This window comes from Chryseobacterium hilariae (assembly GCF_051400735.1).
Taxonomy (GTDB): Bacteria; Bacteroidota; Bacteroidia; order Flavobacteriales; family Weeksellaceae; genus Chryseobacterium.
The window spans coordinates 1-98,928 of the sequence record NZ_JBLFFJ010000008.1; the positions used below are offsets into that span (position 1 = coordinate 1).

Consider the following 98,928-nt stretch of genomic DNA (forward strand, 5'->3'; position numbering starts at 1 on the left):
CAGAAAAATACAAAGTATGATACTGATACTACCACATTGCTTTATAAAAGCTGCCAGCTTCAGAAAATAAATACTGCTCTTGGAAATATTGAGATCGTTTATGATTACGACCAGACCCTGGAAAAAACCATGAATGACCCTTACAGCATTAAAAAAGTAATGCTGAATAATTTTTATGGTAAAGTAGCAGAATATGCCTTTGACTATTCCTATCCTTTTCCGCCATATCCGGGGGATGCTACCTACAAAAAAAGACAGCTGGATAAAATAAAGAAAATGGATGGACAGAATATCCTTGAAGAGACTGCATTCCTTTATAATCCTCTCAACCTGGAAGCTTCGCTAGGCGGATCCTGTCAAGGAAGTGTACCCGTTAATCCATCCGGTGTTCTTAACAGGATTGTTTATCCTACGAAAGGGGTTACCCAGTATGGGTATGAAAATTCGGAGACCTATGCTGATAAAAGCTCAGCAGCCTACCTGGAATCCCTAACCCTGGATTATACAGATCCATGTACACAGCAACAGCAGGAGTTTTTAAATTTCAGCTTTGATACCCATCAAACCCTGACTTATTCTTTTACGATCTCCGGTGATCCTTCAAAGAAAAAAACGTTCTGGGTAAATTACGGCGACGTTTATACTTCAGTTGATCCTAATACAGGAGAGCCTATTCTCCTTCCTCCCGTACCCGAGAATAAAAGGATCACCTATACCCTGAAAAGAGGGACTGAGGTACTAACCACCAACCAGAAAGGAAGCGGGATAAAATTTTACAACTATCCGGGTCAGTATACCGTCACCGCCAATGTACCGATGCAGAACGGACAGGTTAATTTTGGGCTGATAGAAGTCGTGGCAAAACCAGGACCTTACCGTAATGCAAAACCACAGGCTTCATACAGAATCCGCTCCATCAAAAGATTTAATGATATTAACAGCAGCACACCGGTAACATCAGTTTCATATACTTATGATGATTTTTCCATTCCCAATGCGTCAAGTGGCTATACTTCCCAAGACAGCAGAATCATGTTTAAAAATGTAAAAGTAACAGATGGTTCAGGAAACGGATATGCAAAATACTATTTCAAACTGGATAAAGATTATCCGGCATACACCATTCCTAAAAATGGAAGTACGGCTAATTTCCAGCCTTACTACAACCTCTTAAGATCAGGGATCCTGGAGAAAAAAGAAATGTATAGTGAGACCAACCAGCTTCTGGGAAAAGATGATTATCAGTATACATTTGGCATCGCAGATAATGTTGATTATCAGACTGATGAAGGTTTTTATTCCAAAACAGCATTCATCAGCCAGTCAAAAAGCAGCTCCATAGCCTATCCTTCAGGATCTGCAGCATCTTTCCTGCAAACCGCAAGCGAAAACAATGTAAGGTCGGATAATTACAAACCTTCCTCTTCAAAAACTACAGCTGCAGACGGAACGGTGACCGAAAGCTTCTATAAATACGCCCAGGATAAAAATATCACCAAGCTGCTGGCTGCTAATATGACAGGAATGCCGGTAGAAACAGAAGTAAAAGAAGGGGGTAAAACCACCGGAAAATCTGAAACTAAATTTGATCATTCAGCTAATGTATACCCGAGCTCCGTGATCGGTTACAACAGGCAGAACCAGAGTCCTTTTACCGCTTCCACACTGGATGTTTATGACAACAAAGGGAATCTGGTACAGGTAACCGGGAAAAACGGAGTTCCTACAACCACAATCTGGGGATATTACCAGACCCTGCCTATTGCTGTTATTTCAGGAGTCTCCTATTCCCAGGTAGCCTCCCTTTCTACAGTGACCGCTGCCATAGCCGCTTCCAATGCAGATCGTGACAATCCGGCTAATGAGCCTGCACTTATACAAGCCCTGGAAAATCTTAGAAAAGATCCTGCCCTGAAGAATTTCGGTGTTACAGCAACTGCTTATGATCCTTTGATTGGAGTTACCCAGTCTATATCAGCTAATGGCATCAGAACCGTAAACATCTATGACAATGCAGGCAGACTGATCCGGGTAAAGGACGCAGACGGAAAAACCTTGCAGGAGAACCAGTACAACTACAAACACTAAAAAATCATGAAAAAAATTATAACAGCATTCCATATATTGTTTATAGCAGGGCTCTCTTTCGCACAAACGAACCTAAGTACTGCTGAAAACTATATTTATACCAAAAACTGTCTGGATGCAGACTGTATCAAAAAATCAGAATCTGTTCAGTATTTTGACGGATTAGGAAGACCTGTCCAGTCAGTGGCCATCAAAGCTACGCCGCTTGGAAGAGACGTTGTAGTTCCTATAGAATACGATGCAAAAGGAAGGCAGGCGAAAAGCTATCTTCCTGTTCCCCAGCCGGGCACAGCGAACGGAGCCATCTATACCAATCCGCTGGCCAATGCAGCATCCGCCGGATACGGAAGTGAAAAGATCTATGCTGAAAAACGATATGACGACCTGTTTACCACAAGAGTAAGCCAGGTTATTCCGGCCGGAACCGCCTGGTCCCAGAAGCCTGCCAATATGGCCTACGGCACCAACGCATCTGGTGAAGTGAAAAAATATGGGATCACAACAAGCTGGATAGAAGGGAGAACAGATTCAGGTATTTCCTTCTCGGCTTCCTATGCTGCTAACCAGCTGATGAAAACTTCCGTTACCGATCCGGATGGAAATATCACCACGGAATTCAAGAATGGCAAAGGACAGACGATACTGGCCAGAAAAAATGACGGCACCCAGAATGTAGATACCTATTACCTGTACAATGAATACGGCCAGCTGGTCTATGTGATTCCGCCACTGGCGGTGGGCACTTCGGCTCCGGATCAGACGATGCTGGACAAGCTTTGCTACCAGTACCGCTATGACGGATTTGGAAGGCTGGTGGAGAAAAAAGTTCCGGGAAAAGGCTGGGAGTATCTGGTGTATGATAAAGCGGATCGTTTGGTCATGTCTCAGGATGCCAATATGAAGCCTAGCGGGAAATGGATGTTTACAAAATACGACAAATTTTCACGCGTGCTTTATACCGGAACAGCAGATATTGGAGCGTGGTTTACCAGGGAGCAGGTGCAAAATAGTGTATATTATTATATTGAACAAGGTCAGCCTGTCGTGGAAGAACGAAATACAACAGGTTTTACCAACAATGGAATGGCTGTTTATTACGGAAATACGGCTTATCCCACAACAATAGACAAAATCTTATCAGTAAACTATTACGACACCTACCCTTCCTACAGCTTCAATCCTGCTTTTCCTTCTACCATGTTGGGACAGGCTGTGATTACCGATACACAGAATGCTACGGTAAATACCCAGGCGATGCCTACCCTTAGCCTTGTGAAAAATATCGAGGATGATAACTGGACTAAAAATTATGTCTATTATGATAAAAAAGGAAGAGCATTAGGCACGTACAGCATTAATCATCTGGGTGGAACCACCAGAACAGAATCAGAATTGGATTTTGTGGGGATGGCCAAACAGACCAAGGTCTATCATAAAAGACTGAGTACAGATACCGAAAAGGTAATCTCCCAAAGCTTTGATTTTGACAATCAGAACAGGGTAACCAAGCACCGTCATCAGGTAGACAGCGGTCCTGTGGAACTGTTAACGGAAAATACCTATAATGAGCTGTCGCAGCTATCCAATAAAAAAGTTGGGGGCGGGCTTCAAAGCATCGATTACCAGTATGACATCCGTGGAGCGCTTACCAAGATCAATGATCCGGCTGCACTCGGAACGAAACTGTTCGGTTATGAGCTGAAATATTTTAATCCCCAGAATACCACCCAGGGCTCCACAGGGAAATACAACGGCAATATTACGGAAGTGACCTGGAAAACGGCTACGGACCAGGTTTTAAGACAGTATAACTATCAGTATGATGGCCTGAACAGGCTTAAAAAAGGAATTTATTCTGAACCGGGAGCTTCTGTTCCACAGAACGGATTCTTTAATGAAACCTTGGCCTACGATCTGAACGGCAATATGACTTCATTGCAGAGAAACGGGAAAAGCAGTTCAGGAACAGCGCAGCTTATTGACAATCTTACCTATACTTATACGGGAAACAGGCTTAATACCGTTACTGATACTTCAGGAAACTACAGTGGCTATCCTGATACTTCCGGGAACACCATTTCCTATGATGATAACGGGAATATGAAGGATCATGTAGATAAAGGGGTTTTACAGATTGATTATAATTTTCTGAATCTTCCCGATTACATCAAGTTTGATAAGGGATTACCAACACGCGAAGGAATTATTAATGAAAATATATATTATACTTATCGTGCGGATGGAACTAAGCTCAGGAAAATTTATAATTACACTCCTTTCGATCCTTTTGGTACTGCTACTTCCCTTGAATCTACAGTTACAGAATATATAGATGGCTTTCAGTATGAAATCATGAATGGCAAAAAAGGCAAAACTGTTGCTTTAAAATTTGTACCAACAGCTGAAGGCTATTATAATTTTGAAAATAATAAGTATATTTACAGCTATACAGATCATTTGGGGAATGTACGTTTAAGCTACTCCAAAAATTTATCTGGCAGCGCAGAAGCTCTTGAAGAAAATAATTATTATGCATTTGGATTAAAGCATGAAGGTTATAATGTTTTAGCCGGAAATACTTCATATACTTATGGGTACAACGGCAAAGAACTACAAAAGGAAACAGGCTGGGGAGATTACGGAGCCAGAATGTATATGGCTGATATTGGCAGATGGGGTGTGATAGATCCATTGGCTGAACAGATGAGAAGATATTCTCCATATAACTATGCCTTTAACAATCCTGTAAGCTTTATAGATCCGGATGGGATGGCTCCAAGACAGTTTGCAATGGCTGGTGATGGATTTGGTAATGTGGATGTAAGCTCTGGCTGGACCAATCCAAACTGGCTGGGATTAGGAGATAGAGGTGGTAGCTATGACCAATTAGCATCTGTTGGAGGAGGAATAGGAGGAAATATTGAAATATATGAAGGAAGTGAAGCAGCAGATGCATTCAGAAAACTAATGAATCCTCAGTATAATTTCAATCCATTTGATTTTAATTACCCACCAAATGAATATGTTGTTGATATTCAAACTGGTCAGGTAAGGCAAGTCAGTGATCTAGGTGGTGACGAAATAGATTTTTTCCATTATATAGGTGGTGGAGCAAGTTTTAATGGCAAAACAAGAATAGTAGACAGAGAATCTGGTGATGATCAATGGATGAATTCATCTAAAAATTTAAAAGGTTATACGCGTAGAAGTAATAGTACAAATTGGGCTAATCTATACGATGAATTTTTAAGTGGAGGGGGTCCTGAAAATAGTTTACTTGTAATGGGTAATGCAGCAGTCAGCCAACTAATGAAAACTGATATGTATAAATCAGCAATTAGTTATTTTAAAGAAACATCAATGAATGAAAAAGTATCTTATTCTGGTATGTTTGGACCTATTGGAGTTGTCATGGAGAATAAAAATATGCAAGGCCAATTTATGGGGAAAACTAACTTTAGTTTTTATCCTGTAGGAAATAAAGTTGTTATAATGGCATTTGATTCAAAATCGGTTTCATCTTATTCTTTAAATCCTTTTAATAAGGCTGAATCTAGAAATATCCCTAGGATTAATGGTGTTGGTCATCCTGAAAGTACTACACGACAAACATATCTATTATGGGTTAATAAAAATAATATGAAAACAAAATAATATGAAGAAATTGATTTTATCCATCATATCAGGATCAGTTATTACAATAAGTTGTAGCATAAATAAAAAAGATTTATTAGGGAAATACTCCTTTACAGGAAAAAACGTAATTGATACGCTTATTATTAAAGAGGATATATATGTACATAAAATTTATAATAAAAATTCGCAATTAATGTATCAAGGAAAAGATAAATGGACATTAGAAAGAAATCGCATTAATCTTAAAGGTTTTTATAATAATGAAGATAATGAATTACTAGAGCCTCTATCAAATGAAGAAGCTAAAAAATTTTTAATGCTAACTTCTTTTCCTGTTTATGAACAAAATAATCATATAATTGTAGAAATTAATGCTGATGAAGATCTTGAATATATAAAAGTTAGGTAATCTTTAAAGTGGGGCAATGTTTCAAAAATGTTGGTTTTCTTTATTAATCGAACTTAACGAGAAATAATAAGTATTAATTTTATAGAATAGAGTGATCGTTTGGTCACTCTATTTGTTTTTTAATAGAAAATTGGAGTCCTTAAAAGTTTACTCATGTTTCAAATGTGTTGGTGATGATTTTATAAAATATGGCAAAACTAATTATGGAAAGCAACGCTATCAATGTAAGTTCTGCAAAGCCATAAGTGTTTTACAATATTCTTATAATGCTTATAAAAAAGACATCAATACAAAGGTTATTCAGCTAACTAAAGAAAGCATGGGGATAAGAAGTATTGTGAGAATATTAAAAATTTCAACAACTACTTTACTTAAAAGAATTGTTGCAATTGCAGATAATATTGGTCAACCCCTTATTTCTTACCACCAATCTTATGAATTAGATGAGATGAGAGTTTTCATCAGAAAAAAATCTAATGTGATGTGGCTGGTATATGCCATTAATGAAATACGATTCAAATCAGATTAACGAATAGAATTAATTCAGAAAATCTTTTAATACGACACAATTTGTCGCAATTGAGAAGTAATTTAGCTTCCAAACAAACAGGTCTAATAATAAATTACAACCTTAATTCTATTTGAGCAATGAAGAAGATTGATGAAAAACCAATTATGTACTTTTTCAGACACCCTTATTTTATGGTGTATTTAGAGGAATATATCACAGATCAAGTTAACAAAATGCTGTTCCGTAAGATAATAAGTGTTGAAAGAGAATTGAAATATATTATTGAAAAAGAACTGAAGGAAAAATATTTAGTGGAAAATATTTCCTTTTATCAGTCGTATGATTTCAGTATTTTTAAAATGTACCTAAAATTTTCAATTGATTATATTGAAAGAGATGTAATTATGGATCAGGGATGGCTGCTACAGACAATAGAGGAATATAATAGTAATTTCACAGAACTGTTCTCAATAATTCCGCATCCTGACGCAATATATGCAGCAGATGCCTATAACTTTATAAGGCTTACCGAGGAAGAGGATATGTATGAAAAGTTCAATAAATGTAAAGATGGGTATGTTGAGGTTTTAATTGATTTTTTATTTTATTCTTATCTGATAGAAAAATTAGAAAGTTTGACAAAAGCTTCTATTAATTATCAGGATTATCAAGAACATGTTAATATAAAGCAAAAACAAAAAATAGGGTTGTTAATTCAGTCCGGTATTGTTGATTTTCTTAGAGAAAAATATCCAAAACTCACCAATAATCAGATTGCAGGTTTTTTTGAGCTTATTTCCCAGGAGCCTTTAAAGCAAAAGTCAACTAACACACATTTTACACAAGATAAAAATAGCTCTAAATATCCGATCCAAAATATGCAGGATAAAAGAGAACTTAGTCTCATTCTCGCGAAATATGGAATGAAAAACAACTAAATGCTATATTATTCGGAGAAATAAATTTGTTCCGAATTTTTTCCGAACTCATCTTTGTTGCATAATATTTCAAACAATACATTATGACAACAATACAGTTTATAGGAACTACACCTACGGACCTAATTCAGGAAATTAAAAAAGAGATTATTCCGGAACTCAAAGAACAGTTATCTAAGGAGTTTCAACCTAAAGAACCTACAAAATACCTCACCCGAGCTGAGGTATGTGAAATCTTGCATATTGATTTATCTACGCTTCACCGGTGGAGAAAAGAGGGAACACTTATCGCTTACGGGATTGGAAACCGAATTTATTTTAAAAGAAATGAAATAGATGATTTTATCGACCAGAATAAATTAGGATGATTTTCCTTAATAATTTAGGTTTCCTATATAGTGCGAGTATAAATTATAACTTCAATGTATCATGCCCAAACCTTCATCATTCCCAACAGTTATGGAAGATCTTCTTTGTTTTTCTATGTCCTTTTTAAAACAGCATAATTATATTGTAACAAAGCAACATCTAAGTGGAACAATAAAATGGTCAAGACATGGCGAGGAAAGAGCCAGTATAAGAATTTCAGTTCAGATAGGTGAAGATAGAGGGGTTTTAACACTTGATTATCTCTATAAAAAAGAATCTGTTAATTATAATATTCAAATTGTTTCAAAGACATCTAATCTTGGAAACGGGAAAATTTGGTTCTTTGTTTGCCCTAATACCGGTAAGCTTTGCAGGAAATTATATGGTAAAAAATATTTTCTTCATCGGGAAGCATATCTTGGCATAATGTATCAGAAACAGATAGAAAGCAAAAATTTCCGTCTGATGGATAAACTATATGGACCATATTTTGAATCAGAAAGGCTTTATGAACAGCTATACAAACCTTATTTCAAAAAATATTATAAAGGAAAACCTACAAAAAAATATCTGAAAATAACGGAGAGGTTAAGTGTTGCTGATAAAATTTCTCATCATGATATTGAAAGATTATTAGTTTCCGGAATTTAGCTTATTCCGTCTATTTAGTAATAAACTTATTTTATGTCATGGCAAGCAAAATAATGCGTCATCTTTTGTCGTAGTCCCTGATTAATTTTCCATTCAAAAAATAAAAATATGGAAGTATCTAAAAACAATGTCAAGTACTTCAATTTTCCTATTCATTTAATGCAAGGGATTTTAAAATCCAATTCGGAGGCTAAGAAAAATTTCCTCAGCAATTTACTTTACTATTCAATTTATAATCATTCTATCCTTATTGAAGACTTGAATGAGTATGAAGAAACAGAGGAAGAAAGATTTAAAAGGTCAGCATCTTGGTTTAATGTGGAGTTAGGAAGTATAACTATTGCCTTATCACAAGGTAGACAATTACATTCAAAATATAGAAACTCGAAAGTCTATACGGGACTAAATACAGATATTTTTTGGGACTTCTATAAAAACGATAAAACAGATTATATCTGGGAATGTTTATTTGCTTTTTTGGCTTTAAAATCAATTATTGGAAAGAAGCAATATGCTAAAACAAATAACCAGATGATGTTTACAAGAATGGCAGGTAAAGAAAAAGTAAAAGAATACCAAGCTTTAAAAGGTTTTGATTTTACAAGATACCATTTGGATAAAATAAAGATTGAGCTACAAATTAATTGGGGATTAAAATATTACTCCCGGTATACTAAAGGTTTTTATGTGGGATTTGATATTAATCTTGAAGAATTAGTGTATGAAGCAGAGAAAAGAAAGGAGAGCATGAAGATAAACGTATTAAAAGAAAGTAAAAAAAATGCTCTTAATATAGCTTTGGAAAAAATAAAGGCAACAACAACTCTTCAACAGCCTAAAAAGTAAATCAGCAGCTTAAAAAGAAAAAACAATTAGTTAGAGAATATTTTTTTGAATAGTAAAAACATTTTTTCAAAATATCGACAGCTTAAAAAAGATAATGAAACAAGATTATTAATAAAGATATTTAATAAAAATAATAAATGATCGTGTTTGTTCTTTTAGAAACAAACTTATCCTCAAATTTTCAGTTCTGAAAAAGAAAAACTAGTTTAAAATAAGATTGTCGGGAAAATATCGGGAAAGGAGCAAACAAAAAACCTCTAAAGATCTGTTAACAAGATGATTAGAGGTTTGTAATGAGGTACCTAGCGGATTCGAACCGCTGTAGATGGTGTTGCAGACCACTGCCTAGCCACTCGGCCAAAGTACCATTTTTACCATTTTTGAGGTGTGCAAATATAGCAAAAAAAATTAATGAACAAAAATTTTTAAATCATTTCTTTAGCGCCAATGCTGCTTATTTCCTCTTTTAATTGTCTTTCAGCAATATAGTCTTTACCGTTGATCACCCGGGTATCACTCCAGCTGTCATGCCAGCCATTATTCCCTAAAAAAGAAAGGGAGTCAAAAGGTACAGCACGGGAAAAAGTACGGGCAATAATCTGTTGGGATGTTGGTTTATTTCCATCTATGCTGATTACCTCTGTTCCTGTTATATATTTAGCAATGGTCTTGCCCAGATAATATTCCATAAAAAAGAAATAGGAAAAAGACAGAGCCAGGTAAATAAGGAATGTGATCAGGGTAAAAGTAAAACTTTGGTTTTCATTTTCAGCAGAGAATCCCTCTCCATATACTATCGTGTATCCTATTCCAAATATAAAAAAGAATGCATAATAAATGACCTGTATAAAAAGCCTGTCTAAAAAGAAATTAAGAAAGCGTTTGCCGGAGGTGGCCTTATGTCTGTCGACAACTGCCAGATATTTTCTCATGGTGGTATTAGTTTTTGATTAATTTATATTCCGTTAAGTATTAGCTTTAAAGTGGCATTTGTTTCAATAACTGCAGTGATACCGGATTGATTTAACAAGACACTGCCGGGTTTTAGATTGAAAACCCTTCCATTCATTTTTAAACCTTTATAATATTCTTTATTGAATGCTTCCTCTATACTTTTTTTCGAGGCCAGCTCCAGATCCTGTGTAGGAATTCCGTATTCTTCTTCGATCATCTTTACAATTTTTCCTTTAAAAAGTAAGGTAGCGGTTTTCTGCAGCACATTAGCCGTCCTTAAATTGAATTTTGTATTGGACAGCACTATTTTCTTTTTCGTTTTATCATATACAGGGATCCCGGAAATAATGGCTTTTCCATTCACGTAGCCTTCTGTTTCAGCTTCAATAATCACTCTTCCTTCGGCACCATAAACACGAATGTCTTTGATCTTTACCTTGGAGCCTCGAACATCATATTCCTTGTTCATGAACATATTTCTGGCAATATTTGTTGCTTCTGAAAAAGGAACATTAGCAGTGGTCTGCAGAAGAAACTGATTGGCTAAAACCGGAACTACATTGAAATTTCCAGCTGATTTTACCAATGGTGATGCAGCAGGTTTGCTTCCCGTAAACGTTTCCGAATAAATATCCATTCCTATATTTGTGGTAATCTCATTTCCAAAGAATTTCAGCGGAGTGATATTCACACCGACCGGGCTTATTTTCAGCCATGTATTATACTCCTCCGAAATATTAAAAGGCTGCGAGAAAACATTCCAGGCCATTACTGCATACTGCTGGAAATTCAGCTGGGTAGCCATCTGCTGATCAATAGTTTTCGCAAATTTTCCCTGCTGTTCCTTCAGACTTTTTTCTACCAGTGAGGTGATAGGAATCTGTATTCTTCCATAATCCAAAACAGGCTTGGTTACCCATCTGAAACCGTTGGGCTGCGTATGGGTAGAAATTGTTCAGTTGTTATTAAAATTAATCGTGGTATTGAAGGACATAACCGTTTCAAAAGTTGTATTCTGGTACGAATATACTCCCAGCGTACCAATCCCTTTTTCGGCCCATATTTTTAAAGGAACCTCTATCAGGAGGTTTTGACTTGTTCCGCCTACGAGGCGGATAGGACGGGTCTTCCATACCTTTACCTTGAACTGGTCATTGTTGTTATCCGTATAAGAATCATCCTGAAATACCAGCTCCTTTACCGAAGCATTGATCATATTGCTGATTTCAGAAAGCGGAATGGTTACCGGCATTGTAATGCTGGATTTTATTTTCGGGAAATTATAAACAGCAGATTGATTATCAACAGCAGTCTGGCCAAAAACTATGGCGAAACTTAATAGAAATAATAATTTGATGGATTTCAATTCAGTATGTTTTTTGTATAGATAAAATTAAAAATCGCCAGGTTTGAAGCTTCTTTCCAGCTCAATACTTGCTCCTTTCATTTCACCGCGCATCGGTGGTGAAGCTTTTGTGATCTTCAGTTTGATGTAGGAAATCTGGGGAAAACTTTCATGAATCTTCATAATAATTCTTCCTGCCACGTGCTCCAGTAATTTGGATTTAATGAACATTTCCTGATGAATGATCTCATTGATGTCAGCATAGCTTATCGTATCATTCAGATCATCTGTTTCCGCAGCTTCCCAAAGATCCGTGTGCAGCTCTGCATTTAAAATATAATAGGTCCCGATGATATTTTCTTCGGGAAGCACGCCGTGGTAGGCATATATTTTTACATCTTCAAGAAAGATCTTGCTCATTGTCCTGATTTTTATTCAGCAAAAATCGTTTTAATTCTTCAAAATCTGCATTTATTTCTACAGTTTTTTTCTCCTTTTTCATAAGATCATTCAGCGCTTCGGGGATATCAATGGCGATATGAGCTGCTTTTTCTACTGCTTCAGGGAATTTCACAGGATGTGCTGTTCCCAATATAAATCCTTTTTTGCCGGGATTTTCATTCAGATACTGTTTCATAGCAGCAAATGCAACTGCAGTGTGAGGGTCGAGGATATACTTATATTTTTCGTATACTTCTTTTATGGTTTGCAGGGTTAATTCATCATCTATCGAATATCCTGAAATCATATTCTTCAGATGATCAAACTGATGCCCGAAAAGTTCCAGAATTCTGGTGAAATTACTTGGATCTCCAACATCCATGGCATTGGATAGGGTAGCTACAGCTTTTTTAGGATGATATTTATGGTTTTTCAGATAATCAGGTACCACATCATTTTTGTTGCATGCAGCAATAAAATGCTCTGCAGGAAGCCCCCGGAAATAAGCAAGAAGTCCTGCACAGATATTTCCGAAATTTCCACTCGGAACACCAATTACCGGATCCTGATTTTCGTGCTGTTTCCATTGCTTTAAAGCTAATAAATAATAAATCTGCTGGGGAAGCCACCTGGCAACATTAATAGAATTAGCCGAAGTTAAAAACAACTCTGAGTTAATACTTTCATCTGAAAAAGCCTGCTTGACAAGATTCTGACAGTCATCAAAGTTTCCGTTGACCTCCAGTGCCGAAATATTTCCTCCCACTGCCGTAAGCTGTTTTTCCTGAACAGCACTCACCTTGTTTTTGGGGTAAAGAATCACCACATTGATTCCCGGAACATTATAAAATCCATAAGCAACAGCTCCTCCCGTATCACCGGAAGTGGCCACAAGAACTGTTACTTTTTTATCCTGATCTTTTAGAAAATATGACAGACATCGGCTCATAAATCTCGCACCGACATCTTTAAAGGCCAAAGTAGGTCCATGGAAAAGCTCCAGAATAGATATCTGCTCACTGATCTTTTTTAAAGGAATCTCAAAGCTGATGGTTTCAGCAGCAATTTTCTTTAATATTTCCGAAGGAATTTCGTCCCCGATAAGATCCTTCATACATCTGAACGCAATTTCTTCATTGGAATACAGATGCAGGTTCTGAATGAACTCTTTATCAAACTGAGGGATTTTTTCCGGGAAAAATAGTCCTTTTTGGTTACCTTGACTTTTTATAGAGGCTTTTTTGAAATTAACGGTTTCCTGTTTGTCTTTTAAATTATAATAATTCATTGTCTTTAATTTATTGGTTATCATCATGATCTTCTTCAACAATCTCAATTCCTGAAGGATTTATTTTTGATACATATACAAAACTCTCGATTTCAATTTCATCGTACACAGATTTCATCAGCTGGGCAATCTTTTCTGATGTTTCTTTTTTTTCTGCCAGCATAAAAATTGAAGGTCCTGAACCCGAAATTCCACCTCCAAGTGCACCAGTCTCCAAACTTCTTGTTTTGATCTCATCAAATTTCGGAATCAGAATGCTTCGGACAGGTTCTACAATGATATCATTCAGACTTCTTCCGATGAGCGGAATATCGTTTTTGAGGATTCCTGTCACGAGTCCTGCTATATTTCCCCACTGTTCCACAGCGTCTTTCAGAAGAATATTTTTCTTTAAAATCTGTCGTGCATCTGAAGTTTTCACCTCGACCTGCGGATGGACTGCAGCTACATACAGATTGGGGGTACTCAAAGGAATAATATCAATAGGAGAGGAGGATTTCACCAATGTGATACCTCCATAAATGCACGGAGCAATATTGTCAGCATGGCGTACTCCGGAAGCAAGCTCTTCACCGAACATGGCGAAGTGAACCATTTCTTCACGGGATAAAATATTTCCTAATAAAGCATTAGCCCCAAAAGCGGCTCCGGCGGCACTTGCCGCACTAGAGCCGAGCCCGCTGCCCGGCTTTATATGTTTACGAATCGTGACCTCAAAACCTTTTGTCAGCTTCAGATGGGCGATGATATTTTGGAGAACAACGCCCGCAACATTCTTTGACGGATCTTCCGGAAGCCCGAAATGATCTTCATGTCTGATAATGATCTCTGGGCTGTCCAGTAATTGCAGTTCCATTTCGTCATAAGGCTCATGAATAGCCATTCCCAGGATATCAAATCCGCAAACGAGATTGGCAACGGTAGCCGGAACTTTTATTTTAATCTTTTTCATATTATTTATTTTAAACTGATCGGATAATATCTGCAAACACACCGCTGGCAGTTACTTCGGCTCCTGCACCAGCTCCTTTTACAACAAGAGGCTGCTCGGAGTATCTTAAGGTTTTGAAAATGACAATATTGTCTTTGCCATACAGATGATAGAGATCACTGTCTGGAGCAACATGCTGAAGGCCAACCTTAGCTTTACCATCTTTAAATTCAGCAGTATATTTCAATATTTTGCCATTTTTTTGTGCCTCACTGACTAAATTTTTAAAATGACTTTCGTATTCAGTAAGCTTTTTATAGAAGTTTTCTACACTTCCCTGTAGACATTCTTCAGGCAGGAAGCTTTCATTCTCTATATCTTCAAACTGAAGGGGATATCCAGCTTCTCTGGCGAGAATTAAGATTTTTCGGGCTACATCAGTTCCAGTCAGATCCAGTCGTGGATCCGGTTCGGTGAAACCTTCTTTCTGGGCCTGGGCAACAACTTCTGAAAATGTTCTGCTTCCGTCATAATTGTTAAAGACGAAATTTAGCGTTCCACTTAATACAGCCTGTATAGAAGTGATTTTGTCACCACTTTTCATGAGATCATTAATAGTTCCGATAACCGGAAGTCCGGCTCCCACATTGGTTTCAAAGTAGAAATTGCAGTTGTGATTCCGTGCAGTATTTTTTAAGTTTTTATACACTTTAAAATCTGAAGAGGCTGCAATTTTGTTGCAAGCCACAATATTGATGCTTCTTTTTAATAAGTTTTCATAGATCTCCGGTACTGATGAACTGGCAGTTACATCAATAAATACTGAATTCCGAAGATTCCGGGAAATAATCTCTTCTGCAAAGCCATGGATAGAAGCTTCGACGCCTTTTTCACTCCAGTTGCTGTACTCGCTTTCAGAAATTCCGTGATCAGAAAAAAACATTTTCCGGCTGTTGGAAATCCCTGCAATTCTTAAATTAATCAAATTGTTTTCCCTAAGGTATTCATTTTGTTCAAAGATCTGCTCTACCAGTTTTGATCCTACATTTCCGATTCCACATAGGTAAAGGTGTACCTGCTTAATTTCCGATTCAAAAAATTCTTCATGAAGAACGTTAACTGCTTTTTTAGTATCCTTTTCTGAAATAACAATACTGATATTCCTTTCTGAAGATCCCTGCGCAATAGCTCTGATATTAATCCCGTTACTACCCAGGCATCCGAACATTTTGGCACTTATTCCGCTTCTGTTTTTCATGTTTTCTCCTACCAGCGCCACAATTGAAAGTCCGGTTTCTATTTTTACAGGAGCTACTCTCTGTAGTTTTATATCATCTTCGAAAGAGGAATTCACAACATTTTCTGCATGAAATACGTCTTTTTCATTGACGACAATGGTAATAGAATGTTCCGAAGAACCTTGAGTAATAAGGATAACATTTATTTTTTCAAAGCTGAGACACTGGAAGAGTTTTGCCGAAGTTCCGGGAATTCCTACCATTCCGCTGCCTTCCAGTGTAAGAAGGGCAATATGGCTCATATTGGAAACTCCTGCTGCAGCCTGTTGTTTTTCAACAGCTGATTGGTCTAATTTATGGGAAACCAGTGTTCCAGGCGCTTCCGGATCAAAAGTATTTTTAATCTTAAGATCGATATTTTTTGCCATAACAGGCTGAATGGATGGTGGATACAGAACCTTAGCCCCAAAATGGGAAAGTTCCATGGCTTCATGATAAGAAATCTCAGGAATAGGTTTAGCATTGGAAGCCAATCTTGGATCTGCAGTCATCATGCCGTTTACATCGGTCCAGATCTGAAGCTCTTCAGCAGAAACTGCTGCTGCAATTATAGCTGCTGTATAATCGGAACCGCCTCTGCCTAATGTAGTAGCATTTCCGTTCTGATCTCTAGCAATAAAGCCGGGAGCAACGATGATCTGGTTTTTATGATTGTCTGTAAAATTCTTTACATTTTCTTCAGTGATCTCAAAATCTACCTTCGCATTGGTAAAACTATTATCTGTTCTGATCTGGTCAGCCGAATTCATCCATATACAGTTCAATCCCTCATACTGAAGCCTTGCTGCGATAAGATTTGATGACAGAAATTCTCCATATGAAGTAATCCTGTCCCGGATTTTATCTGTAAACTCACCTAATACAAATATTCCGCTGTAGATATCTTCCATATCATTAAAATGCTTTTTAACGAAGCTTAGCCATGGGCTCTGGGATAAAACAGGAATCAGTTCTTTAACAAGATCTAAATGTCTTTCTTCCAGACTTTTAATAATGGGAATATATCTTTCATCTTTAAGAGAAGCGTATTCAGCTGCTTTGATGAGGTTATCAGTAACATTATGAAGAGCTGAAACTACAACAATCACTCTGCTCTGTAAAGATTCTTTTTTAATAATATTTTCTGCCAGAAGGATATTTCCGGCATTGGCGACAGATGTACCGCCGAATTTTAAGACTTTCATCCAATAAATTTTTAAGGGTTGGGTAAAACGAAATGGTTACTCTTTAAAAAAAAGAGTACGGGTGCAGGAAATGATATGTGAAAATGTACCCCGCTAAGGGGTAGTTGTTGTAGTAGTAAATGTAGAAACAGAAGATAGTCCCGAAATAAGTAATTCCGGTATAGAAATATCTGATATGTTTCTTAGAAAGTTCATTCTTTACCAAACAAATGTACAAATTATTTGGAGATATCAAAATAATTTGTCAGAAATGATTACAAGAATCAAGCAAATTGCATCACTTACTCAATATTCAGTTACACCTGCTAATTCTGGTTTTGTTTCGATGTTTTTGAGCTCCATCTTTGTTAAGCACATCAACAGCATGTGAAAAATTCAGTTATAATAGAACTGCAAATAGTTATTAACAATAAGAAAAGTATTATGAGAAAATTATCGAAACAACAGTTGAAAAAAGTAAATGGTGCAGCATGTCCTGGAGGTTGCCCCTATCCTGCAGGAACTACTTTTGGCCCCCCGGGATCCGGAGCAACACGCAGCTGTCAGCAGTATGCTGCTTTAACGGATTGCTGTAAAGGGCAGTATCTTGTCATGATGAGCTGCGTAGGTCCAGTGATAAATTAAAGCTTTATTCTTCATGTTGTGATGTTTTTTCACAAATGATGTTTAAAGTGTATTTATGAAACAAAATTAAAATTAATATGAAAAATTTAAAAAAACTTTCAAGAGAAGAAAAGAGTAAAATCAGCGGTGGATTTACCGACTTTCAAATTGAGACATGTGGCGGGGCTGCGTATGTATGCTTTCGTGGCGGTGGGGCCTGGGGCTGCTGGAGAACTCCGGGAGGTACGTGCTATGCTCCGATGGTGTAATTAATTTAGAGTCTCTTTTTATTAGTACATTTTCATAGATGAGGTTTAAAATACTATATTTAGAAACCAAAACAAATCAATATGAAAAATCTTAAAAAGTTAGGTAGAGAAAATCTGAAATCGATTAACGGAGGAAATACCTGTTTTGAGTACTGCCCTCCGGGACCTTATGGAGTAGGTCCGGATTATCCAAAATCATGTGAAGATTTTAATGCTTTGCCTGAATGTTGCAAATTAAGGGTGAGAGTAGATTATTTCTGCTTCGGACCCATTTAAAAAGTAAAGCACTGTTTTATAACAGTGCTTTTTTTAATTTACTAAAATTGATTAACTCATCAACTTTTAAGAAGTGGCTAAACATTTTGGCGGGCTACCACATACTCCCGGAATACATACTTCATCAGGCTTGCAATAAGTGTCACATTCGCTTGATGTTCCGCCATTGATACTTTTTATACATTTTTTGTCTAATTTTTTTAAATTTTTCATATGTAAAGATTTTGGTTTGAACTTTAAATATATGAAAAAATAAGCACTGTGAAAACAGTGCTTATTTTTATACTTTCTATTTGATAGTAATTTTCTTATTTGGAATATAAAGTTTAGAACTTAAGTTTGGAAAGTATTTTCTTACTGATTCAATACTTTTTCCTGAAGTGTCTATAAACTTCCAATTTTTTCCATTATCTTTTGAAACGGCTATTATATAATAATCACCCAAAACATTACCTTTAGGTGCTTCCATTTCTATTTTTTGATGGACTACTGTCTGCAGTTCATTTTTAGTATGAATAATATCAGAAACTTCAGAAAAGTCAACTTTTTTGAAAGTATATCCGGCTTTACTCATTTTTTCAACAGCATCCACCGATGTACTGATCATTTTCTTTTTATCTCCAAACATTTTTATAACACCATCATAAACATAATTACTGTATGCGTTATAATTTTTTTCCATGAAATATTTCCTCATTTCAGTGGCTTGTCTGATCACTATTTCTTTATGATTCTGAGAAAAGTACAAACTACTGGCAAATAGAAGCAATAGTAAAAATGTTTTTTTCATTATTTGATTGACTTCGAAAGATCCAGCATGGCCTCGATTGGCTTGAGAGCCTTTAAACGAAGTTCTTCGTCGATAAGGATTTCCGGAAGCTCGTATTTCATGCACAGATATAATTTTTCCATAGTATTACGTTTCATATAGAAACATTCCGAACAGTTACAGCTTTCATCAAAAACCAGCGCAGGAATAAGTTCTTTATGCGGAGCACGTTTTTTCATTTCGTGAAGAATTCCTTCCTCAGTGGCAATAATGAATTTCTGACAGTCGTCTTGCTCTACAAAATTCAGCAGGGCAGAAGTGGAACCTATAAAGTGGGCCAGCTTTAAAACGGCTTCCTCGCTTTCAGGATGTGCAATTAATTTCGCATCAGGATTGTCCGCCATCTGCTGGGCAATTCTTTCCATGGAAAATGCTTCGTGTACGATGCAGCTTCCGTCCCAAAGAATCATATCACGACCGGTTTTTTTAGATAAATATCTTCCCAAATTTTTATCCGGAGCAAAAATGATCGGTCTGTCTTTTGGAAGGGCTTCAATCACAGTTTCAGCATTTGAGCTGGTTACGATGATATCACTTTCTGCTTTAGTTTCTGCGTTGCAGTTGATATATGTAGCGATCAGAGCATTAGGGTGCTGTTCGCGCATCTTTCTCAATCCTTCGCCTGAACATCCGTCTGCCAGAGAGCATCCGGCCATGGTATCAGGAAGAACTACTTTTTTAGTCGGATTCAGAATTTTAGCGGCTTCAGCCATGAAATGTACTCCACAGAATACGATCATGTCTGCATTGGTGTCTTTGGCCTGTCTTGCCAGCTGCAGAGAATCTCCCAGGAAATCAGCAATATCCTGAATTTCTCCCGGCTGATAATAATGGGCAAGGATCACCGCATTTTTTTCTTCCTTAAGTTTCAGAATAGCTTTCACCAGTTCTTCTCCTTGAGGGATCGCTATGTCTTTTATATCCAGAAATCCTCTTACAGGAATCGCAGATTTAGCTTTTTCTAATGTTTCGGTACTCATATCCACCTTAATGTTTTTTGATTCTGGAAGTTAGAAGTTAGAAATTAGAAGTTAGAATGTTGTAGTTTGAATTGTAATTACTCTTTCAAACTTCCATCATCCGGCTTCCATCCTCCATCTCTTAATTCCCAATAAATTTTTTTATTAAACTTTCTATTTCTTTTTTTGCTACATCAAGATCGGTATTAATAACGATCCTGTCAAACTCTTTCGCAAAGGTCATTTCTTCTCCGGCCTTTGCTACACGTGTTTTGATGGTTTCTGCATCGTCAGTGTTTCTGGAGATCAATCTTCGTTCCAATTCTTCTATGGAAGGCGGTTCAATGAAAATAGACAGGGCTTGCTCTCCAAAATATTTTTTTAAGGAAATTCCCCCTTTTACATCTACATCAAAAATAACTACTTTTCCCTGATTCCAGATTTTTTCCACTTCAGATTTTAAAGTACCGTAATATTTGTCAGTATATACTTCTTCATATTCTACAAAAGCATCTTCCGCTATTTTCTGTCTGAATTCATCAGGACTCAAAAAATGATAATCCACTGCATGGGTTTCACTTCCTCTCGGCTGTCTTGTGGTACATGAGATGGAGAACGCAAGTTCAGGAAATGTTTCCAGAGAATGCTTTACTAATGTAGTTTTTCCGCTCCCCGATGGCGCTGAAAATATGATAACTTTATTCATTTAGATTAGAGATTTTTAGATTAGAGATATGAGAATAAATTCTTTGATCTCTTGTCTATAGGTCTATGGTCTATAATACGTTTAACGTCTGTTCTTTTATTTTTTCCAGATCATCTTTCATCATGACCACCAGCTTCTGGATCTCTGCATGATTGGCCTTTGAACCTAAGGTATTGATCTCTCTTCCGATTTCCTGGGAAATAAAGCCAAGTTTTTTTCCGTTGAAATCTTCATTATCCATTACTTCTTTGTAGTATTTCAAATGCTGAGTCAGCCTTACTTTCTCTTCTGCAATATCAAGTTTCTCCGTGAAGTAAGCCATTTCCTGATAGAAACGGGTTTCGTCTACATTCTCAAATTCCTTTAAAGATTTCTGATAACGCTCTTTTACAGCAGTGATTCTTTCTTCTTCAAAAGGAACTACTTCAGAAAGATATTTATCAATATTCTGGATGTTTCTCTCGAGTTCTTCATGTAAAATAGTTCCTTCTGTCTTTCTGAATTCCATGAAACGGTCTACAGCTGCATGAACGATCTTTGCCAGAGCCTCCCATTCGCCTTCCGTAAGTTCGTCAGGTCTTGAAGTGATGGCATCAGGAAGTCTTACCGCCATTTTCAGGTATTCAAAGTCTGGACCGTCTGAAGCGATATTGCGAAGTTCATTCATATAAGAGTCAATTAAACTCCTGTTGATCTTCACATCGTTAGTCTCTTCAAGGTTCTCCAAATTAATGTAGCAATCTACCTTTCCACGGATAATTCTGTCATTAAGGATTTTTCTGATCTCAAATTCTTTCTCTTTATAACGTAAAGGGACTTTGATATTCAAATCGAAGCTTTTGCTGTTCAGAGATTTAATATCTATTGAAATCTTTTTTCCTTCAAAAACACCTTCGGCTCTGCCGAATCCGGTCATTGATAAAATCATAGTTTTTTATTGTTGTACAAAGATAAACATTTAAATTAGCACTGTGAAATCGCAGTGATTTGGAAACCACAATTAATGATGAAGACTTAAGATTCCATATGACCTTTAAAGAACAAATAGATAAACTACATATGAAAAATTTGATTTCTGTTGTAGGACCTACTGGAATAGGCAAAACGAGACTTGCAATTGATCTGGCAAAACATTTCAATACCGAAATTGTTTCCTGCGATTCCCGCCAGTTTTTTAAAGAAATGAAAATAGGAACAGCATCACCTTCGGAAGAAGAACTGGCGGAAGCCCCTCATCATTTTATCGGGAATCTTTCGGTTCAGGAATATTATTCTATCGGGCAGTATGAGGAAGATGCTTTAAAAAAACTCAATGAACTTTTTGTCAATCATGACACCGTTATTTTGGTCGGTGGAAGTATGATGTACGAAAAAGCAGTTATTGAAGGTTTGAATGACCTGCCTGAAGCTGATGAAAATAATCAGAGAAAATTACAGGAAATCCTTGATACTGAAGGAATCGAAAAGCTTCAGCAAATATTAAAAGAACTTGATCCCGAGTATTTTGAAGTCGTAGATTTTCATAATCACAGAAGACTTTTACGGGCTATTGACGTAATCTGGCAGACGGATAAAAAATATTCGGAACAGATTGCTATTTCTCAGGATTCCAGAGACTTTAATGTGATCCGTATCGGAATTGAAGCTCCAAGAGAGGATCTGTATGACAGGATCAACAGAAGAGTAGATATCATGATGGAGAAAGGGCTTTTGGCGGAGGCGGAAAGCTTGGAGGAATTTAAAGATCTTACCGCTTTAAAAACTGTTGGATATGCAGAATTATTCAAATATTTTGACGGAGAATGGGATTTGGAATTTGCGGTTTCTGAAATTAAAAAGAACAGCCGCAGATATGCAAAACGTCAGCTGACATGGTACAGAAAAGCAGATGATATTCACTATCTGCCATTAGGATATTCGCAAAAAGACTTTGAAGAGCTGCTTCAATGGATCTCCGGACAGTTCGAAAAATAAATTTCAGGATATTTTAAACCATTAAGGATTGGTTAAGTTTTTAAGAATATTAAGTTTAGCTTCGCTTTAAGGGATGAGAATTTAAAAATTTCATGTGATTTCTTCTTAGATAAATTTAATTTTTTTCAATGATCTTAATGGTTTAAATTGACGATCTACAAAGGGATTGATGTGGTTTATAGCATAAAATATCTCGCAGACTGAGCAGATCCCGCAGATGTTTGTGTTATTTTAATACGCTTAATTAGTAATTCAAACTGCAGGAGAAAAACAAAAATGCGGCCCCTAAACCAGAGACCGCACTTCAAACAATATAATTAAATTTACTACTTCCAACCGCCGCCAAGAGCTCTGTAAAGATCTACAATGCTACTCAGTCTCTGTCTTTTTACGGACGCAAGATTCAGTTCAGCCTGTAAAGAATTTCCCTGAGCTGTTATCACTTCCAAGTAATTGGCCATACCGCCTTTGTAAAGCATTTCTGCACTTTTTATTCCGTTTTTCAGAGTTGTTACCTGTTCTGTCGCTTTCTGTTCCTGAACTTTTAAGCTTTCGTTAGAAACCAAAGCATCGGAAACTTCACCCACAGCATTTAAAACAGATTGACGGAAGGCCAATACGTTTTTCTCTCTCTGGATTTTAGCCACATTCAAGTCGGTTTTTAACTGTCTTTTCTGGAAAATAGGCTGAGTCAGTCCACCTAATACAGATCCGAACAATGACGCCGGAATCTGGAACCAGTTATCAATTTTAAATGAATTTACACCTCCGCTTGCTGTAATTTTCAAAGCCGGATACATATTAGCCTGAGCAATTCCCACCATTGAATTGGATTCCAACAGAACCAGTTCCTGCTGACGGACATCCGGACGACGGCTCACCATAGCTGCCGGAAGCCCTGTAGAAATATTCTGTGGAAGAGAAGTGTCCGGCATTTCAATTGTTCTGCTGATTTTAGTTGGGTTTTCACCTACAAGAATACTTAAAGCATTTTCCTGGATCGCAATATTTTGTTCCAGCTGAGTGATCAAGAGCTCCGTAGCCTGTTTCTGTGCCGTAGCCTGCTGAACGCCTAAAGAAGTTGTATCACCGCTCTGCCACATTTTTTCAGTGATGGAAAGAGTATTGCTACTTAATTCCAAATTTGATTTTGCAATCTGCATCTGCTTATCAAGCATCAATAAATTATAATATCCCTGGGCAATCGCTGCTACAACCTGTGTCTGCACAGCTTTTGTAGCTTCGTAAGTCTGAAGATACTGCATTCTTGAAACTTCCTGCTGGTTTTTGATCTTTCCCCAGATATCAGCCTCCCAGGAAAGGTTGAATGCTGCGTTGTAATCTTCAACGTGATTCTGTCCTAAAAATGAATTTAAGCTTTTTCCGTTCATGCTGTTTTCCGAAGGTTTTGAAATTTGTGCTGAAACCGCAAAACCTACATCAGGATACTGAAGATATTTTGCCTGTTTCAGTTTTTCCTGTGAAGAAGCTACCTGTTTTAGAGCAATCTGCAGATCATAGTTATTTTTTATTCCTTTTTCAATCAGTCCCTGTAAAATGGGATCGCTGAAAAACTGTTTCCATTCCAGGTTGGCAACACTTGCTGTATCAGCAGTAGCCGTGTACTGAAATTTTTCCGGGAGCTGAAGGTCCGGCTCCGTGTATGCCAGTTTGGACACACACGAAACCGCGCCTAAAGCCAATATAAGTGTTAGAAGAAAATTCTTAATTCTTTTCATAGTTTAAATCGAATTTTTAATTGAAAACAAAACTTTGAGATGCTTTTTATTGCAAAGAGGTCTTTAGTAGGAGAAATACTTTGCATTGATGATATTAGTTTGAATAGTTAAGTCTCTATTGATCTCAAAGTTTTGTATATCATATGTATTAATGAGCTGTTGCCAGAAGTTCTTCCTCCAATTTTTGTTTTTGAAGTCTTCTCTTTTTTCTGCTTGGCATTTTTTCATGTAGGTACTGGAAGATTACATACATTACCGGAATGATGAAAATCCCGAATACTACTCCTGTAAACATTCCTCCTACAGTACTGATACCGATAGAGTGGTTACCTTTCGCAGCAGCTCCCTGTGTCCAAACCAGCGGAAGCATACCGATGATGAAGGCAAATGAGGTCATCAGAATAGGTCTCAAACGTAATCTTGAAGCCTGAAGTGCGGATTCAATCAGCGTTTTTCCTGCTTTTCTTCTCTGGACGGCAAACTCTACAATAAGGATCGCATTTTTCGCTAACAGCCCGACCAGCATGATCAAACCTACCTGAACGTAAATATTATTGTCAATTCCCGCTAATCCCGTGAAAGCAAATACTCCGAAAATCCCTGTAGGGACTGTTAAAATAACAGCGAACGGAAGGATATAACTTTCATACTGGGCAGCCAATAAGAAATACACAAATAGTATACTTAACATGAATACAAATGCGGTCTGGCCACCTGTTTTGATCTCCTCACGGGTAATTCCTGTCCATTCATATCCGAAACCTCTCGGAAGAGATTTCTGAGCCACTTCTTCTACAGCTTTAATGGCATCTCCGGTACTGTAACCGGGTTTTGGAGTTCCGTTAATCGTTACCGCGTTGAAAAGGTTATTTCTTGTCACGGTTTCAGGACCGAAAGTTCTTTTTAAAGTAACCAAAGTCTTTACAGGAACCATTTCACCTAAATTGTTTTTAACGTAAATCCCTTCCAGAGAATTCGCATCTGTACGGTAAGGAATATCCGCCTGGGCCATTACTCTGTAATATTTCCCGAACCTGTTGAAATCCGAAACAAAGCTACTACCGTAATAGATCTGCATGGTTTGCATCAATTCTGTTATAGAAACACCCAGCTGATTGGCTTTGTCAGAATCTACATCTATTGTGTATTGAGGGTTTCCGGCAGCATAAGTTGTAAAGGCGAATGCTATTTCCGGACGTTTCATCAGTTCACCGATAAAGGCCTGAGTGGTTGTTCCCAACTGCTCAAAAGAGCCGTTTGTTTTATCCTGAAGCATAAATTCAAATCCGGAAACGTTACCAAATCCTTGTACTGTTGGGAAATTGAAGAAGAATGCATTGGCATCTTTCACCTGGGCAACCTTTCCTGTCAATGCTGCTGCAATTTGATCCGGATCTTTCATCTCGCCCCGGTCCTTATAATCTTTCAACTTAATGAAGCCTGCAGAATAAGGAGAGGCGTTGGCATTACTGATAAAGTTCATCCCATCGGCTACCCAAAGGTGATTCATGGCTTTTTCAGCATTTACAATTTTATCAATCTGCTCAGTTGCTCTGTTCGTTCTGTCCAGTGAACTTCCCGGAGGAGTATTCACGGCATACAAAACGAATCCTTGATCTTCTGTTGGGATAAACCCTGTCGGAGCTTTATTGATTAAGAAAATACTTGAAGCAATGATAAGTGCAAGACCTCCAACGGCTACCCATTTGTTTTTAATTAAAAACTTAAGGCTGTAGATATATTTTCTGGTCATATTATTGAAGGCTACATTGAATGCATTGAAGAATTTCGCTCCAAAACCTTTTTTATGACCGTGCTCACCATGTTCTCCCTGAGGATCATTTAAGAATAATGCACATAAAGCAGGACTCAATGTTAATGCATTGACTGCTGAAATCATAATCGCAATTACCAAAGTAAAGGCAAACTGTCTGTAGAAAACTCCCGCAGGACCCTGCATGAAACCAACAGGAATAAATACGGCACACATCACCAATGTAATGGAAATAATGGCCCCGGAAATTTCACTCATAGAGTTTGTAGTGGCTTGCTCTACCGGCATTCCTGTTTGTTCCATTTTGGAATGGACGGCTTCTACCACCACAATGGCATCATCCACTACAATACCGATGGCGAGTACCAGTGCGAACAAAGTAAGCATATTGATACTGAATCCAAATAGTTGCAGGAAGAAGAAGGTACCGATAATGGCTACCGGAACTGCAATCGCAGGAATCAATGTAGATCTGAAATCCTGAAGGAAAATATATACTACAATAAATACCAGGATAAATGCAATCACCAAAGTCTCAACCACCTGATGAATAGAGGCGTCAAGGAAATCTTTGGAATTGTACATAATGATCGGCTTTACTCCTTTTGGAAGGGTAGTGGAAAACTGATCAACCTGCTTTTCAATTTCAGTTAGAATTTCATTCGCATTGGAGCCTGCAGTTTGAAGAATAGCGAAACCTGCTACAGGTTTACCATCCACTCTGTTGGCTGCAGTATAGGTATAAGAACCGAATTCTACTCTTGCTACATCTTTTAATCTTAAAAATGAACCGTCATTATTGGCTTTAATGGCAATATTCTCGTAGTCTTCATTTTTGCTTAATTTACCTTTATACTTTAGAATATATTCGTAAGTTTCCTTACTTCCCTGTCCCAGACGTCCTGGTGCAGCTTCAAGGTTATGATCTTTGATAGCCGCCATCACTTCCTGCGGAGAAAGGTTATTGGCTGCTAATCTGTCTGGCTTTAACCATATTCTCATCGAGTAATCCCTCGTTCCGAAAACCTGAGCTTGGGCAACACCCGGAATACGCTGTATCTGCGGAATAATATTGATCTTCAGATAGTTTTGAAGAAACAGCTCGTCATATTGCTTAGGATCATCACTTGACAGTCCCATGAACATAATCATACTGTTCTGTACCTTCTGTGTGGAAATTCCGGCCTGAACTACTTCCTGAGGAAGCTGGCTCATCGCTTTGGATACACGGTTCTGAACATTTACTGCAGCATTATCTGCATCTGAGCCCTGTTTGAAAAATACACTCAGGGTCATGGTACCGTCGTTACTTGAGTTGGAGGTCATGTAGGTCATGTTCTCAACCCCGTTTACTGCTTCTTCAATAGGAACAGCAACGGAGCGGGCTACAACTTCAGCGTTCGCACCCGGATAAAATGCCGTTACCTGAACACTGGGAGGCGCAATATCCGGAAACAGCGTAATCGGCAGGTTGAAAACCGAAAGTGCCCCCAGCAATAGCAGTATAATGGAGATAACCGTTGATAGTACCGGTCTTTCTATAAATTGTTTTAACATAAGAAGTTTATTTTTTTAAGTCTTCTGTATTCGGAATAGATTACAAAGGTTTAGCTCTCAATAAGCTGTCAGATGAAATTGCTTTCGGCTTGATAGAAGCTCCGTCCTTTAAGTTTCCGATTCCGGTGTATACGATTTTCTCACCCGGAGAAAGCCCTTCAGAAATAAAGTAATAGCTTTCGGTTTTTCCTGAGATTTTTACCGGTTTGCTGGTTACTTTGTTATCCTTACCTAAAATATAGACATAGGTTTTGTCCTGAATTTCAAAAGTAGATTCCTGTGGGATTACCACAGCATTGGAAAGCATCTGCGGCATGCGCACTCTTCCTGTATTTCCTGTTCTTAAAGCACCTTTTTCATTAGGGAAAACTGCACGAACGGTAATGGCTCCGGTGGTTTTATCAAACTGCCCGTCTACAATACTCATTTTACCTTTTTCAGGATACGTACTGTTGTCTGCGATCACCAGGTCTACCATTGGCATGTTCTTTAGTTTTTCGTCTAAGCTGGCTCCCGGATATTTATTCTGAAATGCAATGAAATCCAGTTCGCTTAAAGAGAAGTAGGCATAAATTTCACTGATGTCCGATAATAGGGTTAATGGGTTAGGATCTGTTCTTGAGATCAGGCTTCCTTTTTTGTAAGGAATTCTTCCGATATATCCGCTTACAGGTGCTGTAATGGTGGTAAATCCTACATTGATTCTGGCACCTCCTACGGATGCTTTTGCCTGTGATGCGGCTGCTACAGCTGCTGCATAATTTGCTTTTGCGGTTTTCATCTGTACATCTGAGACAACTTTTGCTTCTACCAGTGGCTGAAGCCTGTCAACTTCCACTTTAGCCTTCTGGATATTGGCATTGGCCACCTGTAAATTGGCTTGGGCCATATTCATTTGCTCGCCGTATGCTCTTGAATCTATTTTAAATAAAGGCTGTCCGGCTCTTACGTATGAGCCTTCTTCTACGTAAATTCTGTCCAGGTACCCATCTACCTGAGATCTGATTTCTACGTTATTTTTACCTTCCAGTGCGGTAGGAAATTCCTGATATGTTGTAGCTGGAGAGGTGATCACGGTGTAAACCGGAAGTTCCGGAGCAGGCGGTGCTGCATTGGAACCTTCTGCTGCTTGGGTACAGTTCTGCAAAAGGATAATACTTGATATAAGTACAATAAACCTTATTTTTCCAGGTATTTTCATTGTTGGTTTAATTTTTTTAATGAAGTGTTAGATTTAAGTAATAATGTTCTTTTAAATAAATTCTGTTATTTTTCCTAACGGTGTTAATAGTTAGTTCAAAAAAAATTCCAAAATTTTTAATAAAGGTCAGATCGTCATTTTCATAAAGCTGGCTGTTTTTAATGTTGAATTTTATAGATAAGTGAGGTGTATTAAATGTGTGTTAATTTATCTAACGGTGTTAAGTTTAAAGGAAAAGCTGTCCCGAAATTTGAATGATTGTTCATGGTTAAATTAGTTTTTAAAGTGAATATTTATTGATATTCAATTGTTATATTTCCTAACGGTGTTAATTTTTAGTTCAAAAAAAATTTACAAAGACTTAACGAAAGCAGAAACCGTTTCGTCTAAAGTCGTTTTATTCATTGTAGAAGGAATATCAGTATTCCGCATCATCATAATGGAGATCAGACCGTGCACCGCCGAAAATAAAGCATGTGACATATGGCAGGCATTGTCCGGATTAGATCCGTTCTTCTTAATAATATTGTAGGTACATTCATAGATAAGGTCCTGAAATGACGAAAATTCTTCTTTCATCTGGCCCTTACCGCTGCATTGCATTCCTAAACCGAACATCAGCTGATAGTATTCTTTGTTTTTAAAAGCAAAATTCCAGTATGCATCTACTATGGCAATAAGCTGCTCTTCCGGGGTATCGAATTTTCTCTGTGCCTTTAACAGTTCTATATGAAGACAGTGAAAGCCGTTCAAAGAAATTTCATACAAAATTGCCTCTTTGTTTTCAAAATAATCATATACTACAGGAGCACTGTACTCAATAGCATCTGCAATTTTCCGCATCGAAAGTGATGCCCAGCCCTCTGTTTTAGCCAAACCGAAAGCCGCCTGCAAAATATTTGCACGGATGGATTCTTTCTCTCTTTGACGACGTTCATGTAGGCCCATGATTTTTATTTACTAACAGTGTTAGCAAAACTACAAACTTTTTGACATATCTTCCAAATAATATTTAATAATTAACATTTAACGCAAGTTTATAAATTCCTGAATTGGCTTATATTAAAAGAAACTTTATCTTTGCGGTAAAGAAAATAAAGGATATGAATACTCCCTCTAATATGCTGGCTTTAGGAACCAAGGCTCCGTTTTTCGAGCTTCCGAACCCTTCAAAGACTAATGAGATCCAATCTCTGGAAGAATTGAAAGGTGAAAAAGGAACACTGGTGATCTTTATGTGCAATCATTGCCCGTTTGTTCTTCACGTGATCGACAAGATCAACGAATTGTATGAAGATTATAATGATAAAGGGATTGAATTCATTGCGATCAATGCCAATGATGTAGAAAAATATCCGGCTGATGCTCCGGATAAAATGATAGAATTCCAAATCGAAAGAAATTTTGATTTTCCATATCTGTACGATGAAAGTCAGGCCGTAGCAAAAGCTTACGATGCAGCCTGCACACCGGATTTCTATTTCTTCGATGATAAATTAGACCTTATCTACAGGGGACAGATGGATGATTCAAGACCTGGAAACAATAAAGATGTAACCGGAGAAGATCTGATTATTGCTTTCGAAAATCTTTTGCTGGGTGAACCGCAGGAAGAGATCCAAAGACCGAGTATGGGATGCAATATTAAATGGAAATAATATGATGAATGGTTGAATATTTTTAACCGTCATATATATAAGTATAAGCTGTTCTTTTTTAAGAGCAGCTTTTTTATGTATAAACTTCTGCGGATTTGTGGGAAATATTCTATAAAATATGCTTCGACTCCGCTCAGCATGACATCGCTAAAATAAAACAATTAGTATTAGAACTGTCATGCTGAGTGGAATCGAAGCATTTCGAACTATTTTAAAAACTAGCCTTAACCTTAACCTCATTTTCAACCTTGAAATCTACATTCACCTTATTATGCGAATAATTCTTAATAAACTCCGAAGGTGTCTTTTCGGTATATTTTTTAAACATTCTGTTAAAATAAGTTACATTATTAAATCCACAGCTGTAACTGCACTCTGAAATACTCATATCCTGAGCCATCAGCAGACACGCCTTATTAATACGGTACCGGTTTACAAATTCTGTAAACGTGATCTGGGTAGCTTTTTTGAAAAAATTGCAGAAGGCCGGAAGCGTAAGGTTGGCGAGTTTCGCTACATCTTCAATATTGATTTCCTGATCGTAATTATGTTCAACGTACGTAAAGATGTTTTCCAGCCTTGCTTTATTTTTTGAGATAATGGTATATGGCATAATTTCTTTGTTCAAAAGATCATAATCCTTACATTTTGAAAGCTCAAATAAAATTTCGAGAAGGAGCAGATATCTTTTATAGCCTTCCGATTCCAGCATCAGTTTCAGCTTGGGAAGCATTACTTTTTTGATCTTATGATGAAATTGGATCCCGTATTTAGAAAGTTCCAGCAGATTTTTGATCGATCGGGCTTCTATTTCCTGCTGTGGAAACTGAAGTATTTCCTCCCTGAACTGAAGGACAATTTCTTCATGAGGATCTGTAGAATTTAATCCAAATCCTGAATGCGGAATATTGGAACCTATCAATACCAGGTCACCATTGGTATAATTGCTTTTGTGATAGCCAACATGACGGGTTCCGTTTCCGGAAACAATACATACAAGCTCAATTTCGGGATGGTAATGATATTCCCATTTGAATTCTGAAATCGGCGAATTGTTGTGCAAAGTGCGGAAGGAACTCTTTTCGTCCGGAATTATTCTTTCAAAACTGACTTTCATCTGATTAATCGTAATTATCCAATAAAAATACTAATTATATTAATATAGTTCAAATATTGATTTATTGTGTTAAATTAATGTTAACCGAAATGCTTCTATCTTAGCCGGCAAGAAATGATCTCCATGAAAAATTTCAATATTAAAGCTGTATTATTTTTGAATTATTTTGTTTTCGCAATTCTTTTGAATTCCGTGGGAACAGTTATTCTGCAGGTACAGCAAAATTTCGGAATTTCAAAGTCCTCAGCCAGTATTCTGGAAGGATTTAAGGACCTTCCGATTGCCATATGTTCATTTATTCTGGCATCATTCCTTCCCAAAATAGGGATTAAAAACTCAATGCTCATCGGGCTTTTTCTGGTGAGTTGCATGTGCTTTGTGATGCCCTTTGCCAATGATTTCTGGTTTTTCAAACTGTTGTTTGCTATTGTAGGAGTTTCATTTGCCTTAATAAAAATATCAGTGTTCACTTCCATTGGGCTTGTGACGAATACCGATAAAGAGCATTCGAGTTTTATGGGCTTTCTGGAAGGATTTTTCATGATAGGAGTGCTTGCAGGAAATGTACTTTTCAGTTTATTTATTGATGATCACAATCCGAAATCTACCCAATGGCTGAATGTATATTGGGTGTTGGGAGCACTTTCTGCATTGTCATTTTTATTTTTATTCTTTTCAAAATTAAATGAAAAAGAGGCGAGAAGTGAGAAGACCGATTTGTTGGGAGATCTGAAGAACAGCATAAGTTTATTTAGTTATAAAAAAGTCTTGTTTTTTCTTTTGTGTGCTTTCCTTTTTGTACTGGTAGAGCAAAGTTTTCAGACCTGGACGCCTACTTTTTATAAAGAAATATTAAAGCTTCCCACCTCTATGAGTATCCAGGCCGGAGCTGTTCTAGCCGGAGCTTTTGCACTGGGAAGATTTTTATCCGGATTTTTCTCTAAAAAATTCAGCTGGATCTATGTGGTTTCTTTCTGTGTGATTGGTTTTGCCATCAGTATTGTTTTGGTTCTGCCTTTAACACACAATATTCAGATTGATAAAGGAACAGGTTGGTTTAATGCTCCGCTTGTGGTGTATTTATTTCCTTTAATGGGAGGTTTGCTGGCACCGATTTATCCAAGTATTAATTCTGTGATTCTGGCCTCAATTCCAAAATATTTACACAGTGCCATGTCCGGCCTGATTGTAGTTTTCTCTGCGATAGGAGGTACAATTGGTTCTATGATCACTGGTTTTGTCTTCCAGGAATTCAGCGGACAGCAGGCTTTTTATCTTTCACTGATTCCACTTTCACTGCTGATCATTTCAGCCGTTTTCATGAATAAATTAAAAATAAATCCTAAGAAATAATAATGAATAAACAGCTTTACATAAAGGAAATTCAGGCTCTTTTTGATGATGTACAGAGAGCGCAGATCTTTGAGGACCAGAAGATGATGGCAGATGCCGTTCCGATGTTTCCTGTTTCGGAGATCAATGCAGAATATGAAAAGAAAAAGAATAGTGAAGAATTTGACCTGAAAGATTTTGTAATGGCCAATTTTGATTTTCTGGGAGCGAAAATATCAATCCAGAGCGAAGATCAGCTGCCGATTGAGCAGCACATCGAAAAGCTCTGGGATGAACTGACCCGTACTGCTTACGAAGAGAAAGGAACATTATTGAAGCTTCCGAAGCCGTACATTGTCCCGGGAGGCCGTTTCAATGAATTTTTCTATTGGGACAGCTATTTCATTATGCTGGGTCTTCAGGTTTCCGGGAGAACAGAAATGATGGAAAATATTATAGAGAACTGTTCTTATTTAATTCAAAATGTAGGATTTGTTCCCAATGCGAGCAGAACTCATTTCCTGAGCCGTTCACAGCCTCCATATTTTTCGCTGATGCTGGATTTGCTTTTTGAAACCACAAATGATGAAAAAATTTATACTCAATACCATGATACTTTAGAAAAAGAATATGCTTTCTGGATGAACGGAGAAGAGTGGCTGGACAATGATTCCAGTGTGAAAAGGGTGGCGAAAACGAAGAACGGAGATATTCTGAACCGTTATTATGATGCAGAAAATACACCACGCCCTGAAAGCTATCTTATTGATATTGAAGACAGCGAAAATGCAGGAGCAGAATTTTACAGAAACATAAGAAGTGCCTGCGAATCCGGCTGGGATTTTTCCAGCAGGTGGTTCGCAGACGGAGAACATATACAGACCATAGAAACGCTGAACATTGCCGAAGTAGACCTGAACAGCCTTTTGTGGCATTTGGAGAAAACACTGGCAAAATCTTCATCGCTTCTGAATCTGGCAGATAAAGAAAATTATTTTACTGAAAGAGCAGCAAGACGCAGACAGATAATCAACACCTACTTTTGGGATGAAAACACTGAATGTTATAAAGATTATCACTTAAAAAAACACAAAAACACACCGTCTGAACATATTGCTGCTCTTTACCCTTTATTTTTAGGATTGGCAGACGCTCAGCAGGCAGCATCTGTTGCTGAAAAGATTGCGGAGAAGTTTCTTTATCAGGGAGGCCTTGTAACCACCACAAAAAAAACCGGCCAGCAATGGGATCTTCCGAACGCATGGGCACCATATCAGTGGCTAGGCTTTAAAGCAATGAAAAACTATGGCTTTGATGAGCTGGCTGAGAAAATAAAAAATAACTGGTGCAGGAATGTAGAAAGGGTATACACCAACACCGGAAAATTAATGGAAAAATACAACGCATTAGACACTGAAACAATTGCGGGAGGCGGAGAATACCCGAATCAGGACGGATTCGGATGGACAAACGGGGTCTATCTCAAATTAAAACAAAACTAACTATATAAAAATCATGCTATGAAAAAAAGATCGATATTTTTAATGGCTGCCACCGCTACGCTTTACTTTAATAATGCGTATGCCCAGGAAACCCCTCAGGATTCCATCAAGACGTCATCCATAGATCAGATCGTTATCACCGGAAACTCCGGCCCGAAAAAGAAAATAGAATCCAGTACGGCTATTTCCACTTTTACGGCCAAAGAAATTCAGAAACAGAATCCTATCAGTGCTGCTGCATTACTGCAGAGAGTTCCGGGATTTGCCGTGGAAACGTCAGGTGGTGAAGTAGGAAACAACCTTTTTGCAAGAGGTATTCCTTCTGCAGGAGCTTACGAGTTTGTACAGGTTCAGGAAGACGGACTTGCTGTTTTTGAAGACGGTGCGCTTCAATTTGCCAATGCGGATAACTTTTTCCGTGTGGATAATTCGGTAAGCAGGCTGGAAGCATTAAGAGGAGGTTCAGGTTCAATCTATGCAACCAATTCTCCGGGAGGCTTGATCAACTTTATTACTAAAGAAGGAAGCAATGACTTTAAAGGAACGGCTAAACTGGAAACCAGTACTTATGGACTGATGCGTACGGATATTAACGTAGGCGGTGCTCTGGTTCAGGATAAGCTTTTCTTTAATGTAGGCGGATTCTACAGAACAGATAACGGAATCAGAAAAACAGGCTTTAGAGGTAACAACGGCGGACAGATCAGAATGAACCTTAAATATGTCTTTGATAAAGGCTATGCTAAAGTATATTATAAAAAACTGGACGACAGAAATACGTTTTACCTTCCGATTCCTTTATTACAGGATGGAAACGACCTGAAAGAATTTCCTGGTTTTGATGCCAATTACGGAACCTATAGTTACAGAGCTATCAGCCAGCTAAGTATTCCACAGGCTGGAGGAGGTTTTTTCAAAAGAGATCTTGAAAACGGAATTCACCCGAAAGTAGATGTGGTAGGCGCAGAATTTAAATATGATCTTGGAAATAATTTCAGCGTTCTGAATAAGACAAGATATACCAATATCAATATGGAATATACCGGAATTTTCCCTGCCGGAGCCCCGAAACTGGCTTCTGAATTTGCTCAGGATATGGGAATGTCCAATTATCAATACTCTCTGGTGAGTAGTGGTGCTATTATGAATCCTCAATATATACAGAAATTAGGATTCTGGGCTATTGATAAACAGATGAATAATTTTGTCAATGACCTTCAGCTTAATTATAAATTTGATAAAGGAAATATAACAGCTGGCTTCTACAAATCAAACTGGAAGTCTCACCAATATTGGAACTGGAGCAATATTTTAACGACAGCTTCAGACAGACCACAACTTTTAAATCTGGTTGATTCATCACTTAACCCTTCAGACACAGGATATTCCAAAACTTACAATGGTGTTACGGATATGTCGTTCCTGATCAGAGATTCTCAGATCCAGGGCAGCCTTAATGATCTTTATTTGAACTTAGATTATAATGTTACAGACGCCCTGAGCTTAAATGGAGGAATGCGTTACAGCCGCGACTATTATAAAGGATATGGAGTGAATACAACAACTGCAAATCTGGACAATTCAGGCTTAACTACCGATGGAACTCACGGCTTTGAAACAACAACGGCTGATAATAATATGGCTGTACTGGGTAATAAGTATACCTATTGGTACTATGATATCAACAAGGTTTCCTATACATTGGCTGCAAATTATAAGATCAACAGGGGAAATGCTGTATACGCACGTTTTTCTCATGGTTTCAGATCTCCGAACGAAGAAGCATACTATAATAATATGTCGAATCTTAGCGCAATTAAAGCAGTTGATACCAACCAGTTGGAAGTGGGATACAAATATTATTCGCGTACTTTTGATATCGGAATCATTCCTTTCTATTCTACACTTAAAAACCTTTCATTTACTGATGTATTCTCAGACGGAACTTCAGAAAATAAATTCGCCAACACGACGAACTTTGGGGTAGAAATAGAAGGCTACACAAGACTGTTCAATAATATCCTTGAAGTGACCTTTAACGGAACGATCCAAAATCCGAAATACAAAGATTTCGTAGGAAAAAATGCGGATGGAACTACTTTTGACTATGATGGAAATACCGTAAGAAGGATGCCTAAGTTCTATTTTAATATTTCTCCGGCAGTAAATATTACAAAAGAATGGAGAGCTTACGTAAGCATGAATTATTACGGAAAACGTTTCCAGAACGAAGGAAATACAGATGATAATATTCTGCCTTCATTCACTGAAGTCGGAGCAGGAATGTCCTACCAGTTAGGAAAAATACGTTTTGCAGTAGACGGAACCAATATCTTTAATACGATTGGAATTACCGAAGGAGATCCAAGATCCCAGACTACAGCGGGAACGAATATCAGAATGGCAAGACCAATTATGGGAGCTGCTGCAAGAGCATCTGTTACACTAGATTTCTAAACTTATATTATTTCTTCATAAAAAACCGCCGGGAAATTTTTCTGGCGGTTTTGATTTTTTGTGGGGTAAAATGTCAATGGTGAATTTTGCTTCGCAAGTGAGTGGTGAATTTTAGCAACTTATAAAGTTTCGGGATGTGGGATGATGGTTACGGGATGCGGGTTTCGCGGTTCGAACTAGCAACTGTCAACCAGCAACCAAGCTCTCCACCATATACTCTAAAACTCTTCAACTCGAAAAACTCGCATCTCGAAACTATTTAAAAAACGGATTATACTGTTTCTCAAAACCTATTGTCGTAGGATTACCATGGCCTGAGAAAACCTTTGTTTCATCATCCAGAATAAATAATTTGTTGGTGATGCCGTCGATAAGTTGCTCATAATTCCCTTTGTAAAGATCGGTTCTTCCAATACTTCCTTCAAAAAGAACATCACCAGAGATCATGAATTTTTGGTCTTCATTATGATAAACGACGCTTCCCGGAGAATGTCCCGGAACGTGGTAAATTTTGAATTCTTCTCCGTCCAGGTCAAGCACTTCGCCTTCGTTAATATATTTGATATCTGCTTTCACAGGATCAACAGGGAATCCGAATCTCATTCCGCTGGCCTGAAGCATGTCCAGAACGTCTTGATCTTCTTCATGCATATAAACAGGAACTTTAAAAGTATCAAAAGCCCACTGCAGACCCAGCACGTGATCAATATGAGCATGAGTCAGCAGAATTTTATCGATTTTCAGACCGTTTTCAGAAATAAAACTTTCTATAGTTTTGGTTTCCTGCTCATTCATATTTCCCGGATCAATCAGCCAGGCATTTTTATTTTCGTTGTAAAGTACATAAGTATTTTCGCTGGCAAAATTGAAAACGAAGCCTTGAATTTGAAGCATAACTGATATTTTTTAGTTCAAAAATACGATATTATTAAGAAAATCCCGATTTTTCGTTATCTTCGTCATAATGAAAACTTTGCGAATACTTTTACTTTCTTTGGGAGGAATGGTTTTTGGACAAAACATCCAGAGTATACAATTATTCAACCCTCAGACGAACGATGAAACACCTGTCATAAAGTTCGGCGAACAGCTGGTTTTAAGCTTCGATGACCTTAGTAATGCCAGTGAGATTTACAGGTACACCATCAAGCATTATGACAGAAACTGGAACGATGACAACCTGTTTTTTACAGAGATTGCCAATGGAAGCCTAAACGGTCTTCTGGACCAGTTTCAATATTCTTTTAATACCCTGCAGGCCTATACCCATTACAAGCTTACTTTCCCGAATGATAAGATACAGCCGAAAATATCAGGAAATTTTGAACTGATTGTGTATAAAGATTCAGCTGACAGGCCTCTTTTCAAAAAACGTTTTTATCTGGTAGAAGACGCAGCAACAGTTGCTCTGAATGTTTCAAGAATTGCAGATGCCAAAAAGCCGAATATCAACCAAAGGGTAGAAGTGAAAGCGACGTCAAAAGCAGGAGATCTTTCTTCCAACGTCAATTCCATGACTTTGAATGTGATGCAGAACAACAACCCTAATGAAGTGGTAAATAATTTGAAGCCAAGCGCAACATTAGGAAACCAGCTGCTTTTTCAGCAGATGAGCTTAACATTTCCCGGTAATAACGAATTCTATTATTTTGATAACAAGAATATGAATATGGCAGCGGATATGGTGAGTGCTACAGAATTGAAGGATGGCGTAAACAATACTTATCTGCATCCGGTATGGGCTTTTCCTCTGAACTATCAGTATCAGCCTGATGTAAACGGAGCATGGTTCTATAGAAGAAATGACCTGGGACTGGAAAGAAATGCGGAAAGAGAAGCTGATTATTCGTGGGTATATTTTTCTCTGGATTCTGATCCGGTAGATAAAGAAATTTATGTACTGGGCGGTTTTAATAATTTTAAACCGAGCAAAGAAAACCAAATGCAGTACGATACAGCCAGTAAAAAATATATTGCTAAAATATTCCTGAAACAAGGTTTTTACAATTATATACTTGCTACCAAAGAAAGTAATGGATCTCTCAACTTTGGTGAAATCAACGGTAATTTCTGGCAGACAGAAAATCTTTATCAGGCATTTTTATATTATGCTCCTTTCGGACGTAATTATGATGGATTGATGGGTTATGGAGAATTCAGAACTCCTATCGGGAAATAATTTTTAATGAATACCAACTTTTTTCATAAAATATTCATAGAATATTAAATTTATTGGACTAACATACAATATAGGAAAACCGTCTCGTGAGAGATGGTTTTTTTTTGAATCCCTGATGAATAATTGATTTGAGAGTAAACCGGATGATTTGCAGGATAAGCAGGTATTATGCTTTACATATTGAAAAAATTATTTCATAAAATGTTGAATTATGTAAAAAATATTAGTCTATAATTTTTATAGGGATAAAAATATTTTAAATTAATAATAATGTTTTTAAAAATATTTTAAATTTATAATATGTTTTGTTATCATTTATTGAATTTTATTTATTGATTTGGTTGTTTTTTTGCGTAAAAATTATAAATTCGTTTAACATTAAATAATTTTTATATGAAAACAAAATTTATCTTAGCAGTAAGCGTTGCAGCTTTTTCCTTTACTTTTGGACAGGAAACTCCATCAAAACTAATTCCGGGTAAAAGCGGCCTTCATGCAGAATTCATACGATTCGATAAGAATGGTCCTGCTTTTAAAGGTGAGCCTGTTTTATTTGATGAAGCATCTCAGAGGCTTTCACCGGGGCAATCGCGTAAACTGGGATCAGAAAAAGATCAGCTAGGCTTTGAGACTCACAGATTTCAGCAGACAATCAATGGCATTCCTGTAGAATATGGAATGATGGCTGTTCAGACTAAAGGTGGAAAAATTGTAGGAGAAACCGGAAAGTGGATACTTAAAGAAACTGTTGCTGCGGAAAAGAAAGCAAATGTTTCGGAAAATACTGCATTGCAAAATGCCTTGTCTTTTGTAGGCGCCGATTCTTATAAATGGCAAAACAAAGAAGAAGAGGAATTCATTAAAAAAGAATCTAAAGATATTAATGCAAGTTTTGCCCCAAAAGGAGAATTGGTATACTATTCAGATCCTTCTGATGAGAAGCTGGGAGACGTGAAGCTTGCATACAAATTTGATATCTATGCGGAAAAGCCATTAAGCAGACAATATGTTTTTGTTGACGCTAAGGATGGTAAAGTTTTAGGAACCAATGCACTGATTCATGAAACTAATGCTCCGGGGACAGCTACAACAGCTTATAGTGGAAACAGATCTATTATTGCTGATTCATATAGCGGAAGTTACAGATTAAGAGAAGCCGGAAGAAACGGAGGAACTGCTGTAGAAACATATAACCTCAGAAAAGGAACCAGCTATTCATCAGCCGTAGATTTTACGGATGCGGATAACAACTGGAATAATGTCAACACAAATAAAGATCAATATGCTACCGATGCCCATTGGGGAGCTGAAATGACTTTGGATTATTTATATACGAAATTTGGAAGAAAAAGTATAGATAATAATAATTTTGCCATAAAATCTTATGTTCATTACTCCACGAATTATTTTAATGCGTTTTGGGATGGTTCCAGAATGACTTACGGAGACGGAAGCTCCACAACAAACGGAGGTAAGCCATTAACGGCTCTTGATGTTTGCGGGCACGAGATTACGCATGGCTTAACTACTAAAACAGCAAACCTTGCTTATCAAAGAGAGTCCGGAGCTTTGAATGAAGGGTTTTCTGATATTTTTGGGAATACCATAGAACTTTGGGCAAGACCAACACAGGCAAACTGGAAACTAGGGGAAGATTTCAGCTATGTAATCAGAGATATGGCCAACCCGAATGCTTATAGCCAGCCTGATACCTATAAAGGAACTTACTGGAAGGATGCTAGCAGTACATGTACTCCTCAGGGAAACCCAAATTTACCGGGATATAACGATTATTGCGGTGTACATACCAATTCAGGAGTTCTTAACTTCTGGTACTATTTACTGGTAAGCGGTGGATCGGGAACTAATGATAAAGGCTTTGCCTATAATGTTTCGGGAATAGGGCTGGACAAGGCAGGAGCTATTGCTTACAGAACACTTACCAACTACCTTATTTCTTCTTCTACTTTTGCTAATGCAAGAACGTATTCGCTTCAGGCTGCTGCAGATTTGTATGGAGCAGGAAGTAATGAAGTGACGCAGGTTACCAATGCATGGAATGCTGTAGGTGTTGGCGGAGGAACTTCTGCAGCAGGGAAAATAGCTGCTCCGGATGCTTCACTTTACACCATCAGCCCAAATCCGGCTATCGACAAATTTACTGTTGAGTTTGAAGGAAAAGAAGGAAACGGAATTGTTGAATTAGTGAGCCTTACAGGAAAAAGAGAACTTGCTGAAAAGATCAAGATTACCGACGGTAACAATAAAGTAGATGTTCAGTTACCTTCTAATATACTTTCAGGAGTATATGTAGTAACGGTTAACGGACAAAAAGCAGGAAACCTTATCAAAAAATAAATTTTAATATATTTCTAAAAAAGGCCGCAAAAAAAATATTTTGTGGCCTTTTGCTTTATGTATTGAGAAATTTATACCAGATAAAAGTCATTCAGTTTTTCTTCACAGAGTATCTTTACTACATCAATCCAGCGGTCTTCATCATTCAGGCATGGGATATAGTGGAAATTTTCTCCGCCTCCATGCTGAAACTGTTCCTTACCCTCTACAGAAATTTCTTCCAGGGTCTCCAGACAGTCGGAAACAAAAGCAGGACAGACAATGGCCAGGTTTTTTACTCCTTTTTTAGGAATTGTTTCTAAAGTCTCATCCGTATAAGGCTCTATCCATTTGTCTTTTCCTAATCTCGACTGGAAAGAAACAATTGTTTTTTCTTTAGGAAGCCCTATCTTGGCAATAACAGCTTCTGTCGTTTTATAGCACTGATGGCGGTAACAGAATTGGTGGCTTGGATTGGTATCCCTTGAACAGCAGTCATTAAGATTACAGGTCTTTGTAGGATCTGTCTTATAAATGTGTCTTTCCGGTACGCCATGATAAGAGAACTGCAAAACATCAAAATTTTCAGGAAGTTTTTCCTTAATGCTTTCTGCAAGGCAGTTGATATAGATCTCCCGGTTGTAAAAAGGCTGTACATAATTGATCTTTACTTTTGGGAATTTCTTTTTTCGTACTTCCTCTGCCTTTTCAATCACCGTTTCCGTGGTACTCATCGCATATTGCGGATACAATGGGAACAGAACAATCTCAGAAACTCCCTGATCAACTAACTTTTGAATTCCAGTTTCAATGCTCGGTTCAGCATATCTCATTCCTATTTCCACAGGAACATCAACTACTTTCTGCAGTTTCTTTTGGATTTTTTCAGTAATAACAATTAAAGGTGAGCCCTCATCTGTCCATACTGTTTTATAGGCTTCTGCGGATTTTGCGGGTCTTGTTTTAAGAATAATTCCCTGAACCAGCAGTGCACGGAAGATCCAGCGGTAATCGATGACCTTTTCATCCATTAAAAACTCGTCAAGATATTCCTTTACATCATTTACAGCCGTAGATTTTGGAGAACCAAGATTTACCAGTAAAATTCCTTTTTTATCCAATATTTTTAATTTTAATTATGAAACAGTATTTTCGAAATCTGTTATCAATGTTGATACTTGGGCAAAGATATTATTTTCAATCAAGCCGTTATCGTTAAATTTTCCCTTTATACCTTTTATTAAAAGCTGATGCTGATCTTCTGTTTTAGCTCCGAGTGTTTTCAGAATCATTAGTAATTCTTCATGCCCTTTTTCTCCGTTGGCAGATGCTGTTAGTACTGCAACCGGTTTTTCAGAAAAAACAGTGGTAGAAACACACCATTCCAATAAATTTTTCAACCTGCTCGGGATACTGAAAATATATTCCGGAGTAGAAAATAAGACACCTGCCGAATTTTCAATTTCTTTTCTGATATTCAAGACTTCTTGTGGTGTACCCGTATCAGTGAATGAAGTATCAAAATGCGGAAGAGCAGACAGATCATCATATATGCGGAAGCCAGTATCCGGATGTTTTTCCAGAACCTGTTCTATTAATTTCCGATTGCTGGAATTTTTTGTGGCACTTCCAATAATGACCAGGATCTTCTTTTCGGGAACCATTTTAAAATCAGTTATCCGTTTACAGCTTCTACTTTTTCCACCAGGTCAGGAACGAATTGTTTTAAAATATTCTCAATTCCGTTTTTCAAGGTAGCGGTAGAGCTCGGGCATCCTGAACAAGCTCCCTGTAACAGCATTTTGGCTGTTTTAGTTTCCTGATCATATTCCATCAGGGAAATTTTTCCGCCGTCATTTTCCACTGCAGGAGCTACATATTCATTTAATATGTCTGAAATTTTCTGCTCGTCATCCGTATAATCTCTGTTGATGATCTTTTCAACAGGGTTTTCATGTTTCTGAGGCTCAAGATTTGAAATTTCTCCTCCACTCTGAAGATATTCAGCAATAAAACCGCGTACAGCCATCATCACCTGATGCCATTCCACAGAATCATCTCTTGTTACAGCCACAAAGTTATCAGAAATAAAAATTTCTTTGGCAAAATCAAATTCCTTAAAGATAGCCTGGGCCAAAGGAACACCCTCTGATTTTTCTCTAGATTTTACTTCCACAAAACCTTCCATAAGCAGCTTATTGGAAACAAACTTCATAGCACTAGGGTTAGGCGTCATTTCCGCATAGATCTGATACATTTCCTTTCTTTTCTGAAGGTAAATTCTGGGATTAGCCAATAATTCATCCTCAATGACATTTTTCAGGCTGTCAGCCACATGTTCCCATTCTACAGTGTCCTGCTTCGCTATAGCTACAAAATTAGCTGTAATGAAAATTCTTTCCACAAAAGGATAGTTGAAAAGTTCCTGAGCTAAAGGAATTTCTGAAATATCTGAACTTCTGTCCAACTCTAAAGAGCCCGGGATCAGGTTATAATCCGCGACAAATTTCATCACTTTCGGGTTTTCAGTTGGTTCTATAAGTATCGTACGCATTTTTTCGTTAAATTTGAGATACAAAAATACGCAATTAGAAATTAGAAGTTAGAGATTAGAAATTAGATTTTTGCTATCACGGTTATTTAAAATTAGAAGACAGAGAATAGAAGCAGCCGTTTTAGAATTATTATTTTCGAATTGACTCATTTTCAAATTATCAAATTAAAATTATGGCAATTGTAAAAGAACTTTTAGGGAAAACTCCTCAGATAGGAGAGGGTACATTTTTGGCAGAAACCGCAACCATTATCGGTGATGTTACCATGGGTAAGGACTGCAGTATCTGGTATAATGCGGTGATCAGAGGAGATGTACATTACATCAGAATGGGCGATAAAGTAAATGTTCAGGACAATGCCATGCTGCACTGTACCTATCAGAAACACCCTTTAAATATTGGAAACAACGTTTCCATCGGACATAATGCGATCGTACATGGATGTACGATCAAAGATAACGTACTGATCGGCATGGGAGCTATCGTAATGGATGACTGCCTGGTAGAAGAAAATTCTATCGTAGGAGCAGGTTCTGTAGTGACACAGGGAACCCATATTAAATCAGGAGAAGTCTGGGGTGGTGTTCCTGCAAAGAAAATTAAAGATATTTCTGCCCAGTTATTGGAAGGAGAAGTCAACAGAATTGCTGATAATTATGTGAAGTATTCTTCATGGTATAAGGAGAATCTTAGTTAATATTTGAGTTGTTGGTTAACAGTTGCTGGTTAGAACTGCGATTTCCGCATGCCGCAACTTTATTACTTGCTAAAATTCACTTGGGAAAAATCTCATGTCTGAAATTTAAAATCTTGATTCTTGGCTCTTGCATTTTAGTTCTCAAATCTTGAGTCAAACCCTACAAATAAACAAAAGCTCCATCGTATGATAGAGCTTTTTTCAATCCTTAATAAACTCCTGAATGAGTTTGTATGTTGATTTTTCAACAGGATATATAACCTTTGCTTTGATTTTTTTCTTATTGCTCCGCTGTTATAAGCTGGGCTTTTCCATTGATGCATTTAACAGATGTTGGCGGCATTATCATCATGCAGTCAGACGTGATATTGTATTTTTCATTGAAGGCTTTTACCTTTTCGGTATATTCCTCAATTCTTGGAAGAATGGTTGTCTCTATTTTTTTAGGATAAGCAATGTATTGCTGAGGTCCGCCACAGGCCTTAGCTCCCATTGGGGCAAACGTCCATTCCGAAGCAGCCGTACATTTTTCTTTGGATGTTTCAGATTCAATAGATGCTTTTAATCTATCCAGCTGAGCCTGTTCATATTTTTGGCTGTCTTCGTCAGCAGGTCTTTCAGAAATATCTTTAGGCAGATTGGTATTGGCATTTTTGGATGTATTGCACGAAACCAAGGTAAATGTAGCGCATAATATTAATAGTGGAGTATAAATGAAACTTTTTTTCATCATAATTTATTTTCTGTTAAAGAATTTTCAAAAGTTATGCCAAGGTAAGAAAATCAAATTCATTTCCGTAATTTTGAAGCACAATGAACAATCATTTTTTTGACTTAATAGAGCACACAAACAGAAGCGTTTTTCTTACAGGAAAAGCAGGGACAGGTAAAACGACCTTCCTCAATGATTTTGTAAAAAAAACGAGGAAAAAGTATATAGTGGTTGCTCCTACCGGAATTGCAGCAATTAATGCAGGAGGAGTTACCATCCATTCTATGTTTGGACTGCCTTTAAGGACTTTTTTACCCACCACAGACCGTATTGATGGAAGCATGGCAAATAATATTGCCGACCTGATGCCTCATTTCAAATACAGAAAAGATAAGCTTAAACTTTTAAGAGAAGTGGAGGTGCTTATTATAGATGAGGTTTCCATGCTGAGAGCCGATGTTCTTGATATGATGGATTTTTCGCTGAGATTTATCAGAAGAAACAGCCAAAGATTCGGTGGGGTGCAGATGCTGTTCATTGGAGATCTTTACCAGCTTCCGCCGGTGGTGAGAGATGAGCATATTTTAAAGATCTGCTATCAGTCACCATTCTTTTTCGACAGTCATGCCATTAAAGATATTCCGCTTCTGACCATTGAACTGACTAAGGTTTACAGACAGTCGGATGAAAAGTTCCTGGATATTCTGAACGCGATCCGTGACGGTGATGTTGCCAATATCAATTTTGAGGAGCTTAATAAAAGATATGATCCTGATTTTAAGGCAGGAACTGAATCTTACGTTTATCTGTGTTCACACAATAAGATGGCAGATGAGATCAACCAGGAAAAATTGGAAGAAATTGATCTGACGGTTAAAACTTATGAAGCCAAATTATTTGGAGATTTCAAGGAAAACCAGTTTCCAAACGATCAGTTTCTAGAATTGAAAGTCGGGGCACAGGTGATGTTTATCAGGAATGATATTACCGGTGAGAAAAAATATTTCAATGGAAAGCTGGGTGAAATTTCTGCTTTAGATGATAATGAGATCAAAGTCGTTCTTGATGGCAGTGAAAGAGAAATTACCGTGAAAAGAGAAGTCTGGGAACAGAAAAAATATTTCCTGGATACCGAAAAAAACATCAAAGAAGAAGTTTTAGGAAGCTTCGAACAGTTTCCGATAAAGCTGGCGTGGGCGGTTACCATCCATAAAAGCCAGGGATTAACGTTTGATAATGTCATCATTGATGCCGGAAAAAGCTTTACAGCCGGACAGGTTTATGTTGCGCTTTCGAGATGCCGTACATTGGAAGGGATTGTTTTAAAATCTAAAATTACTCCTGAAGTTATTTTTAAAGACAACAGAATTCTGCAGTTTCAGGGAAGTACCCTTGCCAATGATAATGTAGAAGCCATTCTGAACCGTGAAAAATATGATTACAGCATCAAAAAAGTACTCCGTACGGTAAACTGCCTGTGGTTTCTGCACGAAGTGGAGGAGTGGAATAAACTGTCCATTACCACAAAAAGTATTGATCACGTAAAAACAAACCAGCTGTATCTTCAGCTGAAACACGAAATTGTCAATCTAGGAAAGATCTTCGAAAAACTGGAAAGGGTAATTTCCCAGAAGGTTAATAATTTTATTGAAAATAAAGAAGAATGGTCCGACATTGAAAGCAAAACCAAAGGTGCAGTTAACTTCTTTTTCACAGAAATCAGAGATAAAGTATTCAACCCGCTGAAGGAATTCTATGCTGAAATTAAAGGAGCAAAAGGTCTGAAGCAGTATAATGAGGAATTCAGAAACTGGCTGGAAGATACTGAAGAATACCTGAACAGCCTGAAAGAGATCCATCTTCTGGAAACGAAGCTTTTAGATGAAAAAAATGATAAAGAAATCAATTTAAAGATTGCAAAAGTTCCTTCGCAGGTTCTGACCTTCCAATTATTTGAACAGGGAAAAACCATTGGTGAAATTGCTATGGAAAGAGGCCTGGTAAAAGAAACTGTGATTGGCCATTTAGCAAAATTTGCAGAGCAGGGCTTGCTGGATATTTCAAGAGTAATCACTTCGGATAAGATCAAAGCGTTTGAAAAAGCATTCTACGAAAATCCTCATGAAACCTTAACGGAATGGAAGAATTCTCTTCCGAATGATTTTGAGTTTAATGAGATCAGGATTTTAATTAATCATTATAATTTTAAGAAAGAGAAGAATAAGTAAATTCACTAATGAACTGTTGCGAAATTATGGAACAATTTCGTAGGTCGTGTTTTCATTATTTCCAAATATCTGATTCTGAATATGTCTTGCGAGCTGTATGGTTTGTTCAATATTCGTATTTGTTTTAATTATTAGATAAGGAATACCATTATTAGTTACTTCTGTATATGTGTAGTTGTTTCTTATAGCAAAGCTTTTAATCTTTTCAAAATAAGGAAGTTGGGTTCTTTCTGTTGCTTCAAATTCTATATTGAAATTGCTACCCTCTTTTTTAAAATAGAGGCAATCACTACCATTTGAGTAGATTCCGATAAAATCAAATTCAGTTTTATCTTGATTTAATAGGATAAGTTGTTTATGTAAACCACTCATTTGTATTTTCTTGACAATTTTTACACTAATGGGAACTACCTTTAAACTATTCAAAATTGACTTAAAAATATTCATATATACTATTGCAGATTGATTATAAACTGTATTGTTTATCAAATGTAATGAATAAAGAAATAATTTTTAGATCCTTGTAGTAAAAACTAATAGAATAATTATTAAATTCCAATAGTTTTTTCCTGAACTAGCTAATCCATCCTATCAATTACAAAAAGTAACTAATGCGATTTATTAGGTTTAAATTTGTCTGGTTTTAAACCTAAAATTTAAAATATGAAAAATTTTGAAATATCGGTGCTTGATCTTGCTCCCGTAAAGCAGGGTAAAAGTATTCATGATACTTTTCAGGACAGTTTGTCTTTAGCGAACCATACTGAAAACTTAAATTATAAAAGATTCTGGCTGGCTGAGCATCATAATATGGAAAGTATTGCGAGTTCTGCCACTACAGTTCTGATCGGCTTTATTGCCAACGGAACAAAAACAATTAGAGTAGGATCCGGCGGAATCATGCTTCCCAACCACAGTTCGTTAATCATTGCAGAACAGTTCGGCACCCTGGAATCTCTTTTTCCGGGAAGGATAGATCTCGGGCTGGGAAGAGCTCCGGGCACCGATGGTCTTACTGCCCAGGCTTTGGGAAGAAATCCAGCGATTATCAACCAGCAGTTTCCGAGACAGATCTTAGAGCTACAGACATATTTTTCGAAAAATAATTCTGATGCCTTAGTTCGTGCGATTCCCGGTGAAGGTCTCGATATTCCGCTTTATATCTTGGGATCCAGTACAGACAGTGCGTGGCTGGCTGCGGAACTTGGACTTCCGTATGCTTTTGCAGGACATTTTGCTCCTGAGCAAATGGAAATGGCTTTTAAGATTTACAGAGAACATTTTCAACCTTCGGAACAGTTAGATAAACCTTACGTGATGGCATGCGTCAATGGAGTGGCAGCAGAAACGTCTGAAGAAGCGCATAAAATTTCCACAACTTTATTCCAGGCATTTATCAATATTATCAGAAACGACAGGAAACCTTTTGCACCACCTGTAGATGATATGGATGGCATCTGGTCACCCATGGAGAAATCAATGGTGCTTCAGAAGTTAAAATATACATTGATAGGAGATCAGGCAGAAATTGAAGAAAAGCTGAAAGATTTTCAGGAAAAATTTAATGTAGATGAATTAATTATCAATTCACATATCTATGATCACCAGAAGAGATTGAGATCTTATGAAATTTTCAGAGAGGCGGTAAACTCTTTATCCAAAGCCTAACAAACCCTTCATATTAATTGGCAGATGCTTATTTTTATAAGTATCTTTGCACAAATAAAAAGTAAACATGTCTGATATTAAATTGAATACTATTCCAGAGGCCATCGAAGACCTCAAAAATGGTAAAATAATCATAGTAGTAGATGATGAAGACAGAGAAAACGAAGGCGATTTTCTTTGTGCTGCAGAACTGACAACGCCGGAAATTATCAATTTTATGGCATTTCACGGAAGAGGGCTGATCTGTATGCCGCTTCCTGAAAAAAGATGCGACGAGCTTGGCCTTGAGGTGATGGTAAGCAGAAGCAGTGATCCTAAGGAAACAGCTTTTACCGTTTCTGTTGACCTTCTTGGAAACGGAACATCTACAGGTATTTCTGCCGGTGACAGAGCCAAAACTATTTTAGCTTTGATGGACGAAAAATCTAAACCGACAGATTTCATGAGACCTGGCCATATTTTCCCGCTTCGTGCAAGAAAAGGAGGGGTTTTAAAAAGAGCAGGACATACTGAAGCTGCGATCGATCTTACAAGTTTAGCGGGATTAAAAGAAGGAGGAGTGATCTGTGAGATCATGAATGATGACGGTACCATGTCTCGTTTGCCGGAACTTCATGCTTTCGCTCAAAAACATGATATGAAGATCGTTTCTATTGAAGATCTGATCCATTATCAGCTTAAGAAAGGAAACCTTATCGAAAGACTGGAAGAAAGAAAAGTAAAAACCGCTTATGGTGAGTTTGACTTTTTTGCATTCAGAGAAACTTCAAATGACCAGATCCATTTTGCTTTGACAAAAGGTTCATGGACGGTTGATGAGCCTGTTTTGGTAAGAGTTCAGTCTTCAGATTCATATTTTGATGTACTGACAAGACTGAATAACGGAGAAAAACCGCTATTGGAGAAAGTAACCAATATGGTAAATGAAGCAGGAAAAGGAGCCGTTATTTTCATCAATAACGTTTCAAATTCTGAAAATACACTACGAAAACTTCAACAGTTCCTGAATTATCAGGACGGACAGGAACAGCATCCTACATTAGCATACAATTACAGAGATTACGGGATCGGAACGCAAATCCTGAAAAATCTGGGAATCAATAAATTCAAAGTGATCACACAGAATCCTAATATCAAACCACAGGTTGGAGGATATGATGTAGAGGTTACGGAATTGGTTCAGCTATAAAAGTGAATGGTCAAATGTGAATTAACTTTGTTGTTAATTTTTATTTAGAGATCAAAAATTAAATAAAAAAAGGTTTAGAATTTTCTAAACCTTTTTATTTTTCTATCCTGACAGATTCTTACTTTGCAACTCTAAACTCCTGAATCTTACAAGCTTATTTCATCAAAATTTCTGAACCCGTTCAGAAAATCCTTCACAGTCATTCTTTTTTTGCCTTCAAGCTGAAGCTCCTGCGGAAAATAAATACCGTCTTCCGTATAGATTTTAAATTCGTTTTTGGAAATGTCCAAAGATCCTGAAGGTTTTCCATGATCCGTGATTTCAAATTTTCCTGCGAAGATTTTTAAGCCTTTTTCCTCTTCTCCTATTTTTATAGTCGTGAAAGCGGCCGGATAAGGTGACATTCCAAGAATAAACTGATGGACTGTTTTTGACGGAGCTTTCCAATTGATTCTGGTATCTTCTTTAAATATTTTATAGGCATTTTTAGGATGCTCCACATGAGGCTGAGGTCTTTCAATAATGGAGTTTTCTGCCAAACCGTTAAGTGTTTTTACAACCAGCCTTGAACCCATTACCATTAATCGGTCGTGGAGACTTCCTGCATTTTCATCCGGTAAAATTTCCAGTTCTTCCTGAAGAAGAATATTTCCCTCATCTATTTTTTCATTAATGAAAAATGTGGTTGCACCGGTTTTTTCTTCGCCGTTGATCACTGCATAATTTATAGGAGCAGCGCCTCTGTAATCAGGAAGAAGCGAAGCATGAAGATTGAAAGTTCCCATTTTAGGCATCTCAAAAAGAACCTTGGGCATCATTCTGAAAGCGACCACTACAAAAACATCAGCATCCAGTTTTCTAAGTTCTTCTAAAAATTCAGGATTTCTTAACTTTTCAGGCTGAAAAACAGGAATATTATTTTCTGAAGCATACACCTTTACCGGTGACTGATGGATCTTCTGCCCGCGGCCGCTGGCTTTATCGGCAACCGTTACAACACCTACAACTTCATGATTTGATTGATAGATGGCTTCCAGAGAGGTCTTTGCAAATTCCGGGGTTCCTAAAAAAACGACTTTCAATGATTTCATACTGCAAAGATAAGGGTTTGTGTGTAAAGATGGAAGAGCATTGTGTTGAAGAGTGTTAGGGTTTGAGAGCTTTAGAATAAGTAATTTAAAGATTTGAATAGTCTGAATCTGATGTCTGGTATCTGGAGTCTTAATTCAGATTCTTAACCCTTGTATCTTGATTGTTATTCACCGTTCATTTGCGAAGTAAATTCACCCTTGACCTTATTGCTCATTCAGCGCATACGTTCTGAAATTCAGCATCTTCACTTTTCCTGAATCTAAAAGGAAAATCAGGTTTTCTAAAATATTATTTTTAGAATGGTAGTTAAGCTGAACTGAAAGGTCTTCGATGGTTGACGGTTTTTTTGCCAGCAAATTAATGATCTGCTGGGAAATATTTTTTCCAAAAATCGATTGCTTGTTTTTCTCACAAACTGAGCATTGTCCGCAGTTTTTTGTATTTTTTTCCCCGAAATAGGCGAGAATAAGTTTCATCTTACAGTAATCACTATTTTCTATAAAAAACTTAATCTCTTCCCACTTCTGAATTTTGTTTTTTTGGATGTGCTCAAAAAGTTTCCAGTAGGCTGCATTAATGGCTCTTTCATCACGCGGCTTCAGAAATCTGATGCTTGAGAGCGCACCATCCACATATTCCAGATAATCTTTTTGCTGTAGTTCTTTAAGTCTTTCTTTAATGAGAGGAACACTTACCCCGATCTTATTACTGACCTGTAGTTCACTGAACATTACCTTATGAGTAGTAATTCCTGATATGGTACGCAGCAGTAGCTCTATGAAATAAGCGTCTTTCCGAGGCAGCTGGTCTATTTCCTCGGCATTGAAGAGAAGCTCTAAGGATGAAAGGCTTTTATTGTCATTATGATAGATGATTTCCTGATTGTGCAGAAAATTAAGGACATTGCTGATCTTGGCTTTCGACAGTCTGGTAAAATTTTGTATTCCCTGAATGTTCAGCTGAAAAACTTTTTCCGGCAGCTCATATTCTGCTACCTGGAAAATAGAGTATAGGTAGGTGATGATCTTTAAAAACTCAGCTTTGTTGGGTGTCTGGTTTTTTAGGATCTCATCAAAATTGAGCAGCTCCTGCTTATTCCAAAGAAGGAAAGCAAAACTGTCTTTACCATCTCTTCCTGCTCTTCCGATCTCCTGGTAATAATTTTCCAGTGACGGAGCAGGAGAGAAGTGAATCACAAAGCGGACATTGTCCTTGTCTATTCCCATCCCGAAGGCATTGGTTGAAATCAGAACATGGTTGTCACTTTTATTCCAGATGGCCTGTCTTGTGTTTTTTTCTTTCGTAGTTAAGCCGGCATGAAAATAATCTACGTTTTTTACCTGGTTTTTTTTCAGGAATTCTGCCAGCATTTCTGCATCCTTCCGGGTTCTTACATAAACAATTCCGGAATCGTTATTGTGTTTTAAAATATCAAAAACACGTTGGAATTTATCAGAAACTTCATCCAAAAAAATTCTGATATTTTCTCTTCTAAAGCTTTTCTGAAAAACAAATGGATTTTTAAGTTCCAGTTTATTCCTGATCTCTTCCAAAACTTTTGGTGTTGCAGTAGCTGTTAAAGCAAGGCAGGGAACCTTGGGATGATTTTTTCTGAATTCTTTGATATTCTGGTAGCTGGGGCGAAAATCCTGTCCCCATTCTGAAATACAGTGGGCTTCATCTACGGCTATAAATGACAGCTGAATTTCGTCAATATTTTGAAGAAATTGTGTATTGGTCAATCTTTCCGGGGATACATATAGCAGTTTGGTAAGCCCATCTTTACAGCGGTCGTAGATGGCTTCTGCATCATACTCATCAAGCTCGGAGGATAGATATTCTGCTTCAATGCCTCGGTGTTTAAGCTGGCCTACCTGGTCTTTCATCAATGCCAGCAGGGGAGAAATTACCAGACAGGTTCCTTCCTTCAATAAGGCCGGAAGCTGGTAACAAAGAGATTTTCCTGCCCCGGTAGGCAGAAGAACGAGACAGTCTTTTTCATTAATGACTGCATCAATAATTCCTTCCTGAGAATCTCTGAAAGCATCATAACCCCAAAAATATTTTAGGGTATCATATTTTAATTTTTGGAAATCCTGCTGAGAAATCATAAGGTAAAAGTAATAAAACTATTACAACAAAAAAAGCCGTGCAAGGCACGGCTTTGATATATTTACTAATAATTATATTATTTAGCTTCGAAATATACTCTTCTGTTAGCTCTGTTTTTCCATTCAGGACATTTAGTAGCCGGTTCACACTCAGGGTATTTAAGGTCTTTTTCACCTCTACCGATTGCGTTCAGTTTAGAAGATTCTACTCCGTTTTTGATCAAATAGTTCTTAACGCTATTCGCTCTTCTTTCAGATAGCTTTTGGTTATAAGCATCAGAAGCTCTTGTATCTGTAGCTCCGATTACGTTATAAGCACCGTTTGAAGAGTTGATATATGAAACAGCATTATTTAAGATTGGAGTATTTGAAGGTAAAATTCTATCAGAATTTAAATCAAACTCAATTCCTTCAAGCTTAGTTTCTGTTTCTACTATAGGTCCTGCAGTTGTTGTAGGACATCCATTGTTTTCAACAGGTCCAGGAACAGTTACACACTTATCGTAAAGGTCAATTACACCGTCAAGGTCAGTATCAAGAGCAACACCAGCACCATCCACTCTTGCACCAGCAGGAGTATCAAGCTGTCTGTCCCAATCGTCACAAACTCCGTCGTTATCAGCATCACCTTTTTTACATACTTCAATATCCTGGTTTTTGTTAGCCAAAACATCAAGTTTGTAATAGATTTCCTGCAACGGATCATGCCACATTAGGTGAGATTCGTGTTTTCCTAACTTCAAGGTAAGACCTAAAGTAGCATTAAAGAAGTTGTCTGATACCTGCTCTTCACGCTTGTTGATCGCACTGTATTTGTGACCTCCTCCATCGAATTCATCATCACCGGTTACTACATACATTAATCTTCCTTCAAGATCAAGTCTTCTGTTGATTTTGTATTTTAAACCGGCACCAGCCTGCATAAACATAGATCCCAGTTTGAAAGGTTTAATTTCCGTAGCCAGTCTCTGTCCGTTAATGTCTTTTTGGTAAGCTCTGTAAGCAATAGTACCTATACCTGCATACCCATGAAGTGCCCATCTGAAAGGTGAATGATTGTCAACTCTTCTCAATAAATTAGAGAAGTTGATATCTCCCAATAAAGAGATTGCATCATACTGAGTTCTTGCACCTACGGCTGTTGCATCTGGAGCAGCATCTTTAGTGTTGAACCATCCTTGTCTTGTTTCACCTCTGTCATATTGTAATTTTAAACCGAACGCATGAGTGATCGCTTTATCAATACTTACATAAGCAGAGTATCCGAAAAGGTTCTTACCGTTACCATTCTTGATTGATGTTAAATCAGCTGACTGTACAAGTGGTACACCTGCACCGGCTGAAATAGACCAGTCATTGAATCTTTTTGATTGATTGGTAAACGGAGAAACATTGGCAGAACCAGAAGAAAATGTGTTTGGATATTCTCCATTTGAAACTGCTGTTGAGTCTTGTGCATAGCTAACGGCTGGAATTGCCATTGCTAATGCTACAACTGCTAAACTTAATTTCATAGTGTATTTTTTTATTTTAGTTAATTAAATGATTTTATTTTGTAGGGCATCCGTTGTTTTCAACAGGTCCCGGAACCGTTACGCATTTATCATACAGATCAATAACTCCGTCAAGATCCATATCCAAAGCTACACCGGCACCATCTACTCTTGCTCCTGCAGGAGTATCAAGCTGTCTGTCCCAGTCATCACATACACCGTCATTATCAGCGTCTCCTTTTTCACATACTACAAGTTCTGTAGCTGCATTTTCTAAAACGCTTGTTCTATAGTATGCTTCCTGAAGTGGGTCATGCCATGCTAAGTGTGACAATTTGTTTCCTAACTTGAAAGAAACTCCTAAAGTGACAGTCCATGCATTATCAGATCTTGAATCACTGATCATATTATACTTTGATCCTGGTGTTGCTGGATCGTAGTCGTTAGGATCAGCCCATCCGCCTCCGTCGAATTCATCATCACCACTTACGATATACATTGTTCTGGCTTCGATATCGATAAGTTTTGATACCTTGTATTTTACTCCTGCTCCAAACTGATAGTATAGAGAGTTAATGTCAAACTCTTTTTTGATAAACAAAGGAATTCTTTTTGGACTTTCGCTCCATCTGAATTCATTCGCGTCATGCAAAGAAGTGTTGTAACCTTGGAACCCGATTCCTGCATAACCGTGTAATGCCCATCGGTAAGGAGAATGATTATCAACTCTTCTCAATAAATTTGAAAAGTTAACATCTCCCATTAGAGCAACCTGATCAAATTTGGTAGTTGCCGTACCTACTCCGGCTGCAGCACCTGCTGAGCCTGGTAACATTGCTTTCTGCTTTGTTTCAGCTCTCTGATAGATAAGGCTTAATCCAAAAACATGAGTGATCTGCTTATCAACACTTACGTAAGCACTATACCCCCAATTTACCTTTTTATCATAAAAAGATCTGAGATCAGAGTGCGCCATAAATGCAGCACCTCCACCAACAGAAATAGACCAGTCGTTGAAACGTCTGGCTTTGTTGTCAAAACGCTGTACATTAGCAGAACCTGAAGAGAAGGTATTAGGATACTCACTAGAAGAGTTTACTGCGGTACTATCCTGGGCATAAGCCGCGATAGGTAGTGTGGCCAATAATAATAAACCTAATTTCATATATGTTTTTTATGTTTTATTTAGATAAAATCTTTCAACAATATTTTAGAAAATTCCCTTTCAAATAAATGCTTTTGATGGGGTATCTCTAATTTTTCTGACCTGAATTTCAGATCGTTATATTTAATGATATCAATATCTATTATTCTATCGCTATAACCGCCAGATGCAGATGAATCCTTGATTCTTCCCATCTCAACTTCTATATTTTTGATAAAACCAAGTAGTTGGATCGGCGAGAAAGACGTGAATATTTCTGATGCAATATTACAAAAAATATTGGAACTGACAAATTCTACAGGTTCGGTTATTAAAAATTCGCTTATTTGTGAAATGTAATTACCTCCCTCACTGATTTTCTGTAAGGCCAGTTCTAAATTTTTTTTTTGATCTCCAAGGTTACTTCCTAGTAACAAAACTACCTTATGCTGCGACATATTGGAAAATTGATTGATTTATGAGAAGTTTCTTTAAAAACGTACTGGCAAATATAGTGGCTATTGTCATATTATGTGCCTTATTTTTCGTCTTTTTCATTATGATGCTTGTGTTTAGTTCTATGGGGAATGACAAATCTGTTGTGGTGAAAAATAATTCCGTTCTTACGATTAATTTAAAGACCAATATAATAGACAGCCCTACTGAAGAAGAAATGGGACTGTTCAATATCAGTGATAAGAGCAAGAGTGTAATGCTTTACGATGTATTGGAGGCCATTAAAAAAGCCAAAACCGATGATCATATTAAAGGTATAAGTATTGAAGCTGATGATGTGCATGCCGGAATGACGCAGATAGATGATATCAGAAATGCTATTGAGGACTTTAAAAAGAGCGGAAAATTTGTGTATGCTTACGGTAATGCTGTTTCGCAGTCTTCTTATTATTTAGGATCCGTTGCGGACAAGTATTATCTTAACCCATCAGGAATGATAGAGTTGAAAGGATTGGCTACAGAGGTTACATTCTTTAAAGATTTTGCTGATAAATATGGTATTGGTATAGAAGTGATAAGACACGGGAAGTTTAAGTCAGCGGTTGAGCCTTTTCTGAGAAATGATATTTCTCCGGAAAATAAAGAGCAGCTGGGTACTCTTTTAAATGATATCTGGAAAAATACATCTACTAAAATGGCCGTTTCAAGAAAAATTGATACCGCACAGTTTAAAATGGTTGTTGACAGTTTGTACGGAATGATCCCTGAATTAGGATTAAAATATAAACTTGCTGATAAGCTGATCCAGAAGACGGAGTATGATCAGATGATAAAATCTAAGCTTAGCCTTAAAGAAAAGGAAAAGCTGAATAAAGTATCATTAGCAGGCTATATCAGTTCTTATGAAGATGAAGATAAGTCCGGAGAAAAAGTAGCTGTATTGTATGCTTCAGGAGGAATCAACAGCGGTGACAATTACAACGAGATCCATTCTGAGAAATATGTGAAATACATCAAAGATCTTCAGAATGATGATAAAGTAAAGGCAGTGGTTTTCAGAATCAATTCTCCTGGCGGAAGTGCTAATGCTTCGGATGAGATTTTATTCGAATTACAGCAGCTGAAAAAGAAAAAGCCATTAGTGGTTTCTTTTGGTGATTATGCTGCTTCAGGAGGATATTATATTGCGATGGCAGCAGATAAAATTTATTCAGAGCCTAATACGCTGACGGGGTCTATCGGAGTTTTCGGAGTGATTCCTTATTATAAGGATATCGCAAATAAAAACGGTATCCGTTCAGATATTGTTGCTACCAATGCGAATTCCCAGTATTATTCACCTCTGAACGGTGTTACCCCTTACGGAGTAAACCTGATTACCAGAAGTGTGGAAGGAACCTATAAAAGGTTTGTACATTTTGTAACACAGAACAGAAAACAGACTTTCGAGCAGATCGACAGTGTTGGAGGTGGAAGAGTATGGAGTGGGGTACGTGCCAAGGAGATTGGTCTTGTCGATGAACTTGGAACACTGAATGACGCTGTAAAATTTGCTGCACAGAAAGCAGGATTAAAATCTTACCATGTGTCTTCCTATCCTAAAAAAATGTCTCCGTTTGAGCAGATTTTCAAAGATCTGAATGAAGAAGATATTTCTGCAAGAATCATTAAAAATAAAATAGGTAAAGCCAATTATGAAATCCTTCAGCAGATTACCAATGAAAAGCTGCAGTCTGAGGTGAAAATGGAAATGCCTTACCAGATTAAGATCAACTAAACTAAATTATATTGTACAAAAAATCCCGGAGCTGAAATTCAGTTCCGGGATTTTATTTTTATTTGCTTCTATTAGCCTTTCCTAGTAGCCATTCCGTAAATCCAGAGAACGATTAAAGCTCCTCCTACAGCTAAAAGCATACTTCTGAAATCGAAACTGTCTGTCGTTCCCCATCCCAAAAGGCTACCTATAAATCCTCCTACGAAAGCTCCAACAATACCTAAGATAATTGTCATTAGCCAGCCGCCACCTTGTGTTCCTGGCATAATAAGTTTTGCAATTGCGCCCGCGATAAGACCAAATATGATCCAAGTTAAAATTCCCATAGTCCTAAATTTTTAATTGTTAATAATGTGTAAATTTGATATCTAAGTTAAAGATAAAATATGATAAATATCATCTTTTCTTGAAAAAAGAGTCAACAAATTCTGTACCATTAAACAATTGGAGGTCTTGCATCTTTTCGCCTACCCCTATATATTTTACCGGAATCTGGAACTGATCTGATATACCTATGACAACACCTCCTTTAGCTGTGCCGTCCAGTTTTGTCACTGCCAATGCATTCACTTCGGTGGCTGCTGTAAACTGTTTTGCCTGTTCAAATGCATTCTGCCCTGTTGATCCATCAAGAACCAGCAGGATCTCATGAGGAGCATCAGGAATTACTTTCTGCATTACCCTTTTGATTTTTGAAAGCTCATTCATCAGGTTGATCTTATTGTGAAGTCTTCCCGCAGTATCAATGATCACTACATCCGCACCCTGTGCTACAGCGCTCTGTACTGTGTCAAAAGCCACAGAAGCCGGATCTGAGCCCATATCCTGTTTTACAATAGGAACTCCCACTCTCTCGCTCCAGATGGTCAGCTGGTCTACCGCTGCCGCTCTGAAGGTATCTGCGGCACCAAGGACAACCTTCTTTCCTTCAGACTTGAACTGGTGAGCGAGTTTCCCGATCGTAGTGGTTTTCCCTACACCATTTACACCAACTACCATTATTACATAAGGTTTTTTTGAAGTATCGATGTTGCCGGTTCCGGCATGAGGATTTTCAAGAAGCAGTCCGGAGATTTCTTCACGGAGAATATTGTCAAGTTCGCCTACACCCACATATTTATCGCGGGCAACGCGTTCTTCAATTCTTTCTATGATTTTGATGGTTGTAGACGCGCCTACATCAGATGCAATAAGTATCTCTTCCAGGTTATCCAGTACTTCATCATCTACTTTGCTTTTACCGACTACGGCTTTTGTCATTTTTTCAAAGAAACCCTGGCTGGATTTTTCCAGGCCTTTGTCTAAAGTTTCCTTTTCTTCTTTTTTGAAAATATTTTTAAACCAACTCATAGTTCATTCTTATTTGTTTTTTATAACTGCCGTAGCCTCTACTTCTATAACTACATCATCTCTGAAAAGACGTTTCACTTCCACAAGGCTGCTTACAGGAGGATTTTGAAGGTTGATATATAAGTCACGATTTTTCTAAAGTCTGGTGTTTTGGAAATGTCAGTGATGAATATTCCCAGTTTTACAATATCCTTTCCGGTAGCTCCATATTCTTTCAGAATGAATTCAATGTTTTTAAAAACCTGCTGGGTCTGCTTCTCAACGTCGTTTCCTACAAGATTTCCCGCAGCATCCAACGGGACCTGTCCGGAGAGTAAGATCATTTTAGAAGTTCCACAGTCGATACTTACTGATTGTGAAAGCCCTTTAATGGTAAAAACCTCTGAGGAGCCTTTATATTCTACATTGCTCATTTTTTCCTGACCGAATGAAAATAGAAAAATTTCTGTGAAAGCCAGAATAAAAATCTTTTTCATATGGATATATTTAATTGATTAATAATCTGGTGAACAAAGATAACAAAAAAACTACCCAAAATCTGAGTAGTTTTTTATATTGTAAGTAAAGTAAAGGTTATTTTTAAAAAAAATATATATTTATGTGACAGCTTTTTAGGTTAATAACTGCTTATATAATTTCTATAAGGCTACCTCATCTCCTAACCTGGCAATATTAAAACCGTTTGCCAAAACTGTTTTAGTTTCCTTACTGTTTGGAATTAAAAGTTTGTTGGTATGGTTAAAATGGATAAAGTGAATCTTTTTTTTGTCCCTTGCCGATAAATTTTTGAACATCTCCATACTTTCTACAACAAAAGGATGTGGAATATCTGAAATGTTTCTGAATCCTATTTCTTCCGCATCATAAAATGTAGCATCCAAAAAAGCGTAATCTACATTTTTAATAAGCTCAGTAATATTATATTTCCATTTACCCCACTTATCAATATCCGGAATGAAAAGAGCTTTCTTATTGGGTCCTTTAATCGTGTACCCTACTGTTTCTGAGTATTCATCACGATGAGGAACCTGTATAGGAGTTACCTGCAGTCTGCTACTGATCTGTGTCGGAATTTCATTCTGTAGCTCTTTGATGGAAATATTATTTATATGTACCAGCTGAGACCAGGGCCCATTATTTTCAAGAAAACTCTTAAGTTTTGGCATTGCATAAACCGGAACTTTTTCTGAATTCATAGCCTCTTTTCCTAAAAATATCAATCCCGCATAATGGCCAATATGGGCGTGTGTAATAAAGATGCCGTCAGGTGTATTTTTTTTGGGAGTACCGGAACGTTCTTGCAGCAGCTGTACCTGTTGTGTAAAATCAGGGCTTGCTTCAAAGAGATAATTTTTCTGTAAATCATAATCAATTACTCCTATTGAAGTTATTTTTCGGTTCTGTATGGGGTGTTCCCAAAGATCAGCACAGCACTCTTTCTTACAGCCGGCTTGTGGTGAGCCCGCATCCTGGATATTTCCTAAAACGATAAGCTTTACGCCTTTCTCCGGAAGTTTTATCTTTTCAGCATTTTTGGCTCTATTAGGCTGGCAGGACAGAGAGAGACCTGCCAGAAGAATAAACAAGTATTTCATATTTGTGTTTTTGAAAAAAGCTAATATATAAAAAAAAACTACCCAAAATTTGAGTAGTTTTTTATATTGTAAATAAAGTGGAGATTATTTCTTCAAATAACCGTCTACTTCGTCTGCATTCATTACTTTTTCTTCGAAAACGTAAGCACCTGACTTAGATGACTTAACCATTTTCACAACTTTAGTCATTTTTTTTGACTGTCCGCTTTGTAGGGTTGCTACTACTTTCTTTGCCATGGTAAATTATATTTATAAATTACTTGATTTCTTTGTGAACTGTAACTTTCTTAAGAACAGGATTGTATTTTTTCAACTCCAGTCTCTCAGTAGTGTTCTTTTTATTTTTAGTGGAAATGTATCTTGACATTCCCGCCATACCACTCTCTTTGTGCTCTGTACATTCAAGGATTACCTGAACTCTGTTTCCTTTTTTTGCCATGATTTATTAATTCTTTTTAATCAATCCGTTTCTAGTAGCTCTTTCAATAGCTTCCTCGATTCCAATCTTGTTAATCACTCTCAATCCATGAGCTGATACTTTCAGTGTTACGTGCTTATCTTGCTCCGGAAGGTAAAACTTCTTCTCCAATAAGTTAATTTCAAAACGACGCTTCGTTTTGTTATTAGCGTGAGAAACGTTGTTACCAACCATTGCACGCTTTCCTGTTATTTGGCAAATTCTTGACATATCTCGATGTTCTTATTTGTATAATATTTGAGGTTGCAAAATAACGAAGAATTTTTTAGATAGACAAATCTTTTAGAAAATATTTACAAATAACTGACTGATTAGTAATCATGAATTTTAAAATAAAATAATTCCCGAGACAGGCTGAGCCAAGTGACTGATATATTTCATGTAAACTTTCCGGTAAATGCAAATCCGAATGTTTTATCTTTGTTTTTAATTAATCTAAATAAAAATAAAATGAAGAGGATTTGTATTCTTTTATCTATGCTTCCTGTTGGCCTGGTGGCTCAGGATTATACTGAAATCCAGTCCGGTATGAAAAATTTTTATTACGGATCGGCTGATACGGCTGATATGGATGGTGACGGAAAGCAGGATGTAGTGATCAACGGAGCCATTGATACTGACCATGATGGAAATGTTGATACGTCTTTTAACGAAGTATACAAAAATAACGGCACTTCACTGGAGCCTTATGCTAGCCTGGGAGTGAATGCAACGCATTTGGGAGATATAAAATTCATTGATTTTGATAATGATGGCCTGCTGGATATTATTTCTACAGGATTAAGCTATAATGATGTTGTCAATTATAAGCATTACAGGTTCCGGAACTCAGGAACAGGTTTTATTAATGAAGCTGTACTTGACGGGAAAATCTACGGGTCTTTAGAGGTCTTTGATTTCAATAATGATGGTAAAACAGATTATGCTATTAACGGAACACAATATGTAGCAGGACTGGGTTTTCTGAATAACCTTGATTTTTATAAGAATACAGGAACTGATTTCGAGATATTTAAAGGCTGGCAATCCGGAACACAGAACGGAAGCTTTAAGTTTGTGGATCTCAATAATGATCATCTTCTCGATCTTGTTATTCTGGGAATGGAGCAAGGTGATCATCCGGTCTGTAAAGTATATCTGAACCAGGCAGGAACATTGGTCCCTTCGCAGGATCTTATTGCCCTGACGGGTGGGAAAATGGATTTTGCAGACTTCAATGCGGATGGCTATCAGGATATTGTCATTACAGGCCAGGATGACAGCTATTCCGGATTTCTCGCCGTACTGATGAATGATGGGACCGGTCATCTGAACACACAGCAGATAAACGCTGCTGAGATCTCAGATTCATCTGTAGCTGCCGGTGATCTGAATAATGACGGATACTATGATTTTATTGTTTCCGGAAACGATGAAAACAGCGATGCTGTAGGGAAAACTTTTCTCTACAATCCTTCCACTCAGAATTTTACTGAAAATATACCTACAGGACTGCATACTTTAGGAGGGCCTGGTTTTGTGGATTTATTTGACTTTGACAATAATCACCGTCTGGATATTGTATTGGCCGGATTCGATTGGGCAGATCCGGGCATGCCTTCACTTACCAAAATTTTCAAAAACACTTCTACGGAAGTTAATCTGAAACCTGTACCTCCTGCAGTCCTTAATTTAACAAAGACAGGAAACCGCTTTAATTTCTCGTGGAGCGGTGCATCTGATGATAAGACACCAACAAATGCCCTTCGTTACGAGATCAAAGTCGGATCTACGCCCGGAGCTGCCAATATTGCGAAATATGTCGTAACAACACCGTCCTGGTTCCTGGATCTGGATCCTTCTGTTCAGAATGTATATTGGAGCGTAAGATCTATAGATGCTTCAAAGGCCTTTTCTGATGCTTCAGCACAAGGCACATTGGGAACGCGTGATGCAGCAATAAACAGCAGAATTTCAGTGTATCCGAATCCGGCATCAGAGAAAGTATTTATGAAAGGAGAAAAAGTTTCGGACGTTGAAATATATTCTATGGACGGAAGAAAACAGAATGTTATTTTAAATAATGATCAGTCGATCAACGTATCACACCTTACGAAAGGAGCTTACCTATTAAAACTGAAAACTAAAAACGAGATAACCACTCAAAAACTTATGATTAAATAAAACTGAAGAGTTCTATTAGTAAGAAAAGCCAGACGTCCAGCTGGCTTTTCTGTTTTTTTATTTGAAGATTAATCGTTATCCACTCAAGAATAGGTTTTGTTCTTTAATTTAAGAACTAAATTATGGGTCTGTAATTTATTTATCCAAGAGGCTGCACTGATGCCTGTGCTCATTGGTGCAAATTCATAGTGATATCTGTTAAAAATAAAAATTATGCCTTCTTAGTCCTGTTCCTGAACTTTTCAATTAAAAAGTAAAACAGTAAAAAGCCCAGGGCAAAAATGGAAAACCTTGATAACAGGTCGCCGGCTCTTGTATAAAAGGTCATTGTTTCGTAAAGATTCACTTTTGCAAATAATGTTGTTTTATCGCCATAGAAAGTATCGGCTACCACTTCTCCTTTTGCATTGATATGAGCTGATATGCCACTATTGGCAGCACGCGCAATTTCTCTTCGGGTTTCTATAGCCCTTAATTTTGCATACGATAAAAGCTGCTTGTGTCCTTCTGTGACACCCCACCATGAATCGTTGGTCATAATTCCTAAGAAATTGGCTCCTTTTTTTACATAATCCGTGGTGAATTCTCCATAGATACTTTCATAGCAGATGATAGGTGCCAATCTGCCTTTATTATAAGGATTTGAAAAAGATTTTCTTTCCTCATCTATTCCTAAAGAAGCCACGGTTCCGCCCAGATTAAGCATTGCATCACCTAAGAGAGGTTTTAAAACATTCATATACGGGAAGATTTCAACGCCGGGAACCAGTTTTCCTTTGTGATATACCTGAGTCTGCTGCTGCGGTGCCAGCTGGATAGCGGTATTGTAGCTTTCCACCCAAAGCTCCGGATTAACCTGATAAGCTTCCTTCGGGATATTCTTCTGATTTTTATAAAAACGGTGCGAAGAAATTCCGGTTGCAAAAACGGCTCCCGGATGTTTGGATAAGAATCCTTTCACATTATTTAAAAGCAGACTTTTTTCGAAAGCGGTTTCAGAGATGGATCCTCTTCCGGGAAGAGCTGTTTCCGGGGCAATATAATAATCAATCTTTCCTTTTGAATTTTTTTCAGCTAAGGTTAAAAGATCATTTTCAATAGTCAGGCTGTCCTTTGAATACTTTTCAGCATAAGGATCAAGATCGGGCTGCAGCATCAGAATATTGACCTGTCCGGAAGGCTTTTCATCGAAATTATTGTATTTGATCAATGAGATAATCATGGGAAGAGTGATTAAAGCAGCAACAATTGAAGTATTTTTAATCAGGTCTTTTCTTTTTCTTCCCGCTTCCCAGGTTCTTAGAGTATAAAAAATCAGAACATTGATGGATAAGATCCAGAAGCTTCCACCGGTTGCTCCCAGTGTATCATACCATTGTATTAATTTAGGATAATCTGAAAATACATTGCCTAAATTCAGCCACGGCCAGGTCAGTTCCCAGTTCATGTGAAATTTTTCAAAACTCATCCATATGGCGATTAAAAATCCTAATCCCCAATACGTTCCCTGCGCATTTTTGTACCAGTGGTAGCACTGGAAAACAAGAGAATAAAGGAAAGAGTTGACCAAAACGGGAAATACAACTGCCATCATGGAATGGCTTCCGTCAGGATTCCTGGAGCCATACAGCCATCCTGTCGTCACAATATTCCAGATCACAAAACAAAGGTAGGAAAGCCCGAAAACCATCCAGCTTTTTCTTTTGTAAGTTGAAAATTTTGAGATTCCGTGTTCCATCATTAAAAGCGGAACAAGAGCAAAAAATATAAAGAACGGAATTCCGTAAGTAGGCCACGAAACAGATAGCAGCATCGCTGAAATGAGCGTAAGTAAAATGTATTTCATTAAATTAATTTAACACACAAATTTAATGTTTTTGAAATGAATAAATTTGTACTTCATGTTAAAGAAGTTTTACAAAATCATTATTGTTCCCTATATGCTGTTTTTGCTGTATCTCATGTTTTGGGGAATGGGAAGATTTCAGTATGAGGATAACCTGATCAGGATACAGCCGGTTTTGTCTACCATGCAGTTTATCCTCAACACGATTGGCTGGAAGGATATTGTCATTATTGTTTTGGGCAATATTATTATGTTTATTCCTTTCGGCTTTCTCGGTTGGATATTTCCCAGACTCAAAGATCTGAAGGTGCTGATCTATACTTTTATTTCCTCTATCATTGTCATTGAGGCGCTTCAGTATTTTACCCGAATGGGGATATTCGAGGTAGATGATATTATTCTTAATACTTTCGGTGTTTATCTCGGATGGCTGCTCCGCGGGTTGATTGAAAAAAGATTTAGCCGTTTAGTTCTTTAGCGCGCTTTTCGGCATTCAAAATCCCGCTTTTCAAAATTTCTTTAAAATTGTTATCCTCAAATGTTTTTAAAGCAGCTTCAGTAGTTCCGCCTTTGGAGGCTACATCTTTAATAAGTTCTTCCAGGCTTTTTTCCGAATTGTTGATCAAGTGATAAGCTCCCAGCATAGTCTGCTGTACAAACAGTTTGGAAAGATTTTCATCGATACCCATTTCAACGCCTGCTTTTATCATAGCATCTACGATATAATAAAAATAGGCAGGCCCGCTTCCTGAAAGTGCTGTAACGCCGTCCAGAAGATCTTCGTTTTCGAGGTAGACCGATCTGCCGGTGCTGTTCAAAAGTCGCTCAATATTGATCAGCTGGCTGAAAGAAATGCCTTCTGCGGCCGTGTACCCTGTGATTCCCATTCCCAGAAGAGTAGGAGAGTTCGGCATGGCTCTCACCACAAGCGGATGGTTTAATAATTTCTGAATTTTTTCGATTTTAATTCCGGCCATAATGGAAAGAACCATTTGGTTTTCTTTCAGCGTAAATTGGAAGTTCCGGGCAACATGCAGAAAATCCTGAGGTTTTACTGCTACAATAATAAGATCGGCATCCAGGTCTTGCGTCTCCTCAAAAGTGGAGATCTGGGATTTTGGAAAATCTTCGGCGATTTTAGAAATTTTAGTCTGGCTGCGGGTGATCAGGTGAAGATCCTGCGGCTTGATCAGTTCATATTTTAAGAATGATTTTGAAAAAGAAAGGCCCATATTGCCGGCTCCTAGGATTGCTATTTTCATATTTGTGCTCTTTTTTAGATAATATTCACTTCCCGTTCAAGCTCTATCCCGAACTTTTCTTTAACGGAATTGATAATTTCTGTAGAAAAATCAAAAATTTCTTTTCCTGTAGCATTTCCTGTAGCATTCACAATGACTAATGCCTGAAGTTTATGTGAAGCTGCATTTCCAAGCTGTTTCCCCTTCCATCCGCATTGCTCGATCAGCCATCCTGCAGGTACTTTTGTCATATCTCCGTTCGGATAACCGGGGATATTTTCAAATCTTTGTTTCAGGTCTTCAAATTGTGCCAAAGGAATGGTTGGATTTTTAAAAAAACTCCCGGCATTTCCCGTTTCTTTAGGATCCGGCAATTTGCTCTGCCTGATATTGATCACCGCTTTGGAAACATCCTGAATCGTAGGATAAGTGATCCCTGAATTTTCCAGTTCTGTTTTTATCGCACCATATTCTGTTTTAATGTGATGATCTTTTTTTGTTAATTTAAAACTCACTTCCAGAATCACATATCTTCCTTTTCCTTCCTGCTTGAAAATAGAATCCCTGTAGCCGAAACGGCAGTCTTCAAGATTAAAAGTTTTAAGCTTAAGATTTTCCAGGTCTAAAACAGTGCAGCTTACAAAAACATCTTTTATTTCTGTTCCGTAAGCACCAATATTCTGCATCGGTGAAGTTCCAACATTTCCCGGGATTAATGAGAGGTTTTCCAGTCCGCCGTAATTTTTTTCAAGGCTGTACATCACAAATTCATGCCAATTTTCTCCGGCTTTTGCTGTTACAAGAACTTCATTTTCATTAAGGTCCTCTTCAGAAATTCCTTTTAAGCTAAGTTTAATGACAAGCCCGTCAAAATCCTTTGTCAGCAGGATATTGCTTCCGCCGCCTAAAAATAAAATCTGAAGACTGTGATCTTTAGAATAACTGATCGCATTCCTTAGTTGTTCAAGGTTTTGTACTTCAGTAAAATATTTTGCTTTGGCATCAACACCAAATGTATTGTAAGGCTTTAAGGAAAAATTTTCTTGCATGTTGTTTATTGGTATTCTGTGGGAAGAATGAGGTTGAGTTGTTCTTTAAACTGTTTAAGCTGTCTGTAATGAAGTGTGTCTGCATAAGAATTGACATACAGATGTGACTTTTTCGGAGTCCTGATCTGAAAAGTTTCGTCAATACCGTCTACAGACTGTTGGCTTGGAGAGCTTTGTATCACATCCAGATCTTTAATGTTAATCGGGGAGATAAGGTTGTTCCAGGTTTGTATACTAATGGCTGAATCCCATTCTTGATGGGTTTGACGGGCTGTGATACCCTTTTGTGCATGTATAGAATCTTTTGTGACTCTGATGATCTTGTAATCACCCTGATCACCACCGATATTGGATACGCTGATAAAGGTTATTTCATTCGGGTTTTTATGACTGGCCGAAGTTGGTTCTTTCTTTTTGTCACAGGAAAAAAATGCCGGCAGCAAAAATAGTGAAAACAGAAGTTTCAGGTAAGTATTTTTTATTGCCGGCATCATAAGTTATATTTTAGAGACTGAATTCTTCTCTGTATTTCTTTAAAGCATTTTTAAGGATCTCAACGCTTCTCTTAAGGTCTTCCTCTTTCAAGACGTAAGCTATTCTCACCTGTTTTTTTCCCAATTCAGGATCACTGTAGAAACCTCCTGCAGGAGCTACCATGATCGTTTCCTTATTAAGGGAATATTTTTCTAAAAGCCACTGTGCGAATTTCTCAGTATCATCTACGGGAAGCTCTGCTACACAATAGAAAGCTCCTCTCGGCTTAGGACAGATAACTCCGGGAATAGCATTAAGAAGATCTACCAGGATATTTCTTCTGTGTGTATATTCTTCTCTTACCGCTCTTATGTAAGCACCGTCGTTCTGGTGTGCCGCTGTTGCTGCGATCTGGCCTAAAAGAACCGGGCTCAGTCTTGCCTGTGCAAAAAGCATAGCTGCATCATGAATCTTTTTAGAGCGTGTTACCAGACACCCGATTCTTACTCCGCACATAGAATAGCGCTTGGATTCTGAATCAATGATGATACAGTTATCGCTCAGTTCAGGGAAATCCAACATAGAGATCTGCTGCTTTCCGTCATAAACATATTCTCTGTATACTTCATCGGAAATAACAACGATATCGTATTTTAAAGCAATTTCTGCCAGCTGCTGAAGCTCTTCACGGGTGTAAAGATATCCTGTAGGATTCCCAGGATTACAGATAACAATTGCTCTTGTTTTTTCTGTGATTTTTTTCTCAAATTCTTCGATCGGAGGAAGGGCAAAACCAGTGTCAATAGTAGACGGAACCGCTACAACGTTGACGTTGAATGTGCTGGTGAAACCGTTGTAATTGGCATAATAAGGTTCAGGAATGATTACTTCGTCGCCGTCGTCACATAAAGTGGAGATGGCAAAGTTTAATGCTTCAGACCCTCCGTTAGTCACAATGAAATTATCAGGCGTCAAATCCGAAAAACCTAACGTGTGATAATACTCCGTAAGGGCTTTTCTGTATTCTATATTACCTTCAGAAAGTGCATACTCCAATACTTTAAGATCGATATTCTTTAAAGCGTTTAAAGCCGTTTCCGGTGTTTCAATATCAGGCTGCCCTATATTGAGATGATATACTTTTATTCCCTGCTGTTTAGCTTTTAAAGCATAAGGAACAAGTTTTCTTACCGGCGAAGGCGGCATATGCTGTGCTCTGTTTGAAATATTTGGCATTGTTCAAAAAATTTGTATGGCAAAAATAAGATTTAATTTCTCAATAATAAAATAACCTGTTGCCCATTTTGGACGCTTTTTAATTGTTTTGGAAATCAGCGAATTAAAATTGATTGTTGTCCCTTCTTTTGATTGCAATTGTAATTCTTTCTATGTATGCTTGATATTGGCCACCAGCCTGTTAAAGATAGGACTACCAGAAATTAACGATATGTCAAAAATGATTAAGATTGTTAAAATAATACATTAAAATGAAAATAAAGTATTTGGTCGGAAAATAATGTTTTTATATAATTTAAAATATCAATATCTTAAATTTATTTACAAATGATTGATTATTTTATAAAAATATTGATTTTGTATTGGTTTTTTTATTAAATTTCAACACTAATAAAAAATAATTATGAAAATACATTTACCATTTAGAGTTTTATCTGTTTTGACTCTTTTTGCGGCATCGTCCATGAATGCCCAGAATTTTCAAACGATGCCTGTACAATCCGGATATACGGCAGATGTAATTGCCAACGGTATCGGCTCGGCAATGACATCCACTACAGAAGATGTTGACGGAGTGTCTTTTGCATTTGTAGCAAGGGATTTTCAGCTAACATCTACTAGTGCACCGCTTACTTATGGCCTTCCAGTCAACGGGATCATCAATTCCGTAGCGGCTTCTACACCAGGGTTGAACTTCATGCTTGGAGATCTGTCTGGAAACAATTCCTTAAGGATTTCAAGCAATACTGCCGGCAGTAATACCGGAACCCTTACATTTACAACGCCAGCTCCCGCCTTTAAAGTATATATGCTTTCTACCGGTGGAAGTGGAACATGTACAGTTAATGTAACAGTCAATTTTACGGATACTACTTCTCAGACGTTTTCAGGTGTAGCGATCTCTGACTGGTATGGCGGATCAAGTTTTGCGATCCAGGGAATTGGAAGAATCAACAGAAGTAACAATGTTTTGGAGCCGAATTCTACAAATCCAAGACTGTATCAGTCTGTCTTAACCATCGATGCTGCCAATCACACCAAACCTATTCAGAGTGTTACGGTTACTAAAGTGAGCGGTACGGGAATCGCAAATGTTTTTGCTTTTTCTGCTGATGCCTATACAGACTGTGTGGCTCCTACACTTCAGCCTGTAGGGACACTTACTTCAAACTCTGCTCAGGTTTCATGGACAATACCGGCCAGTGTCCAGGCGGTAAGCTATGATATTTACTACAGTACAAGCAATACAGCACCTACTGCTGCAACAGTGCCTAATCATCCTGGAGTTACTGGAACTTCCTTTACCATTCCGTCTTTATCACCAAGCACGGTATACTATTATTGGGTAAGAAGCAATTGCAGTACTGCCACAGCTCAGAGCGGCTGGTCGTTATCAGGAACATTTACCACTTTGTGTGGTGCGGTGGTTCCTGCCTATACGAATGATTTCAGTACTTTCCCGGGAACATGCTGGGCTGTTGGGCTTTCCGGAGGAACTCCTGCTACAGGACCTACAGGGACAACCGCCTATTGGGTTTCAGGGGGATTCCTGGGTACCGGGTCTGGTGGATCTGCGACGATCAATTTATATAGCACAGGAAGGACTGGCTGGTTAAAAACACTGCCGTTCAATCTTTCTGCAGGAACCTATAAAGTGAAGTTCGATTATGGCGTTACAGCATATCTGAGTACGAGTTCTTCAGCAATGGGATCTGATGATTCTGTTCAGTTTTTAGTGTCCAATGATGGCGGAACTACATGGACCGTTCTGGAAACTTGGAATGCGGCTAATGCACCCACCAATTCATCAACTCAATATGTTTACAGCTTAGCAGGGTACAACAGTGCCAATACCGTATTTGCTTTTTACGGTACAGCGGGAACAGTAAACGATGATCCTGACTATAATTTTTATGTTGATAATTTTACCGTTGAAAGTGCACAGCTGAGTACTTCAGAAGTAAAAAACGGCATTAAAAAAGTATCGGTTCATCCAAATCCGTTCAAAGATGTTCTTTATATCTCAGATAATAGAGAAATGAAATCTGTAACGGTAGGGGATTCTTCCGGAAGAACAGTGAAGACATTTACAGGAGCTATGAAGGAACTTGATTTAAGTACACTCAATGCGGGACTGTATTTTGTTACGATCTACTTCAAAGACGGGTCACAGTCTACAGTGAAGGCTGTCAAAAAATAATTTTTTTTAATGTCAATAAAGTGAGCGGCAGTGCATTGATGTACTGTCGCTTTTTGTGGATTAAATTTCGGCTTTGGTATTATAAATTTTGTTATTTTGGTAGAAATTAAAACGTACTGAAAAATGCAAATTCCGGCGGATTCTATAACCGATTATATCTCAAAAATCCCTGAAGAAAGACAGGAAATATTCAAAATACTATTTGATACCATAAACGATAACCTGCCAAAAGGCTTTCGTGAAAATATCAGCTATGGCGTGATTGGTTGGGGTGTTCCCCTCGAAACTTATCCTGCCGGCTACCATTGTGCACCGGGTACGCCATTGCCATTTATAGGGCTGGCCTCCCAGAAAAATTTTATTGCATTCTATCACATGGGAATTTATGCAAATCCTGAATTATTGAACTGGTTTGTAACCGAATATCCCAAATATTCAAAAAGAAAGCTCGATATGGGGAAATCCTGTGTAAGGTTCAAAAAAATGGATGATATTCCTTTTGAGCTCATAGCTGAGGTCAGTAAAAAAATGACGGTTGAAGACTGGATCAATACTTACGAAACACAGTTTAAAAAAAGTAAGGAATCTGTTTCAAAACAAAAATAGATTCAATGATAACTTGTAAACCCGAATTGTGTCGGACTGTAAAAATCTATGCTTAAATTTAAAAAAGATATGCTTCAAAAAGTTCTAAAAACTTTAGCTTGTACCATTTTCCTTGCTGTGATTTTGTTATTACAGCAATGTGCCCCTCAGGCTAAATCCGGGAAGCTGAAGAACGGAGACCTGCTTTTTGTTACTGCAAAAGAAACCGGCCTCTCCGGAGCGATCAATAATGTGACACAAAAACAAAAAGAGATATCATTTGATCATATTGGAATTGTAGAAAAAGAAAAAAATCACTGGTACGTACTGCATGCAGCTCCCAAAGGTGGTTCTCAAAAACAGGATCTGGAATCATTTCTCACGGATCAGGCTGATGATGGCCAGAAAGTAATAATTTACCGTCTCAAGCCGGAATATCAGAGTTTTATTCCCGCTGCCCTTAAAAAAGCAGAATCTTTGATCGGAAAACCTTATAATTTCAATTATATCCTGGATGAAAATTCTTATTACTGTTCAGATTATATTGAAAGAGCTTTCAGGGATGATCATATATTCAAGCTGGAACCAATGACTTTTATTGATCCCAAAACGGGTAAAACCAATGATTTCTGGGCAGAATTTTATAAAAAGAAGAATCTGAAAGTTCCGGAAGGAGAATTGGGATGCAATCCAAACGGGCTGGCTGCTTCAGATAAATTAGAAAAAATAGGAGAGTTGTAAATAACACTTAAGAATAACATTACCTTTAAAGATGTAAATGATCTTTAAGGGTATTTTTTTAGTTCAATAGTCTGCGTCTGAAAGTTTGATATATAACTTTTCAGCATTAATCTAAAAAAAATTAGTTAAAATTTAAAATTATTAGTCTACTAATTTGGTGGACTAATAATTTTTTATATTTTTGTCAAAGATTTAACGCAAGAAAGCAACCATGATCTAGAAAATGTTTAACCAAAAAATTGTTTAGTGATGATCACACCTAATCCAACGCTGCAGGTTCTACCCAACACAATTAGCCTGCCTAAAAAAGAACTGATACTTGAGATAGAATTAAATGGTAAAATGAAATTTGAGCATTTAATGAATACCATCTATAATCAGTTCGGAATCTGTCACAAGGTGTTGTCTGCTAATGTAGAATATGTCAACGGAAACAGTTTTGGTTCAGTACAGTTATACATCAATGTCAATTCAGAAGATTACCAGCAGCTGGAATTTTACCTGAATAAAAATAAACTTTTAAATACCATGGTGGAATATAACTGCCGTAAGTATTTTTAGGGGAGATTCATATAGTTTTAATTACAAGAAAGTATCCGGTTTACCGGGTGCTTTTTTTGTTATAATAACCTGAAACAGGATAAAAAATAAAATTCAACACATTGATAAACATTGTTTTTTATGACAAGTAATCTGTTTGGCTTCTTATAAGTCCGCAGTTTTTCGAAACTCTTCTGAACTTTGCCCCTGAACTCAAGCCTCAGGCAGTTCATACAGTCTGCATCTGCCAAACCGTCAATTTCAAGCAGCGGTTCCGGTGGCGGCTGATAATCATCAATCAAAGCCTGAAAAAAAAAGCGTTCAAAAATTAATTTGAACGCTTTTTTATTACGATAGGATATATTCTAAATTCTTTCAATATCAGCACCAATGGCTTTCAGCCTACCGTCAATATTTTCATAACCTCTGTCGATTTGCTCAATATTGTGGATGATAGATTTTCCTTCTGCAGAAAGTGCTGCGATAAGAAGGGCATTCCCAGCTCTGATATCCGGGGAAACCATGGTAGTTCCTCTCAACGGAGCTTCCTGGTTCAGGCCGATTACTGTAGCTCTGTGCGGATCACACAGAATAATCTGTGCACCCATATCGATCAGTTTATCCACAAAGAATAATCTGGATTCAAACATTTTCTGATGAACCAGAAGGCTTCCTTTCGCCTGAGTGGCTACTACTAAAATAATAGATAATAAATCCGGTGTAAATCCAGGCCATGGAGCATCCGAAATAGTAAGAATAGAACCGTCAATAAACTTCTGAATCTTATAATTTTCCTGAGCAGGAATAAAAATATCATCATTGCTTTGCTCAAGCTCAATTCCTAATTTTCGGAAAGTATTGGGAATAACGCCAAGCTGGCTCCAGTTGACATTTTTAATAGTGATCTCAGATTTCGTCATGGCAGCAAGGCCTATCCATGATCCGATCTCTACCATATCCGGAAGCATTGTATGTTCCGTACCGTGAAGATGTTCTACTCCTTCAATCGTTACCAGGTTGGAACCAATTCCGGAAATGTTTGCACCCATTCTGTTCAGCATTTTACACAGTTGCTGAAGATAAGGTTCACAGGCAGCATTATAGATTCTTGTTTTCCCTTTAGCAAGCGCTGCGGCCATTACAATATTCGCTGTTCCGGTAACAGAAGCCTCTTCCAGAAGAATAAATTTCCCTCTCAGTTCTTTAGCTTTCAATGAATAGAAATATTCATCCTCGTCATAATTAAATTCAGCACCAAGTTCTACCAGTCCCTGGAAATGAGTATCTAATCTTCTTCTTCCTATCTTATCACCTCCCGGAGTCGGCATATACGCTTCACCATAACGGGCAAGCATAGGACCCATCAGCATGATAGAACCTCTCAGCTTGGCACCGTCTTTTTTAAATTCATCAGACTTGATATAATCGAAGTTGACCTTATCGGCTTTGAATGTGAAATCGCCCTGTCCGTTCTTGCTTACCTTCACCCCGAAATCGCCGAGAATTTCAATCAGTCTGTTTACATCATGAATGTCCGGAATATTTTTAATTCTTACCTCCTCATCTGTTAACAGGACAGCACATAAAATTTGTAGGGCTTCATTTTTTGCCCCTTGTGGAGTGATTTCACCATGCAGTCTTTTCCCTCCTCTTATCTGAAATGTTCCACTCATTACTTTCTGTTTTTATGGTTGTTGTTATGCCTTCTCTTATTGGTCTGGTTTTTATTATTGTTGTTATTACTGTTGCTGCTTCTGCCGCTGTTACTGTTGTTTCTGCTGTTATTGTTATTGCTGGTATAGTAGATTTTGCTCTTTTCCAGAGATTCTATTCCAGTAAGATCCAGCCTGTTTTCAGAAAGCTCCTTCAGGTGACGGAAAATAACATCATCCGTTACATGTTCCTTATTATATACATTATAGGACTTCTTCATGTTGTTGGCAATCACCTCGATCAGGGCTTCCTTTTCATCGCCGGGCTCCAGTTCGATAGCTTTTTCTATCAGCTGAAGAATACTTTTTCCGTAGAATTTAAAATCTCCCTGAAGTTTAGGGTATTCCATCCTTTTAGGCTTTTCTGAAAGCTGTTCTCTGGTAGGAAAAGGATATGGGGAATCCACATCAAGATCATATTCCGCTAAAATGAAAAGATGATCCCAAAGTTTATGTTTATAATTTTCTTCGTCACGGAGCTGAGGGTTTCTCTGACCCATAAAATCGATAATGGCCATAGCCATTTCACTCCTTTCCTCTTTGGTAGGGAGCTCTTTGCAGCGTTCAACCAGCTGCTGTATAATTCTGCCGTATTCCGGCATATGAAGCTGAGTTCTTTGGGTGTTATATTCCATAGTATGCAAATATATGGATTAAAAGAAAAATTGTTTTGAAATTATTAAAAGTTTATGATTTTTTAATGAAATTTTTATATAGCTATTGATAGAAATTATTTAGTGAAAATGAAAAGATTGTATATTTTATATACTTTATTTCAATAAAATTGTAATTTAGTTAATAGATTAATAATTAAAATACGCGTATGAAAAAAACACATTTCTTAGTTTCGATGCTGGCTTTAGCATTATTTAGTTCCTGTCAGAACGGTGATGAAAACGATAATGAAAGTCTTCGGAAAGAGCAAGTTCATGCCAAAACCGTAAACGTTACCAATCATGACGGGCGGCCTTTCAGTACAGGAAGCGGATCTGTTGCCGGGAAATTTATCTCAGGACCCGGAGGCGGGGTTATGATGCAGGGATTCTATTGGGATGTCCCCGAAGGTGGAACCTGGTGGAACACTGTGAAAGACAAGCTGACAGCCTGGTCAGATTCCGGGATTAGTGCAGTATGGCTTCCGCCTGCTTCAAAAGCCCAGAATGGAGCTTACTCTATGGGGTATGACCCGACAGATTATTATGATTTTGGAAATTTTAACCAGAACGGAAGCGTAGAAACCCGCTTCGGATCCCGGACCGAGCTGGAGGCATTGATTACAAAGGCCCATGCAGAAAACATGCAGGTGTATGCAGATATTGTAATCAATCATAACAGTGGTGGGCAGTCTCAGGCCAATCCTTTTACCGGAACAAACACCTGGACAGACTTTTCAGGGATCGCTTCCGGAAAATTTCAACGAAGCTATAATGATTTTTACAAAAATTCTTACGGGAATAATGATGAAGGTGCTTTCGGAGGATTTCCCGACCTGTGTCATGCCAATCCTTATGTACAGGACTGGCTCTGGGGAAGAGATGATTCTGTAGGGAAATATTATAAGAATGTCATGAAATTTGACGGATGGAGATTTGATTACGTCAAAGGTTTTGGGCCTTGGGTAGTTAATAACTGGAATTCCAATGTAGGAGGATTTTCCGTTGGTGAACTCTGGGATTCCAATGTAAATACCTTAGAATGGTGGGCTAATAATGCCAACAGCTCCGTTTTCGATTTTGCGGCGTATTATAAAATGGATGAAGCTTTTGACAACGGGAATCTGAATATTCTGAATGACGATATGATGTGGAAAAGAAACCCGTATAAAGCAGTGACTTTTGTGGCTAATCATGATACTGATATTATTAACAATAAGATGCCGGCGTATGCCTACATTCTTACTCACGAAGGTTATCCTACCATTTTTTACCGTGACTATGAAGAATGGTTAAACAAAGAAAGACTGAATAATCTGATTTGGATTCATAATAATAAAGCTACGGGAACCACTTCCATACTCTATACGGATAATGATGAATATATTGCAAGACGTAACGGTTATAATGGAAATCCAGGTCTGGTGGTTTATATCAATAATTCATCGAGCTGGCAGGAAAGATGGGTGGAAACTAATTGGAGCAGTAAGCAGATAAAAGATTTTACAGGTCATTCCGGATGGTATCCAACAACACAGGGAGATAAATGGGTAAAAATTCAGGCTCCGCCGAACAGTTATTCAATATGGTCATTGAACCAATAATATAATAGAGCAGGGATGATTCATCCTTGCTTTTTTATTTGTCTAAGTGTATCTTCATCATAGAAACCTCAATCATCTTTCGTAATTGAAAAGATTATACTTCAATAAATTTTTTATTTTGTTCACGATCCGGAAGAAAACATTTCTGGTTGGCCAGATTCATCCTGTTTCTTGAGATAAGGTCATATATAAGATCACCTAAAAATCCAGGGATTATTTTTCCGGCTGTCAACAGTGTGTAAACTCCGCCTAATACAGTAGTGATCTGTAATACAGCACGGGATTTGGTGAAGTAATACTGTCCCGGTTTCCAAAGATAAAGGGTATTGAATACTTTAGTTTCAAGACCTCTTTCAGAAAGAAATTTTTGTCCGAAATCAGATTGCAGGGAAGCAAACATAAATCGGTCATTCTTATCCCGTTCAAGGATCCATTGCACCCAAAAATTACAGAAACCGCAGTCGCCGTCAAAAAATACGATATGCTTACCTTCCCATTTCTCCCTCATAATCCTGATTTTTAAAATAACATTTTCCTTTCGGTATCTTCTTTTACTTTTTTGAAATATTTTACCAGTTCTTTGCGTTGTTCAGGCGTTAGTTTGGCATTCTGATGTCCCACATAATAAGATTCCAGGGGCATTTCTTCTTTCTCTGTCATTTCTATACATTCTTTCAGTTTATCAACCTGTCTCTTGGGTTCATATACTGCAAAAGTAGAGAAATTAAGATGCTTTCTTCCTTCCTCTATATGATTTCTAACAAACCATGAAGCCGGTGAAATGCTGGCATACCAAGGATATTTTGTTTCATTGGAATGACAGTCGTAGCAGGAAGTTCTGATGATTTTTGCAATAGGTTCCGGCGTGTTTTTGATCTTCAGGAAATCCATACCCGGCGTTGGGGGCGGATTGGTCTTGTCGATCGGGAAAAACTGTATAATAATAAATGCAACAAGCAGAACAACCAGGATTTTTTTCATATCAATTATATTCTTGAACTATAAAAATAATCAAATTTTATTAAATCGAATGAACTGATTATCAAATTATAGAATGTTTATTTGAATCATTCTAAATAGCACCGCTAGGTCTTGCTTTTTGTACATCTGTTCTTGAATTTTTATTAACTTAATTGCATTATTATATCTTTTGTTACCATGCTTTCAAACGATTGGTAAATTTTAATAAATTATAGTTTTTAACTATTGTTTAAATAAATATTAATAGATTGTATTTATGACTAGAGCTTTGTAAGTTTGTCATGTCTTAATAAAGAAACTGTATTAATCAACATAAAAAATTAAACGACAATGGAAAAAGATTTGAATGACATCAGTAAATGTCCGTTCCACAACGGAACAATGAAAAAAGAAGCCGTAGCCGGCGGGGGAACCAATAATCTTGATTGGTGGCCTGATCAGCTTAGAGTGGATATCCTGCGCCAGCACTCGTCACTGTCAGATCCTATGGACAAAGACTTTGATTATGCGGAAGAATTTAAAAGCCTTGACCTTGAAGCTGTAAAAAGAGATCTTCACGCTTTAATGACGGATTCTCAGGACTGGTGGCCTGCAGATTTTGGGCATTACGGTCCTCTGTTTATCCGTATGGCCTGGCATAGTGCAGGAACTTACCGTGTAGGAGACGGAAGAGGAGGAGCCGGAGCAGGACAGCAGCGTTTTGCCCCGCTGAACAGCTGGCCGGATAATGTAAGTTTAGACAAAGCCAGAAGATTATTATGGCCTATCAAACAAAAATATGGAAAGAAAATTTCCTGGGCGGACCTTTTGATCCTCACCGGAAATATCGCTCTGGAATCTATGGGCTTTAAAACATTCGGTTTTGCAGGAGGACGTGAAGATGTCTGGGAACCGGATATGGATATTTATTGGGGATCAGAAAAAACATGGCTGGGAGGCGACCTGCGTTATGCTCACGGTTCAGAAGGAGTTTCGGAAAAACACGGCGTACTTCCTACCGATGATGATGCAGACGGTGATATTCACTCCAGAAACCTCGAAAAGCCCCTTGCTGCCGTACAGATGGGACTTATTTATGTGAATCCTGAAGGACCGGACGGAAATCCTGATCCTATTGCAGCAGCCAAAGATATCCGTGATACTTTCGGACGCATGGCAATGAATGATGAAGAAACCGTAGCTTTAATTGCCGGTGGACATACTTTTGGAAAAACACATGGAGCCGGGCCTGCCGATAATGTAGGAAAAGAGCCGGAAGCTGCAGGAATTGAGCTTCAGGGATTAGGATGGAGCAGCACTTATAAATCAGGAAAAGGGACAGATGCCATTTCCAGTGGTCTGGAAGTTACCTGGACGGAAACGCCAACCGAGTGGAGTAATTATTTCTTTAAAAATTTATTTGAAAATGAATGGGAACTGACCAAAAGCCCTGCCGGAGCTCACCAATGGGTAGCCAAAGACGGAGCAGAGATCATTCCTGATGCCTTTGATCCGGCAAAAAAACACAGACCAACCATGCTGACAACAGATCTTTCTTTAAGACTGGATCCTGTGTATGAAAAAATCTCAAGACATTTTTATGAAAACCCGGATGCATTTGCAGATGCCTTCTCAAGAGCATGGTTTAAGCTTACTCACAGAGATATAGGCCCTAAAGCAAGATATCTGGGACCTGACGTTCCTCAGGAAGAACTGATCTGGCAGGATCCTATTCCTCAAGTTGATCATGAACTGATCAATGATGGAGATATTGACTTCTTAAAAGAGAAAATATTAAATTCAGGATTAAGTGTTTCAGAATTGGTATCTACTGCATGGGCTTCCGCATCTACATTTAGAGGTAGCGATAAACGCGGTGGTGCTAACGGAGCAAGAATCAGGCTGGCTCCTCAAAAAGATTGGGAGGTAAACAACCCTGCTCAGCTTCAGAAAGTTTTAGGAGTTTTGGAAAATATTCAAAAAGAATTCAACAACACTCAAGTTGTCAATAAAAAAGTATCATTGGCGGATGTAATTGTTCTTGCGGGAAGTGCAGGAGTTGAAAAAGCTGCAAAAGAATCGGGGCATGATATCAAAGTTCCTTTTGCACCCGGAAGAATGGATGCTTCACAGGAACAGACCGATGTAGAATCCATGGGCTACTTAGAGCCTGCGGCAGATGGATTCCGTAACTATCTGAAAAAGAAATTCAGCGTATCTACAGAATCTTTACTGATTGATAAAGCACAGCTTTTAAGCTTAACGGCACCTGAGCTTACCGTACTTATAGGCGGGATGCGCGCACTGGACACGAATTTTGACGGATCAAAACACGGGGTATTTACCAACCGTCCGGGAGTACTTACCAATGATTTCTTTGTTAATCTTCTCGACATGGGAACGCAATGGAAAGCTATTTCAGAAGATCAGGAACTGTATATGGGAACTGATCGGTCAACAGGTCAGCCAAAATGGACAGCTACCCGCGCAGATCTTGTATTCGGATCCAATTCTGAATTGAGAGCAATTGCAGAAGTATATGCCAGTTCCGATGCTCATAGAAAATTTTTAAATGATTTTGTTTCTGCTTGGGTTAAAGTAATGAATTCGGACAGATTTGATTTAAAATAATTATCTACTTAACATAATATTATCAAGACAGCATTAAAAGCTGTCTTTTTTTATAAATATTTATATAAAATGATTTTAAAATACTAAAATATTCAAATTAATTATATATTTGTTAATAAAAACAAATAAATATGTTAAGAAAATTATTTCCTGCCCTATTATTGGTAGGGTCTTTTAGTTTTGGTCAAATCGGTATTAATACAGATCTTCCGAACGCGACATGGATGTAGCTGGAAAACCGGCCGATACCTCAAAGTTTGACGGAATTATTGCACCCAGAATTACAGGTGATCAACTCAACCTTAAACTTTATACACCTTTACAAACTGGAGCATTGGTATATGTAACTGCGGCCGGGGCTTTAAGTGGGCAAACTGTTGACGTAAATTCAGCTGGATATTACTATTTTAACGGAGATTTGAATAAATGGATAAAGCTAAATACTGGGATTTTTGCATCGCCATGGAATGTACAGAATACGGCCAATCCTGCAACCGCTAATGACCAAAATATTTGTCAAAATAGAAAGGTAGGGATTGGATTTACTGCTGCTGATCTTGTGTCTGACCGACAATTTGAAGTGAAAGGCGATATGAAAGCTCAATACGGAACCGGAAGTAATTACTTTGGTGCAGATACTAACCTTTTAGGAGCAGGCAGTGGTATCTATTATTCAGATAATAGTGATCTGTCTGCTGCTACAAGTACAAGTGTAGTAATGACGAGACCGGGAATAAGCAGTTTACAGTCCAATAATGGATTAGGTGGAGGAAGTATTGCTGCTTTTTCAGAGTCTACTGGTGGATCTTTTGCCTTAGTTTCAAATAATCTGGATCAAAGTGTAAATGCTTCTATATGGGGGATAAGCAAGGGTAGTGTCAGTAATCTTACCCTGAGCCATAATGGAGTTGGGACAGGATCAACAGATATTGTCATTGAAAAGCTTAAAGGGATTACTTTTTCTTATAAAGACGCTTCCGGAATACCTCAGGGATATTATACTTTTCCAAGAACAAGCGGTCAGACCGGTCAGGCTTTAGTAACAGACGGGGCTGGAGCATTATCCTGGAGAGACGCTTCATCTTTAAATGCAAAAATAAGAATAATGTCTTCAGGAGCTGTTGCAGCAGATGATTATACAATCCTTGTAGCAGGAAATATTTCACTTCCAGTACCAAGCACAGCCAATCAGGGTAAAGTTTATAATTTGGTAAATGATACAGCCGGAATTGTTACTATTAATGGAGCTTTTAGGATTAATGGAGGTAATTTCACCAATTATGATTTAAATAACAGCAATTTAGGAAGAGCAATTGTGGTGCAAAGCACCGGCTCAGCCTGGGTGATAATTTCGAGATATTAAATGAGCCATTCTAAAAGAATGAATTATGTTGGAGAAGAAGAGCCTTTAAAATGTTTAATTTAAAGGCTTTTTTTATATCAAATAGAAGTTTTAGAATTCCTGAAAAATATTATCTTAAGAAAATAATAGAATATGAAGTTAAATAAAAAATGCCCCGAAGATAGTCGAGGCGCTAAATGTTTTCACAACGGAATAATCCTTATTGTGAATTGCTTTTCAAAATTATTAATACAAATATAAATTAAAAATTGATTAGTTGATTTACGGAAACCCATAATTTGAATAACTTTTTTCTTTCTATTTTTATATTATGAAAACTAGATGGCTATGGCAAAATATATACTTGGATTAGACTTAGGAACTAACTCCATTGGATGGGCATTAATTGAAGTCGATGAAAATAATATCCCTATTCGAATTATTGCAATGGGATCCAGAATAATTTCTTTGTCTTCAAATGACAGAGATGAATTCCAACGAGGTTTGTCAATTACTAAAAATCAAAGCAGGACGATTAACCGTACTCAAAGAAAAGGTTATGACAGAAAGCAACTAAAAAAAGGTGATTTAAAAAAATTTTTAAATAGATATAATATTTTCCCTTCGGAAGAATTGTTAAAACTTCCAATGCTTGATTTGTGGAAATTAAGAAGTGATTCTGCTAACCCAAATGAAAATATTTCTGCCGAGCAATTAGGACGTGTTTTGTATATGCTTAATCAAAAGAGGGGGTATAAATCTGCAAGAAGCGAAGCTAATGCTGATAAAAAGGAGACGGATTATGTTCAGGCAGTTAAAGGGCGTTATGTTCAACTGAAAGATAGAAATCAGACTATAGGTCAGTATTTTTATGAAGAATTGTATAATGCAAATGTTAATAATTCTTACTTCAGAATTAAGGAAGAAGTTTATCCAAGAGAAGCATATACTGAAGAATTTGACACCATTATTAAAGTTCAAAAAGCCAAACATGAATTTCTTACAGATGAAGTTGTTCATCAATTAAGAAATGAGATTATTTATTTTCAACGAAAGCTTAAATCGCAAAAAGGGTTGGTCAGTATTTGTGAATTTGAGGGCTTTGAAAAAACTATTTTCAATAAAGAAAAAAATAAAGATAAAGTGGTATTCGCGGGACCTAAAGTTGCTCCGAAAACTTCTCCTTTATTTCAACTATGTCGTATTTGGGAAGTAGTAAATACGATTTCGATTAAAGTTAAAAATCCGGTTGGAAGCAACTATAAATGGAGTGAGAAAATTCCTACTTTAGAAGAGAAAGAAATATTAGCAGATTATTTGTTTAAAAATGAAAGTTTAAGTTTTACTAAGCTTCTTGAAATCTTAGAATTAAATAAAAATGATGTTTATGTAAATAAACAAATTCTTAAAGGCATTAAAGGAAATGAAACTTATACGGCTCTCCATAATATTTTGGGTGATAGTGATCTTTTAAATTTTAGAGTTTCTATCATTCCATCAAATTATACTTCAATATTGGTGGATAAAAAGACTGGAGAAATTCTGGAAGAAAGAGCAGGTCTTGAACTTGATGCATCATTGGAGAAAGAACCATTGTATCAACTGTGGCATACCATCTATTCCCTGAAAGATTTAGATGAATGTAAAAATGCTTTAATCAAAAGATTTGGTTTTGATGATGAAACTGCTGGAAAGTTATCCCGCATTGATTTTAATAAACAAGCTTTCGGAAACAAATCAAGCAAATCAATGAGAAAAATTCTTCCTTTTCTAATGGAGGGTTACGATTATTCTCAGTCTTGCAGTTTGGCTGGGTATAATCATTCTAATTCTTTGACGAAAGATGAAAGAGAACAGCAGGTGACTTTAGACCGATTACAACTCCTTCTTAAAAATAGTTTGAGGCAACCTATCGTCGAGAAAATTCTGAACCAGATGATTAATGTGGTCAATGCAATCCTCGAACAATATGGAAAACCTTTTGAAATAAGAGTTGAACTCGCACGTGAGCTTAAGCAAAGCAAAGACGAACGAAATGAAACGGATTTACAAAATTCCAAAAATAAAAAACTCAATGAAGAAATTGGTAAGCGATTAGCTGAACTGGGCTTACCTGTAACTAAACGATATATTCAAAAATATAAATTTATTTTTCCTTCACTCAGTAAAAATTTAAAGGAAGCTCAAGTAAACAATCAATGTATTTATTGTGGGGAAACTTTTAATCTTACAGAAGCATTAAGCGGAGATGCTTATGATATTGACCATATTGTACCAAAAGCACTATTATTTGATGATTCTCAAACTAACAAGGTTTTAGTTCATAGAAAATGTAATTCTACCAAAACGAATCAAACCGCCTATGATTATATAGCAACAAAAGGAGAGAAACAAGTGCGAATTTATTCTGAACGTATTGATGACTGGTTTAAACGCGGAATTATTTCTTACAGTAAAATGCAAAGGCTGAAAGTTTCATATAAAGAATATCTTGAGCGTAAAAGTTTGAAAAAGGAAACCGAAACTGATAAAAAGCTTTGGGAAAACTTCATTGATAGACAACTTAGAGATACCCAATATATTGCACAAAAGTCAAGAGAAATTTTACAAAAGGTATGTAATAATATAACTACAACGGAAGGCGGAGTTACAGCAAAGCTACGTAATTTATGGGGGTGGGACGATGTTTTGATGAATTTACAAATATATAAATACAAAGCATTGGGACAAACCGTCATGAAAGAATGGACAAGTGAACACGGGAAAAGAAAACATCAAAAAGAAGAAATAGAAAATTGGACTAAAAGAGATGACCACCGTCATCATGCCATTGATGCTCTTGTAATTGCGTGTACGAAACAAGGCTTTATTCAACGTATCAACACATTAAATTCTAGTGAAACCAAGGATTTAATGAATAAAGAAATTGAAGAAGCGAAAATAGAATTTAATGAAAAAACAACCCTTTTAGAAAAGTATTTAAAAACTCAAAAGCCTTTTAGTACAGGGCAGGTGATGAAAGAAGCTGATAATATTTTAGTTTCTTTCAAAGCAGGTAAAAAAGTTGCTACAATAACTAAATTTAAAGCTACCGGAAAAAATAAGGATACTGGTGTTATTGTTCCAAGAGGAGCTTTGCACGAACAATCTGTTTATGGTAAAATAAAAATAATTGAAAGAGATAAACCTTTAAAATACTTATTTGAAAACTCAGAAAAAATAATAAATCCAAAGGTTAAAGGTTTGGCGAGAAAAAGACTTTTAGAAAATGAAAATAACTCTAAAACGGCTTTGTTAACATTGAAAAAAAATCCAATCTTTTTGAATGAAGAAAAAACAGAAATTCTTGAAAAAGCGTCTTGTTATAATGATGCAACTGTTCTAAAATATAAGCTGCAAAGTTTAAAAGTAAATCAGGTTGATGATATTGTTGATGAAAGAGTAAAGTTTTTAGTGAAAGAAAGATTAGCTGAATTTGGAAATAAAGAAAAAGAAGCGTTTAAGGATATACTTTGGTTTAATAAAGAAAAGCAAATACCGATTATAACGGTTCGTTTATTTGCACGTCCGGATGCTAATAATTTACAGGCTATCAGAAAAGATGAAAATGGTAAAGAAATAGGTTTTGTTCTTACAGGAAATAATCATCACATTGCGATTTATGAGGATGAAAATAATAAGCCTATCCAGCACATTTGCACTTTTTGGAATGCTGTAGAAAGGAAAAAATATAATATTTCCACTATTATTAAAAACTCCTCTTATGTTTGGAATCAATTGTTAGATAAAGAATTTCCTGAATCATTTTTAAGCAAACTACCAGCAGATAATCTTAATTTTAAATTCAGTATGCAGCAAAATGAAATGTTTATTCTCGGACTGTCACAAGAGGAATTTGATGAAGCTGTTAAAAATAATAATAAGTCTTTATTGAGTAAATATTTGTATTTGGTTTGGAGTATTTCCAATAACGACTATTGGTTTAGGCATCATTTGGAAACAAAAAATTCTGAGTTGAAAAATATTGCAACGGCAAAAGATTCTAAACGCTATTTCAGATTTAAAAGTGTTGGAGTGTTATTGGGAATGAATCCTATTAAAGTTAGACTAAATCATTTGGGAGAAATCATAAAAATAGGAGAATTATGATCACTCGTTCCATCTATATAGGCAACCCTGCTTATCTCAAACTTAAAGATGAACAAATGAAAATCCTTTGCCCGGAAACAAGAGCAGAAAAAGGGAGTGTTCCAGTAGAAGATTTGGGATTATTGATGTTGGATCATTTTCAGATTACAATTTCACATAATCTGATTCAGAAAATGATGGGAAATAATGTTGTCATTATTAGTTGTGACAATCATCATTTACCACACGGAATGATGCTGCCGATTTACGGACATACAGAACATTCTGATAGGGTAAAAGATCAATTGGAAGCCACAGAGCCTTTAAAGAAGCAGCTTTGGAAACAGACCGTAGAATGTAAGATTGAAAATCAGAAAAATGTTTTGATAAGATTTGGGAATTATTTTGAACCAATGACAGAATATCAGAAAAATGTAAAAAGTGGTGATATTACTAATATGGAAGGCATTGCAGCTCAACATTATTGGAAATACCTCATTAGCTTAGATTTTTTGCGACAACGTTTTGGGGATTCACCGAATCAGTTTTTCAATTTCGGATACTCCGTTCTAAGAAGTATTGTTGCACGCGCAATTATAGAAACCGGATTGTTGCCGGTATTAGGAATTTTTCACAAGAATAAATATAATCCATATTGTCTGGCGGATGATCTTATGGAACCTTACCGACCTTTTGTGGATTGGTTAGTAATGGATTGGTTAATTAAAAATCCTGATTCAGAAGAATTAAGTAAAGAGTTCAAAGCTCATATTCTGCAAATCGCAACAAAGGATGTAAGTATCGGTGGTAAAACAAGACCTTTGTTAATTGCTACAAAAATGACAGCATCATCGTTATACAAATGCTATACTGGAGAAAAAAGATTGATTTCTTATCCTGAACTGATATGAATGCCGAAAGGTTTAATGCATACCGAATCATGTGGGTATTAGTATTGTATGACTTACCAACGGAAACAAAAGCTAACATAAAGGATGCTAACAGTTTTCGTAAATCATTGATAAATGATGGATTCACATTGTTTCAGTTTTCAATGTATGTTCGGCACTGTCCAAGCCGGGAAAATGCTGAAGTTCATATTAAAAGAGTCAAATTTATGCTTCCAAAAGCAGGAAAAGTTGCTATTATGTGTATAACGGATAAACAATTTGGTGATATTGAAATTTTCTTTGCCAGAAATAAAGAAGAACCACCTCCAACGTTCCAACAACTGGAATTATTCTAAATTTTAAATTCTAAAAATAAAAATAATCTATTGAAAATCAATAGATTATTTTTTGAGGCTGTGACTAATCACGAAGATAATAATTTTTGAAAGCAATTCACAACTGTACATAAGTATCGGTATTGTAGTCTATAGCTGTGACTAATCACGAAGATAATAATTTTTGAAAGCAATTCACAACCCTTTAGAGTTGAAATACTTGGCTGTGGTTGCTGTGACTAATCACGAAGATAATAATTTTTGAAAGCAATTCACAACAGCTTTAGATGATGGTTCTTTTCTTATTAAGCTGTGACTAATCACGAAGATAATAATTTTTGAAAGCAATTCACAACAGAGAGATACTATGTACTTTTCCTTCAATAGCTGTGACTAATCACGAAGATAATAATTTTTGAAAGCAACTCACAACAAAAACACATGGACTTGTGGTGTGCTCGAGCTGTGAGATAATAAACTTATTGACCATATGTTGGTTAGAAAAACAAAACCACTTGAAAGTCAAGTGGTTGATTATTGTATTGTAGACCCACAGGGATTCGAACCCCGACTGACGGTACCAAAAACCGGAGTGCTACCGTTACACTATAGGTCTGATTATTTTGGTGGCGCGAAATTATAAAAAATTATTTACCCGAAAAAATATTTTTTTGAAGATTATTAATAAAAAAACTAGTGTCTACCTATAATTGCATGATTTTTAATTGAATAGATGCGTGATGATTGGCAGGAAATTATTTTCAGAAATTGTACTTTTTCAGCAGCTAAATAATAAATCTTATCTTTGCAAAAAAATTGGGCTCCAAAAGTTGGAGATACCCATTAATAATTTCATTTATTAAACATTTTTATGTCAAATATTGTCGCAATCGTTGGGCGTCCCAACGTAGGAAAATCCACACTTTTTAACCGTTTACTAGAAAGAAGAGAAGCCATCGTAGATTCTACGGCTGGTGTTACCAGAGACCGTCATTACGGGAAATCCGACTGGAACGGGGTAGATTTTACAGTTATAGATACCGGCGGATATGATGTAGGAACGGATGATATTTTTGAAGAAGAGATCCGCAAGCAGGTTCAGCTGGCAATAGACGAAGCTACATCCATTATCTTTATGATGAATGTGGAAGAAGGTCTTACTGATACCGATTACGAAATTCACGAACTTCTTAGAAGATCAAACAAACCCGTTTATATCGTTATCAATAAAGTAGATTCTGCCAAGGAGGAAATAAATGCTACTGAATTCTATCAGCTAGGAATTGAAAAATATTACACTTTATCTTCAGCTACAGGTTCCGGAACAGGAGAAGTTCTGGATGATATCGTTAAAGATTTCCCTACAACAGATTACAAAGATCCTTTTGAGGGATTGCCAAAAATTACGATCGCAGGCCGTCCGAATGTTGGTAAATCTACCTTAACAAATGCTTTGCTTGATGTGGAAAGAAATATCGTAACGGATGTTGCAGGGACTACAAGAGACAGTATCCAGACCCTTTATAATAAGTTCGGATACGAATTTGTTTTAGTGGATACTGCCGGAATGAGAAGAAAATCTAAAGTAAATGAGGATTTGGAATTCTATTCCGTAATGAGGTCTATCCGTTCTATTGAATTTTCAGATGTTGTGATCATTATGGTGGATGCAACGCTTGGCTGGGAATCTCAGGATATGAATATTTTCGGTTTAGCACAAAAGAACAGAAAAGGAATTGTGATCGTTGTGAATAAATGGGATCTTATTGAAGATAAGAAAACCAACACCGTTAGGGATTTTGAAAACTCAATTAAAGAGAAGATCGGTCAGTTTAGTGATATTCCGATTCTTTTTGTTTCAGCATTAACGAAGCAGAGAATCTTGAAAGCTGTGGAAATGGCAATGGTTGTATACGAAGACCGTAAGAAAAAGATCAAAACTTCAAAATTAAACGAAGTAATGCTTCCTATTTTTGAGCAGACTCCGCCACCGGCCAACAAAGGGAAATATATTAAAATCAAATACTGTGTGCAGCTTCCTACGCCGTCACCGCAGTTTGTATTTTTCTGCAACCTTCCTCAGTATGTAAAAGAACCTTACAAAAGATTTACAGAAAACCAATTGAGAAAACAATTCGGATTTACCGGAGTTCCAATTGAAGTGTATTTCAGACAGAAATAAAAATAATCCCTTTTAGATTTTTCTAAGAGGGATTTTATTCATATTAAATTTAATATTTTTAATAAAAGCTTTTTCAAAACAATGAATACAATTGTATTGTCAAAACAATTTTCTTTAGTAAACTCCTGGATCAATGAGCTTAGGAATATAGACATCCAGCATGACAGAATGAGATTCCGTAGAAATATGGAACGTATTGGTGAAATTGCAGCTTTTGAAATCAGCAAAGAGCTGGAGTATAAGGAAGTAGAGATTCAAACGCCTTTAGATAAAATCAAAGTTCAGGAAATAGCCGTTCAGCCGGTAATCACCACTATTTTGAGAGCTGGCGTTCCTTTGTTTGAAGGAATTCTGAGCTATCTCGACAGAGCAGACTGTGGTTTCGTAGCTGCTTACAGAAAGCACGATGCCAATGATTACTTCTCCATTAAACAAGATTATCTTACCTGTCCCAATATTGAAGGAAGACCATTGATCGTAGCAGATCCCATGCTGGCAACAGGAGCATCATTAATTGAAGCTATCAAAGACCTTCTGACCAATGGAACTCCGACCCAGCTGCATATTGTAGCTGCAATTGCTTCCAGACAGGGAGTGGAAACCATCGAAAAAGCTTATCCTGATGCGAAAATATGGGTAGGAGCCATCGATGAAGGGTTGACTTCAAAAGGATACATCACGCCAGGACTTGGTGACGCCGGAGACTTAAGCTACGGTGAAAAACTACAACGATAAATATAAGCCCGTTTAAGTTTTATTCAATAATTATTATGTCGAAATAATACTTAAGGAAAATATTTCTCTAGCAGATTAAGATGATGTAGCAAATTTATTTCAGTAATGAAAATCTGCATAATCTGCCAAATCAGCGAGATTTTAAAAATTTAAACAGTCTCTAAGAAAGGTTCCAGAAATCTTTCATCAGATCAAATAATAAATTAGGCTGTACTTTCTCCATAGGATGCTTTGTATCCGGAAGTATGGCCAATTTTGCATTAGGAATACTGCGGTAAACACTTATGCTTTCCTCGATACTTACCATGTTATCCTTATCGCCGGCCATGATCTGTACAGGAATACTAATTGCCCAAAGGCTGTTTTCGTTCAAAGGAGGATTTTTACCCAGCGCAACCATCATTTTTGCAATGGCAGGCAACAGATGTTTCCATTTTGTACCATGCTGATTTTCCAGTTGCTCTGCATATTTCGGAACTTTCAAAAGAATAGCTTCCGGATCAAGCATTTTACTTTCCTTTAAAGCCTGTTCCTCAGTCCAGTCAAATTTTGTACCCAAAGTCATAATCGAATTAATTCTTTCAGGATACCTTAGCGCACAGCAAAGGGCTGTATAACCTCCCATACTGTGTCCAAAAATACAAACATCCCTTAAATCTTCTTTTTCTAAATAATCCTTTATTTCCTCAGTATATTTTTCAATACTGATAGTCTTCTCCGGGAGTTCTGTATTTCCGTGCCCGGAAAATAAAATCGTATGAATATTGAAATGTTTTGACAGCTCCTTTTCATAAGGTTTAAAAATATCACTGTGTCCCAGTGCACCATGCAGCAAAAGCAGATTTTTCATGACCAATAGTTTACCGGAAAATTAAGAAAAAGAATCGGAAGAGAAAAGGGAATTGAATGGGAGAGTTTTAAAGTCAGAAAGTTGTAGAGTTTTAGGTGAAAAATATAGTTTAACCTGAATTTGAGATAATCAAATGCCTGAAAACAATTGTATTCGTATCACAAAGGTAAGCAAAGCAGATTTCTGCATACAAACAGGGTATTTAATTCAGCAAATTAATACAATATAGCTGCCCTGTGTATTGCTTTTTTATAAGTGAAACGGCTTTGTTTATCTTAAAAATCAACGAATGCTTAAAAGCCTCGTTTATCATTGTGTTCAATTTAATCTTTAGCCGAACTCAGGTTAGTTTAAAGATTTTAAGTGATGATGTCCGGGATTTAACATGGTTATTAAAACCAATACTGGGAACTCTCAAGCTCATACTCCTGTACTACGCATCAACCGCCATTACCAAAACACTTACTTTATTATCTCCCGCATTTAAAATCTCCCAGGCAATTGATGATACGGTGTTTCCGGTAGTAAAAACATCATCAATCAAAAGAACGTGTTTCCCTGAAATCGGTTTCGAAATAGAAAAAGGATTCACTGTCTCCAGGCGGTGCTTCTTATCTTTTAAAGCCTGTGCTTTTGAATAATGATTTCTTTGGATCAGTTCATGGTCAAATGGGATCTGATAAAAGCTGGCCAAAGCCTCTGTGAATAAATGCAGTTGGTTATAACCTCTCTCCCTCAATTTTTTTGGATGAAGCGGAACAGATACTAAAATATCAGGTTTCTCATCCTTAAAGTCCAGGCGTTCCACAGTCCACTCAGCAAGTGTTTTACCCGCATTTTCCCTGCTTTTGTATTTCAGTTAATGGATAAGTTTCCTGCTCAGTCCATTTTCCTCAAATTTCATTAGTCCATAAGTGTTTTCAACTGGAAACAGGAGTCTGCATTTTTCTTTGATAATATTTTCACTGAAATAATCAAAATGGGTAAAATGAATTTGCTCAAAACATAAGCTGCAGACTAAAAGATCTGCATCTATGATCCGGTTGCATTCAGTGCACCGGTTAGGGAAAAATAAATCTAATATCATTTGTGTTTATTTTAAAAAAGAAGTCAGAAACTAGAGATCAGAAGTTAGATTTCAAAGTTTTAACTTTACAACTATCAACTATCAACTATCAACTATCAACTATCAACTATCAATTGCTTCCTGATCTTCTCAATTGCATTCTTCATACTCAGGTTAAAATGTTCCTTTTCCAGTCTGACCGGCGGCGCCTGCCTTACTTCACAACCCGGAATACTGCAGGATTCGCAGGTAACCCCTACATTGATTGTTTTTAAAGTCGGAGATTTTATAAATCCAATCTTTCTTATAGTTTGCGTAGTTAATAAAATTCCCAGACAGTAGCTTCTGTTGCTTCCGTCTGAAAAAGGATTTTTCTGCGACGTCGAAATAACAAGATAACTGACTCCCTGATCTTTGTAATGCGAAATCTGGGCATCCGTAAGGGTTTCATTCTCCTTTAAATGATGCAGGTTTTTTACAGCGATCCATCTTCGGCAATAATGTTCGTTAGTCGCATTCGCATGAGGAGCCTGCTGATGATTGAGGTGAAGTTCCTTTAAGATCTGGATCTTATCCGAGTTCTTTTTCTTAACCAGACACAGGTAAAACAAATCCTTAATGCCCAATTCAGAAGAAAGCAGGTTGGTAAGCCTGTAATAAAAAGTTTCGGGAGAATCTGTAAAGCTTGCGATCAGTTCCTCAAAGCTTTCTGGCTCCCAGGTATGCTGAAGGAGAAACTCAGTGGTTTTTCCAATGGTCTGTTGTTTAGGGATCAGTAAAGCTCCGGCGAAATACGAAGCGTAAAAATTGTTCAGAATTTCCTCAAAACTTCCGAAATCCAACCATGAATAAGTGTTCGGACGGATTTTTAATTCCAGGACATTGAATCCTATTTCCTTAGCCAGAATAAATGTTCTTTGATCTTTCTCAAGTTTCCGGTTCAAAAGAAGGAGCTTTTGTTCAGGAATAAAAAGAGAGCGCAGGTTGTCCAGAGTTCCAAACTGTTCAAAATCTTCAGACCTTATGCTGTAATTAAATTTTTCAGTAAGAATGCTTTCCAAAACAGAAGATCTCAGGTCTTTACTGATATCCAGTCCGTTTTTCATGATGAATTCCATTGCTTTTTCCTCAATTTCCGGGAAATAATTATCATAAAGCTCCTGGAAAGACCTGAGTACAGCAAAATAAAAACGTTCCTTACCCAAATTGTAATTCTGGGAGATCTCAATAAGTGCATTGATAAATGCCGTTACCTTTTTCGGAGCATCGCTGATAATGCTGATAAGATTATTTTTACTGATGCCAAAAAGGTCCAGCGGTACTTCCTTAAAAAAATCCGATTGCAGGATCTCATTAAAAGGAGCTAAGCTTTTATCCAGCTTGGTAGAAACCAGTTCATCAAAAGTACATCCCAATGATTCTGAAAGCTGGATAATTTTATCATGCTTGGGATATTTTTTTCCGTTTTCAATTTCGTTTAAATAAGATTTTGACAGTCCCGTCTTTACAGCAAGATCCTGCAGAGACCAGTTTTTCTTTTGTCTTAGCTGTTTCAGCTTCAGTCCGAACACGGTTTTGATAAAATCACTTTCTGAATTCATAATCAAATATAGAAAAATGAATGCGATTATTCGCATAATAATTTTTTAAAATAATTAGCGAACGTTCGCTGTTTGTGAATATTTTTATTTATGTTTGTAAAATCAAATCACAAAATCAACAGGTTATGGAAACAGACACTCAATTAAGAATAAAGGCTCAGAAGCAATTTAGAGAAATTTTCACACCGGAACTGACAGATTTTTTAGTTGCTCTTCATCAGAATTTTAATCAAAAAAGATTGACGCTTCTAGAAGAAAGAAAAAAAACACAGCAGTTTTTTGATTTGGGAAATCTTCCCGGATTTTTGCCTGAAACTGAAGAAGTGAGAAACGCTGGCTGGAGCTGTGCACCACTTCCCGCCGATCTGTTGGACAGAAGAGTAGAGATCACAGGACCTGTAGACAGGAAAATGATCATCAACGCTTTGAATTCTGGAGCATCAACTTTTATGGCTGACTTTGAGGACAGCAGTTCGCCCACCTGGGAAAACTGTATTCAGGGTCAGGCTAATCTTGCAGATGCAGTGCGGGGAAATATAGATTTTACTGCTGAAAATGGAAAGTCTTATCAGCTCAATGAAAAAACAGCAGTTCTTCAGGTGCGCCCAAGAGGACTGCATCTTCCGGAAAAGCATATCGAGATCAATGGAGAAGAAGCATCAGGCTCGCTGACGGATTTTGGAATCTATTTTTTTTCTAACGCTGAACAGTTGTTGAAAAACGGAAATGGTCCATATTTCTACCTTCCCAAATTAGAACATTACAAAGAAGCCCGATGGTGGAATGAAGTTTTTGTTTTTGCCCAAAATTATTTAGGAATTCCTGAAGGGACTATTAAAGCCACCGTTTTGATCGAAACGATTACAGCTTCCTTTCAAATCGATGAAATTTTATTTGAATTAAAGGAGCATAGTGCAGGACTGAACTGCGGAAGATGGGATTATATTTTTTCATTCATCAAAAAATTCAGAAACCTTCCCGAATTTATGGTTCCGGACAGAGATCAGGTAACAATGGCTTCTCCGTTTATGAGTGCTTATTCAAAAAGAGTGATCGAGATTTGCCATAAAAGAAACGTTCATGCCATTGGAGGAATGGCTGCACAAATTCCTGTGAAAGATAACTATGAAGCCAACAGTATTGCTTTTGAAAAAGTGCGTAATGACAAAAAACGGGAGGTGAAGAACGGTCATGATGGAACCTGGGTGGCACATCCTGCTTTAGTGTCTGTTGCAAAAGATGTTTTTGACCAATATATGCCGGAAAAAAATCAGATTGATAAAAAATTTGAATACCATATCAAAGAAACAGATCTGCTGGAAGTTCCACAAGGTGAAATTACCGAAAAAGGGGTAAGAAAAAACATCAATGTAGGCATTCTTTACCTGGAAAGCTGGCTGATGGGAACCGGTGCAGCTGCCATTTACAATCTGATGGAAGATGCTGCCACTGCAGAGATCTCGAGGACACAAATCTGGCAATGGCTGAAAAATGAAGCCAGGCTGGACAACGGCCTTACCCTGACCCGTGAAATGATCCTTCAATGGGAAACCGAAGAAATAGAACATATAGAGAAATATGTAGGTGAACAGCGTTTCAAAAACGGAAAATTCAATTTAGCCAAAGAGCTTTTCAATGAACTGATCTTCTCAGAAAAGTTCGAGGAATTCCTGACTCTGAAAGCGTATCCGTTTATTGAGTGAAAACGTTTGAGAGTAGGAGAATTTTAGGTTAGGAGTGTTATTACTACTAAAATCATCTAGTCATATCTCAAGACTTATAACCAAGCAAATTCTCCTAATCTCAAATTTACTTCACCTTAAAATTCAACAAACAATAAATCCAAATATTATGAAAACAAAACAAGAACAAATCCAGGCAATAGAGCAGGACTGGCTGAATAACCCCCGCTGGAAAGGAATAAAGAGAACCTATACAGCTGAAGAAGTACTGAAGCTCCGTGGTTCTTATACAATTGATTATACCATTGCAACAGAAATGTCCAAAAAATTCTGGGACAAACTGAATAATCAGGATTATGTGGCAGGGCTTGGTGCCTTAACAGGAAATCAGGCTGTTCAGGAAGTGGATGCAGGACTGGAAGCTATATATCTTTCAGGATGGCAGGTGGCTGCTGATGCAAACCTTTCGGGGGAAATGTACCCCGACCAGTCATTGTATCCTGCCAATTCAGTGCCTTCTGTGGTCAAGAAGATTAACAATGCCTTATTAAGAGCAGATCAGATCCAGTCGGTAAGTGGAAACGGTAATAAAGAATATCTGGTTCCAATCATTGCAGATGCAGAAGCCGGATTCGGAGGAAACCTGAATGCTTTTGAGCTGATGAAGCAGATGATCGAGGCTGGAGCAGCGGCAGTTCATTTTGAAGACCAGCTTTCTTCAGCAAAAAAATGCGGACACTTGGGTGGAAAAGTTTTGGTTCCTACCCAGGAAGCTATTAATAAGCTGGTTGCGGCCCGTTTGGCTTCCGATGTATTGGGTGTACCAAGTATTATTATCGCAAGAACAGATGCAGATGCGGCAGATCTCCTGACTTCGGATATTGATGACAGAGATAAAAAATTTGTAACCGGAGAAAGAACTTCAGAAGGCTTCTACGTAGTAAACAATGGAGTAGAGCAGGGAATCGACCGTGGTCTTTCTTATGCGCCTTATGCGGACCTGATCTGGATGGAAACCTCTAATCCTGATCTGGAGCAGGCAAGAAAATTTGCAGAAGGAATCCATGCTCAGTTTCCGGGAAAAATGCTGGCGTATAACTGTTCACCGTCATTCAACTGGGCTGCAAGGCTTAGTGTGGAAGAAATGGCTAATTTCCGTGAAGAGCTTGCAAAAATGGGGTATAAATTCCAGTTCATCACGCTGGCAGGTTTCCATGCATTGAATACCGCAATGTTTGAGCTTGCTTTGGCCTATAAAGAGAGAGGAATGGCTGGCTATTCCGAACTTCAGGAACGTGAGTTTGCTCTTCAGCAGAAAGGATTCCGAGCAGTAAAACATCAGTCATTCGTAGGAACCGGTTATTTTGATGAGGTTCAGAATGTAGTAACTAACGGTTCTTCGGCAACGGTAGCCATGAAAGACTCTACGGAAACAGCACAGTTCCATTGATCATTTTCCATATTAAATAAATTTTTCAGATGTGAAACCTTCTCAGTTTTGGGAAGGTTTTTTGTTTGAATAAAAATGAAAAACTTAAAGTCCATATATTTGATTACTAAATGAAGTCGAAAAAAATGAATTTAATATACCAAAAACAGATTCAGGTAACGCAAGAACATATTGACCGGAATAACCATGTCAACAATGTGCAGTATGTGCACTGGGTAGAAGAAATAGCGGCTGAACACTGGGAAAGAGTAAAAGAAAAAACAGAGTATCCGGAAGATATATGGATGCTCGTTGATCATCATATCCAATACAAAAAGCAGGTTTACCTAGGAGATGTGGTCGCCGTTAAAACCTATCCGAAAGCTCCGGAAGGAATCCGGCAGCCCCGAAAAGTTGAATTCTACTGCAACGATCAGCTTGTCGTTGATTCAAGTACACTTTGGGTTCTGGTTGATTCGAAAACTCAAAAGATTAAAAGGCTGGAAAGCGACTGGCTGGATAAGCTTCGGTAAACTTTGTGTTTTTATGGCTCTTTATATAGAGTTTCTCCTCCAATTTAATATACAATTATAGTTTATATTGTGTGATATCAAGTTATAATACGACATGCTTTGTCGCTTTTCAGCAATATCTTTGTTTTTATAAAAAAGTATAACATTATAAAAAAACACCCACAAGTGATATTATTCATATTAAATCTCAGTAATGAGACTTTTTGTGAGCGTTAAAAATGTTAAATTTGCAAAATTATACGAGCTAATATACACAAATAGATGAGAAAACTCTACATGAGTGCATTTACGATGTGCACAATCTTGGGTCTGTCGGCCCAGGAAGTATTATGGCAGAAAGACATCAAATCCTCTACGCAGGATTTTCTAAGCCAGGTGACCACAACAGTAGATCAACAGTATTTGATCACGGGAAGCTCAATTCAATCCAACCCTTCAATGGGCTCAGAGACCTCAAACCAGAAACAAAACAACGGCTACGATTTCCATCTGGTAAAGTTAAACCAGCAAGGCGAAGAAGTCTGGGGAAAATATTTCTCGGGAAATAACCATGATTACCTTTCAGCCTCAGTATCTACTCAGGACGGAGGTTTTTTGATCTCAGGTACTTCTTATTC

The 98,928-nt window shown here is 37.4% G+C and carries 83 protein-coding genes, 2 tRNA genes, 4 pseudogenes and 1 CRISPR repeat array; of the genes and pseudogenes, 41 read left to right on the forward strand and 48 right to left on the reverse strand.

The window, feature by feature from the left end; all coding sequences use genetic code 11:
* From ACMGDK_RS18805 to ACMGDK_RS18840, 8 genes and pseudogenes are all read left to right on the forward strand, one after another.
* Positions 1–2,088: pseudogene (locus tag ACMGDK_RS18805) on the forward strand (hypothetical protein); the annotation flags it as partial.
* A gap of 6 nt (positions 2,089–2,094) precedes the next feature.
* Positions 2,095–5,742, forward strand: coding sequence for a DUF6443 domain-containing protein (locus ACMGDK_RS18810; RefSeq protein ID WP_436809352.1), 3,648 nt, complete (start codon positions 2,095–2,097; stop codon positions 5,740–5,742).
* A 1-nt stretch (position 5,743) separates the two neighbouring features.
* On the forward strand, positions 5,744–6,133 hold the full coding sequence (locus ACMGDK_RS18815; protein WP_436809353.1) for a hypothetical protein: 390 nt from the start codon (positions 5,744–5,746) through the stop codon (positions 6,131–6,133).
* A 130-nt stretch (positions 6,134–6,263) separates the two neighbouring features.
* Positions 6,264–6,662 carry an IS1/IS1595 family N-terminal zinc-binding domain-containing protein gene (locus tag ACMGDK_RS18820; protein WP_436809354.1) on the forward strand — a complete coding sequence of 133 codons (399 nt, stop codon included), beginning with the start codon at positions 6,264–6,266 and terminating at the stop codon, positions 6,660–6,662.
* Positions 6,663–6,781: 119 nt separating this feature from the next.
* Positions 6,782–7,582 (forward strand): hypothetical protein, encoded by an 801-nt coding sequence (locus tag ACMGDK_RS18825; protein ID WP_436809355.1) that lies wholly within the window; start codon positions 6,782–6,784, stop codon positions 7,580–7,582.
* 83 nt (positions 7,583–7,665) lie between these two features.
* Complete coding sequence (locus tag ACMGDK_RS18830; RefSeq protein WP_436809356.1) at positions 7,666–7,950, forward strand: helix-turn-helix domain-containing protein; 285 nt, start codon at positions 7,666–7,668, stop codon at positions 7,948–7,950.
* A gap of 91 nt (positions 7,951–8,041) precedes the next feature.
* Entirely contained in the window at positions 8,042–8,602 is a 561-nt protein-coding gene (locus ACMGDK_RS18835) for a hypothetical protein (protein WP_436809357.1), read from the forward strand.
* 108 nt (positions 8,603–8,710) lie between these two features.
* Positions 8,711–9,448 (forward strand): hypothetical protein, encoded by a 738-nt coding sequence (locus tag ACMGDK_RS18840; protein WP_436809358.1) that lies wholly within the window; start codon positions 8,711–8,713, stop codon positions 9,446–9,448.
* A gap of 296 nt (positions 9,449–9,744) precedes the next feature.
* Here ACMGDK_RS18840 and ACMGDK_RS18845 read toward each other — a convergent pair.
* From ACMGDK_RS18845 to thrA, 7 genes and pseudogenes are all read right to left on the reverse strand, one after another.
* A tRNA-Cys gene (locus ACMGDK_RS18845) sits at positions 9,745–9,815 on the reverse strand.
* 58 nt (positions 9,816–9,873) lie between these two features.
* Positions 9,874–10,380, reverse strand: coding sequence for an RDD family protein (locus ACMGDK_RS18850; protein WP_436809359.1), 507 nt, complete (start codon positions 10,378–10,380; stop codon positions 9,874–9,876).
* 23 nt (positions 10,381–10,403) lie between these two features.
* Positions 10,404–11,654: pseudogene (locus ACMGDK_RS18855) on the reverse strand (DUF4403 family protein).
* A gap of 141 nt (positions 11,655–11,795) precedes the next feature.
* Positions 11,796–12,167, reverse strand: a complete 372-nt coding sequence (folB, locus tag ACMGDK_RS18860; RefSeq protein WP_436809360.1) for a dihydroneopterin aldolase — start codon at positions 12,165–12,167, stop codon at positions 11,796–11,798.
* A complete protein-coding gene (gene thrC / locus ACMGDK_RS18865; protein ID WP_436809361.1) occupies positions 12,148–13,476 on the reverse strand; it encodes a threonine synthase in 1,329 nt (442 codons plus the stop codon). The genes folB and thrC overlap by 20 nt, the downstream gene beginning before the upstream one ends.
* A 10-nt stretch (positions 13,477–13,486) precedes the next feature.
* Positions 13,487–14,428: a homoserine kinase gene (locus ACMGDK_RS18870; RefSeq protein ID WP_436809362.1), complete on the reverse strand. Its 942-nt coding sequence runs from the start codon at positions 14,426–14,428 to the stop codon at positions 13,487–13,489.
* Between the two features lie 10 nt (positions 14,429–14,438).
* Positions 14,439–16,889 (reverse strand): bifunctional aspartate kinase/homoserine dehydrogenase I, encoded by a 2,451-nt coding sequence (gene thrA / locus ACMGDK_RS18875; protein WP_436809363.1) that lies wholly within the window; start codon positions 16,887–16,889, stop codon positions 14,439–14,441.
* Between the two features lie 423 nt (positions 16,890–17,312).
* Here thrA and ACMGDK_RS18880 point away from each other — a divergent pair, with 423 nt between their 5' ends.
* The 3 genes from ACMGDK_RS18880 (at position 17,313) to ACMGDK_RS18890 (ending at position 18,037) form a co-directional block, all read left to right on the forward strand.
* Positions 17,313–17,513 (forward strand): hypothetical protein, encoded by a 201-nt coding sequence (locus ACMGDK_RS18880; RefSeq protein ID WP_436809364.1) that lies wholly within the window; start codon positions 17,313–17,315, stop codon positions 17,511–17,513.
* A gap of 77 nt (positions 17,514–17,590) precedes the next feature.
* Positions 17,591–17,761, forward strand: a complete 171-nt coding sequence (locus ACMGDK_RS18885) for a bacteriocin-like protein (RefSeq protein ID WP_436809365.1) — start codon at positions 17,591–17,593, stop codon at positions 17,759–17,761.
* Positions 17,762–17,842: 81 nt separating this feature from the next.
* On the forward strand, positions 17,843–18,037 hold the full coding sequence (locus ACMGDK_RS18890; protein ID WP_436809366.1) for a bacteriocin-like protein: 195 nt from the start codon (positions 17,843–17,845) through the stop codon (positions 18,035–18,037).
* Positions 18,038–18,326: 289 nt separating this feature from the next.
* Here ACMGDK_RS18890 and ACMGDK_RS18895 read toward each other — a convergent pair whose 3' ends face one another.
* From ACMGDK_RS18895 to ACMGDK_RS18910, 4 genes are all read right to left on the reverse strand, one after another.
* Positions 18,327–18,827 carry a hypothetical protein gene (locus tag ACMGDK_RS18895; RefSeq protein ID WP_436809367.1) on the reverse strand — a complete coding sequence of 167 codons (501 nt, stop codon included), beginning with the start codon at positions 18,825–18,827 and terminating at the stop codon, positions 18,327–18,329.
* Complete coding sequence (gene nadA / locus ACMGDK_RS18900) at positions 18,827–19,846, reverse strand: quinolinate synthase NadA (RefSeq protein ID WP_111960477.1); 1,020 nt, start codon at positions 19,844–19,846, stop codon at positions 18,827–18,829. Before nadA ends, ACMGDK_RS18895 begins: the two co-directional genes overlap by 1 nt.
* A 121-nt stretch (positions 19,847–19,967) precedes the next feature.
* Positions 19,968–20,531, reverse strand: a complete 564-nt coding sequence (gene gmk, locus ACMGDK_RS18905; RefSeq protein WP_436809368.1) for a guanylate kinase — start codon at positions 20,529–20,531, stop codon at positions 19,968–19,970.
* A gap of 70 nt (positions 20,532–20,601) precedes the next feature.
* Positions 20,602–21,459: a YicC family protein gene (locus tag ACMGDK_RS18910; protein WP_436809369.1), complete on the reverse strand. Its 858-nt coding sequence runs from the start codon at positions 21,457–21,459 to the stop codon at positions 20,602–20,604.
* 131 nt (positions 21,460–21,590) lie between these two features.
* Between ACMGDK_RS18910 and miaA the strand changes: the two genes are divergently transcribed.
* Positions 21,591–22,505 (forward strand): tRNA (adenosine(37)-N6)-dimethylallyltransferase MiaA, encoded by a 915-nt coding sequence (miaA, locus tag ACMGDK_RS18915; protein ID WP_436809370.1) that lies wholly within the window; start codon positions 21,591–21,593, stop codon positions 22,503–22,505.
* 326 nt (positions 22,506–22,831) lie between these two features.
* On the opposite strand, the gene ACMGDK_RS18920 is transcribed toward miaA, so the two are convergent.
* The 4 genes from ACMGDK_RS18920 to ACMGDK_RS18935 form a co-directional block, all read right to left on the reverse strand.
* The gene (locus ACMGDK_RS18920; protein WP_436809371.1) at positions 22,832–24,244 is read right to left on the reverse strand and encodes an efflux transporter outer membrane subunit; all 1,413 of its coding nucleotides are present in this window, start codon (positions 24,242–24,244) and stop codon (positions 22,832–22,834) included.
* Positions 24,245–24,392: 148 nt separating this feature from the next.
* A complete protein-coding gene (locus ACMGDK_RS18925; RefSeq protein WP_436809372.1) occupies positions 24,393–27,575 on the reverse strand; it encodes an efflux RND transporter permease subunit in 3,183 nt (1,060 codons plus the stop codon).
* Between the two features lie 40 nt (positions 27,576–27,615).
* Positions 27,616–28,776, reverse strand: coding sequence for an efflux RND transporter periplasmic adaptor subunit (locus ACMGDK_RS18930; protein ID WP_436809373.1), 1,161 nt, complete (start codon positions 28,774–28,776; stop codon positions 27,616–27,618).
* Between the two features lie 351 nt (positions 28,777–29,127).
* Positions 29,128–29,724: a TetR/AcrR family transcriptional regulator gene (locus ACMGDK_RS18935; RefSeq protein WP_111960491.1), complete on the reverse strand. Its 597-nt coding sequence runs from the start codon at positions 29,722–29,724 to the stop codon at positions 29,128–29,130.
* A gap of 155 nt (positions 29,725–29,879) precedes the next feature.
* On the opposite strand from ACMGDK_RS18935, the gene ACMGDK_RS18940 reads away from it, so the two are divergent.
* On the forward strand, positions 29,880–30,434 hold the full coding sequence (locus tag ACMGDK_RS18940) for a thioredoxin family protein (RefSeq protein WP_436809374.1): 555 nt from the start codon (positions 29,880–29,882) through the stop codon (positions 30,432–30,434).
* Between the two features lie 211 nt (positions 30,435–30,645).
* Here the strand turns inward: ACMGDK_RS18940 and ACMGDK_RS18945 are convergent, their stop codons facing one another.
* Positions 30,646–31,551, reverse strand: a complete 906-nt coding sequence (locus ACMGDK_RS18945; RefSeq protein WP_436809375.1) for an AraC family transcriptional regulator — start codon at positions 31,549–31,551, stop codon at positions 30,646–30,648.
* A gap of 123 nt (positions 31,552–31,674) precedes the next feature.
* On the opposite strand from ACMGDK_RS18945, the gene ACMGDK_RS18950 reads away from it, so the two are divergent.
* The 3 genes from ACMGDK_RS18950 to ACMGDK_RS18960 are packed head-to-tail and all read left to right on the forward strand — an operon-like array spanning position 31,675 to position 36,842.
* Positions 31,675–32,904 (forward strand): MFS transporter, encoded by a 1,230-nt coding sequence (locus ACMGDK_RS18950; protein WP_436809376.1) that lies wholly within the window; start codon positions 31,675–31,677, stop codon positions 32,902–32,904.
* A 2-nt stretch (positions 32,905–32,906) separates the two neighbouring features.
* Positions 32,907–34,385, forward strand: coding sequence for a trehalase family glycosidase (locus tag ACMGDK_RS18955; RefSeq protein ID WP_436809377.1), 1,479 nt, complete (start codon positions 32,907–32,909; stop codon positions 34,383–34,385).
* An 18-nt stretch (positions 34,386–34,403) separates the two neighbouring features.
* Positions 34,404–36,842 carry a TonB-dependent receptor gene (locus ACMGDK_RS18960; RefSeq protein WP_436809378.1) on the forward strand — a complete coding sequence of 813 codons (2,439 nt, stop codon included), beginning with the start codon at positions 34,404–34,406 and terminating at the stop codon, positions 36,840–36,842.
* Between the two features lie 255 nt (positions 36,843–37,097).
* On the opposite strand, the gene ACMGDK_RS18965 is transcribed toward ACMGDK_RS18960, so the two are convergent.
* The gene (locus tag ACMGDK_RS18965; protein WP_436809379.1) at positions 37,098–37,736 is read right to left on the reverse strand and encodes an MBL fold metallo-hydrolase; all 639 of its coding nucleotides are present in this window, start codon (positions 37,734–37,736) and stop codon (positions 37,098–37,100) included.
* 70 nt (positions 37,737–37,806) lie between these two features.
* On the opposite strand from ACMGDK_RS18965, the gene ACMGDK_RS18970 reads away from it, so the two are divergent.
* Together ACMGDK_RS18970 and ACMGDK_RS18975 are read left to right on the forward strand one after the other, a co-directional pair.
* Positions 37,807–39,021 carry a type IX secretion system plug protein gene (locus ACMGDK_RS18970; protein WP_436809380.1) on the forward strand — a complete coding sequence of 405 codons (1,215 nt, stop codon included), beginning with the start codon at positions 37,807–37,809 and terminating at the stop codon, positions 39,019–39,021.
* A gap of 393 nt (positions 39,022–39,414) precedes the next feature.
* Positions 39,415–41,379: a M4 family metallopeptidase gene (locus ACMGDK_RS18975; RefSeq protein WP_436809381.1), complete on the forward strand. Its 1,965-nt coding sequence runs from the start codon at positions 39,415–39,417 to the stop codon at positions 41,377–41,379.
* A gap of 71 nt (positions 41,380–41,450) precedes the next feature.
* Here ACMGDK_RS18975 and hemH read toward each other — a convergent pair whose 3' ends face one another.
* Genes hemH through ACMGDK_RS18990 form a run of 3 tightly spaced genes read right to left on the reverse strand, consistent with a single transcriptional unit; the run spans position 41,451 to position 43,912 of the window.
* On the reverse strand, positions 41,451–42,479 hold the full coding sequence (hemH, locus tag ACMGDK_RS18980) for a ferrochelatase (RefSeq protein WP_436809382.1): 1,029 nt from the start codon (positions 42,477–42,479) through the stop codon (positions 41,451–41,453).
* 15 nt (positions 42,480–42,494) lie between these two features.
* A complete protein-coding gene (locus ACMGDK_RS18985) occupies positions 42,495–43,022 on the reverse strand; it encodes an NADPH-dependent FMN reductase (RefSeq protein ID WP_436809383.1) in 528 nt (175 codons plus the stop codon).
* Between the two features lie 11 nt (positions 43,023–43,033).
* Positions 43,034–43,912, reverse strand: coding sequence for a NifU family protein (locus ACMGDK_RS18990; protein WP_436809384.1), 879 nt, complete (start codon positions 43,910–43,912; stop codon positions 43,034–43,036).
* A gap of 173 nt (positions 43,913–44,085) precedes the next feature.
* Between ACMGDK_RS18990 and ACMGDK_RS18995 the strand changes: the two genes are divergently transcribed.
* A complete protein-coding gene (locus ACMGDK_RS18995) occupies positions 44,086–44,610 on the forward strand; it encodes a gamma carbonic anhydrase family protein (RefSeq protein WP_436809385.1) in 525 nt (174 codons plus the stop codon).
* A 280-nt stretch (positions 44,611–44,890) separates the two neighbouring features.
* On the opposite strand, the gene ACMGDK_RS19000 is transcribed toward ACMGDK_RS18995, so the two are convergent.
* On the reverse strand, positions 44,891–45,343 hold the full coding sequence (locus ACMGDK_RS19000; RefSeq protein WP_436809386.1) for a hypothetical protein: 453 nt from the start codon (positions 45,341–45,343) through the stop codon (positions 44,891–44,893).
* An 80-nt stretch (positions 45,344–45,423) separates the two neighbouring features.
* On the opposite strand from ACMGDK_RS19000, the gene ACMGDK_RS19005 reads away from it, so the two are divergent.
* A complete protein-coding gene (locus tag ACMGDK_RS19005; RefSeq protein ID WP_436809387.1) occupies positions 45,424–47,550 on the forward strand; it encodes a helix-turn-helix domain-containing protein in 2,127 nt (708 codons plus the stop codon).
* Positions 47,551–47,574: 24 nt separating this feature from the next.
* Here ACMGDK_RS19005 and ACMGDK_RS19010 read toward each other — a convergent pair whose 3' ends face one another.
* Positions 47,575–47,922: a hypothetical protein gene (locus ACMGDK_RS19010; RefSeq protein WP_436809388.1), complete on the reverse strand. Its 348-nt coding sequence runs from the start codon at positions 47,920–47,922 to the stop codon at positions 47,575–47,577.
* A gap of 291 nt (positions 47,923–48,213) precedes the next feature.
* Here ACMGDK_RS19010 and ACMGDK_RS19015 point away from each other — a divergent pair, with 291 nt between their 5' ends.
* Both ACMGDK_RS19015 and ribB read left to right on the forward strand, forming a co-directional pair.
* Positions 48,214–49,218, forward strand: a complete 1,005-nt coding sequence (locus ACMGDK_RS19015; protein WP_436809389.1) for an LLM class flavin-dependent oxidoreductase — start codon at positions 48,214–48,216, stop codon at positions 49,216–49,218.
* 67 nt (positions 49,219–49,285) lie between these two features.
* Positions 49,286–50,407, forward strand: a complete 1,122-nt coding sequence (gene ribB / locus ACMGDK_RS19020) for a 3,4-dihydroxy-2-butanone-4-phosphate synthase (RefSeq protein ID WP_436809390.1) — start codon at positions 49,286–49,288, stop codon at positions 50,405–50,407.
* A 146-nt stretch (positions 50,408–50,553) separates the two neighbouring features.
* Here ribB and fmt read toward each other — a convergent pair whose 3' ends face one another.
* From fmt to folK, 5 genes and pseudogenes are all read right to left on the reverse strand, one after another.
* Positions 50,554–51,498, reverse strand: coding sequence for a methionyl-tRNA formyltransferase (gene fmt, locus ACMGDK_RS19025; RefSeq protein ID WP_436809391.1), 945 nt, complete (start codon positions 51,496–51,498; stop codon positions 50,554–50,556).
* A 204-nt stretch (positions 51,499–51,702) separates the two neighbouring features.
* A complete protein-coding gene (locus ACMGDK_RS19030; protein ID WP_436809392.1) occupies positions 51,703–53,610 on the reverse strand; it encodes a RecQ family ATP-dependent DNA helicase in 1,908 nt (635 codons plus the stop codon).
* 77 nt (positions 53,611–53,687) lie between these two features.
* Positions 53,688–55,124 carry an OmpA family protein gene (locus ACMGDK_RS19035; protein ID WP_436809393.1) on the reverse strand — a complete coding sequence of 479 codons (1,437 nt, stop codon included), beginning with the start codon at positions 55,122–55,124 and terminating at the stop codon, positions 53,688–53,690.
* A gap of 40 nt (positions 55,125–55,164) precedes the next feature.
* Positions 55,165–56,268, reverse strand: a pseudogene (locus ACMGDK_RS19040) (OmpA family protein); the annotation flags it as partial.
* Between the two features lie 20 nt (positions 56,269–56,288).
* Complete coding sequence (gene folK / locus ACMGDK_RS19045; protein WP_436809394.1) at positions 56,289–56,705, reverse strand: 2-amino-4-hydroxy-6-hydroxymethyldihydropteridine diphosphokinase; 417 nt, start codon at positions 56,703–56,705, stop codon at positions 56,289–56,291.
* A gap of 20 nt (positions 56,706–56,725) precedes the next feature.
* Here folK and sppA point away from each other — a divergent pair, with 20 nt between their 5' ends.
* Positions 56,726–58,480, forward strand: coding sequence for a signal peptide peptidase SppA (gene sppA / locus ACMGDK_RS19050; RefSeq protein WP_436809395.1), 1,755 nt, complete (start codon positions 56,726–56,728; stop codon positions 58,478–58,480).
* A gap of 71 nt (positions 58,481–58,551) precedes the next feature.
* Here the strand turns inward: sppA and ACMGDK_RS19055 are convergent, their stop codons facing one another.
* The 7 genes from ACMGDK_RS19055 to rpmB all read right to left on the reverse strand — a co-directional run bounded on the left by ACMGDK_RS19055 (position 58,552) and on the right by rpmB (position 62,113).
* The gene (locus ACMGDK_RS19055; protein ID WP_111960539.1) at positions 58,552–58,806 is read right to left on the reverse strand and encodes a GlsB/YeaQ/YmgE family stress response membrane protein; all 255 of its coding nucleotides are present in this window, start codon (positions 58,804–58,806) and stop codon (positions 58,552–58,554) included.
* Between the two features lie 70 nt (positions 58,807–58,876).
* Complete coding sequence (gene ftsY, locus ACMGDK_RS19060) at positions 58,877–59,830, reverse strand: signal recognition particle-docking protein FtsY (protein ID WP_436809396.1); 954 nt, start codon at positions 59,828–59,830, stop codon at positions 58,877–58,879.
* A gap of 92 nt (positions 59,831–59,922) precedes the next feature.
* On the reverse strand, positions 59,923–60,306 hold the full coding sequence (locus tag ACMGDK_RS19065) for a RidA family protein (RefSeq protein WP_436809397.1): 384 nt from the start codon (positions 60,304–60,306) through the stop codon (positions 59,923–59,925).
* 162 nt (positions 60,307–60,468) lie between these two features.
* Complete coding sequence (locus tag ACMGDK_RS19070; RefSeq protein WP_436809398.1) at positions 60,469–61,425, reverse strand: MBL fold metallo-hydrolase; 957 nt, start codon at positions 61,423–61,425, stop codon at positions 60,469–60,471.
* An 84-nt stretch (positions 61,426–61,509) separates the two neighbouring features.
* Positions 61,510–61,662, reverse strand: a complete 153-nt coding sequence (locus ACMGDK_RS19075; RefSeq protein WP_002976755.1) for a DUF4295 domain-containing protein — start codon at positions 61,660–61,662, stop codon at positions 61,510–61,512.
* 19 nt (positions 61,663–61,681) lie between these two features.
* The gene (rpmG, locus tag ACMGDK_RS19080; protein ID WP_007841812.1) at positions 61,682–61,864 is read right to left on the reverse strand and encodes a 50S ribosomal protein L33; all 183 of its coding nucleotides are present in this window, start codon (positions 61,862–61,864) and stop codon (positions 61,682–61,684) included.
* 6 nt (positions 61,865–61,870) lie between these two features.
* On the reverse strand, positions 61,871–62,113 hold the full coding sequence (gene rpmB / locus ACMGDK_RS19085; protein ID WP_002976757.1) for a 50S ribosomal protein L28: 243 nt from the start codon (positions 62,111–62,113) through the stop codon (positions 61,871–61,873).
* A gap of 240 nt (positions 62,114–62,353) precedes the next feature.
* Here rpmB and ACMGDK_RS19090 point away from each other — a divergent pair, with 240 nt between their 5' ends.
* Positions 62,354–64,066 carry a T9SS type A sorting domain-containing protein gene (locus ACMGDK_RS19090; protein ID WP_436809399.1) on the forward strand — a complete coding sequence of 571 codons (1,713 nt, stop codon included), beginning with the start codon at positions 62,354–62,356 and terminating at the stop codon, positions 64,064–64,066.
* Positions 64,067–64,277: 211 nt separating this feature from the next.
* Here the strand turns inward: ACMGDK_RS19090 and lnt are convergent, their stop codons facing one another.
* Positions 64,278–65,912, reverse strand: a complete 1,635-nt coding sequence (gene lnt, locus ACMGDK_RS19095; protein WP_436809400.1) for an apolipoprotein N-acyltransferase — start codon at positions 65,910–65,912, stop codon at positions 64,278–64,280.
* Positions 65,913–65,967: 55 nt separating this feature from the next.
* On the opposite strand from lnt, the gene ACMGDK_RS19100 reads away from it, so the two are divergent.
* The gene (locus tag ACMGDK_RS19100) at positions 65,968–66,390 is read left to right on the forward strand and encodes a VanZ family protein (protein WP_436809401.1); all 423 of its coding nucleotides are present in this window, start codon (positions 65,968–65,970) and stop codon (positions 66,388–66,390) included.
* Here the strand turns inward: ACMGDK_RS19100 and proC are convergent.
* From proC to ACMGDK_RS19120, 4 genes are read right to left on the reverse strand one after another with little or no spacing between them, the layout of a single operon-like run.
* The gene (gene proC, locus ACMGDK_RS19105) at positions 66,371–67,174 is read right to left on the reverse strand and encodes a pyrroline-5-carboxylate reductase (RefSeq protein WP_436809402.1); all 804 of its coding nucleotides are present in this window, start codon (positions 67,172–67,174) and stop codon (positions 66,371–66,373) included. The genes ACMGDK_RS19100 and proC overlap by 20 nt on opposite strands.
* Positions 67,175–67,188: 14 nt before the next feature.
* Positions 67,189–68,202, reverse strand: coding sequence for a UDP-N-acetylmuramate dehydrogenase (murB, locus tag ACMGDK_RS19110; protein ID WP_436809403.1), 1,014 nt, complete (start codon positions 68,200–68,202; stop codon positions 67,189–67,191).
* Positions 68,203–68,207: 5 nt separating this feature from the next.
* Positions 68,208–68,696, reverse strand: a complete 489-nt coding sequence (locus ACMGDK_RS19115) for a hypothetical protein (protein ID WP_436809404.1) — start codon at positions 68,694–68,696, stop codon at positions 68,208–68,210.
* Between the two features lie 10 nt (positions 68,697–68,706).
* The gene (locus ACMGDK_RS19120; protein WP_436809405.1) at positions 68,707–69,912 is read right to left on the reverse strand and encodes a pyridoxal phosphate-dependent aminotransferase; all 1,206 of its coding nucleotides are present in this window, start codon (positions 69,910–69,912) and stop codon (positions 68,707–68,709) included.
* Positions 69,913–70,315: 403 nt separating this feature from the next.
* On the opposite strand from ACMGDK_RS19120, the gene ACMGDK_RS19125 reads away from it, so the two are divergent.
* The 4 genes from ACMGDK_RS19125 (at position 70,316) to ACMGDK_RS19140 (ending at position 73,999) form a co-directional block, all read left to right on the forward strand.
* Entirely contained in the window at positions 70,316–72,112 is a 1,797-nt protein-coding gene (locus ACMGDK_RS19125; RefSeq protein WP_436809406.1) for a T9SS type A sorting domain-containing protein, read from the forward strand.
* Between the two features lie 123 nt (positions 72,113–72,235).
* Positions 72,236–72,718 carry a DUF1801 domain-containing protein gene (locus ACMGDK_RS19130; RefSeq protein WP_436809407.1) on the forward strand — a complete coding sequence of 161 codons (483 nt, stop codon included), beginning with the start codon at positions 72,236–72,238 and terminating at the stop codon, positions 72,716–72,718.
* A 48-nt stretch (positions 72,719–72,766) separates the two neighbouring features.
* On the forward strand, positions 72,767–73,438 hold the full coding sequence (locus ACMGDK_RS19135; protein ID WP_436809408.1) for a YiiX/YebB-like N1pC/P60 family cysteine hydrolase: 672 nt from the start codon (positions 72,767–72,769) through the stop codon (positions 73,436–73,438).
* A gap of 249 nt (positions 73,439–73,687) precedes the next feature.
* The gene (locus ACMGDK_RS19140) at positions 73,688–73,999 is read left to right on the forward strand and encodes an NIL domain-containing protein (protein WP_436809409.1); all 312 of its coding nucleotides are present in this window, start codon (positions 73,688–73,690) and stop codon (positions 73,997–73,999) included.
* A gap of 344 nt (positions 74,000–74,343) precedes the next feature.
* On the opposite strand, the gene murA is transcribed toward ACMGDK_RS19140, so the two are convergent.
* Together murA and ACMGDK_RS19150 are read right to left on the reverse strand one after the other, a co-directional pair.
* Positions 74,344–75,651, reverse strand: coding sequence for a UDP-N-acetylglucosamine 1-carboxyvinyltransferase (gene murA / locus ACMGDK_RS19145; RefSeq protein ID WP_436809410.1), 1,308 nt, complete (start codon positions 75,649–75,651; stop codon positions 74,344–74,346).
* Entirely contained in the window at positions 75,651–76,325 is a 675-nt protein-coding gene (locus tag ACMGDK_RS19150; RefSeq protein WP_436809411.1) for a DUF4290 domain-containing protein, read from the reverse strand. The genes murA and ACMGDK_RS19150 overlap by 1 nt, the downstream gene beginning before the upstream one ends.
* A 188-nt stretch (positions 76,326–76,513) precedes the next feature.
* On the opposite strand from ACMGDK_RS19150, the gene ACMGDK_RS19155 reads away from it, so the two are divergent.
* Positions 76,514–77,947 carry an alpha-amylase gene (locus ACMGDK_RS19155; protein WP_436809412.1) on the forward strand — a complete coding sequence of 478 codons (1,434 nt, stop codon included), beginning with the start codon at positions 76,514–76,516 and terminating at the stop codon, positions 77,945–77,947.
* A gap of 94 nt (positions 77,948–78,041) precedes the next feature.
* On the opposite strand, the gene ACMGDK_RS19160 is transcribed toward ACMGDK_RS19155, so the two are convergent.
* Both ACMGDK_RS19160 and ACMGDK_RS19165 read right to left on the reverse strand, forming a co-directional pair.
* Positions 78,042–78,455: a thiol-disulfide oxidoreductase DCC family protein gene (locus tag ACMGDK_RS19160; RefSeq protein ID WP_436809413.1), complete on the reverse strand. Its 414-nt coding sequence runs from the start codon at positions 78,453–78,455 to the stop codon at positions 78,042–78,044.
* 11 nt (positions 78,456–78,466) lie between these two features.
* Positions 78,467–78,928, reverse strand: a complete 462-nt coding sequence (locus ACMGDK_RS19165; RefSeq protein ID WP_436809414.1) for a heme-binding domain-containing protein — start codon at positions 78,926–78,928, stop codon at positions 78,467–78,469.
* Positions 78,929–79,258: 330 nt separating this feature from the next.
* On the opposite strand from ACMGDK_RS19165, the gene katG reads away from it, so the two are divergent.
* The 5 genes from katG (at position 79,259) to cas2 (ending at position 88,254) form a co-directional block, all read left to right on the forward strand.
* Positions 79,259–81,538, forward strand: a complete 2,280-nt coding sequence (gene katG / locus ACMGDK_RS19170) for a catalase/peroxidase HPI (RefSeq protein ID WP_436809415.1) — start codon at positions 79,259–79,261, stop codon at positions 81,536–81,538.
* Between the two features lie 220 nt (positions 81,539–81,758).
* The gene (locus ACMGDK_RS19175; RefSeq protein ID WP_436809416.1) at positions 81,759–82,901 is read left to right on the forward strand and encodes a phage tail-like protein; all 1,143 of its coding nucleotides are present in this window, start codon (positions 81,759–81,761) and stop codon (positions 82,899–82,901) included.
* Positions 82,902–83,228: 327 nt separating this feature from the next.
* The gene (gene cas9 / locus ACMGDK_RS19180; RefSeq protein WP_436809417.1) at positions 83,229–87,029 is read left to right on the forward strand and encodes a type II CRISPR RNA-guided endonuclease Cas9; all 3,801 of its coding nucleotides are present in this window, start codon (positions 83,229–83,231) and stop codon (positions 87,027–87,029) included.
* Entirely contained in the window at positions 87,026–87,919 is an 894-nt protein-coding gene (cas1, locus tag ACMGDK_RS19185; protein WP_436809418.1) for a type II CRISPR-associated endonuclease Cas1, read from the forward strand. Before cas9 ends, cas1 begins: the two co-directional genes overlap by 4 nt.
* Positions 87,916–88,254 carry a CRISPR-associated endonuclease Cas2 gene (cas2, locus tag ACMGDK_RS19190; protein WP_436809419.1) on the forward strand — a complete coding sequence of 113 codons (339 nt, stop codon included), beginning with the start codon at positions 87,916–87,918 and terminating at the stop codon, positions 88,252–88,254. Before cas1 ends, cas2 begins: the two co-directional genes overlap by 4 nt.
* 57 nt (positions 88,255–88,311) lie before the next feature.
* A CRISPR array of direct repeats spans positions 88,312–88,666; the repeat unit is 47 nt; unit sequence GCTGTGACTAATCACGAAGATAATAATTTTTGAAAGCAATTCACAAC.
* Positions 88,667–88,778: 112 nt separating this feature from the next.
* Here cas2 and ACMGDK_RS19195 read toward each other — a convergent pair.
* Positions 88,779–88,849: transfer RNA gene (locus ACMGDK_RS19195), tRNA-Gln, on the reverse strand.
* 255 nt (positions 88,850–89,104) lie between these two features.
* On the opposite strand from ACMGDK_RS19195, the gene der reads away from it, so the two are divergent.
* Both der and upp read left to right on the forward strand, forming a co-directional pair.
* Complete coding sequence (gene der / locus ACMGDK_RS19200) at positions 89,105–90,415, forward strand: ribosome biogenesis GTPase Der (RefSeq protein ID WP_111961019.1); 1,311 nt, start codon at positions 89,105–89,107, stop codon at positions 90,413–90,415.
* Between the two features lie 81 nt (positions 90,416–90,496).
* The gene (gene upp, locus ACMGDK_RS19205) at positions 90,497–91,150 is read left to right on the forward strand and encodes a uracil phosphoribosyltransferase (protein ID WP_111961018.1); all 654 of its coding nucleotides are present in this window, start codon (positions 90,497–90,499) and stop codon (positions 91,148–91,150) included.
* 160 nt (positions 91,151–91,310) lie between these two features.
* On the opposite strand, the gene ACMGDK_RS19210 is transcribed toward upp, so the two are convergent.
* The 4 genes from ACMGDK_RS19210 to ACMGDK_RS19225 form a co-directional block, all read right to left on the reverse strand.
* A complete protein-coding gene (locus ACMGDK_RS19210; RefSeq protein WP_436809420.1) occupies positions 91,311–92,000 on the reverse strand; it encodes an alpha/beta fold hydrolase in 690 nt (229 codons plus the stop codon).
* 433 nt (positions 92,001–92,433) lie between these two features.
* The gene (locus tag ACMGDK_RS19215) at positions 92,434–92,808 is read right to left on the reverse strand and encodes a ComF family protein (protein WP_436809421.1); all 375 of its coding nucleotides are present in this window, start codon (positions 92,806–92,808) and stop codon (positions 92,434–92,436) included.
* A gap of 51 nt (positions 92,809–92,859) precedes the next feature.
* Positions 92,860–93,087 carry a double zinc ribbon domain-containing protein gene (locus ACMGDK_RS19220; RefSeq protein WP_436809422.1) on the reverse strand — a complete coding sequence of 76 codons (228 nt, stop codon included), beginning with the start codon at positions 93,085–93,087 and terminating at the stop codon, positions 92,860–92,862.
* A 95-nt stretch (positions 93,088–93,182) separates the two neighbouring features.
* Positions 93,183–94,667: a helix-turn-helix domain-containing protein gene (locus ACMGDK_RS19225; RefSeq protein ID WP_436809423.1), complete on the reverse strand. Its 1,485-nt coding sequence runs from the start codon at positions 94,665–94,667 to the stop codon at positions 93,183–93,185.
* A 125-nt stretch (positions 94,668–94,792) separates the two neighbouring features.
* Here ACMGDK_RS19225 and aceB point away from each other — a divergent pair, with 125 nt between their 5' ends.
* From aceB to ACMGDK_RS19245, 4 genes and pseudogenes are all read left to right on the forward strand, one after another.
* Positions 94,793–96,370: a malate synthase A gene (gene aceB, locus ACMGDK_RS19230; RefSeq protein WP_436809424.1), complete on the forward strand. Its 1,578-nt coding sequence runs from the start codon at positions 94,793–94,795 to the stop codon at positions 96,368–96,370.
* A gap of 148 nt (positions 96,371–96,518) precedes the next feature.
* Entirely contained in the window at positions 96,519–97,799 is a 1,281-nt protein-coding gene (gene aceA / locus ACMGDK_RS19235; protein ID WP_436809425.1) for an isocitrate lyase, read from the forward strand.
* Between the two features lie 125 nt (positions 97,800–97,924).
* Positions 97,925–98,311, forward strand: coding sequence for an acyl-CoA thioesterase (locus ACMGDK_RS19240; protein ID WP_436809426.1), 387 nt, complete (start codon positions 97,925–97,927; stop codon positions 98,309–98,311).
* A gap of 261 nt (positions 98,312–98,572) precedes the next feature.
* Positions 98,573–98,928 (forward strand): annotated as a pseudogene (locus tag ACMGDK_RS19245) (T9SS type A sorting domain-containing protein); the annotation flags it as partial.

What these genes read in the sequence shown, in the direction of transcription:
- ACMGDK_RS19225 (WP_436809423.1), bottom strand. Translation starts at nt 94,667, where the DNA reads ATGAATTCAGAAAGTGATTTTATCAAAACCGTGTTCGGACTGAAGCTG.
- sppA (WP_436809395.1), top strand. Translation starts at nt 56,726, where the DNA reads ATGAGAAGTTTCTTTAAAAACGTACTGGCAAATATAGTGGCTATTGTC.
- ACMGDK_RS18880 (WP_436809364.1), top strand. Translation starts at nt 17,313, where the DNA reads ATGAGAAAATTATCGAAACAACAGTTGAAAAAAGTAAATGGTGCAGCA.
- ACMGDK_RS19005 (WP_436809387.1), top strand. Translation starts at nt 45,424, where the DNA reads ATGAACAATCATTTTTTTGACTTAATAGAGCACACAAACAGAAGCGTT.
- ACMGDK_RS19075 (WP_002976755.1), bottom strand. Translation starts at nt 61,662, where the DNA reads ATGGCAAAGAAAGTAGTAGCAACCCTACAAAGCGGACAGTCAAAAAAA.
- ACMGDK_RS19090 (WP_436809399.1), top strand. Translation starts at nt 62,354, where the DNA reads ATGAAGAGGATTTGTATTCTTTTATCTATGCTTCCTGTTGGCCTGGTG.
- lnt (WP_436809400.1), bottom strand. Translation starts at nt 65,912, where the DNA reads ATGAAATACATTTTACTTACGCTCATTTCAGCGATGCTGCTATCTGTT.
- ACMGDK_RS18970 (WP_436809380.1), top strand. Translation starts at nt 37,807, where the DNA reads ATGAAAACTTTGCGAATACTTTTACTTTCTTTGGGAGGAATGGTTTTT.
- ACMGDK_RS19030 (WP_436809392.1), bottom strand. Translation starts at nt 53,610, where the DNA reads ATGATTTCTCAGCAGGATTTCCAAAAATTAAAATATGATACCCTAAAA.
- ACMGDK_RS18830 (WP_436809356.1), top strand. Translation starts at nt 7,666, where the DNA reads ATGACAACAATACAGTTTATAGGAACTACACCTACGGACCTAATTCAG.
- rpmG (WP_007841812.1), bottom strand. Translation starts at nt 61,864, where the DNA reads ATGGCAAAAAAAGGAAACAGAGTTCAGGTAATCCTTGAATGTACAGAG.
- ACMGDK_RS19035 (WP_436809393.1), bottom strand. Translation starts at nt 55,124, where the DNA reads ATGAAATTAAGTTTAGCAGTTGTAGCATTAGCAATGGCAATTCCAGCC.
- ACMGDK_RS19120 (WP_436809405.1), bottom strand. Translation starts at nt 69,912, where the DNA reads ATGCCAAATATTTCAAACAGAGCACAGCATATGCCGCCTTCGCCGGTA.
- ACMGDK_RS18985 (WP_436809383.1), bottom strand. Translation starts at nt 43,022, where the DNA reads ATGGTTCCCGAAAAGAAGATCCTGGTCATTATTGGAAGTGCCACAAAA.
- ACMGDK_RS18990 (WP_436809384.1), bottom strand. Translation starts at nt 43,912, where the DNA reads ATGCGTACGATACTTATAGAACCAACTGAAAACCCGAAAGTGATGAAA.
- ACMGDK_RS18815 (WP_436809353.1), top strand. Translation starts at nt 5,744, where the DNA reads ATGAAGAAATTGATTTTATCCATCATATCAGGATCAGTTATTACAATA.
- ACMGDK_RS19055 (WP_111960539.1), bottom strand. Translation starts at nt 58,806, where the DNA reads ATGGGAATTTTAACTTGGATCATATTTGGTCTTATCGCGGGCGCAATT.
- nadA (WP_111960477.1), bottom strand. Translation starts at nt 19,846, where the DNA reads ATGAGTACCGAAACATTAGAAAAAGCTAAATCTGCGATTCCTGTAAGA.
- ACMGDK_RS18825 (WP_436809355.1), top strand. Translation starts at nt 6,782, where the DNA reads ATGAAGAAGATTGATGAAAAACCAATTATGTACTTTTTCAGACACCCT.
- thrC (WP_436809361.1), bottom strand. Translation starts at nt 13,476, where the DNA reads ATGAATTATTATAATTTAAAAGACAAACAGGAAACCGTTAATTTCAAA.
- ACMGDK_RS19165 (WP_436809414.1), bottom strand. Translation starts at nt 78,928, where the DNA reads ATGAAAAAAATCCTGGTTGTTCTGCTTGTTGCATTTATTATTATACAG.
- cas1 (WP_436809418.1), top strand. Translation starts at nt 87,026, where the DNA reads ATGATCACTCGTTCCATCTATATAGGCAACCCTGCTTATCTCAAACTT.
- ACMGDK_RS18810 (WP_436809352.1), top strand. Translation starts at nt 2,095, where the DNA reads ATGAAAAAAATTATAACAGCATTCCATATATTGTTTATAGCAGGGCTC.
- ACMGDK_RS19160 (WP_436809413.1), bottom strand. Translation starts at nt 78,455, where the DNA reads ATGAGGGAGAAATGGGAAGGTAAGCATATCGTATTTTTTGACGGCGAC.
- ACMGDK_RS19010 (WP_436809388.1), bottom strand. Translation starts at nt 47,922, where the DNA reads ATGAGTGGTTTACATAAACAACTTATCCTATTAAATCAAGATAAAACT.
- ACMGDK_RS19015 (WP_436809389.1), top strand. Translation starts at nt 48,214, where the DNA reads ATGAAAAATTTTGAAATATCGGTGCTTGATCTTGCTCCCGTAAAGCAG.
- ribB (WP_436809390.1), top strand. Translation starts at nt 49,286, where the DNA reads ATGTCTGATATTAAATTGAATACTATTCCAGAGGCCATCGAAGACCTC.
- ACMGDK_RS19125 (WP_436809406.1), top strand. Translation starts at nt 70,316, where the DNA reads ATGAAAATACATTTACCATTTAGAGTTTTATCTGTTTTGACTCTTTTT.
- ACMGDK_RS19150 (WP_436809411.1), bottom strand. Translation starts at nt 76,325, where the DNA reads ATGGAATATAACACCCAAAGAACTCAGCTTCATATGCCGGAATACGGC.
- ACMGDK_RS19175 (WP_436809416.1), top strand. Translation starts at nt 81,759, where the DNA reads ATGGATGTAGCTGGAAAACCGGCCGATACCTCAAAGTTTGACGGAATT.
- ACMGDK_RS18955 (WP_436809377.1), top strand. Translation starts at nt 32,907, where the DNA reads ATGAATAAACAGCTTTACATAAAGGAAATTCAGGCTCTTTTTGATGAT.
- ACMGDK_RS19240 (WP_436809426.1), top strand. Translation starts at nt 97,925, where the DNA reads ATGAATTTAATATACCAAAAACAGATTCAGGTAACGCAAGAACATATT.
- ACMGDK_RS19210 (WP_436809420.1), bottom strand. Translation starts at nt 92,000, where the DNA reads ATGAAAAATCTGCTTTTGCTGCATGGTGCACTGGGACACAGTGATATT.
- ACMGDK_RS19130 (WP_436809407.1), top strand. Translation starts at nt 72,236, where the DNA reads ATGCAAATTCCGGCGGATTCTATAACCGATTATATCTCAAAAATCCCT.
- ACMGDK_RS19155 (WP_436809412.1), top strand. Translation starts at nt 76,514, where the DNA reads ATGAAAAAAACACATTTCTTAGTTTCGATGCTGGCTTTAGCATTATTT.
- folB (WP_436809360.1), bottom strand. Translation starts at nt 12,167, where the DNA reads ATGAGCAAGATCTTTCTTGAAGATGTAAAAATATATGCCTACCACGGC.
- katG (WP_436809415.1), top strand. Translation starts at nt 79,259, where the DNA reads ATGGAAAAAGATTTGAATGACATCAGTAAATGTCCGTTCCACAACGGA.
- ACMGDK_RS18840 (WP_436809358.1), top strand. Translation starts at nt 8,711, where the DNA reads ATGGAAGTATCTAAAAACAATGTCAAGTACTTCAATTTTCCTATTCAT.
- ACMGDK_RS19000 (WP_436809386.1), bottom strand. Translation starts at nt 45,343, where the DNA reads ATGATGAAAAAAAGTTTCATTTATACTCCACTATTAATATTATGCGCT.
- ACMGDK_RS19135 (WP_436809408.1), top strand. Translation starts at nt 72,767, where the DNA reads ATGCTTAAATTTAAAAAAGATATGCTTCAAAAAGTTCTAAAAACTTTA.
- ACMGDK_RS18940 (WP_436809374.1), top strand. Translation starts at nt 29,880, where the DNA reads ATGAATACTCCCTCTAATATGCTGGCTTTAGGAACCAAGGCTCCGTTT.
- murB (WP_436809403.1), bottom strand. Translation starts at nt 68,202, where the DNA reads ATGCAAGAAAATTTTTCCTTAAAGCCTTACAATACATTTGGTGTTGAT.
- ACMGDK_RS18890 (WP_436809366.1), top strand. Translation starts at nt 17,843, where the DNA reads ATGAAAAATCTTAAAAAGTTAGGTAGAGAAAATCTGAAATCGATTAAC.
- ACMGDK_RS18945 (WP_436809375.1), bottom strand. Translation starts at nt 31,551, where the DNA reads ATGAAAGTCAGTTTTGAAAGAATAATTCCGGACGAAAAGAGTTCCTTC.
- folK (WP_436809394.1), bottom strand. Translation starts at nt 56,705, where the DNA reads ATGTCGCAGCATAAGGTAGTTTTGTTACTAGGAAGTAACCTTGGAGAT.
- ACMGDK_RS18835 (WP_436809357.1), top strand. Translation starts at nt 8,042, where the DNA reads ATGGAAGATCTTCTTTGTTTTTCTATGTCCTTTTTAAAACAGCATAAT.
- cas2 (WP_436809419.1), top strand. Translation starts at nt 87,916, where the DNA reads ATGAATGCCGAAAGGTTTAATGCATACCGAATCATGTGGGTATTAGTA.
- ACMGDK_RS18930 (WP_436809373.1), bottom strand. Translation starts at nt 28,776, where the DNA reads ATGAAAATACCTGGAAAAATAAGGTTTATTGTACTTATATCAAGTATT.
- ACMGDK_RS18965 (WP_436809379.1), bottom strand. Translation starts at nt 37,736, where the DNA reads ATGCTTCAAATTCAAGGCTTCGTTTTCAATTTTGCCAGCGAAAATACT.
- ACMGDK_RS19140 (WP_436809409.1), top strand. Translation starts at nt 73,688, where the DNA reads ATGATCACACCTAATCCAACGCTGCAGGTTCTACCCAACACAATTAGC.
- rpmB (WP_002976757.1), bottom strand. Translation starts at nt 62,113, where the DNA reads ATGTCAAGAATTTGCCAAATAACAGGAAAGCGTGCAATGGTTGGTAAC.
- ACMGDK_RS18920 (WP_436809371.1), bottom strand. Translation starts at nt 24,244, where the DNA reads ATGAAAAGAATTAAGAATTTTCTTCTAACACTTATATTGGCTTTAGGC.
- thrA (WP_436809363.1), bottom strand. Translation starts at nt 16,889, where the DNA reads ATGAAAGTCTTAAAATTCGGCGGTACATCTGTCGCCAATGCCGGAAAT.
- ACMGDK_RS18850 (WP_436809359.1), bottom strand. Translation starts at nt 10,380, where the DNA reads ATGAGAAAATATCTGGCAGTTGTCGACAGACATAAGGCCACCTCCGGC.
- ACMGDK_RS18975 (WP_436809381.1), top strand. Translation starts at nt 39,415, where the DNA reads ATGAAAACAAAATTTATCTTAGCAGTAAGCGTTGCAGCTTTTTCCTTT.
- ACMGDK_RS18895 (WP_436809367.1), bottom strand. Translation starts at nt 18,827, where the DNA reads ATGAAAAAAACATTTTTACTATTGCTTCTATTTGCCAGTAGTTTGTAC.
- ACMGDK_RS18870 (WP_436809362.1), bottom strand. Translation starts at nt 14,428, where the DNA reads ATGAAAAAGATTAAAATAAAAGTTCCGGCTACCGTTGCCAATCTCGTT.
- gmk (WP_436809368.1), bottom strand. Translation starts at nt 20,531, where the DNA reads ATGAATAAAGTTATCATATTTTCAGCGCCATCGGGGAGCGGAAAAACT.
- ACMGDK_RS19100 (WP_436809401.1), top strand. Translation starts at nt 65,968, where the DNA reads ATGTTAAAGAAGTTTTACAAAATCATTATTGTTCCCTATATGCTGTTT.
- ACMGDK_RS19220 (WP_436809422.1), bottom strand. Translation starts at nt 93,087, where the DNA reads ATGATATTAGATTTATTTTTCCCTAACCGGTGCACTGAATGCAACCGG.
- ftsY (WP_436809396.1), bottom strand. Translation starts at nt 59,830, where the DNA reads ATGAGTTGGTTTAAAAATATTTTCAAAAAAGAAGAAAAGGAAACTTTA.
- aceB (WP_436809424.1), top strand. Translation starts at nt 94,793, where the DNA reads ATGGAAACAGACACTCAATTAAGAATAAAGGCTCAGAAGCAATTTAGA.
- ACMGDK_RS18960 (WP_436809378.1), top strand. Translation starts at nt 34,404, where the DNA reads ATGAAAAAAAGATCGATATTTTTAATGGCTGCCACCGCTACGCTTTAC.
- ACMGDK_RS19070 (WP_436809398.1), bottom strand. Translation starts at nt 61,425, where the DNA reads ATGAAATACTTGTTTATTCTTCTGGCAGGTCTCTCTCTGTCCTGCCAG.
- ACMGDK_RS19115 (WP_436809404.1), bottom strand. Translation starts at nt 68,696, where the DNA reads ATGATGCCGGCAATAAAAAATACTTACCTGAAACTTCTGTTTTCACTA.
- ACMGDK_RS18935 (WP_111960491.1), bottom strand. Translation starts at nt 29,724, where the DNA reads ATGGGCCTACATGAACGTCGTCAAAGAGAGAAAGAATCCATCCGTGCA.
- murA (WP_436809410.1), bottom strand. Translation starts at nt 75,651, where the DNA reads ATGAGTGGAACATTTCAGATAAGAGGAGGGAAAAGACTGCATGGTGAA.
- ACMGDK_RS19065 (WP_436809397.1), bottom strand. Translation starts at nt 60,306, where the DNA reads ATGAAAAAGATTTTTATTCTGGCTTTCACAGAAATTTTTCTATTTTCA.
- cas9 (WP_436809417.1), top strand. Translation starts at nt 83,229, where the DNA reads ATGGCAAAATATATACTTGGATTAGACTTAGGAACTAACTCCATTGGA.
- ACMGDK_RS18950 (WP_436809376.1), top strand. Translation starts at nt 31,675, where the DNA reads ATGAAAAATTTCAATATTAAAGCTGTATTATTTTTGAATTATTTTGTT.
- fmt (WP_436809391.1), bottom strand. Translation starts at nt 51,498, where the DNA reads ATGAAATCATTGAAAGTCGTTTTTTTAGGAACCCCGGAATTTGCAAAG.
- upp (WP_111961018.1), top strand. Translation starts at nt 90,497, where the DNA reads ATGAATACAATTGTATTGTCAAAACAATTTTCTTTAGTAAACTCCTGG.
- ACMGDK_RS18925 (WP_436809372.1), bottom strand. Translation starts at nt 27,575, where the DNA reads ATGTTAAAACAATTTATAGAAAGACCGGTACTATCAACGGTTATCTCC.
- proC (WP_436809402.1), bottom strand. Translation starts at nt 67,174, where the DNA reads ATGAAAATAGCAATCCTAGGAGCCGGCAATATGGGCCTTTCTTTTTCA.
- ACMGDK_RS18995 (WP_436809385.1), top strand. Translation starts at nt 44,086, where the DNA reads ATGGCAATTGTAAAAGAACTTTTAGGGAAAACTCCTCAGATAGGAGAG.
- ACMGDK_RS18885 (WP_436809365.1), top strand. Translation starts at nt 17,591, where the DNA reads ATGAAAAATTTAAAAAAACTTTCAAGAGAAGAAAAGAGTAAAATCAGC.
- miaA (WP_436809370.1), top strand. Translation starts at nt 21,591, where the DNA reads ATGAAAAATTTGATTTCTGTTGTAGGACCTACTGGAATAGGCAAAACG.
- der (WP_111961019.1), top strand. Translation starts at nt 89,105, where the DNA reads ATGTCAAATATTGTCGCAATCGTTGGGCGTCCCAACGTAGGAAAATCC.
- ACMGDK_RS18910 (WP_436809369.1), bottom strand. Translation starts at nt 21,459, where the DNA reads ATGATTTTATCAATGACCGGATTCGGCAGAGCCGAAGGTGTTTTTGAA.
- aceA (WP_436809425.1), top strand. Translation starts at nt 96,519, where the DNA reads ATGAAAACAAAACAAGAACAAATCCAGGCAATAGAGCAGGACTGGCTG.